92 protein-coding genes, 4 tRNA genes and 3 pseudogenes (2 of these 99 running past the window's edge) are annotated in these 114,813 nt (G+C 71.8%); 38 read left to right on the top strand and 61 right to left on the bottom strand.

Annotated features, from left to right (window positions below):
- The 5 genes and pseudogenes from AC3CH1_RS23700 to AC3CH1_RS23720 form a co-directional block, all read left to right on the top strand.
- On the top strand, positions 1-1,439 hold the 3' portion of the coding sequence (locus AC3CH1_RS23700; protein WP_488464767.1) for an alkaline phosphatase family protein. The gene continues 106 nt to the left of window position 1, outside the view; only the last 1,439 of its 1,545 coding nucleotides appear in the window; its start codon lies off the left edge, out of view; the stop codon is at positions 1,437-1,439.
- A gap of 273 nt (positions 1,440-1,712) precedes the next feature.
- Entirely contained in the window at positions 1,713-2,549 is an 837-nt protein-coding gene (locus tag AC3CH1_RS23705) for an HAD-IIA family hydrolase (RefSeq protein ID WP_488464768.1), read from the top strand.
- A gap of 150 nt (positions 2,550-2,699) precedes the next feature.
- Positions 2,700-3,266 carry a hypothetical protein gene (locus tag AC3CH1_RS23710; protein WP_488464769.1) on the top strand — a complete coding sequence of 189 codons (567 nt, stop codon included), beginning with the start codon at positions 2,700-2,702 and terminating at the stop codon, positions 3,264-3,266.
- Position 3,267: 1 nt separating this feature from the next.
- A pseudogene (locus AC3CH1_RS23715) lies at positions 3,268-3,992 on the top strand (class F sortase).
- Positions 3,993-4,382: 390 nt separating this feature from the next.
- Positions 4,383-5,429, top strand: coding sequence for a glycoside hydrolase family 6 protein (locus tag AC3CH1_RS23720; RefSeq protein WP_488466718.1), 1,047 nt, complete (start codon positions 4,383-4,385; stop codon positions 5,427-5,429).
- Between the two features lie 77 nt (positions 5,430-5,506).
- Here the strand turns inward: AC3CH1_RS23720 and glxA are convergent, their stop codons facing one another.
- The 3 genes from glxA to AC3CH1_RS23735 all read right to left on the bottom strand — a co-directional run bounded on the left by glxA (position 5,507) and on the right by AC3CH1_RS23735 (position 9,995).
- Complete coding sequence (gene glxA / locus AC3CH1_RS23725) at positions 5,507-7,444, bottom strand: radical copper oxidase GlxA (RefSeq protein WP_488464770.1); 1,938 nt, start codon at positions 7,442-7,444, stop codon at positions 5,507-5,509.
- Positions 7,441-9,369 (bottom strand): glycosyltransferase family 2 protein, encoded by a 1,929-nt coding sequence (locus tag AC3CH1_RS23730; protein WP_488464771.1) that lies wholly within the window; start codon positions 9,367-9,369, stop codon positions 7,441-7,443. The genes glxA and AC3CH1_RS23730 overlap by 4 nt, the downstream gene beginning before the upstream one ends.
- A 552-nt stretch (positions 9,370-9,921) precedes the next feature.
- A tRNA-Lys gene (locus tag AC3CH1_RS23735) sits at positions 9,922-9,995 on the bottom strand.
- A gap of 192 nt (positions 9,996-10,187) precedes the next feature.
- Between AC3CH1_RS23735 and AC3CH1_RS23740 the strand changes: the two genes are divergently transcribed.
- The 4 genes and pseudogenes from AC3CH1_RS23740 to AC3CH1_RS23755 all read left to right on the top strand — a co-directional run.
- Entirely contained in the window at positions 10,188-11,477 is a 1,290-nt protein-coding gene (locus AC3CH1_RS23740; RefSeq protein WP_488464772.1) for a peptidoglycan-binding protein, read from the top strand.
- Positions 11,478-12,124: 647 nt separating this feature from the next.
- Entirely contained in the window at positions 12,125-14,212 is a 2,088-nt protein-coding gene (locus AC3CH1_RS23745) for an SPFH domain-containing protein (RefSeq protein ID WP_488466719.1), read from the top strand.
- 239 nt (positions 14,213-14,451) lie between these two features.
- A complete protein-coding gene (locus AC3CH1_RS23750) occupies positions 14,452-15,042 on the top strand; it encodes a lytic polysaccharide monooxygenase auxiliary activity family 9 protein (RefSeq protein WP_403908558.1) in 591 nt (196 codons plus the stop codon).
- Positions 15,043-15,067: 25 nt separating this feature from the next.
- Positions 15,068-15,614, top strand: a pseudogene (locus AC3CH1_RS23755) (AMP-binding protein); the annotation flags it as partial.
- A 136-nt stretch (positions 15,615-15,750) separates the two neighbouring features.
- On the opposite strand, the gene AC3CH1_RS23760 reads toward AC3CH1_RS23755, so the two are convergent.
- The 8 genes from AC3CH1_RS23760 to AC3CH1_RS23795 all read right to left on the bottom strand — a co-directional run bounded on the left by AC3CH1_RS23760 (position 15,751) and on the right by AC3CH1_RS23795 (position 21,862).
- A tRNA-Lys gene (locus AC3CH1_RS23760) sits at positions 15,751-15,824 on the bottom strand.
- A gap of 121 nt (positions 15,825-15,945) precedes the next feature.
- Positions 15,946-16,503, bottom strand: coding sequence for a hypothetical protein (locus AC3CH1_RS23765; RefSeq protein WP_488464773.1), 558 nt, complete (start codon positions 16,501-16,503; stop codon positions 15,946-15,948).
- Between the two features lie 93 nt (positions 16,504-16,596).
- A complete protein-coding gene (locus AC3CH1_RS23770) occupies positions 16,597-17,355 on the bottom strand; it encodes an IclR family transcriptional regulator (RefSeq protein ID WP_488464774.1) in 759 nt (252 codons plus the stop codon).
- A gap of 166 nt (positions 17,356-17,521) precedes the next feature.
- Entirely contained in the window at positions 17,522-18,379 is an 858-nt protein-coding gene (ehuA, locus tag AC3CH1_RS23775; RefSeq protein ID WP_488464775.1) for an ectoine/hydroxyectoine ABC transporter ATP-binding protein EhuA, read from the bottom strand.
- On the bottom strand, positions 18,369-19,010 hold the full coding sequence (gene ehuD / locus AC3CH1_RS23780; RefSeq protein WP_398614483.1) for an ectoine/hydroxyectoine ABC transporter permease subunit EhuD: 642 nt from the start codon (positions 19,008-19,010) through the stop codon (positions 18,369-18,371). The genes ehuA and ehuD overlap by 11 nt, the downstream gene beginning before the upstream one ends.
- The gene (ehuC, locus tag AC3CH1_RS23785) at positions 19,007-19,738 is read right to left on the bottom strand and encodes an ectoine/hydroxyectoine ABC transporter permease subunit EhuC (RefSeq protein ID WP_488464776.1); all 732 of its coding nucleotides are present in this window, start codon (positions 19,736-19,738) and stop codon (positions 19,007-19,009) included. The genes ehuD and ehuC overlap by 4 nt, the downstream gene beginning before the upstream one ends.
- A gap of 18 nt (positions 19,739-19,756) precedes the next feature.
- Positions 19,757-20,659, bottom strand: coding sequence for an ectoine/hydroxyectoine ABC transporter substrate-binding protein EhuB (ehuB, locus tag AC3CH1_RS23790; protein ID WP_488464777.1), 903 nt, complete (start codon positions 20,657-20,659; stop codon positions 19,757-19,759).
- Between the two features lie 210 nt (positions 20,660-20,869).
- Positions 20,870-21,862 (bottom strand): D-2-hydroxyacid dehydrogenase, encoded by a 993-nt coding sequence (locus AC3CH1_RS23795; protein WP_488464778.1) that lies wholly within the window; start codon positions 21,860-21,862, stop codon positions 20,870-20,872.
- 250 nt (positions 21,863-22,112) lie between these two features.
- On the opposite strand from AC3CH1_RS23795, the gene AC3CH1_RS23800 reads away from it, so the two are divergent.
- The gene (locus tag AC3CH1_RS23800; RefSeq protein WP_488464779.1) at positions 22,113-22,877 is read left to right on the top strand and encodes a maleate cis-trans isomerase family protein; all 765 of its coding nucleotides are present in this window, start codon (positions 22,113-22,115) and stop codon (positions 22,875-22,877) included.
- A gap of 216 nt (positions 22,878-23,093) precedes the next feature.
- Positions 23,094-24,260, top strand: coding sequence for an LLM class flavin-dependent oxidoreductase (locus tag AC3CH1_RS23805; RefSeq protein WP_488464780.1), 1,167 nt, complete (start codon positions 23,094-23,096; stop codon positions 24,258-24,260).
- 169 nt (positions 24,261-24,429) lie between these two features.
- Here the strand turns inward: AC3CH1_RS23805 and AC3CH1_RS23810 are convergent, their stop codons facing one another.
- Positions 24,430-26,520: a putative bifunctional diguanylate cyclase/phosphodiesterase gene (locus AC3CH1_RS23810; protein ID WP_488464781.1), complete on the bottom strand. Its 2,091-nt coding sequence runs from the start codon at positions 26,518-26,520 to the stop codon at positions 24,430-24,432.
- Positions 26,521-26,918: 398 nt separating this feature from the next.
- Between AC3CH1_RS23810 and AC3CH1_RS23815 the strand changes: the two genes are divergently transcribed.
- A complete protein-coding gene (locus AC3CH1_RS23815) occupies positions 26,919-28,208 on the top strand; it encodes a M6 family metalloprotease domain-containing protein (RefSeq protein WP_488464782.1) in 1,290 nt (429 codons plus the stop codon).
- A gap of 42 nt (positions 28,209-28,250) precedes the next feature.
- On the opposite strand, the gene AC3CH1_RS23820 is transcribed toward AC3CH1_RS23815, so the two are convergent.
- The 7 genes from AC3CH1_RS23820 to AC3CH1_RS23850 form a co-directional block, all read right to left on the bottom strand.
- A tRNA-Lys gene (locus AC3CH1_RS23820) sits at positions 28,251-28,324 on the bottom strand.
- The gene (locus AC3CH1_RS23825; protein ID WP_488464783.1) at positions 28,315-29,010 is read right to left on the bottom strand and encodes a bifunctional DNA primase/polymerase; all 696 of its coding nucleotides are present in this window, start codon (positions 29,008-29,010) and stop codon (positions 28,315-28,317) included. Before AC3CH1_RS23825 ends, AC3CH1_RS23820 begins: the two co-directional genes overlap by 10 nt.
- 308 nt (positions 29,011-29,318) lie before the next feature.
- Positions 29,319-29,660 (bottom strand): hypothetical protein, encoded by a 342-nt coding sequence (locus AC3CH1_RS23830; protein WP_097867676.1) that lies wholly within the window; start codon positions 29,658-29,660, stop codon positions 29,319-29,321.
- A 178-nt stretch (positions 29,661-29,838) separates the two neighbouring features.
- On the bottom strand, positions 29,839-31,173 hold the full coding sequence (locus tag AC3CH1_RS23835; protein ID WP_488464784.1) for an AAA domain-containing protein: 1,335 nt from the start codon (positions 31,171-31,173) through the stop codon (positions 29,839-29,841).
- A gap of 28 nt (positions 31,174-31,201) precedes the next feature.
- Positions 31,202-32,821: a hypothetical protein gene (locus AC3CH1_RS23840; protein ID WP_488464785.1), complete on the bottom strand. Its 1,620-nt coding sequence runs from the start codon at positions 32,819-32,821 to the stop codon at positions 31,202-31,204.
- Positions 32,812-33,846 carry a hypothetical protein gene (locus tag AC3CH1_RS23845; RefSeq protein ID WP_488466720.1) on the bottom strand — a complete coding sequence of 345 codons (1,035 nt, stop codon included), beginning with the start codon at positions 33,844-33,846 and terminating at the stop codon, positions 32,812-32,814. The genes AC3CH1_RS23840 and AC3CH1_RS23845 overlap by 10 nt, the downstream gene beginning before the upstream one ends.
- A gap of 106 nt (positions 33,847-33,952) precedes the next feature.
- The gene (locus AC3CH1_RS23850; RefSeq protein WP_488464786.1) at positions 33,953-34,966 is read right to left on the bottom strand and encodes a phosphatase PAP2 family protein; all 1,014 of its coding nucleotides are present in this window, start codon (positions 34,964-34,966) and stop codon (positions 33,953-33,955) included.
- Between the two features lie 246 nt (positions 34,967-35,212).
- On the opposite strand from AC3CH1_RS23850, the gene AC3CH1_RS23855 reads away from it, so the two are divergent.
- Positions 35,213-35,809, top strand: a complete 597-nt coding sequence (locus AC3CH1_RS23855; protein ID WP_488464787.1) for a histidine phosphatase family protein — start codon at positions 35,213-35,215, stop codon at positions 35,807-35,809.
- A gap of 310 nt (positions 35,810-36,119) precedes the next feature.
- Here the strand turns inward: AC3CH1_RS23855 and AC3CH1_RS23860 are convergent, their stop codons facing one another.
- The gene (locus AC3CH1_RS23860; protein WP_488464788.1) at positions 36,120-37,589 is read right to left on the bottom strand and encodes an NsdA family TPR-like regulatory protein; all 1,470 of its coding nucleotides are present in this window, start codon (positions 37,587-37,589) and stop codon (positions 36,120-36,122) included.
- A gap of 294 nt (positions 37,590-37,883) precedes the next feature.
- Here AC3CH1_RS23860 and AC3CH1_RS23865 point away from each other — a divergent pair, with 294 nt between their 5' ends.
- Both AC3CH1_RS23865 and AC3CH1_RS23870 read left to right on the top strand, forming a co-directional pair.
- A complete protein-coding gene (locus AC3CH1_RS23865) occupies positions 37,884-38,252 on the top strand; it encodes a hypothetical protein (protein ID WP_488466721.1) in 369 nt (122 codons plus the stop codon).
- Between the two features lie 76 nt (positions 38,253-38,328).
- The gene (locus AC3CH1_RS23870) at positions 38,329-39,309 is read left to right on the top strand and encodes a spermidine synthase (RefSeq protein WP_488464789.1); all 981 of its coding nucleotides are present in this window, start codon (positions 38,329-38,331) and stop codon (positions 39,307-39,309) included.
- A 21-nt stretch (positions 39,310-39,330) separates the two neighbouring features.
- On the opposite strand, the gene AC3CH1_RS23875 is transcribed toward AC3CH1_RS23870, so the two are convergent.
- Complete coding sequence (locus AC3CH1_RS23875) at positions 39,331-39,903, bottom strand: hypothetical protein (protein ID WP_488464790.1); 573 nt, start codon at positions 39,901-39,903, stop codon at positions 39,331-39,333.
- A gap of 131 nt (positions 39,904-40,034) precedes the next feature.
- Here AC3CH1_RS23875 and AC3CH1_RS23880 point away from each other — a divergent pair, with 131 nt between their 5' ends.
- Both AC3CH1_RS23880 and AC3CH1_RS23885 read left to right on the top strand, forming a co-directional pair.
- The gene (locus AC3CH1_RS23880) at positions 40,035-40,799 is read left to right on the top strand and encodes a response regulator transcription factor (protein WP_488464791.1); all 765 of its coding nucleotides are present in this window, start codon (positions 40,035-40,037) and stop codon (positions 40,797-40,799) included.
- Positions 40,796-42,229 carry a HAMP domain-containing sensor histidine kinase gene (locus AC3CH1_RS23885; protein ID WP_488464792.1) on the top strand — a complete coding sequence of 478 codons (1,434 nt, stop codon included), beginning with the start codon at positions 40,796-40,798 and terminating at the stop codon, positions 42,227-42,229. The genes AC3CH1_RS23880 and AC3CH1_RS23885 overlap by 4 nt, the downstream gene beginning before the upstream one ends.
- A gap of 449 nt (positions 42,230-42,678) precedes the next feature.
- On the opposite strand, the gene AC3CH1_RS23890 is transcribed toward AC3CH1_RS23885, so the two are convergent.
- From AC3CH1_RS23890 to aspT (AC3CH1_RS23900), 3 genes are read right to left on the bottom strand one after another with little or no spacing between them, the layout of a single operon-like run.
- Positions 42,679-44,322, bottom strand: a complete 1,644-nt coding sequence (locus AC3CH1_RS23890) for a bifunctional aspartate transaminase/aspartate 4-decarboxylase (RefSeq protein WP_488464793.1) — start codon at positions 44,320-44,322, stop codon at positions 42,679-42,681.
- A 20-nt stretch (positions 44,323-44,342) separates the two neighbouring features.
- Entirely contained in the window at positions 44,343-46,046 is a 1,704-nt protein-coding gene (gene aspT / locus AC3CH1_RS23895; RefSeq protein WP_488464794.1) for an aspartate-alanine antiporter, read from the bottom strand.
- 1 nt (position 46,047) lies between these two features.
- Positions 46,048-47,724, bottom strand: a complete 1,677-nt coding sequence (gene aspT / locus AC3CH1_RS23900; RefSeq protein ID WP_488464795.1) for an aspartate-alanine antiporter — start codon at positions 47,722-47,724, stop codon at positions 46,048-46,050.
- A 307-nt stretch (positions 47,725-48,031) separates the two neighbouring features.
- Between aspT (AC3CH1_RS23900) and AC3CH1_RS23905 the strand changes: the two genes are divergently transcribed.
- The 5 genes from AC3CH1_RS23905 (at position 48,032) to AC3CH1_RS23925 (ending at position 54,183) form a co-directional block, all read left to right on the top strand.
- Complete coding sequence (locus AC3CH1_RS23905; protein ID WP_488464796.1) at positions 48,032-49,354, top strand: ABC transporter substrate-binding protein; 1,323 nt, start codon at positions 48,032-48,034, stop codon at positions 49,352-49,354.
- 156 nt (positions 49,355-49,510) lie between these two features.
- Complete coding sequence (locus tag AC3CH1_RS23910) at positions 49,511-50,509, top strand: carbohydrate ABC transporter permease (RefSeq protein WP_488464797.1); 999 nt, start codon at positions 49,511-49,513, stop codon at positions 50,507-50,509.
- A gap of 14 nt (positions 50,510-50,523) precedes the next feature.
- Positions 50,524-51,444, top strand: coding sequence for a carbohydrate ABC transporter permease (locus AC3CH1_RS23915; protein ID WP_488464798.1), 921 nt, complete (start codon positions 50,524-50,526; stop codon positions 51,442-51,444).
- Between the two features lie 63 nt (positions 51,445-51,507).
- Positions 51,508-52,977, top strand: coding sequence for a GH1 family beta-glucosidase (locus AC3CH1_RS23920; RefSeq protein WP_488464799.1), 1,470 nt, complete (start codon positions 51,508-51,510; stop codon positions 52,975-52,977).
- 168 nt (positions 52,978-53,145) lie between these two features.
- On the top strand, positions 53,146-54,183 hold the full coding sequence (locus AC3CH1_RS23925) for a LacI family DNA-binding transcriptional regulator (RefSeq protein ID WP_488464800.1): 1,038 nt from the start codon (positions 53,146-53,148) through the stop codon (positions 54,181-54,183).
- A 61-nt stretch (positions 54,184-54,244) separates the two neighbouring features.
- Here AC3CH1_RS23925 and AC3CH1_RS23930 read toward each other — a convergent pair whose 3' ends face one another.
- The 9 genes from AC3CH1_RS23930 to AC3CH1_RS23970 form a co-directional block, all read right to left on the bottom strand.
- Positions 54,245-54,823: a methylated-DNA--[protein]-cysteine S-methyltransferase gene (locus tag AC3CH1_RS23930; protein ID WP_488464801.1), complete on the bottom strand. Its 579-nt coding sequence runs from the start codon at positions 54,821-54,823 to the stop codon at positions 54,245-54,247.
- Positions 54,824-54,874: 51 nt separating this feature from the next.
- The gene (locus tag AC3CH1_RS23935; protein ID WP_488464802.1) at positions 54,875-55,720 is read right to left on the bottom strand and encodes an MGMT family protein; all 846 of its coding nucleotides are present in this window, start codon (positions 55,718-55,720) and stop codon (positions 54,875-54,877) included.
- Complete coding sequence (locus AC3CH1_RS23940) at positions 55,717-56,304, bottom strand: RNA polymerase sigma factor (protein WP_488464803.1); 588 nt, start codon at positions 56,302-56,304, stop codon at positions 55,717-55,719. The genes AC3CH1_RS23935 and AC3CH1_RS23940 overlap by 4 nt, the downstream gene beginning before the upstream one ends.
- A 76-nt stretch (positions 56,305-56,380) precedes the next feature.
- On the bottom strand, positions 56,381-57,169 hold the full coding sequence (locus tag AC3CH1_RS23945) for an AfsR/SARP family transcriptional regulator (protein WP_488464804.1): 789 nt from the start codon (positions 57,167-57,169) through the stop codon (positions 56,381-56,383).
- 154 nt (positions 57,170-57,323) lie between these two features.
- Positions 57,324-58,310, bottom strand: coding sequence for a carbohydrate kinase family protein (locus AC3CH1_RS23950; protein WP_488464805.1), 987 nt, complete (start codon positions 58,308-58,310; stop codon positions 57,324-57,326).
- Positions 58,311-58,466: 156 nt separating this feature from the next.
- Positions 58,467-59,891 (bottom strand): nitrosuccinate lyase, encoded by a 1,425-nt coding sequence (locus tag AC3CH1_RS23955; RefSeq protein WP_488464806.1) that lies wholly within the window; start codon positions 59,889-59,891, stop codon positions 58,467-58,469.
- Positions 59,888-61,882 (bottom strand): FAD/NAD(P)-binding protein, encoded by a 1,995-nt coding sequence (locus AC3CH1_RS23960; RefSeq protein WP_488464807.1) that lies wholly within the window; start codon positions 61,880-61,882, stop codon positions 59,888-59,890. The genes AC3CH1_RS23955 and AC3CH1_RS23960 overlap by 4 nt, the downstream gene beginning before the upstream one ends.
- A 48-nt stretch (positions 61,883-61,930) precedes the next feature.
- A complete protein-coding gene (locus AC3CH1_RS23965) occupies positions 61,931-62,935 on the bottom strand; it encodes a methyltransferase (protein ID WP_488464808.1) in 1,005 nt (334 codons plus the stop codon).
- A gap of 46 nt (positions 62,936-62,981) precedes the next feature.
- A complete protein-coding gene (locus tag AC3CH1_RS23970; RefSeq protein ID WP_488464809.1) occupies positions 62,982-64,706 on the bottom strand; it encodes a class I adenylate-forming enzyme family protein in 1,725 nt (574 codons plus the stop codon).
- A gap of 316 nt (positions 64,707-65,022) precedes the next feature.
- Here AC3CH1_RS23970 and AC3CH1_RS23975 point away from each other — a divergent pair, with 316 nt between their 5' ends.
- From AC3CH1_RS23975 to AC3CH1_RS23995, 5 genes are all read left to right on the top strand, one after another.
- Positions 65,023-66,702, top strand: coding sequence for an FAD-dependent monooxygenase (locus AC3CH1_RS23975; RefSeq protein ID WP_488464810.1), 1,680 nt, complete (start codon positions 65,023-65,025; stop codon positions 66,700-66,702).
- A gap of 205 nt (positions 66,703-66,907) precedes the next feature.
- On the top strand, positions 66,908-67,756 hold the full coding sequence (locus AC3CH1_RS23980) for an AfsR/SARP family transcriptional regulator (protein WP_488464811.1): 849 nt from the start codon (positions 66,908-66,910) through the stop codon (positions 67,754-67,756).
- Positions 67,757-67,863: 107 nt separating this feature from the next.
- Positions 67,864-68,670 carry an SDR family NAD(P)-dependent oxidoreductase gene (locus tag AC3CH1_RS23985; RefSeq protein WP_488464812.1) on the top strand — a complete coding sequence of 269 codons (807 nt, stop codon included), beginning with the start codon at positions 67,864-67,866 and terminating at the stop codon, positions 68,668-68,670.
- A 160-nt stretch (positions 68,671-68,830) separates the two neighbouring features.
- The gene (locus tag AC3CH1_RS23990; RefSeq protein ID WP_488464813.1) at positions 68,831-69,604 is read left to right on the top strand and encodes an SDR family oxidoreductase; all 774 of its coding nucleotides are present in this window, start codon (positions 68,831-68,833) and stop codon (positions 69,602-69,604) included.
- 151 nt (positions 69,605-69,755) lie between these two features.
- Complete coding sequence (locus tag AC3CH1_RS23995; RefSeq protein ID WP_488464814.1) at positions 69,756-70,412, top strand: cupin domain-containing protein; 657 nt, start codon at positions 69,756-69,758, stop codon at positions 70,410-70,412.
- 87 nt (positions 70,413-70,499) lie between these two features.
- On the opposite strand, the gene AC3CH1_RS24000 is transcribed toward AC3CH1_RS23995, so the two are convergent.
- Positions 70,500-72,185, bottom strand: coding sequence for an FAD-binding oxidoreductase (locus tag AC3CH1_RS24000; protein WP_488464815.1), 1,686 nt, complete (start codon positions 72,183-72,185; stop codon positions 70,500-70,502).
- Between the two features lie 464 nt (positions 72,186-72,649).
- Between AC3CH1_RS24000 and AC3CH1_RS24005 the strand changes: the two genes are divergently transcribed.
- Positions 72,650-74,287 carry an FAD-binding oxidoreductase gene (locus tag AC3CH1_RS24005; protein WP_488466722.1) on the top strand — a complete coding sequence of 546 codons (1,638 nt, stop codon included), beginning with the start codon at positions 72,650-72,652 and terminating at the stop codon, positions 74,285-74,287.
- A gap of 74 nt (positions 74,288-74,361) precedes the next feature.
- Here the strand turns inward: AC3CH1_RS24005 and AC3CH1_RS24010 are convergent, their stop codons facing one another.
- A complete protein-coding gene (locus AC3CH1_RS24010; protein ID WP_488464816.1) occupies positions 74,362-75,024 on the bottom strand; it encodes a class I SAM-dependent methyltransferase in 663 nt (220 codons plus the stop codon).
- 211 nt (positions 75,025-75,235) lie between these two features.
- Between AC3CH1_RS24010 and AC3CH1_RS24015 the strand changes: the two genes are divergently transcribed.
- Together AC3CH1_RS24015 and AC3CH1_RS24020 are read left to right on the top strand one after the other, a co-directional pair.
- Positions 75,236-75,736: a flavin reductase family protein gene (locus AC3CH1_RS24015; protein WP_488464817.1), complete on the top strand. Its 501-nt coding sequence runs from the start codon at positions 75,236-75,238 to the stop codon at positions 75,734-75,736.
- A gap of 63 nt (positions 75,737-75,799) precedes the next feature.
- Positions 75,800-77,407 (top strand): 4-hydroxyphenylacetate 3-hydroxylase family protein, encoded by a 1,608-nt coding sequence (locus AC3CH1_RS24020; RefSeq protein WP_488464818.1) that lies wholly within the window; start codon positions 75,800-75,802, stop codon positions 77,405-77,407.
- Position 77,408: 1 nt separating this feature from the next.
- Here AC3CH1_RS24020 and AC3CH1_RS24025 read toward each other — a convergent pair whose 3' ends face one another.
- From AC3CH1_RS24025 to AC3CH1_RS24040, 4 genes are all read right to left on the bottom strand, one after another.
- Positions 77,409-78,116 carry a helix-turn-helix domain-containing protein gene (locus AC3CH1_RS24025; RefSeq protein WP_488464819.1) on the bottom strand — a complete coding sequence of 236 codons (708 nt, stop codon included), beginning with the start codon at positions 78,114-78,116 and terminating at the stop codon, positions 77,409-77,411.
- Complete coding sequence (locus AC3CH1_RS24030; protein WP_488464820.1) at positions 78,113-79,534, bottom strand: class I adenylate-forming enzyme family protein; 1,422 nt, start codon at positions 79,532-79,534, stop codon at positions 78,113-78,115. The genes AC3CH1_RS24025 and AC3CH1_RS24030 overlap by 4 nt, the downstream gene beginning before the upstream one ends.
- 86 nt (positions 79,535-79,620) lie before the next feature.
- Positions 79,621-80,730, bottom strand: coding sequence for a 3-dehydroquinate synthase II family protein (locus AC3CH1_RS24035; protein ID WP_488464821.1), 1,110 nt, complete (start codon positions 80,728-80,730; stop codon positions 79,621-79,623).
- Positions 80,727-81,542, bottom strand: coding sequence for a 2-amino-3,7-dideoxy-D-threo-hept-6-ulosonate synthase (locus AC3CH1_RS24040; RefSeq protein WP_488464822.1), 816 nt, complete (start codon positions 81,540-81,542; stop codon positions 80,727-80,729). The genes AC3CH1_RS24035 and AC3CH1_RS24040 overlap by 4 nt, the downstream gene beginning before the upstream one ends.
- A gap of 230 nt (positions 81,543-81,772) precedes the next feature.
- Here AC3CH1_RS24040 and AC3CH1_RS24045 point away from each other — a divergent pair, with 230 nt between their 5' ends.
- On the top strand, positions 81,773-83,302 hold the full coding sequence (locus tag AC3CH1_RS24045; protein ID WP_488464823.1) for an FAD-dependent monooxygenase: 1,530 nt from the start codon (positions 81,773-81,775) through the stop codon (positions 83,300-83,302).
- An 18-nt stretch (positions 83,303-83,320) separates the two neighbouring features.
- On the opposite strand, the gene AC3CH1_RS24050 is transcribed toward AC3CH1_RS24045, so the two are convergent.
- The 5 genes from AC3CH1_RS24050 to AC3CH1_RS24070 form a co-directional block, all read right to left on the bottom strand.
- Entirely contained in the window at positions 83,321-83,914 is a 594-nt protein-coding gene (locus AC3CH1_RS24050; protein ID WP_488466723.1) for a DNA-3-methyladenine glycosylase I, read from the bottom strand.
- Positions 83,915-84,401: 487 nt separating this feature from the next.
- On the bottom strand, positions 84,402-85,136 hold the full coding sequence (locus AC3CH1_RS24055) for a 2OG-Fe(II) oxygenase (RefSeq protein ID WP_488464824.1): 735 nt from the start codon (positions 85,134-85,136) through the stop codon (positions 84,402-84,404).
- Between the two features lie 140 nt (positions 85,137-85,276).
- Positions 85,277-85,349 (bottom strand) — tRNA-His (locus tag AC3CH1_RS24060).
- 120 nt (positions 85,350-85,469) lie between these two features.
- Complete coding sequence (orn, locus tag AC3CH1_RS24065; protein ID WP_488464825.1) at positions 85,470-86,075, bottom strand: oligoribonuclease; 606 nt, start codon at positions 86,073-86,075, stop codon at positions 85,470-85,472.
- A 10-nt stretch (positions 86,076-86,085) separates the two neighbouring features.
- Positions 86,086-87,303, bottom strand: coding sequence for a helix-turn-helix domain-containing protein (locus AC3CH1_RS24070; RefSeq protein WP_018959415.1), 1,218 nt, complete (start codon positions 87,301-87,303; stop codon positions 86,086-86,088).
- Between the two features lie 1,049 nt (positions 87,304-88,352).
- On the opposite strand from AC3CH1_RS24070, the gene AC3CH1_RS24075 reads away from it, so the two are divergent.
- Positions 88,353-88,874, top strand: coding sequence for a universal stress protein (locus tag AC3CH1_RS24075; protein ID WP_026290787.1), 522 nt, complete (start codon positions 88,353-88,355; stop codon positions 88,872-88,874).
- Positions 88,875-89,048: 174 nt separating this feature from the next.
- On the opposite strand, the gene glmS is transcribed toward AC3CH1_RS24075, so the two are convergent.
- From glmS to AC3CH1_RS24130, 11 genes are all read right to left on the bottom strand, one after another.
- On the bottom strand, positions 89,049-90,878 hold the full coding sequence (glmS, locus tag AC3CH1_RS24080; RefSeq protein ID WP_488464826.1) for a glutamine--fructose-6-phosphate transaminase (isomerizing): 1,830 nt from the start codon (positions 90,876-90,878) through the stop codon (positions 89,049-89,051).
- A gap of 80 nt (positions 90,879-90,958) precedes the next feature.
- Entirely contained in the window at positions 90,959-91,234 is a 276-nt protein-coding gene (locus tag AC3CH1_RS24085; protein WP_488464827.1) for a hypothetical protein, read from the bottom strand.
- A gap of 86 nt (positions 91,235-91,320) precedes the next feature.
- Complete coding sequence (locus AC3CH1_RS24090) at positions 91,321-92,208, bottom strand: DUF4429 domain-containing protein (RefSeq protein ID WP_488464828.1); 888 nt, start codon at positions 92,206-92,208, stop codon at positions 91,321-91,323.
- Positions 92,209-92,319: 111 nt separating this feature from the next.
- Entirely contained in the window at positions 92,320-94,098 is a 1,779-nt protein-coding gene (locus AC3CH1_RS24095; protein ID WP_488464829.1) for an IucA/IucC family protein, read from the bottom strand.
- Positions 94,095-94,664, bottom strand: coding sequence for a GNAT family N-acetyltransferase (locus AC3CH1_RS24100; RefSeq protein ID WP_488464830.1), 570 nt, complete (start codon positions 94,662-94,664; stop codon positions 94,095-94,097). Before AC3CH1_RS24100 ends, AC3CH1_RS24095 begins: the two co-directional genes overlap by 4 nt.
- Positions 94,661-95,938, bottom strand: coding sequence for a lysine N(6)-hydroxylase/L-ornithine N(5)-oxygenase family protein (locus AC3CH1_RS24105; RefSeq protein ID WP_488464831.1), 1,278 nt, complete (start codon positions 95,936-95,938; stop codon positions 94,661-94,663). The genes AC3CH1_RS24100 and AC3CH1_RS24105 overlap by 4 nt, the downstream gene beginning before the upstream one ends.
- The gene (locus tag AC3CH1_RS24110) at positions 95,922-97,370 is read right to left on the bottom strand and encodes a pyridoxal phosphate-dependent decarboxylase family protein (protein ID WP_488464832.1); all 1,449 of its coding nucleotides are present in this window, start codon (positions 97,368-97,370) and stop codon (positions 95,922-95,924) included. The genes AC3CH1_RS24105 and AC3CH1_RS24110 overlap by 17 nt, the downstream gene beginning before the upstream one ends.
- Positions 97,371-97,778: 408 nt before the next feature.
- Positions 97,779-98,819 (bottom strand): hypothetical protein, encoded by a 1,041-nt coding sequence (locus AC3CH1_RS24115; RefSeq protein WP_488464833.1) that lies wholly within the window; start codon positions 98,817-98,819, stop codon positions 97,779-97,781.
- Positions 98,820-99,034: 215 nt separating this feature from the next.
- The gene (locus AC3CH1_RS24120) at positions 99,035-99,895 is read right to left on the bottom strand and encodes a siderophore-interacting protein (protein ID WP_488464834.1); all 861 of its coding nucleotides are present in this window, start codon (positions 99,893-99,895) and stop codon (positions 99,035-99,037) included.
- Positions 99,896-100,012: 117 nt separating this feature from the next.
- Positions 100,013-101,935, bottom strand: coding sequence for a GNAT family N-acetyltransferase (locus AC3CH1_RS24125; RefSeq protein ID WP_488466724.1), 1,923 nt, complete (start codon positions 101,933-101,935; stop codon positions 100,013-100,015).
- Between the two features lie 22 nt (positions 101,936-101,957).
- The gene (locus tag AC3CH1_RS24130; protein WP_488464835.1) at positions 101,958-103,430 is read right to left on the bottom strand and encodes an MFS transporter; all 1,473 of its coding nucleotides are present in this window, start codon (positions 103,428-103,430) and stop codon (positions 101,958-101,960) included.
- 216 nt (positions 103,431-103,646) lie between these two features.
- Here AC3CH1_RS24130 and AC3CH1_RS24135 point away from each other — a divergent pair, with 216 nt between their 5' ends.
- From AC3CH1_RS24135 to AC3CH1_RS24145, 3 genes are all read left to right on the top strand, one after another.
- Entirely contained in the window at positions 103,647-104,090 is a 444-nt protein-coding gene (locus tag AC3CH1_RS24135) for a winged helix-turn-helix transcriptional regulator (protein ID WP_488464836.1), read from the top strand.
- 86 nt (positions 104,091-104,176) lie between these two features.
- Entirely contained in the window at positions 104,177-104,686 is a 510-nt protein-coding gene (locus tag AC3CH1_RS24140; protein ID WP_488464837.1) for a DUF1707 SHOCT-like domain-containing protein, read from the top strand.
- 254 nt (positions 104,687-104,940) lie between these two features.
- Complete coding sequence (locus AC3CH1_RS24145) at positions 104,941-105,636, top strand: alpha/beta hydrolase (protein ID WP_488464838.1); 696 nt, start codon at positions 104,941-104,943, stop codon at positions 105,634-105,636.
- 371 nt (positions 105,637-106,007) lie between these two features.
- On the opposite strand, the gene AC3CH1_RS24150 is transcribed toward AC3CH1_RS24145, so the two are convergent.
- The 5 genes and pseudogenes from AC3CH1_RS24150 to AC3CH1_RS24170 form a co-directional block, all read right to left on the bottom strand.
- Positions 106,008-107,174 carry an acyl-CoA dehydrogenase family protein gene (locus tag AC3CH1_RS24150; protein ID WP_398604006.1) on the bottom strand — a complete coding sequence of 389 codons (1,167 nt, stop codon included), beginning with the start codon at positions 107,172-107,174 and terminating at the stop codon, positions 106,008-106,010.
- An 8-nt stretch (positions 107,175-107,182) separates the two neighbouring features.
- The gene (locus AC3CH1_RS24155) at positions 107,183-108,151 is read right to left on the bottom strand and encodes a hydroxymethylglutaryl-CoA lyase (RefSeq protein WP_488466725.1); all 969 of its coding nucleotides are present in this window, start codon (positions 108,149-108,151) and stop codon (positions 107,183-107,185) included.
- Positions 108,148-108,372 carry a biotin/lipoyl-containing protein gene (locus AC3CH1_RS24160; protein WP_488466726.1) on the bottom strand — a complete coding sequence of 75 codons (225 nt, stop codon included), beginning with the start codon at positions 108,370-108,372 and terminating at the stop codon, positions 108,148-108,150. Before AC3CH1_RS24160 ends, AC3CH1_RS24155 begins: the two co-directional genes overlap by 4 nt.
- Before the next feature lie 229 nt (positions 108,373-108,601).
- A pseudogene (locus AC3CH1_RS24165) lies at positions 108,602-110,173 on the bottom strand (acetyl-CoA carboxylase biotin carboxylase subunit); the annotation flags it as partial.
- Complete coding sequence (locus tag AC3CH1_RS24170) at positions 110,115-111,737, bottom strand: carboxyl transferase domain-containing protein (RefSeq protein WP_488464839.1); 1,623 nt, start codon at positions 111,735-111,737, stop codon at positions 110,115-110,117. The pseudogene AC3CH1_RS24165 and the gene AC3CH1_RS24170, both read right to left, overlap by 59 nt.
- A 139-nt stretch (positions 111,738-111,876) precedes the next feature.
- Here AC3CH1_RS24170 and AC3CH1_RS24175 point away from each other — a divergent pair, with 139 nt between their 5' ends.
- Together AC3CH1_RS24175 and AC3CH1_RS24180 are read left to right on the top strand one after the other, a co-directional pair.
- The gene (locus AC3CH1_RS24175; RefSeq protein WP_488464840.1) at positions 111,877-112,494 is read left to right on the top strand and encodes an SACE_7040 family transcriptional regulator; all 618 of its coding nucleotides are present in this window, start codon (positions 111,877-111,879) and stop codon (positions 112,492-112,494) included.
- A gap of 83 nt (positions 112,495-112,577) precedes the next feature.
- Positions 112,578-113,243, top strand: a complete 666-nt coding sequence (locus AC3CH1_RS24180; RefSeq protein ID WP_488464841.1) for a GOLPH3/VPS74 family protein — start codon at positions 112,578-112,580, stop codon at positions 113,241-113,243.
- Between the two features lie 80 nt (positions 113,244-113,323).
- On the opposite strand, the gene AC3CH1_RS24185 is transcribed toward AC3CH1_RS24180, so the two are convergent.
- Positions 113,324-114,238, bottom strand: a complete 915-nt coding sequence (locus tag AC3CH1_RS24185; RefSeq protein ID WP_488464842.1) for an NmrA family NAD(P)-binding protein — start codon at positions 114,236-114,238, stop codon at positions 113,324-113,326.
- 104 nt (positions 114,239-114,342) lie between these two features.
- Here AC3CH1_RS24185 and AC3CH1_RS24190 point away from each other — a divergent pair, with 104 nt between their 5' ends.
- On the top strand, positions 114,343-114,813 hold the 5' portion of the coding sequence (locus tag AC3CH1_RS24190) for a TetR/AcrR family transcriptional regulator (RefSeq protein WP_488464843.1). Its footprint extends 99 nt past the window's final position; only the first 471 of its 570 coding nucleotides appear in the window; it begins with the start codon at positions 114,343-114,345; its stop codon lies off the right edge, out of view.

The raw sequence follows: 114,813 nt of genomic DNA on the forward strand, positions 1-114,813 counted from the left end.
CGCCGACCCTCCCCGAGGGCACCAGCAAGGACAAGGTGCTCGTCGTCGGCATGGACGGGCTGCGCCACGACGTCATCGCCGCCGCCAAGGCCCCGCACCTCAAGTCGATGATGGCGAACGGGACGTACGGCACCTCGCTGCTGTACGCCAATCCGATGGCCGCCACCTCCTCCGGCCCCGGCTGGTCGACGATCTCCACCGGTGTCTGGCCCGACAAGCACGGCGTCAAGGACAACTCCTTCGCCGGGAAGAACTACGGGAAGTACCCCGGCTTCCTCGCCCGCCTCGCCCAGGTCCGCCCCCAGCTCTCCACCTACGCGGCCGTCGACTGGAAGCCCCTGGACGCCCAGGGCACGGTCACTACGGGCGCCGACGCCAAGCTCGTCCTGGACGGCGACGCCGACGGCTACACCGGCCACGACGCCACCATCGCCGCCGAGACCGAGTCGATCCTCCGGAACCAGAACCCGGACGTCCTCTTCGTCTACTTCGGCCAGACCGACATCGCCGGCCACAACTCCGGTGCCGCCAGCGCCGCGTACCGTGCGGCGATCGACGTCCAGGACGGCTACCTCGGCCGCCTCCTGACCGCGATCAGGGCCCGCCCCTCGTACGCCACCGAGCGGTGGACGGTCATCGTCACCACCGACCACGGCCACACCGACTCCGGTGGCCACGGCGGCAGCGCGATCGAGGAGCGGCGCACCTTCGTCCTGGCCCAGGGCCCCGGCATCGCGGCCGGCGCCCGCCCCGCCGACACCCGCCTCGTGGACGTCGCCGCCACCGTCTTCAAGCAGCTCGGCGTCACACCCGACCCCGCCTGGGGCCTGGACGGCAAGCCGATCCAGCAGCGCTCCACCGACCCGTTCGAGACCCTTCACCCCTCCCTCTCCGCCCGCGTCGACGAGACCGGCATCCCGGCCGGCGTCCTCGGCTGGACCCACACCGCGCCCAGCGGTTGGTCGGTCGTGAACTCCGCGATGGGCACCGGGGGCGTGGCCGAGTGGCGCGGCTGGTCCTTCGCCACCGACGAGTTCTGGAGCCGCGGCCAGCGCGACCAGTCCCGTGAGCTGAACGTCCGCTCGCGCGGGATCTTCGCGGTCGCCGACTCCGACGAGTGGGCCGACAAGGCCTCGTCGGGCCCGTACGACTCCACGCTCGTCACCCCGGCGTACGCGGTCGGCGGCACGTCCACCGTCACGCTCGGCTTCACCACCCTCTACCGGCAGGAGGGCAGCCAGAGCGCCCGCGTCCTCGCCTCCTGGAACGGCGGCACGCCCGTCGAGGTGAAGCGCTACACGTCCGACGTGATCTCCCAGCCCCAGGCGCTCACCCTGGACGTCCCGTCCGGGGCCGCCAACGTGAGCTTCCGGTTCCACTACACCGGCAGCAACAACTGGTACTGGGTGATCGACGGGGTCGAGGTCACCGCGAGCTAAGGCGAGCGACCGTCACGCGGGGGCGGCGTCGCGGGGCCCGGTACGCGCTCCCCCAAGCTCTCGGCTTCGCTCGAGCAGGGAGGGGCCCCCTCCGGCGTTGTCGTCAATCACCAACGCTCCGCGTTGCCTCAATCCTCTGCCTTGCAGCTACACGCACCGGGCCCCGCTCCTTGGCCCACCCCCCACGTGACGGTCGCTCGTATGCTGGGGGTGCCGGGACGGCGTGGTCCGGGCACCCCCAGCACGCAGTGCGTACGGCAGGAGTCCCGACACATGGCAGAGCGCAAGCCCATCTCATCCTGGCTCACCGACATGGACGGCGTCCTCATCCACGAGGGCACCCCCATCCCCGGTGCCGATGCCTTCATCAAGCGGCTGCGGGATTCCGGGCTGCCCTTCCTCGTCCTCACCAACAACTCCATCTACACCGCGCGCGATCTGCACGCCCGGCTGAAGCGCATGGGCCTGGACGTGCCCGTGGAGAACATCTGGACCTCCGCGCTCGCCACCGCCCAGTTCCTCGACGACCAGCGCCCCGGCGGCACGGCGTACGTCATCGGCGAGGCCGGTCTCACCACCGCCCTGCACGACATCGGGTACGTCCTCACCGACCACGACCCGGACTACGTGGTGCTCGGCGAGACCCGGACGTACAGCTTCGAGGCGCTCACCAAGGCGATCCGGCTGATCAACGCGGGCGCCCGCTTCATCTGCACCAACCCCGACGAGACCGGCCCGTCCGCCGAGGGCCCGCTGCCCGCCACCGGCTCGGTCGCCGCCCTCATCACCAAGGCCACCGGCAAGGACCCGTACTTCGCGGGCAAGCCGAACCCCCTGATGATGCGGACCGGACTCAACGCCATCGGCGCGCACTCCGAGACCAGCGCCATGATCGGCGACCGGATGGACACCGACGTCCTGGCGGGTCTGGAAGCGGGGATGCAGACCTTCCTGGTCCTCACCGGACTGACGTCCGTCGCGGACATCGACCGCTATCCGTACGGCCCCTCGCACGTCGTCGAGTCCATCGCCGACCTGGTGGACCTCATCGACCTGCCGGACCAGGTGGACCAGGGGAAGCAGGCGGGCAAGGCGGACGGGTCCGCGTAGCCGGACCGTCGCTGAGCCGCGCGGACCGCATCCGCAACCGCCCGGACCGTCGTCCGAACCGCCGTCGGAACCGCCCTGACGTCGCTCGAATGGGGGACTGCGGATGCGGGCCGCCGCCGCAGGCGTGAACCTTCCCGTAGGAGGTTCACGATGCGTTCCATGCCCCTCACGTTCTGTGCCGCAGCGGCGGCCGCGCTCATAGCCGTGCCCGCACCCGCCGCTCTGGCGTCCCCGGCCGCCCCGGCCGGTGACGACGACCGGCGCACCGGCACCGTCTCGGTCACCCCGTCCACCATCGCCCCGGGCGGGAAGGTGGAGCTGTGGGTCGATGTCTGCGGCAAGGGCCGCGAGGCGACCGGCAACTCCGACGCCTTCTCCGCGGAGGCACACTTCCGATCCGCCGACGACAAGGGCCTCTTCGCCGAGGCCCGGATCCGGGACGACGCCGAACCCCGCTCCTACGACGTCTGGGTGACGTGCAAGGACGGCCGGGGCAAGGCGACCGGCACCCTCACCGTCGTCCACCACAACCGCCCCTCGCCCGCCGCACCCGTCAAGGCGGGCGGCGGAGGCGCCGCCACCCTCGCCGAGCGGTCCACCGAGGCCGAGGGCCCCGGCACCCGGCACGCGGTGATCGGTCTGGTGCTCGCCGCCGTCGCGGCCGTCGCCGTCGCCCTGCGCACCTCGCGCCGGCGCCGCGACCCGGCCGGCAGCTGACATGGGAGCCCCGGACCGCCCGGCAGGAAACGGGCGACTGCTCACCGGAGTGACCTGGGCCGTGCTGCTGCTCGGCCTGTGGATCTGGGGCCGGGAGGCCGGCGGCGGGCTCGGCGGCCTGTCGGGGCCCACCACCGGCGACGTGGCCGCGGTCGGCCGCCCCCTCGGGGCGGAGCTGCCCCGGCCCACGACCCGCTCGACGGGGCGGCCCCCGAACGCGTCGAGGTCCCCTCCGTGGGGATCTCGGCCCCCGTCATCACCCGCGGCCTCGACCGGGACGGGGCCATCGACCCGCCCCCGTACGGGATGCCGAAGACCGCCGGCTGGTACGGCGACGGCGCCCAGCCCGGCGCGAAGGGCGCGGCCCTGTTCGTCGGCCACGTCGACACCGACACCAGGCCCGCGGTCTTCTACGGGCTCAGCGCGGTGAAGCCGGGGGCCCGGATCGAGGTCACCCGGACCGACGGCAGCGTCGCGGAGTTCACCGTGGACGACGTCCAGCTCGTCACCCGCGAACGCTTCGACGCGCGGAAGGCGTACGGACCCCGCGAGGACGGCCGGGCCGAGCTGCGGCTGATCACCTGCGGCGGAACGTACGACCACGAAACCCGCTCCTACACGGCGAACGTGGTCGTCTCCGCCTACCTCACCGGCGCGCAGGACGCGCAGGAGGCCGGGGAGGGCGGGGAGCGCGTACAGGCCGTGGGCCACGGCAGCCGCGGCTGACTCACGGACGTACCACGCGCACCACGCGGCTCCACGCGCACCACACGTCACACAGCACACGGTCAACCCGGCCCGGCCGGCCGCCTCTCACGGGGCGTGCGGGCCGGGCCGGTCCTCGACCGCGTGCGCCCGGCCGCGGGAGTCGCCCGGCGCGGTACGGGAGGTCGGTGTGGTGAGGGGTGGGCCGGTCCGGGTTGCCCGCCACTGTAGGGGGAGTCGTCGCACGGATGACCGGCTTTGGAACAGGATGTCCGGAACCAGTGCCCCGGTGTGACCGTTGTACGGGTGGGAGCGTGGGTCCTCGGCCGCTGTGCCAGGATGGATCGGACCGGCAGCGCATCGGTGCGACCAGTGATGAACAGTGCAGGCAGTGCACCCAAGGGGGAGTGGATGTACGGCAGTTACACCGGCCGGTCCCGGACGCGCGGGCGCGTGGCGGGCCTGCGGAAGGCCGGTACGGCGGCGGCGCTCGGAGCGGCCCTGCTGCTGGCGGGATGCTCCGGCGACGGGGAGGGCGACGAGAGGAAGAGCGCGCCGGCCGTCGAGCAACAGCCCAAGGGCAAGGATCCGTACTGGGTCAACCCCGACGGCAACGCGGCCCGTCAGGTCGCCGCGTACAGCGAGGACGGCGACGAGAAGAACGCCGAGCTAATCCGGAGGATAGCGCGGCAGCCGGTCGGCGAGTGGATCGGCCCGGACAACCCCGAGGCCGAGGTCAAGGGCGTCACCGAGGCGGCGGCCGCCGTCGACCGGGACGCCCTGCTGGTCCTCTACAACATCCCGCACCGCGACTGCGGCCAGTTCTCCAAGGGCGGCGCCTCCGACGGCAACGCCTACCGGGCCTGGCTCGACGCCGTCGCCAAGGGCATCGGGGACCGCGGCGCCACCGTGATCCTGGAGCCGGACGCCCTGCTCCACCTGGTCGACGGCTGCACCCCCCAGGAGTTCCACGAGGAGCGCTACGACCTCCTCAAGGGCGCGATCCAGCGGCTGAAGCAGCAGCCCGCCACCAAGGTCTACCTGGACGCGGGCAACGCGGGCTGGCAGTCGCCCGACGCCCTGTACCAGCCGCTCCAGCGGGCCGGGATCGCCGAGGCGGACGGCTTCTCGCTGAACGTCTCCAACTTCCAGACGACGGCCGTCTCCACGGAGTTCGGCAAGAAGCTGTCGGAGAAGATCGGCGACAAGCCCTTCGTCATCGACACCAGCCGCAACGGCAACGGCCCCTACACGGGCGGCGACCCCGCCGAGACCTGGTGCAACCCCCCGGGCCGAGCACTGGGAGAGGCCCCGACCACCCGGACCGGCGACGAACAGGTCGACGCCTACCTGTGGATCAAGCGACCCGGTGAGTCCGACGGCGACTGCAAGGGCGGCCCGAAGGCCGGTGCCTGGTGGCCGGAGTACGCGCTGGGCCTGGCCGGCGCCACGAAGTAGCCCGGGACACGACGAAGGCCGTGCCCGGGAGGACCCGTTCCTCCCGGGCACGGCCTCAGCCGTGTGCGTGGCCGCCCCTACTCGGGCACCTCCACCCACATGCCCTGCGACGGGGTGCCCTCTTCGTCGGTGACGAACAGCATGTACCAACCGGACGGCACCAGCGCCCGGTTCTCCGGCACGGTGACGGTGATCCCGTCCTCCGACTTCTTCAGGTCCAGCGCGATGGTGCGCTGGTCGGTGTCGGTGACATGGGTGACCGCCGAGGGCCGCATCAGCTTCGCCGAGGTGATCCTGGAGGCGTGCTGGGTGGTGAACAGGCCCGTACCGCCGCGCTCGATCTTCTCGGGCCCGGCCGTCAGCTCCGGCCTGGAGTCCCGGTAGAGATAGGGCGGGGTGTAGATCTCGATGCGCTGTTCGAAGACGCCGGGCCGGGTGTTGGCCTGGTCGGAGTAGAGCGAGTCCGAGCCGAAGATCATGACCCTCCCGTCCGGCAGCAGCAGGGAGCCCGAGTGGTAGTTCCGGCCGACCGCGGGGTCCGCGACCTGTCTGTACGTGTCGGTCTTCGCGTCGTACAGCCGGGCCTGGAGCACGTCCGAGCCGCCGCGCCCCCGGTAGTCGCTGGAGCCGCCGGTGACCAGCAGGGAGTCGTCGGGCAGCAGCGAGGCGCTGGGGTAGCGGGTGCCCTCGGAGAGGGACGCCCCGTCGGTGAACCGCGGGTTCTTCTTCCGGAGGTCGACCAGCCGGGACTTCTCGCTGGACTCCTCCGACTCGCCGACCCCGCCGCCGCCGATCACCATGAACTTCTCGTCCTGGGCCGGGGGCAGCCGCACGGTCGCCGAGGTCTCCATCCGGTCCGGGTCGCTCAGCCCGGGGATCTTCTTGAACTTGTTCGTCGACAGGTCCCAGACGCCCGGATCACGGCCCACGTCCGCCGGACCGTACCCGGCGTTGGAGCCGGAGTAGAAGAGCTTGCCGTCGTTCAGCAGGAAGATCGCCGGATAGGTGGGGAACTTCCGGACGATGCCGGTGTACTCCCACTCCCTGGTCTCCGGGTCGTAGATCTCGTCCTTGCCGGGGACGATCTGCCCGATCTCGTCAAGACCCGACAGCGCGAGGACCTTGCCGTCCTTGAGCGTCGTCAGTGTCGGGTACCAGCGGGCCTCGTTCATCGGGTCGACGGGTATGTACTTCTCCGCGACCGGGTCGAACTCGAAAGCGTCCTTGATCCCCTGGAAGTCCTTCTTGTCCAGGGCCAGCTTCTGCGCGATGCCGTAGACGTTACGGGTGTCCGAGCCGGACAGGCCCGCCACCCGGTAGTTGTCCTCGGTGCCGGTCTCGTACTGCTTGCCGGTCCTCTGCGCCTCGACGTATATCCGGCCGAGGCCGGGATCGTTGCGCAGGAACGCGCCGGTCTGCTTGTCGAAGACCTTCTTCGCCTTCTCCACCAGAACCGGGTCCTTGGAGACGTACGTCCTGCCGTTCTCCTTGCCGGTGAACCGGGTGCCCGCGGGCAGGGTGATCGGCTTGTCCGGGTTCTCGTTGTGGACGATCATCAGGCCGCCGGCCTTGGTGACGTCGCCCTGGAGCTTCTCGTAGCGCTTGGTGCCGCCGGCTATGAGGAGCTTGCCGTCGGGCAGTTGGGTGTGCCCGGCGCAGAACATGTCCTCGGGCGTGGGGATGTCCTTGAAGACGTTCGTCCTCGGGTCCCACAGCACCGAGCGGAAGCTCTTCGCGTCGAAGTTCTTCTGGTTGTTCCCGGAGCCCGCGACGAGCAGCACCTTGCCGGTGTGCAGCAGCGCCGCGTGGATCGTGTTGATCCGGTGCTCGGAGGGGATGTCCAGGAAGTCCCAGTGGCCGTTGGCCGCCTTGTACTCCGGCTGGTTGATCTTGTACTCGTGATAGCGCTCGGTGCTGAAGCGGTACAGCCACGGCCCGTTCGCCCCCGCGAGCGCGACAACCACCGCCGTACTGATCGCCAGGCGGCGGGTACGGCGGCTCGGACGGTACTTCATTTCTTACGTCCCCCAAGGGCGATCCGGGCGATCTGCATGGTCTGGTCGTTGCCCGGCGCCCCGGGCAGGGGGGCGGGGCGCGGCTGTGGGGCCGGCCCTCCGCTGCGGTGGGAACCGCCCGACCGGCGCTTCTTCTTCTCCGCGCGGATGGTGTACCGCCAGCCGATGATCGGCGCCGCGGTGATCAGCAGCGCCAGCGTGGCCCAGGTGACCATCGCGGGGTGGCTGTGGCCCAGGAAGAACGAGGAGATCATCGACGCGGCGAACACGACGATGAAGAACAGGTGGATGCGGAAGGTGCCGAACAGCGTGTCCGGACTGGACGAGTCGCCCTTGGGGGTCACCACGAACGAGCTCTTGCGGCGCAGCACCGCGTCCATCAGCGAGCGGGCGTAGATCGGCGCGGAGAGCGCGGACATCACCATGCCGGCCAGACCGCCGGAGCCCTCGGGCTCGTGCGGCGAGACGTTGTGGCGGCGGTTCCAGATGTACAGGCCGATCTGGAGCGCGGAGGCGTTGCCGTACAGCATCATCCAGATCGTCGGGTCGATCTGGACGCCGGAGGCGCCCATGCCGAGGAACAGCGCGCAACTGAGGGCCGCGAGGATCCAGTTCATGGCCGACATCGGATAGAAGATGATCATCATCGTGTAGTTGAAGAGCTTGCCGGGCGGCATGGTCCCGAAGCCCTTCCAGAACTGCCCGATGATCGTCTCGTAGGTGCCCCGGGACCAGCGCAGCTGCTGGGTGAAGAAGTCCGTCCACGCGGTCGGGCCCTCGCCGACGGCCAGCACGTCCGGGGTGTAGACCGAGCGCCACTTCCTGCCCGTGGCCGGGTTGCGGTGGCGGTGGATCTCGAAGCCGGTGGCCATGTCCTCGGTGATCGAGTCGTACAGGCCGCCGATCTGCTTGAGCGCCGAGATGCGGACCGCGTTGCTCGTGCCGACGAACATGGGCGAGCCGTAGCGGTTGCCCGCGCGCTGGATCAGGGCGTGGAAGAGGAACTGCTGCGACTCGGCGGCCTTGGTGACGAAGGTGTCGTAGTTGCCGTAGACCTGCGGGCCGATGACGAAGCCGACGTCCGGGTCGCGGAAGTAGCCGAGCATCCGCTCCAGGTAGTTCGCCATCGGGATGTGGTCGGTGTCGACCGAGGCGAAGAAGTCGTAGTCGCCGCCGTGCGCGTCCAGCCAGGCGTTGTAGTTGCCGTGCTTGGTCTTGGCGCGGTGCGGGCCCTTGGCCTGGTTCCAGTGCGCCACGCCCTTGCGGGAGAAGTGGTGCACGCCGAGCCGGGCGCAGACCTCCTTGACCGCCGGGTCATCGCCCTCGTCCAGCAGCCACACGTGCATCAGACCGCGGTGGCGGATCCTCACGGCCGCCTCCAGGGTCTTCGTCACCATGGCCAGCGGTTCCTTGCCGGGGACGAAGGAGGTGAGGAAGGCGACCTTGGTGCCGGACTCCGGGATCACCGGGACCGGGTCGCGGGCGACCAGGGTGGCGTGCGCGTTGGACAGGACGTTCATCGTGCGGAACAGCTCGATCAGACCGATCGAGACCAGCATGACGATGTCGAGGACCAGCAGGAGGTCGTTGTCCAGGTTCGGATCGCGGTCCGTCCAGTGGCTGGGCTGCATCAGCCAGGCGAAGAGGCCGAGCGAGACGAGGGGAGCCGCGCCGAGCAGGAGCGACGCGCGCACCCGGTGCGGCTCCTGCGATATGAGCGAGCGGTACTGGACCTTGTACGGCTTGCCCGCGGGGGGCTGCGTCAGCGGTCCGGCGAGCCGGCTGTAGTGCTCGTAGTCGTAGCGCGGCAGCTCCTTCTTGGCACGCCGCCGCGCCGCGCCGGTCCGCAGCCCCGCGGGTATCCGGAGCTGCGTCGTCCGGGAAGCGTCGTTCTCCTGCCGGTCGCCTGGCGGCGTCGACGTCATGGGTACATCCCCCCGCACGCATGCTGGTGCGTGCCTGTTCGGTCTCTCTCTTCGTGCGCGGTGGGGCGGTGGGCCCCCGCTCTTCACCGGGCACGCACACGGTGGCAGACCACCGTCGCCACAGAAATGGAACGGCAGCCTTCCGGTTGCATGATGCCCCCTCGGCGTCCGCCCTCGAGTGGGACCCCACCCCGCGGCGCAGACAACCGGAACGTCACAGTCTGCTGCGCCAACTGTACGGATCAGCAGCCGCTTTGGACCTGACGGTCTTCAGACAGATTGTCCGAGACCGAACAGGACCGCAAGGATGAAACGGGCTGTTTGTCGGTCATACGCACGATTTGACCGCACCTTGTGGAGGGGGTGTGACGAAGTGGAGACCGGCGCTCGCTTCTCCTCCACCGCCGCTCTGTCACCGCTCTGTCACCACTCCGTGACGGTCTGGAGTTCGGTGTGTGACTGTGCGTGCGCGCGGCCGTCGGGTGTCACTGGATGCCGCACGGGGAATGATCAAAGCCCCCTCACTGAAAGTGAGGGGGCTTTGACTGTGCGTGCGCCGTCAGGGACTCGAACCCCGGACCCGCTGATTAAGAGTCAGCTGCTCTAACCAACTGAGCTAACGGCGCCTGCTGACCTGGAGAACTCTACCCGACTCCCAGGGGTGCTCCGAACCATTTACCGGCCGCCACGCCCCGTCAGATAGTCGTTTTTTTCCTTTGTTCCGTCAAAATGCGATATGTCAGGAGAGTTGAGACACTGACGCCCGTTGCGGCTGCGCCCAAAGATCTTGACGAATGACGAGTGCGGAGGGGAATCGCATGAGTGTGCCGGTCTTCGAGGAGTATGAACCCGCAGTCGACTGCGGATGCGCGGGGTGCGCCGTGCGACGGCGCTCCGCCGCGAGAGCCCTGCCGGTGCGGAGCGGCGGCCACCCCGCCGCGCACGGCGCGCGCCGCGCCCTGGTGCTGGCCACGGCCGCCGGGGTGGTGCTCTCCTGCGGAGCCGCGGGTGCGGCCGCGGCCGGGCAGGTCCCCGGACCCCCGCGCGCCGACGGGGGAGCCGACCCCGAACCGTCGACCCCGCAGGGCGAGAAGGGTCCGCTGCGGGGCACCGGCGCCTCGGGCCCGCCGTCCGCCGGAGCGGCCGCACCGAAGACGACCCGGGCCGAGATCATCGACCGGGCCAAGCGGTGGGTGGGCGCGAAGGTCCCGTACAGCATGGAGAAGTACTGGTCGGACGGCTACCGCCAGGACTGCTCGGGCTATGTCTCGATGGCCTGGAACCTCGGCAGCAACGAGTGGACCGGCAGCCTCGCCGCCTACGGGACCCGGATCGCCCGCGCCGACCTCCAGCCCGGCGACATCCTCCTCTTCCACGACCCGGCCGACCCCTCCCAGGGCTCGCACGTCACGATCTTCGGCGGCTGGACCGACGCCGCGCGCACCCACTACGTCGCCTACGAGCAGGCGCGCCCGCGGACGCGGAAGCAGTCGACGCCCCTGGCGTACTGGAGCAACTCAGACCGTTACGTGGCATATCGGTACAAGGGGGTCACGGAGGGATCGCCCGGCTCCGGATCGTCCACCGTCTTCCCCGGGGCCGAGCGGTTCGGCCCCGGCGTCGACAACGAGTACGTGACCCAGCTCGGGCGGATGCTGGTCGAGCGGGGCGGCAAGCGCTTCTACGCGGTCGGCCCCGGGTCCGTGTGGAGCGCGGCCGACCGGCGGGCGACCCAGGCGTTCCAGCGGGCGCAGGGCTGGCAGGGCGAGGAGGCGGACGGCCTCCCGGGCCCGCACACCTGGCGCCTGCTGGCCACCGGCGGCGGACGGAACATTCCGGCCCCCGGCACGGGCGGCAGCCCGAATACCGCCGTCGCGTTCCCCGGGCGCGGCTATTTCAAGCCGGGTCAGTCCAACAGCCATGTCGACCGGCTCGGCGAACAGTTGGTGAAGAAGGGATACGGCAAGCACTACGTGTCGGGCCCCGACCCGCGCTGGACCGAGGCGGACCGCCGCAACGTCGAGGCGTTCCAGCGGGCCCAGGGCTGGCGTGGCGGGGCGGCCGACGGCTATCCGGGGCCGGAGACCTGGCGCCGGCTCTTCGCGTGACGGACGTGACGGAAAGGAAGCGGAAACCGGTGACCCCCAACGACGACCAGACTCCCCGGACCAGCCTCACCCCCCACCCCCTGGACGACCAACTCCCGCCGTCCCTCTTCGCCCCACCGGGCGAGGGCCCCCCACCCCCGCTCTTCGGCCCGGCCGTCGACCAGGCCCCCGTGCCGGAGGCCGACCCTCCGCCGCGCCTGGACGCCGGGCCGCCGCCTCCGCCGTCCGACCACGCGGGTGGGGACCCCCGGTCACGGGCGGGTGAGCTGCCACCGCCCCTGTTCGGCCGGGTGGGCGGGGACGCCCTCCCGTCGGCCGACGGCAGCGCCCCGCTGGCGGTGGGCGCCGGCGTCCTGCCGTCGGCCGACGGCAGCGCCCTGCCGCCGGACGGCGAGCTTCCGCCGCCGTCGGGGGGTGGCGGTGTTCTGCCACGGGGCGACAGGCTTCCGCCACCGCTCTTCCGCCCCGTCGGGGAGAAGCCCCCGCCGCCGGAAACGGACCAGACCCCGCCCACGCCGCCCCGGACGGCCGCGGAACCCCCGAACGTGAGCCTGCACCTCGCCCCGACCCCGGAGCGCTCGACCCCGGACCGGCACCTGGACCGTCCGTCCCCGGGCCGGCGCCCGGATGGGGCTGCTTCGGACCGCCTGGCTTCGGACCGGCACCTGGATGGGGCTGCTTCGGATCGCCCGGCCTCGGACGGCCCGGCTTCGGGCCGGCTCGCTTCGGATCGTCCGGCCTCGGGCGGCCCGGCTTCGGATCGTCCGGCCTCGGACCGGCTCGCTTCGGACCGGCTCGCTTCGGACCGGCTCGCTTCGGACCGGCTTGCTTCGGACCGGCACCGGGATGGGGCTGCTTCGGACCGGCGCCCGGATGGGGCTGCTTCGGATCGCCCGGCTTCGGACCGGCTCGCATCAGACCAGCTCGCTTCGGACCGCCCGGTTTCGGACCGGCTCGCTTCGGCCGGCCCGGCTTCGGACCGTCTTGCTTCGGACCGGCCAGCTTCTGACCGGCCGGCTTCGGACCGGCACCTGGAGGCTGCTTCGGATCGCCCGGCTTCGGATGGTCCGGCCTCGGACCGGCTCGCTTCGGACCGGCCCGCCTGGGACCGCCCTGCCTCGGCCGACTCCGCTTCGGACCGGCCCGCTTCGGCCAGCCCCGCCTCAGCCAGCTCCGCCTCGGCCAGCCCCGCTTCGGACCGACACCCCGACCGTCCGGCCCCGGCCACCACCCCGGACCGCCCCACCCCCGCGCCCCCCGTGCCGCTCGACGGGAACCTCTATTTCAAGCCCGTCCGGCGTTTGAGGACGGAACCCTCGGCGGAGTGGACCCCGCACCCCTCCTACGGGGCCGAGCCCGAGGGCGGAAAGCGGCCCGCCCGGACGGGACCGGTCGGACGCGGGACCCAGGACGCCCCCGCCAGGGGACCCGTGGACGACCCCGGCCCCGACACGGAGCTGGACCTCGTCCTGGACCTGGCCTCCGGCGACCGGGCCGCCTCCGCCACGTTCTCCGTGCCCGTATCCCTTCCCGGGCCCGTGCCCGCGCCCCCGACCGCCGCCGCGACCCCCGGCCCCGCCGCGGCGACGCCCTCGTACCCCGGCCGCCGCCACTCCGTCATCGCCAACGAGACCACCGCCTCCATCCCCGTACACCTCCTCTTCCGCGACGACCAGGCGCCGGCCGAGCCGGGCGCCGCGGCGGCGCTGCCCGCGGCCGTCGTCCGCCGCCCCGCCACGGGGGACCGCTCGCCCGCCACCCGGCGGCCCCCCGTGCCGCGTTCGTCGCGGACGCGGGTCCAGCCGTCGACCCGGCCCGCCCCGGTCGCCGACCCCCGCCTCGCCGAACGGCCCGGCCCCGCCCTGCCCGGCTTCGCCGCCCTCCTCGTCGGCGCGGCCGCGATCGCCGGCGGACTGGCCGTCCTGTGGTGGCGCGGCGCGCTGCCCGCCGCCTGGCAGACGGCCGCCGGTCTCGCCCCCCGGCCCGACCTCGGGATCGGCTTCGGCGCCGGGGCCCTGCTCGCCGTCCTCGCCACCGTGGTGCTCCTCGCGCTCGGCGGGCTCGGCCGGGGCCGGGTCGGGTACGCGTGGGTGCTGACGCTCTTCGGCGACTACCGGGGCAGCGTCCGGCGCACCGGCCTCGTCTGGGTCTCGCCCCTGCTGCTGCGCCGCCGCGTCGACGTACGGCTGCGGCACTGGCGCAGCGAGCCGCTGCCCGCCGTCGACGCGAACGGCACCGCGTTGCGCGTGGTCGTCCTCGTGGTGTGGCGGATCGAGGACACGGTCCGGGCGGTCCTCGGCATCGAGGACCACGAGGCGTACCTGAGCGCGCAGGTCGAGGCCGCGATGGCCCGGGTCCTCTCGCAGCTGCCCGCCGACGCGTTCCACGAGGACGCCCCGAGCCTGCGCGACGCGGAGGCGGTCGGCGACGCCCTGACCCGGATGCTGAAGGCGGACTGCGAACCCGTGGGCGTCGAGGTGTACTCGGCGCAGCCGACCGGCATCGAGTACGCCCCCGAGGTCGCGGCGGCGATGCAGCGGCGGCGGATCGCCGCGATCGACTCGAAGCACCGGGACAGCGTGCTCACTTCCGTGGTGGACGCGGTCGACGACACCGTCAACCGGCTCACCACGCGCGGCATCGTCGACCTCGACGACTACGAACGCAAGGCGCTCGTCAAGGACTTGACCGTCGCCTTCTACACCGGTCGCAGCGGGGGAGGAGACGGGGCCTGAGGTGCTCGGGGGGTGCCGGGCGAGGTCGGAGAGGGTGCGGTGGCGGTTCGGGGCAGTCTGCCGACCCGCTGGAATATGACCCCTCATTGGTCTGGACATGTTCACGTCGCGTCAATAATCTAGGACTTGGTCTAGACCGCAGTACCTCGCATGCACAGCACCACGCACCACGCACCAAGCGCGCAGCAGTCGAGCAATGCTCATGGAACCTCCCCCACGTTCTAGAGGAGCGACAGCCCATGCGGAAAAAGGCAAGCGCGGCCGTGATCGGTCTGGCGATAGCGGGCGTCTCGGTGCTCGCGACCACGAGCGCCAGCAGCCACGGCTACACGGACTCCCCGATCAGCCGTCAGAAACTCTGTGCCAACGGCACGGTGACCGGCTGCGGCAACATCCAGTGGGAGCCGCAGAGCGTCGAGGGGCTCAAGGGCTTCCCGGCGGCAGGACCGGCGGACGGCAAGATCTGCGCCGGCGGCAACGGGCAGTTCGCCCAGCTCGACGACCCGCGTGGCGGCAACTGGCCCGCCACCCAGGTCACCGGCGGACAGGGCTACAGCTTCCGCTGGCAGTTCACCGCCCGCCACTCCACCAGCGACTTCCGCTACTACATCACCAAGGACGGCTGGGACTCCACCAAGCCGCTCACCCGGGCCGCGCTCGAATCGCAGCCCTTCATGACCGTGCCGTACGGCAACAAGCAGCCGCCGTCCACCCTGACCCACCAGGGCACGATCCCCACGCAGAAGAACGGCAAGCACGTCATTCTCGCCGTCTGGAACGTCGCGGACACCCCCAACGCGTTCTACGCCTGCTCCGACGTCAAGTTCTGACGCTCCTCAGCTATCGTGCGGCGCCATGAGCGGTACCGGCACCGTCGCGGAGCTCGTACGACGTCAATGGGGTGACCACCGGCCCGCCCTGAAGCACGGCCCCACCGTGCTCAGTCATCACCAGGTGGTCGAGGGCGCCGCCGCACGGGCGGCGCTCCTCGCGGACCTTCTTCCGCGAGGCGGTGAGCCGCACCTCGGCTTACTGCTGGACAACACCCCCGAGTTCCCGCTGTGACTCAGCGCGGCGGCCCTGGCCGGGGCCGCCGTCGCGGGGATCAACCCGACCCGGCGCGGACCCGAGCCGGCCGCGACATCCTGCACACCGAAGCCCCGGTCCTGATCACCGAGCGCGCCCACCTACCGCTCCTCGATGGCCTGGAGCTGCCGGGTGTACGGTCCTGGTCACCGACACCGAGGCGTTCGCCGCCCTGCGCGCCCCCTACGCGGGCGCCCGGCCCGGCGACGCCGTCGCCCCGGTCGGCGCCGACAGCCGCATGCTCCTCTACTTCACCTCCGGCTCCACCGGCGCGCCCAAGGCCGCGATCCGCACCCAGGGCCGGACCCGGCCGGCGACGGCTCGTACGCGCCGCTCGGCGCCGAGGGCCTGGAGGCCCGACTCGCCCGCTGTGCCGAGCACGGCAGACCGCTCTGACCAGGGATAAAGCACAGTGGGCGGCCTCCGTGAAGGAGACCGCCCACTGGGTGTCGTGCGCCGTCAGGGACTCGAACCCCGGACCCGCTGATTAAGAGTCAGCTGCTCTAACCAACTGAGCTAACGGCGCCTGCTGACTCGAAAATAATACCCGGTCCGGATGAGTGCTGGTGACACCCCTCGTCGCCCCGCCTTCCGAGGCCCCGGGAGAGGCCGCCGCCCCGCGCTCCTTACGCTGTCCCCCGCGCCCCTTACGCCGTCCCCCGGGCGGCGACCGCGTCCGGGACCAGCGGACCGATCCAGGCGGCGAAGGCGTCCCCCAGCTCGGCCCCGGCCGCACGGACGACCGCGTTCGGGTCCTCGGTGGCCTCCAGGCCGAAGTGCTCGCGCAGCCAGGCCCGGAACGCGGGGTTCCGGGGGCAGGGGTCGTATCCGCCCTCCTCGTCCCCGCCCCCCTCCTCGCGCTCGTCGTAGTAGTCCACGTCGTCCCAGCCGCACATCGGGGACCAGCCGGAGGCGAGGACGCGCAGCAGCTCGGGCAGATCACGGGCGACGACATGGACGCCTCCCTCGTCCCCCAGGAGGAGCACGGGCAGCGTGGCGAGGTCGGCGCGGTCGTCCAGCAGCCAGATCGCGTACGTCGAGCCGGAGCCGGTGGCCCGGGCGAAGGGGCGGATCCGTTCGGAGAGCCGCGGGTAGCCACCGTCGTCCTCGCCGAAGGCGATCAGCTCGAAGCCGGGCGCGAAGGAGTCGTCGACGCCGTCCTCGAACTCCTTGAGGAGGTTCAGCGCGGGAATCGGTGCGTACATGGCGGTGACGCTACCGCCCGCGAGCACCGGCCCCCGACGGCTACGGCCCGCCCACCGGTCCGGCCGCTACGGAGCGCGCACCGGTCCCGGCCGCTACAGCGCCAGCGACAGCAGGACCGGCGCCGCCCGGCGGCTGAGGATGTCGGCAGCCGCCCGCAGCCGGTGCGCGTCCTCGATCGGCAGTGACAGGGCGAGGCAGCCCGCGGCGGAGCCGGCCGTCAGCGGCACGGCCGCGCAGACGGTGCCCACCGCGTACTCCTGGAGATCCAGCATCGGGACCGTGGCGGACTGGGCGTCCAGCTGGGAGAAGAGGATCTTCTCGCTGGTGATCGTCCGGGAGGTGAGCCGGGCCGTCCGGTGCCGGGAGAGGTGGTCGCGCCGCCCGTCGTGGTCGAGCTGGGACAGCAGGCACTTGCCGACCGCGCTGGCGTGCGCGGAGGAGCGGAAGTCCACCCACTCGTTGACCGCCGGTGTCAGCGGCCCGTCCGCGACCTGCTCCACGCTGACCTCGCCGTCGACATACCGGCTGAGATAGACCGCCGCGCCGACGGAGTCGCGCAGCTCGGTCAGGACGTGCTGGAGACGGTCCTCCAGGGTCTGGCGGCGGGCCGCCCCGGAGCCGAGCAGCAGCAGCGAGGCGCCGATGACGTACGCCCCGTCGCTGATCTGCTCCACGTAACCCTCGCGGCGCAGGGTGAGGAGCAGGGAGGCGAGGTGGCCGGTGGGCAGCCCCGTCTCGCGGGAGATCTGGGCATCGGTCACGCCGTTGCCGTGCTGGGAAACCGTTTCGAGCACGCGCAGGGCGTACTGCACCGAGTGGAACGGCGCGGTCGGCTCGGGCTTCAACGCCACGGTGCCCCCTACCAGGTTGTGACCGCAAGCTTTCGCCCCACGATAGCCGCCGAAACCCCCGTATGGGGCGGCAGTTGACGAGCCTGTGGGCGCGCCCCGGAGCTGTCAGCTGGGGCGCACCCCTCTGGCATATGCCACTGGCATGAGCGGAACCCCAATCGCGAGGTCACAGCACCGCGTTGAGGAACTCGCGCGTACGTTCGTGTGACGGATCGGAGAAGATTTTCTCCGGGGATCCGGCCTCCACGACCCGTCCCGCGTCGAACATCAGCACCTTCTCCGACACGTCCCGGGCGAAGTTCATCTCGTGGGTCACGCAGAGCATGGTGATGTCGGTGTTCCGGGCGATGTCCCCCAGCAGCTCCAGCACGCCCGCCACCAGCTCCGGGTCGAGCGCCGACGTCACCTCGTCCAGGAGCAGGATCTCCGGCTCCATGGCCAGCGCGCGGGCGATGGCGACCCGCTGCTGCTGGCCGCCGGAGAGCTGCGAGGGATGGGCGTCGACCTTGGCGGAGAGACCGACCAGGTCCAGCAGCTCCCGGGCCCGCACCTCGGCCTCCTCGCGGCTCCTGCCGAGCACGCTGACCGGGGCCTCGGTGATGTTCTCGATCACCTTCATGTTCGGGAAGAGGTTGAACTGCTGGAAGACCATCCCGATCTTCTTGCGGGACTCGCGCAGCTGCTTCTCGCCCGCGGGCTTCAGCGAACCGTCCGGGGCGCGTACGTGGGACAGCGGGGAGCCGTCGACCCAGATCACCCCGTCGCTGACCTTCTCCAGCGTCATCAGCAGCCGCAGGATCGTGGTCTTGCCCGAGCCGCTGGGCCCGATCAGGGTGACGTGCTCGCCGCGGTCCACGGTGAAGTCCAGCTCGTCCAGGACCACATGGTCGCCGTAGCGCTTCACCACCTTGTCGAACCGCACCAGCGGCTCACCCGTGCGCGCGGTGGCCGGGGCGGCGTCCACGGGAGCTGCGACCGGCCCCGGCGACTCCGGCTTCTTCAGGGGGAGGGGTTCAGTGGCCAAGGCGCTTCTCCAGCTTTCTCATCAACAGCGACGTGGGGTAGCTCGCGACCAGGAAGATCAGGCCGGCGAGGGTGAACACCTCGGTGTACGCGAACTGTTCGGCACCGTACTTCCGGGCCTCGAAGACCATCTCCTGCACCGTGATCACGGCGAGGAACGGCGTCTCCTTGAACATCGAGATCGCGTAGTTCCCGAGCGCGGGCAGCACGTTGCGCACCGCCTGCGGCAGGATCACGGCCTGCCAGGTGCGCCGGGGCGACAGCGACAGCGCGCGGCACGCCTCCCACTGGCCCTTCGGCACCCCGTCGATGCCGGCCCGGTAGACCTCGGAGGTGTACGCGGCGTAGTGGACGCCCAGCACGGTGATGCCGATGTACAGCGGCTCCACCGTGTTGAACAGGGCTGCCGCCCCCACCAGTTGGACCAGCAGCGGAGTGGAGCGGACGAACTCCGTGACGAGCCGCACCGGGACCGTCACGAACCTGCTGGGCGCGCGTCCCGCCATCGCGACGGCCAGTCCCAGCACGGCCGCCACCAGGGTGCCGAGCACCGTGGCGAGCAGGGTGACCTTGAACCCCTCCAGGAGGAGGGGCAGGGACTCCCCGACGGCGTTCCAGTCGAAGCCGTTCACCGGGTACCTCCCACGGCGGTCGTGGACGCGCTGCGGCTCTTGAACAGGCTCTTCGCGCCGGTGTCCAGGCCGAGCCGCCGCTTGGCGCTCCGCTCCAGCAGATTCATCAGCATCGTCAGGGCGTACGCCAGGACGAAGTAGGCGGCCAGCAGGGTCAGATAGGCGGTGAGGGTCTCACCGGTACGGTCGCGCAGTTGCTGGATCACCGTCATCAGATCGGCGGCGGAGATCAGCCACAGCAGCGGGGTCGCCTTCAGCAGCTGGATCAGCAGGTTGGTGAAGCTCGGGATCATCTGCACCCAAGCCTGCGGCAGGATCACCTTCCACAGCCGCCTGGACGGGCTCAGGTTGAGCGCGATCGCCGCCTCGTACTGTGCGCGGGGTACGGAGTTGATGGCGCCTCGCACCACTTCGGCCCCGTAGGCGCCGAAGTTGAGGCCGAACGCGACCACGCCGCAGACGACCGGGGTCAGTTCGTAGCCGGTCAGCAGCGGCATCGCGTAGTAGAGCCAGAACAGCTGGATGTAGAGCGAGGTGCCGCGGAAGAACTCCACGACCACCCGGGAGACCCCCCGGGCCAGGAGCAGCCGGCTGCCCGCCATCAGCCCGAGCGCGAAGGCCAGCACCCCGGCCAGCAGCGCTCCCAGGACCGTGGCCTGGAGCGTCACCCACAGGCCCGAGCGGACCCGGGGGAACTCCTCGACGAGGAGGGAGAGGAAGTCACTCATGCGTGCGCGTCCGCCCCGTCAGCCCTTGCACAGATCCGCGGTCTTCAGGTCGGCGGGCGGGATCTCCGTCTCCCCGAACCCGTACGGCTCCAGCAGCTGCACATAGCGGGAGCGGTCCGACACGATCTTCTTCAGCTCGCGGTTGAAGGAGTCCCGCAGGTCCTCGTTGCCCTTGCGGAACACCGCGCCGCCGGGGGAGAACTGCTTCTTGCCGTCCAGCTGCGGCACGAACGCCTCGGTGACCTCGGTGTCCGGGTTGGTCTTCGCCAGCCAGCGGAGCGAGATGCCGGTGAGCAGGAAGGCGTCGACCCGGCCGCCCTTGACGGCGTCGGCCCCGTCCTGCGGCTTCTGCAGCGTCTTGATCTTGTCCTCGGCGATGCCGGCGCCTTTGGCGTAACTGCCCTCGACCGCACCCGACATCACGCCGACGGTGATCCCCGCCTCCTTCGCGGAGGCCAGATCGGTGATCTTCTTCGGGTTGCCCTTCCTCACCATCAGGGCGGTCGGCGAGATGAACTCCGGCTCGGAGAATATCGCGTTGCCGCAGCGCTCCGGTGTGATGGCCATGCCCGCGCTGACCACGTCGTACTTCCCGGCCTGGAGTCCGGGGATCAGCCCGTCCCACTCGGAGAGCGTCGGCTTCAGCTCGTCCACCCCGAGCGCCTTGAAGATCTCCCGGTGCAGCGTCGGGGCCTCGCCCTTGAGCTCCTTGCCCTCCAGGTACCCGTACGGGGCCTCGTTCGCGTAGGCCACCCGTACGAAGCCCTGCTTGCGGAGCTTGTCCAGGGCGCCCTCGCCGGTCGCGGAGCCGGAGTCGGTCTTGCTGCACGCGGTGAGGAGGCCGGGAACGACGAGGAGGCCGCCCACGGCCGCCGATCCGTTGAGGAAACCCCGGCGGGACAGGTTCGGGAATTCAGCCATGGTTCGCAATCTCCTGGAGGTCGAACAGTCCGGACAGAGTGACCCCCTGCCCGATCCCGTACGTCTATGCAGGAAGCCGGAGGCATGTAACCCAACAGTGGCCGGAAGGTGACCTTCCCGTGCCCGAAGGAGGCGGAGCGCGACCGGGAGTGTGCGGGGCGTGTTCCCCGCTGAGGAACGGTTCATGACAGGCAGTCAGCGAGAAGCCGGTCACTCCGTGCGCGCGCGTCCGTGGGCGCGACCGTCCTCGGGAAGGTCGGTCGACGGAACGTAACCGAGGGCCTTGTCGACCGTGTTCGGCAACGGCAGGCCGCGCGCCCACTGTTCGTACATCGCCACGAAACGCTCGCCCAGTCGGTCCCGCCAGCCCGCGGTGTTCCCACCCAGGGCCGGTGTCAGGACGAGCCCCGAGGCGTCCCACAACGGGCTCCCGGGGGCAGGTGTCCCCTCCTGGAAGGTGCTGAGCGCCGCCCCCGCGAGCCAGCGGCGGTTCAGCGCTGCCACCAGGTCGGCCTCGACCACCGTCGCCGCACGCCCCGCGCCGATGAACCGCGCCGACGGCTGGAGCAGCCCGAAGAACCGGCTGTCGAACATCCCGCGCGTCGACTCCGTGAGCGGGACCGCCGCGATCACCCAGTCCGCCCGCGCGGCCAGCCGGTCCAGATCCGCCACCCCGTGGATCGTGCGCCGGGCCGTCCGCCCCACCAGTGCCACGGTGAGCCCCAGGCCGTGCAGCAGCCGGGTGACCTCCCGGCCGATCGGTCCCGCGCCCACGACCAGCGCCCGCGAGCCGGCGACCCGCTGTCCCTCCCGCCCGTACGGGCGCCGCTGCCGCCGACACTCCAGGACTCCGGGGAGATCCGTGGCGAAGGCCAGCACCAGAGCGGCCACGCACTCCGCGACCGGCCGCTCGAAGACGCCCCGCGCGTTGGTGAGGACGGTGTCGGACGCGACCAGCTCCGGGCAGAGCACCCGGTCCACGCCCGCGCTCGCCGTGTGCACCCAGCGCGGCCGCGCCCCCGGCCCGGGCCAGGCCCGCCGCACCGCGTCGGACGCGAGGTCCCACACGAGCAGGACGTCGGCGGCCGGGAGCAGCCCGGCGAGCGAGGAGGCGTCCGCGTGCCGCACGTCCACCCGGCCGGTCAGCCGGCCGAGCCGAGGGGAGGGCGCGGCGTCGAGAACGAGCAGGACGGGATCCGGCATCGCTGGTCAGCCCTCCGTGACGGAACGGACGTACGGGATCCGCCCACGCTCGCAGCAGGCTTCCCCGCCGTCAACGAGGCCCGGCCGCGCGCCCCGGTGCTCGCCCGGGGGAATACTGGGAACACGTCGGGGCAAGAGTGACCGGTCGCGCGGTCACGGCCGCCGGAGCGTCCGGAGGGGCCCGCAGCGACCCCCTGGCGGGGCCGCCGCCCATCGTGCGGCGAGCCGTCGACGTACAGGAAGGGTGGACATGACGACCGTAGGACTTCTCTACCCGGGCCACGCAGCCGAGGACGACTTCCCACGGACCGAGATCCTGCTCGACACCGACATCCGGCTGCCCCTGTTCTCCACCAGGACGGGGGAGGACGCCTACCGTGCCGACGCGCTGCGCGAGCAGGGTGCCCCCGCCCTGATCGCCGAGGGCGTCGAGGAACTGCGTCTCGCCGGGGCCGAGGCGCTGGTGTGGGCCTCCAGCGGCGGCAGCTTCGGGCAGGGCTGGGAGGGCGCCCACGAGCAGGTCGCCACCCTCGCCCGGAGCGCGGGACTGCCCGCCTCCAGCACCTCGATCGGCTTCGTCCACGCGTTGCGGGAGCTGGGCGCCGCCCGGGTCGCCGTCGCCGCCCCCTACCCCGAGGACGTCACCGGGCTCTTCGCGGAGTTCCTGGCGTCGGCGGGCGTCGAGGTGGTGGCCGCCGCGTCCGGCGGGGCCGCGTCCTCGGCCGAGGCCGGGTCCTGGGCCCCGGAGCGGGTGAAGGGGCTGGCGCGGGAGGCCGACCACCCGGACGCCGAGGTGGTGCTGATCCCGGACACCTCCCTGCACACCGCCGCGTACGTCCCCGAGCTGGAGGAACTGCTCGGCAAGCCCGTGCTCACGGCGAACCAGGTCACGGTGTGGGAGGGGCTGCGCCTCACCGACCGCCGGACGTGGGCCCCCTTGCTCGGCACCTTGTTCGCCACCCGTGAGCCGGTGCTGAGGTCGCTGGAGCCGAAGGGTATCGAGGTACGGGAGTAAACCGGCGTCCGGTCGTTCGCCCGTGCGGTCGTTTGCCCGTGCGGTCGTGCGGTCGTGCGGTCGTTCGCCCGTCCGGTCGTCCGGTCGTCAGGACGCCGCGGTACGGGAGAGCAGCCGCGGCGCCCGGGGTGGTGTGCGGGAATAAGCGGAGCCATCCTCCTGTTGTAGCCCTCCGATACGCAGCCGTACGACAGCAGTACCGGGAGAGGCCGACACGTGGACGAGATCCGAGGCGACGAGACCCGCAGCGACACGAGTGGTGACGCGGCCGGGGGCGCGAGCGGCGGCCCGGCCGACGCGGACGGGATCCGGGGCGCCGCAGCCGGAACGGCCGCCGTTCCGCTGTCCGTCCTCGATCTGGTCACCGTCGGGCACGGCCGCACCGCGACCCAGGCCCTGCGCACCAGTGTGGACATCGCGAAGCTCACCGAGAGCCGAGGCTTCCACCGCTTCTGGGTCGCCGAACACCACTCCATGCCCGGGGTGGCCTCGTCCTCCCCGGCCGTGATCCTGGCGCACATCGCCGCCCACACCGAGCGCATCCGGCTCGGCTCCGGCGGGGTGATGCTGCCCAACCACGCGCCGCTGGTGATCGCCGAGCAGTTCGGCACCCTGGAGGCGATGGCCCCGGGCCGGGTCGACCTCGGCCTCGGCCGGGCCCCGGGCACGGACGGCGCGACGGCGGCGGCCCTGCGCCGCAGCGACCGGCTCAACGAGGGGGCCGACGACTTCCCGCAGCAGCTCATGGAACTGATCCGGTTCCTGGACGACGACTTCCCCGACGGCCACCCCTACGCCCGGATCCACGCCGTGCCGGGCCCGGTCCAGGCGACCGCCCCCGGCGGGGTGCAGTCCGCCCACCGGCCGCCGGTCTGGCTGCTGGGCTCCTCCGGCTTCAGCGCGCGGCTGGCCGGCACGCTGGGGCTGCCGTTCGCCTTCGCCCACCACTTCTCGGCGCAGAACACCATTCCCGCGCTCGACCTGTACCGCGAGTCCTTCCGGCCCTCCGCCGTGCTGGACGCCCCGTACGCCGCGATCGGGGTCTCGGCGCTGGCCGCCGACGACGAGCGCGAGGCCCGCCGTCAGGTGCTGACCGGCGCCCTGTCCATGGTCCGGCTGCGCACCGGCCGTCCGGGGCTGATTCCCAGCCCCGAGGAGGCGGCGGCGTACGACTTCTCCCCGATGGAGCGGGAGTTCGTCGACGGCTGGCTCGCCAACGTGATCCACGGGACCGCCGACGAGGTCCGCGGCGGCCTCGACGACCTGGCCAAGCGGACCGGCGCCGACGAGCTGATGATCACCGCCAACGCGCACGGCGGCGAGGCCCGGCTGCGCAGCTACGACCTGATCGCGGACGCGTACGGCCTGCCGACCGCTCCGTAGGCCCGTACGGGGTCCCGGCCGCTGGGCACCGGCCTTCAGGCGGCCGGGACCCGACCGGTCACGCTCGGCCTTCGAGTGGCCGGGGGCCGACCGGGGCGCCGGCCTTCGAGTGGCCGGGGGCCGGCCGGGGGCGCCGGCCTTCAAGCGGCCGGGGGCCGGCCGGTCACGCTCAGCCCTCCAGCGGCCGGGACCCGATCAGCCCGGCGATCTGCTCCGGCGCCACGGCCCGCGAGTACAGCCACCCCTGCCCGGTGTCGCAGCCGATCCGCCGCAGCCGCTCCGCCTGACCGGCCGTCTCCACGCACTCCGCGGTGACGGTCAGGCCCAGGCGGTGCGCCAGCTGCACCATGGCCTCCACGATCGTCTCGTCGGCCGGGCTCGGATGGGTACCGTCCTCGTACCGGAAGCCCTTCACGAACGCCCCGTCCAGCTTCAGCACGGAGACGGGCAGCCGGCTGAGGTAGGCGAGGTTCGAATAGCCGGTGCCGAAGTCGTCGATGGCGATCCGTACGCCCATGTCGCTCAGCGCCTGGAGCGCCCGCAGCGGTCGGCCGCCCGAACCCATCACCGCCGACTCGGTCAGCTCCAGCTGGAGCAGCCCCGGGGCCAGCCCGGTCTCGGCCAGGATCCGGTCCACGTCGGCGACCAGGTCGGAGTCCCAGACCTGGCGTACGGCGACGTTGACGCTGATGAACAGCGGCGGCTCGTCCGGGTGGTCCAGCTGCCAGCGCCGCGCCTGCCGGCACGCGGTGCGCAGCACCCACCGGCCGAGCTGGACGATCGATCCGTCCTCCTCGGCGATCTGGACGAACCGATTCGGCGGCAGCACACCGAACTGCGGATGGTTCCAGCGCACCAGCGCCTCGACGCCGCGCAGCACCCCGTCCGCCATCCCGACCAGCGGCTGGTACTCCAGCGTGAACTCGCCGCGCTCCACGGCGGGCCGGAGCGTGGAGGAGAGGGACTGCCGGGTCATGCGGTGGGCGTTGCGCTCGGGGTCGAACAGGGTCCAGCGGGCCTTGCCGTCCGCCTTCGCCCAGTACAGCGTGGTGTCGGCGGCCTGCATCAGACCGGTGGGCGAGGTGCCCGCCGCGGTCCGTTCGACCACCCCGATCGACGCGGAGACCGAAAGTCGCTGTCCGGCGAGGTCGAACGGCTGCTGGAGCGCGGCGAGGACCGAGCGGGCCAGCTCGGCGAGTTCCTCCGTGCCCGCCGAGTCCTCGACCAGGATCGCGAACTCGTCGCCGCCCAGGCGTGCCACCAGCCGGCTGCCGCCGGGATGGCGTGAGGCGTCGTTCTCGGCGCAGTCGGTGAGCCGCGCGGCGACGGCGGCGAGCAGCCGGTCCCCGGTGCGGTGCCCCAGGGTGTCGTTGATCGCCTTGAAGCCGTCCAGGTCCAGATAGCAGAGCCCGATCCGGGCGTGCTGCCGCGGCGGCATGGAGTCGTCCTGGTACGGCGGGGTCTCCAGGGCCGAGGCGAGGCGCTCGAAGAACAGCGTCCGGTTGGGCAGCCGGGTCACCGGGTCGTGCATCTGGAGGTGGCGCAGCCGCTCCTGGAGCTCGCGCCGGTCGCTGACGTCCGCGACCGTCAGCAGGACCCGGGACGGCTCCGCCGCCGACGCTCCGGTCATCGGCACGACGGTGATCTCGGCCCACAGGGAGCGCCCGTCGGGGTGCTTGAGGCGGCGGGTGCAGCGGAACCGGGAGCGGCGGCCCAGCAGGACCTCGCGGTAGGCGTGCCAGGTGCGGTCGTCGGACGCGAGGTCGAGCAGCTCGCTCGCCTGCCGCCCGGCGAGGACCGCCGCCGCGGCGCCCAGGAGCCCGCCGAGCGCCTCGTTGGCCCGTACGACGTGGCCCCGGCCGTCGACGACGCCCATGGGGAGCATGGCGGCGTTGAAGGCGGCCCGGCAGTCGCGCAGTTCGGAGGCGGTGGGACCGCCGTCGGCGGGGGGCGGGGTCCCGGCGCCCGCATCCCAGGGCGCCGGGTCCACGACCGGCGGGTCCGTGACGGGTGTGTCCACGACGGTCGGGTCCGTGACGGGTGTGTCCACGACCGGCGGGTCCGTGACACGTGTGTCCACGACGGTCGGGTCCGAGACCAGCGGGTCCGAGACCGTTGACTTCGTGACCATTGGCTTCGTGATCGGTGGGTCCATGACCGTTGGGTCCATCGCCGTCGTATGACGCTCCGTGACCGGCGCGGGGTGCACGCCGGAGGCCGTGCCTGCCGGGGCGCTCGGCCCTTCGGAGGTTCCGCTCACCGCTCGCTCCCGCTGTGAAGGTCGTCGTGAACTGGTGGGGTCGGACTGGCCACCGAGTGGCGGTCCCGTGAACGGGCCCGTTCCACGCGGGAAAGCGTGGTGAAGCATAGAGGGTGCCGCGTCGGCCCTTCCAGCTCACCATCCGGTCCGCGCCATCGCAGGGGTCCGCCAGGTGACGGGAGCAGACGTTCCGCTTTGCCCGATCCTGATCATTTCTGTGCGGATCTGTTTCATCGGATGGCTCGAATGGTCGGTAGTGACGTTCCGTGAAGGTGTGGGTGGCGATTCTGTTCCGCTCTGTTCCGCTGAACCCGTGTGGGGCAGTACAACAGGGCGTGGCGTGGTGAAGCGGCACAGGGTGGACGGGATGGACCGTGTTTCCCCACCCGGAGGTCGATGTGCCGTCCCGTCGCGGACCCGGGGGAGCGGAACGGCCGCCACTGCGCAGTCTGGCCGCCGCCGCCACCTCCCTCCTGGCGCTCGCCGCCACGTCCCTCGTCGCGGGCCCCGCCGCGGCCGCCATGGAGGACGCCACCCCCTGCGCCCTGTCCCGGACGGCGGCGCACCACTCGCTCGGCCTGGACACCTGGAACGCGGCGTACCCTCGCCCGGACCGGGGGCTCGATGCGGTCATGATCTTCCTGTCCTTCCCGGACTCCGAACCCACCCTCACCCCCGAGGCGCTCACCGCCGACCACTTCCCCGCCACCACCCGCTTCTTCGAGCGCGCCAGCTATGGCCGGTTCACCCTGCGCCCCCATCCGGAGCCGACCTGGACGCGGATGCCGCGCGACTCCACCTGGTACGGCATAGAGCGTGACTGGAACCCCGAGCGGCGGACCGCCTACCTGCGCGACGCCGTCGAAGCGGCCGACCCGGACGTGGACTTCTCCCGGTACGACGTCGTCTACCTGGTGGCCGACCCGGACGCCCCCGGCGTCGACTCCGACGCCACCAAGGTCGTCAACTTCGACCGGCCGCTGCGCGCCGACGGCAGCGACATCCGGCGCGTCGTCACCGTCTTCGAACAGCACCCGCCCGACCGCAACGTCCTCGCCCACGAGACCGGACACGTCTTCGACCTCGCCGACCTCTACCACCGGCCCACCGACGGCAAGGGCGACTGGGACACCCACGTCGGCGACTGGGACGTCATGGGCAGCCAGTTCGGCCTCGCCCCGGACCTGTTCGGCTGGCACAAGTGGAAGCTCGGCTGGCTCGGCGGACGCCAGGTCGTCTGCGTCCAGGGCTCGGCCGACCTCACCCTCGAACCGGTCGCCGCCGCCCCGGTCCCCGGCGGGTCGATCGGGACCCGGCTCGCCGTCGTCCGCACCGGTGCCGACAGTGTCCTGGCCATCGAGGCCCGCAGCGCCACCGGGAACGACCGGGACACCTGCGCCGAGGGCATCCTGATCTACCGCGTCCGCAGCGAGACGGCCTCCGGAGGCGGGCCCGTCGAGGTGGTCGACGCCCACCCGGACACCGGGGCCTGCTGGGACCGCTCGGTCTACCCGCCGCTGGCCGACGCCCCCCTCGCCGTCGGGGAGACCTTCACCGTGCCGGGCGACGACACCCGCGTCGAGGTCGCCGACCGCACCCCGTCCGGCTCCTGGACCGTCCGGATCACCACCGGCGTCCGGGGCGGCCCTGCGGGGAGCCCCGGGGAGGACCTCGCCGCCCACGGGTGAACGAAGAAACCCCCCGCTTCCGCGGGGGGCTTCCTCCGTCTGTGCGCCGTCAGGGACTCGAACCCCGGACCCGCTGATTAAGAGTCAGCTGCTCTAACCAACTGAGCTAACGGCGCCTGGTGACGTCGTAGACATTAGCACCCTGATCCGCCCGAGGAAAAATCGAATGCGCGGCACTCGGGGACGACGTGGACCGGCTCACCCGCACACACGCCCAGAGCAGCACATCGGGGCCCGGGAGCCATGGATTGCGGGTATCGGGGGCGACCACCCAACGCGGCCCGCCCTCGGACGACGCGCAGGTCAGCGGGGGTACGGTCACGGCGTCACCGGTGCCGTGACAGAGCAGGGGCGGCACCGTCCCGCGCTGCTTCCCGGAGTCTCCGGCGCCCCCGGAACCGCTGGTTCCCCACTCCTCCCAGGCGAGCAGCGAGGGCAGCCGCTGGGCCGTTCCGGGGGCGGCGAACAGCAGCATCCGGCCCCGGTGCGTGGCGACCGGACCGGAGCCGGGCCCCTCGGCCCAGAGCTTCTCCAGCATCCGCCGCCCGAACAGCGCCGGCACGTTCACGACATCGAAAGCGGAACCGCAGGGGAGCACGCCGGGGGCCTTGGGGCGCTCCTCCCAGTGGGCGAGCGTGCTGCGCGGATAGGGGGCGGCCCCCGCCAGCCAGGCGGCGCCGGCCGCCGTGACCTGTGCGGCCTGTGGGCCGGACTGGTCCCGCAGCAGGGCGAAGATGTCGACGCCGTGGTGCGGGGCGGCACCGGCTTGCAGGGTCGTTTCGTCTTTCAGCCATGCGCTCATGGAGCAAGGTCTACCGGGAGTGACGGAGAGGATTCCCAGAGTTGCCGGAAACCGGGACAGGGCGGGAGGGGGAGGGGTATCTTGCCCGCCGGAATATGCCACGGGCCCTGACCCCCGGCCTGGCGGACCGGACATCTGCCCCACGGGCCCTCACCTGTCCCACGGGCCCTGTCCACCCCGCCCGTCCCACGGACCACGGGGGACGCGGCATACGTCACGGGCCACCCGGCATCGGCCACGGGCCGCCCCCCATCGCCCACCGGCCACGGCCCACCCGCCCACGGGCCGCCGGCCACCGCCCATGTGGGTCAAGCTCTGGGCGCGTCCAGCAGGGAGCGGCCGAACTCGATCATCTTCTTCGCGTAGTCCTCGGTCCACTCCGCGCGCTCCGCCACGTCCGCCGCGGTCAGCCGGTCGAACCGGCGCGGGTCGGCGAGCTGGGCAGCCGCCATCGCCTGGAACTCCACCGACCGGTCCGTCGCCGCCCGAAAGGCCTGCGTCAGCTCGGTCGCACGGGCCAGCAGCTCACGGGGGTCCTCCACCGACTCCAGGTCGAAGAAGTGCTCCGGATCCGCCGTGGCCTGAGACGGCTCGAAAAGCAGCGGCGCGGGGCGCAGCCGCTGCCGTTCGTTCCGCTCGGACTGTGTCATGTGGTGTTCCTCCCTCGGGCGACCTGATGACCGGAGGATCCGGACGGCCACCCTCCATTGTCCAACCCCGCGCAAGGGGGCCGGGGCGTACGGCGGGGGCGCGGGCAAGCGACTCCCCCGCGGGGCGGCAGGGCCGAGACGCGCACCGGGCCCGGGGTGGCCGGCACGCGTCCCCGGCTCAGGGCCGCCACCGGACCCGGCGTTCCGAGAGATGGGCCAGCACCGCGTGGTTCGCCTCCCAGCCGTCGGGGAATTTCACCGTGACGCCCAGCTGGACCGGTTCCGTGGACGGGTGCTCGTCCAACAGGTCCGCCACCCCCTCCCGGCACACCACGACGCAGGCGTGCCGATGCCGCGAGGCCAGCACGCACAGGCGGCCCGTCTCCAGGTGGAACGCGGTCGCGTCGGGCCGCCCCGACAGCGGGTGCAGCACCACCGTGACGTCGAACTCGCGGCCCTGGAGGCGGTTGGCCGTGTCCACCGCGACCCCCGTGACGCCCAGCTCCGCGAGGGCCGCCCGCACCGCCGCCGCCTGGTCCCGGTGGGCCGTGCCGACCGCCACCCGGTCCGCCGTCACCGGCACCGGCTCCTCGGCCCGCTCGCTCGTCGCGACCCCGCCCCGGTCCAGCAGCCGCCGGACCACCAGCGCCACAGCCCGTACCGCCTCGGGATCGGTGCGCGGGGTGTGCCGGGCGGGCAGCTCCAGCAGCCCCCACCCGGACTCCGCCGCCTCGTCCAGCACCCGGTCGGGCCCCGAACCGTCCGACGCCACCCCGAAGGAGAGCTTCCGGTCCCCGTGCTCCGTACCGCTGCGGAACGGCGTGTACGGGTAGAACGCGTCCGACACCAGCGGGGCCGCCGACGCCGGGAGCCGCCACGACACCGGCAGCCGGTGCTGCGGCAGCTCCGGATTGTGCGCGAGCAGCGTGGACACCGCGCTCGCGGACGGGTCGTAGCTCAGTCCCGCCCACTGGTCGGCGCCGACGATCGAGAACGGGTCCAGCTGGCCCGGGTCCCCGACGAACAGCGCCCGCTCGAACAGCCCGGCCACGGCCAGCAGCGCGTCGGAGCGCATCTGATAGGCCTCGTCGACGATCGCGTGCCCCCACGGCTCCACGTTCTTCACGTGCGCCCACTTGGCGGCCGTCGAGATCACCACGTCGAGCCCGGCCAGATCCGCCGCCTTCGCGGACTTCCTGACGTTGGCGAGCCCGTCCAGGACCTTGTCGTACGGGTCGGAGTCGCTGCTGTGGAGCCGGCCCACCGGCAGCTCCGGGTCCTTCTCCGCGAGCCGCACCACCAGATCGTCGACCTGGGCGTTGGTCTGCGCGATCACCATCAGCGGATGCCCGGCGGCGGCCAGCTCCAGGGCCGCCCGGACCACCAGCGTCGACTTCCCGGCGCCGGGGGGCGAGTCCACGACGACGCCCCGGGCGCTGCCGCGGAGGGTGTCGTCGAGGATCGCGCCGGTCGCGCGCGCCGCCTCCGCGCCCGGGTCGAAGACGGTTGTCATCACAGCAGGCCCTCACAGACGGCGGTGGTCACAGCAGGTCCTCCGGGGTCACGGGGTCGGGTCGCTCCGCACGCGTCGCGGCGTCCGCGCCCGGCGGGCCGCCGTGGGTCCACGGCGTCTCCTCCGGGTCCGGAAGCTTCGGGCCGCCGCGCTGGTCGTGCTCGAACAGGGTCCAGGCGATCCGCTCGCCGGGCTCCGGCACCGAACCGGGCGCGGGCTCCTTGCCCCGGCCCATCCGGTCCAGGATCCGCAGCACCAGCGGGATCTCGCCGTCGTCCGGCGGGGGCCCGTCCGCGTACCGCACGAACTCCGCCGTCTGCGGCTTGCCCTCCAGCGAGCGGTAGACCTTCGTCCGCTCGGCCAGGTGCGGACGCTCGTCCGTGCGGACGGTGACCAGCGGGCGCGGGGAGGGCCGCTTGGACTCGGTGTACGCCATCTCCACCGCGGACACCGTGGCGAGGAACGCCTCACCCGCCAGCCGCCGCCCCGCCAGCACCAGCGGATCGTCCAGCGCCTCCTGCGCCTCCAGCTGGGCCTGGGCGGTCTCCCGGGAGGCCAGCTTCTGGGCCGCCGTCACCGCGTCGTCGCGGCGCGGCTGCGGCGGCTCGCCCGAACGCACCCGGTCCCGGTGCGCGGTGAACGACCACCGGTCCCGGGTCCAGCGGTCCTCGGCCCGGGACCCCTCGGGCAGCTCCCGCAGCAGGTCGAGACCCCGCCAGACCGCGTCCCACGTAGGCAGCATGACCCGCGCCAGCAGCGAGCGGATCTCCCGCTCGGCACCGCTCAGCTCACCCAGGCGGGCGTCGGCGGCGAGCCCGTCCTCGGCGGACGCGAGCGCCGTGCGCGCCCGGTCGTACCGCTCGATCGCCGGGGCGAGGAGGCGGTTGTCGAAGTCCGGGTCGGTGGCCGGACCCGCCGGCGGGCACAGCAACTGGCCCTCCCCGTCCCGGGCCAGCTCGGCCCGGAGCGCGGCCTCGGCCCCCGATGAGCCGGCCGGCGGGTCGATCCAGGCCAGCAGCGCGCCCAGGTGCTGGTCCTCCAGGCTGCTCTGCCCGGTCGCCCAGTGCCGGTTCAGCAGATCCGTGACGGCGGGCAGCAGCGAGGAGCCGGGCACCCGGGCCCGCTCCCCGTAGTGCGTCAGCCAGCGGCCGAGGAGGGGCACCCGCGCCGGGGCCGGATACGGGGTGTCCGGATCGTCCTCGGCGGTACGGCGGAACCGCATGGACCGGCCCAGCAGCCGGACGAACTCGACACCCGCCCGGCTCGGCACGATCAGCTGCGCGGCGTCCGTGCACAGCTCGACCTCGACCTTGGTCTTCTTGCCGGTCGCCGGGTCGCTCTCCTTGCGCTCGACGGGCTCGACGACGTCCGCGTACGCCTCGATGTGCGGGAGGACCGCCTCCGCCAGCTCGGCCAGGAACGCGAAGCGCAGGTCTCGGTCGCGGGGCTGGGCGACGGCCAGCAGCCGGGGGGCCTCCCGGTCCGTGCCGACCAGCGCCCCGAGCGGGGCCCCGGCCTCACCGGCGGTGGTCAGCGGGACCAGCACGAGCGGCCGGTCGGTGAGATGACGGTGCCGGACGGTCGCCAGCGGCTGGGCGCGGCCGGTGTCGACGGCCTCCAACCGGGCCAGGGTGGTGATCAGCGACATGCGGCCGCACCCTCCGGCGCCTCGTCACGCGGAACGGAGCCGCCGTCCAGCGCCCCGGCGCGCGCGGCGGATGCGCTCTCCAGCGCCTCGGCGCGCAGGGCGGCGGCCCGGCGCAGGGCGGCGACCGTCGGATCGGCGGGATCGCCCTCCTTGCCCGCCGCGGCGGCCAGCACCCCGGCCACCGTGGTCAGCCCGCCCAGCTCACCGCGCACGCTCCGGCCCAGCGCCTCCACAGCCCCCTCGGCCCGGGACTTCGCCCGGCAGTGGAAGGCCAGCTCGCAGGCGGCCAGGCACTCCGGGGCGTACGCCGGAGGCACCGCCGCCACGGCGGCGTCCAGCTCCTCGGGCGGGCACGCCGGATCGAACGTCGTCCCCTCCGGAAGCCCCGCCGCGATGTCCTCGACGCGCGTCAGCCGGGTCAGCTGCCGACGGGTCACGGCGCGCTGCTTGCGTACGTCCACGACGGAGGCGGTCGGCAGGTTCGAGAAGTCCTTGGGGCAGACCAGCAGCACCCGGTGCCCGACCTCCGCACCCTCGGTGACCGCCGCGACCCGCTCCAGCGCCAGCACGTACACCGCGGCCTGCCGGGCGGCGGCGCCGACCTTCGACGGGTCGGCCGACGCGTCGATCATCGGGAACGACTTGATCTCGACCACCGTCCACCGGCCGTCGGGGTGCACCACGACCGCGTCGGGCTCCAGATAGGCGGGGGAGCCCGCCACCTCCAGGGCCAGCATCGGGTGGTCCAGCAGCGCCCAGCCGCCCGCCGCCGTGGCCTCCCGCAGCGCGAGCGCGGTGCGCGCGGCACGGCCCTCGGGACCGGCGGCGCTCAGATCGGGCGTGGCGGCGTCCCCGGCGGGGGCCTCGGCCCCGCCGCCGAGCCGTTCGTACAGCAGACGCAGCAGCTCCGCCCCGCCGTCGGCCTTGACCTTCGCCTCGAACGCGTTGCCCCGCATGAAGGCGAACTGGGACTGCCCGAAGGGGGCGGGGGAGCCGAGCGCGGTGGCCAGCACGCCCTTGTCCACCCCGGCGCCGTCGAGCAGGGCCCGCCGCTTGCAGCCGGGATTGGCGGCGAGGGCGGCCAGGGCTCTCGCGTCGAGCGGATGCGGTTGTACGGACGGGCCGCGCAGCTCAGCGAGCCGCTGCCGGAGCGTCGTCGCTCGCGGCCGCGTCGGCGTCGTCGCCGGCTGTCGTGCCGCTGACTGCCGTGCCGGGGGGATCTGCGGAGGTGGTCCGCTGGCCGGGGATTCGCTCACCCGGGGAAGTCTTGCATCCGGTACTGACATTCGGGGGCACGCCCACGGATACGGACCCGGCGACGGTGCTCGGGCCGCCCTCGCTCCGGCCCGCGAACAGGACGGCGGCCGGCCCGGTGAACCGCGCCGCGCCCCACGCCTTGAACCGGTCGGCGATCCGTACGACGGGCCTGACCAGCAGGGCTCCGACGCCCATCACCGCGGCGCCCGCGACGGCGTCCAGGAAGTAGTGGTTGGCGGTGCCCATCACGATGACCGTGGTGACCAGCGGATAGGCGATGCCCGCCGCCCGTATCAGGGGATGGCGGCCGTGCCGCCACAGCAGGATCCCGCACCAGAGGGACCATCCGACGTGCAGGCTGGGCATCGCCGCGTACTGGTTGGTCATCCCGCTCAGCCCGCGCGGAGCGCTCGCCCCCTCGCCCCACCAGCCGTACGCGCTGTACTGCGCCATCGTGTCGACGAAGCCGTGGCTCGCGTCCAGCAGGCGGGGCGGGCAGGTCGGCATCAGGGTGAAACCGACCAGCCCCAGCAGTGTGGAGCTCATCAGCCAGACCCGGGCCGCCCGGTACGCGGCCGACCTGCGCCGGAACATCCATATGAGGACGGCCGGGGTGACCAGGTAGTGCAGGGACGCGTAAGCGAAGTCGGCGGGTATCCCGAGCGACGGGGTGCTGGTGAACAGACGGTTCAGCGGGTGCTCGGCGTTGAGATACAGCGCCTGCTCCAGCCGCAGGATCGCCAGGCCGTGGTCGACCGCCGTCGCCACATCGCCGCGCACCAGGAGCCGGCCCACCGAATACAGCGCGTACACCACCGCGATCAGTGGCAGCTCCGTCCACCAGCGGGGCCGATGACCGGTCGCGGGCGGCGCGGTGGCGTGCGGCATCCGGTAGCTCTCCCCATGTTCATGCGGCCGACGACGAACGTTCAACCGTACGGCGGCGCCGTGCCGCCGTCTCCCCCGGGGGTCCCCTGCCGGACATCCCGTACGCAGCGGTCCCCGCCCTGGTCCGAGCTCCCGGCCGGGGCGCTGCTCAGGATGGGACGCCCGCGCGGCCCGGGAGGTTGCCTGCCGGGCCGGTACGGGATGATGGAAGGGCCCAACAGCACCAACGTTCCAGGGAGAGCCTTCATGGCATCGCGCATCCTGCTCGCCCGGCACGGCCAGACCCAGTGGTCGGTCCGGGGCAACCACACCGGCAGGACGGACATCCCGCTCCTGGACGACGGGCGCGAGGGCGCGAAGCTCCTCGGCGAGCGGCTGCACCGGGCGCCGTGGGCGGGGCTGCCCGGCGTCGAGGTCCGCACCAGCCCGCTCGTCCGGGCCGCCGAGACCTGCCAACTCGCCGGGTTCGGGGAGCGGGCCGTGCCGTGGGACGCGCTGATGGAATGGGACTACGGGGCGTACGAGGGGCTGACGCCGGCCCAGATCAAGGCGGACCGGCCCGACTGGCTGATCTGGCGCGACGGGGTCCCGGAGGGGGAGTCCGTCGCCGACGTCACCGCCCGCGCGGACGAGATCGTCGCCTGGGCACGCTCGGCGGACCGGGACGTCCTGGTCTTCGCCCACGGGCACATCCTGCGGGCGCTGGGCGCGCGATGGCTGGGCGAGGACCTGTCCTTCGGCGCCCGCATCCGCCTCGACCCGACGTCGCTGTCGGTCCTGGGCTGGGCGTATGGCCTGCCGGCCGTGGAACGCTGGAACGACACGGGCCACCTGGACCGCTGACGCCCCACCCGGGGCCGCTGGGGCCTGTTCGACGCTTGGGGCCGAAGCCCGGGCCCACCCAAGCCCGTCCGGCGTTTGGGGACGGAAGCCCGGGCTCACCCAGCCTGTCCAGGGCTTGGGGCCGAAGCCGTGCTCACCCAAGCCCGTCCGGCGTTTGAGGACGGAACCCTTAGTCCGGCGGGCGGGATCTTCACGGGTCCCGTGGCGCGGGAGGCCCTGATCAGCACCCCGGAAGGTGCTTGCCGGTTCCGTCCTCAAGCGCCGGACGGGCTGGGTTTCGCACCCTGGAACGTGCTTGCTGGTTTCGTCCTCAAGCGTCGGACGGGCTGGGCCGGCCGTCGGACGGGCCGGGTCGGCCGCCCGACGGGCCGGGGTTTGGGCTCGGGGGTGACTCCTGGTGGCGGGTCAGGAAGGCGGCCACCGGGCCCGCCCCCGCCCGCGGCTCCAGCACCCGCGCCGCCCCCGCCAACATCCCCCGGATCCGCGAGGACTGGACCCGGGTCAGCAGGTCCAGCACCTGGTGCCCCGTCGCCGCCGCCTCGTCCACCCGCCCCGCCCGGGCCAGGTCACCCGCGAGCTGGGCCCGGTACAGCGCCAGGTTCCGGGTGAAGTGCGCGTCCTGGAGCACCGTCGCCCGCCGCCCGTGCCGCGCGGCCCGGGACCAGTCGCCCAGCGCCGACCAGCACTGCGCCTCCAGCAGCTCCAGCTCCGCCTCCCGGAAGAAGCTCATCCACTCCGGATCACCCGCCGCCGAGCCCCGGTCGAACGCCGCCCGGGCCCGCCCGATCGCCCGGTCGCACCCCGTCCGGTCCCCGAGCCCCGCCCGGCCCCCCGCCTCCCGCAGCGCGAGCAGGGCCAGCAGCCGGGGCGACCCCAGCGTGCGTGCGGCCCGCTGGCCGGCCTCCGCCGCCCGTACCGCCTCCCGGGGCCGCCCCGCGTCCCGGGCCAGGAACGACGTGTTGCAGAACGCGTGCGCCTCGAGTCCCGCGTCTCCGGCCAGCCGCGCCGTGGCCAGCGCCTCCGCGTAGTGCGAGCGGGCGTCGTCGAAGCGGCCCGAGTCGTGGGCCAGCCAGCCCACCGAGATGGCCAGCTCGCCCGCGCCCGCGTGCAGCCGGTCCGCGGTGGCGCGCCGTGCGGTGGTCCCGGCGTCCAGCAGCTCGTACGCCGCGCGCAGCGGCTGGGCCGCCCGCCGGTAGAGCCCGTCCGCGCCGTGCCGGTCGTCCAGCAGCCGGATCTGCCGTACGGCCTTCTCGACGGCGTTCACCTCCGCCTCGCCGACCCGGCGCTGCGTGGGCAGAGAGACCCGGGCGGCGGAGGCGGGCGCCCCGCCGAGACCCAGGGAAGCGGCAGCCACCGTGGTGGTGCCGCTCGTCATGAACACGCGACGCAGCACGTCGCTCTCCTCGGGGATGTCGTCGGTTTCGGTGTCGCGGTGGAGACGGGCGGGACGGGGAGGCGGAGGGGGGCACAGGGGTGAACCCGTCGCGGGCGGCGGTTCGGACACGACCCGGGCGCCCCGTCCCCGTACGCTCTCGCGGGCAGAGAACCCCAGGTCGGTCAGGGACGCCCCCGGGAACATGTGCAGGAACACGCGCTCGTAGGCGTAGTTGGGGCAGCGGATTTCGCCGGACTCCACGCGCCCGATGTAGCGGGCGTCGCACGCGACCTGCTCCCCGATCTCCCGCGCCGCTCTGCGGACGGCCGCCGCGAACTCCCCGGCGGAACGCTGCCCGCGCAGCTGACGGAAGGCGAGGTTGGGAACTGCCGCTGTCGCCACCATGGCCGGCCCCTCTCTGGTGCGGCCGGGGCCCGTGGATCCCGGTGCCCCGGCGGAGCAAGAACGTACCTGCTGTGACGGAGTGCACACACAGCGTTTCGTTGCGAAAGGGGCATACCACCCTCGATCTGCCATGAACTGCCACCCTTTGCGGCGGTGTGGGCCCGTAGCCCTTGACGCACCGGGAGCGTTGGTCCATGTGGAGACGGAGCGTGGCTCCGTTCGGCGATGAGAGGAGGGGTTCCCTTGTTGCATCTCGGCAGGGAGACCGGCTCACGGACGACCTCGACGAAACCGATGGCCCCGGCGCAGGGCGACCAGTCCTGCGACCTCGTCACGGTCCCGGCCCGGCAGGGGCTGGAGGCCGTCGACATCCTCCGCCGCGGACGGGACCAGGAGTCCGTCGGCCCGGTCCTGCACGACGGCGCCTGCGACACCCTCGGATTCCTCGTTCCGCCGGGCACCGCCGACGCCTGGGACGTACCGGGCAGCGCCTGTACGCGGACCGACGGCCGTGGGCTGCGCATCCCCGCCGAGCCGCCCGGCCCCGGCTCCGGCTGGCTGCTCCCGCCCGCCGAGGACGCCCCGGTCACCGATCCGGCCGTGCTCCGCGCCGCCCTCGACCAGGCTGCCCGGCTGATCGAGGCGGTCGACAACTGCTGCTGAGCCCATAATGGCCGGACGGGCGGAACACCTCCGCGCGGCCGGCGACCCGGGCCCCCACCAGCAAGGACCAGCGAACGTGGCACGTCGAGGAGCGTCGGCCCGCGGCAAGGACAAGGCCGCGGGCAAGGGCAAGGAAGCCGGCGGGAGCAAAGCCGCCAAGGGCGGAGCCGACGGCGCGAAGGGGCGTCAGGGCGGCGGACGTGGATCCGGCCGGGCCGAGCGGGAGCCGGTCTCCCAGCAGGTCGGCGGCGGACTCGCCGAGCTCGTACCCGACCGGGAACGCCCGGGCGCCTGGACGCTCCTGATCGACGGCGCCCCGCAGTCCCACGTGGATCTCGACGACCCCGGGCACCTCTCGTTCGCCTACCAGCGCCGCCTCGGCCACGTCATCGACCTCGCCGCACCCCCGCTCCAGCCGCTGCACGTCCTGCATCTGGGCGGCGGCGCCTTCACCCTCGCCCGGTACACCGCCGCGACCCGCCCCCGCTCCACCCAGCAGATCGTCGAGCTCGACGCGCCCCTCGTCCAACTCGTCCGCGACCGCCTCCCGCTGGACCCCCAGGCCCGGGTCCGGGTCCGGGCCGCCGACGCCCGCGAGGGGCTCGGCAGGTTCCCGGACGGCTGGGCCGACCTGATCATCGCCGACGTGTTCAGCGGGGCCCGCACCCCCGCCCACCTGACCTCCGCCGAATTCCTCGCCGAGGTGCGCCGGGTCCTGAAGCCCGATGGGCGGTACGCCGCCAACCTCGCCGACGGCCCCCCGCTCGCCCACCTGCGCGGCCAGGTGGCCACCGCCGCCGCCGTCTTCCCCGAACTGGCGCTGGCCGCCGACCCGGTGGTGTGGCGGGGCCGCCGTTTCGGCAACGCGGTCCTGCTCGCCTCGGCCGTGGCGCTGCCGGTCGCGGAGTTCACCCGGCGGGTGGCGAGCGACCCGCACCCCGGCCGCGTCGAACACGGCCGCGCGCTCACCGACTTCACCGGCGGCGCGGCCGTCGTCACGGACGCGGCGGCCAAACCGTCGCCCGCACCGCCGCCGTCCGTCTTCGAGAACCCGTGACGGCCCCCGGTGCGACCCCGATCACGGTTCGACGACCTGCACCGTCGGCGGAGTCCCGTTCCAGGTGCAGAACACCGAGTACGTCTTCCCGCTCTCCCCGCCCCCGTCGCTGAAGTCCACCCGGATCCACGCGTCGTTCGGCCACACCTGCATCGACCAGCCCGGCTCCGGCGTCGCCGAGACGAGCTTCGCCGAGCGCCTGCCGAGCTCGAACACCACCCGGCCGCCGTCGGTGCGATAGCTCTTCACCTCGCCCGAGGTCGCAGGCGCGGGCGGCTTCGCCGGGGTGGCCGACGGCGTACGGGAGGGGCGCGGGGCGGACGGTGAGGGGCTCGCCCCGCCGGTGCGCGACGAGGGGGAGGGGGAGGCGGAGGGGGCGGGGGAGGGGGAGGTCCGGTGCGTCGAGGAGACGAGTGGCTCCCCGGTGCTCTGCCCGATGCGCTGAGGCGGCCCCGCGCCCACGGAGACCGGGACGGCCCGGGGCGGGTCGTAGGCCGTCCCGGTCATGACCGTGTGCACGCCCCACCAGGAGAGCGTGACCGCCGCGCCGGTGGCGAGCGTCCACGCGAGCGCGTGTACGAGTCCTCGTTGCATCGGCACATCCTGCACCACCCGGCCCGCCCCGCTCGCCCCGCCGGCCCCCGGAGGTCGTGAACAACCGGCCTTTGCGGAGGTTTCCGGCGGGGCCGGGACCGGGCCCGCCGGCATGGCGTACGGTGCCGCCCATGGCAAGTGTGCTCGTGGTCGAGGACGACCAGTTCGTACGTTCCGCCCTCATCCGGCACCTCAGTGAGGCCTCCCACACGGTACGGAGCGTGGGCACCGCGCTCGAAGCGCTGCGCGAGGTCGCGCACTTCCGCTTCGACGTGGTCATCCTCGACCTCGGGCTGCCCGACCTGGACGGCGCCGAGGCGCTGAAGATGCTGCGGTCCATCACCGATGTGCCCGTGATCATCGCCACCGCCCGGGACGACGAGAGCGAGATCGTCCGGCTGCTCAACGACGGCGCCGACGACTACCTGACGAAGCCGTTCTCCGTCGAGCACCTCTCCGCCCGGATGGCCGCCGTGCTGCGCCGCTCCCGCGCCGCCGGCGGCGAGGCGCCGCCGCCCCGGGTCATCCGCGTCGGCGGGCTCTCCATCGACCCGCTGCGCCGCACCGCCGAGCTGGACGGGGGCGAACTCGACCTGACCCGCCGCGAATTCGACCTGCTCACCTTCCTGGCCGGACGGCCCGGTGTGGTCGTCGCCCGCAAGGAGCTGCTGGCCGAGGTCTGGCAGCAGTCCTACGGCGACGACCAGACCATCGACGTCCATCTGTCCTGGCTGCGCCGCAAGCTCGGCGAGACCGCCGCCCGGCCGCGCTATCTGCACACGCTGCGCGGCGTCGGCGTGAAGCTCCAGCCGCCGGCCGATGCCCTGACGGATGCCAGGACCGAAGCCCCGGCCGGTACGCCGGCCGATACGCCGTTCACGGAGCCGCCCGCATGAGATGGGCCCTGGTCAAGGTCTGCCTCGCGGTCACCGCCATGGTCGTCATCGCCTTCGCCGTGCCGCTCGGACTCGTCATCCGGGAGATGGCCAGCGACCGGGCGTTCTCCGACGCCGAACGCCAGGCCGCGATGATCGCCCCGACGCTCTCCATCACCACCGACCGCGAGGAGCTGACCCGGGCCGTCCTGTCCACCGAACCGGGCGACCGGGGACGCCTCGCCGTCCATGTCCCCGCCGAGGGAGGGACCCTGGACATCGGTACCCGGCGCGCCACCCCCAAGGACGTGGCGACCGTGCGCAAGGCCGGGCGCGCCTCCATCACCGAGGTCGCCGGCGGCTTCGCGCTCCTCCAGCCGACCGCGCTGGGCACCGGGGACATCGCCGTCGTCGAGGTGTTCGTCCCCGAGGGCGAGGTCTCCCACGGGGTCGCCACCGCGTGGCTGACGCTGGCGGGCGTCGGCGTCGCGCTGATCGTCGGCTCGGTCGCGGTCGCCGACCGGCTCGGCGTACGGATGGTGCAGCCCGCCCAGCACCTCGCGGGCGCCGCCCAGGACCTGGGGGAGGGCCGCCTGGGCACCCGGGTCCCCGAGGACGGCCCCACCGAACTACGCTCCGCCGCCATCGCGTTCAACTCCATGGCCGACCAGGTCGTCCAGCTCCTGGCCAACGAGCGCGAGCTGGCCGCCGACCTCTCGCACCGGCTCCGCACCCCGCTCACCGTGCTCCGGCTGAACGCCGCGTCCCTCGGCGAGGGTCCGGCGGCCGAACAGACCCGGGCGGCCGTCCAGCAGTTGGAGCGCGAGGTCGACACGATCATCCGGACCGCCCGCGAGCAGCGCCCGCAGTCCCCGGGCGGGCAGGCGGGGGCCGGCTGCGACGCCTCCGAGGTGATCCGTGAACGCATGGGGTTCTGGTCGGCGCTCGCGGAGGACGAGGGCCGCGAGGTGCGCCTCGCGGGAGTCGACCGTACGGTACGCATCCCCGTGGCCCGCCCCGAACTGGCCGCCGCCCTCGACGCGTTGCTCGGCAACGTCTTCCGCCACACCCCCGAGGGCACCGCCTTCGCCGTCGACGTCCACCACAGCGGAGACGCGGTCATCGTGCTCGTCTCCGACGCCGGCCCCGGGATCCCGGACCCGGAGGCCGCCCTCGCCCGGGGCGCCAGCGGGCGCGATGGAGCGAGCGGGTCCGTCGGCTCCACCGGCCTCGGCCTCGACATCGTGCGCCGGGTCGCCGAGTCCACCGGCGGAGACCTGCGCATCGGCCGGTCCGTCCTCGGCGGCACGGAGGTCCGGATCTGGATCGGCCTGTACGGCAGCCGCCCCGAGCGCGGCCGGCGCGGGCACGGCCGCCGGGTCGGCCGCCGGTCCGGCTGGCAGCGGCGCAAGGAACCCCGGACCACGCCCGCCCCCGGGCCCCAGCATTAACCCGCGCCGATGGGTTCCTTAAGCGCGCCCTAAGAACATCAACTACGGTCCGTAAAGCCGTCTTTGTCCGTTCCGTTGCCGCTAGCGTGCTCCTCGTACCTCCTCGTCGGCGGTACAGACCCCCACGCCGGCCCCCGCCGCCACCGGTCGCCCCGGTGGCGGCGGGGAAACCGGCGCCCCGTAGCCCGTACGTCCCCCTCGGGCCCCCGAACCGCACCATCGCCCCCCACAGCGCGTCCCGGCCGGACCCCACCCCACCTCCGGCCGGGGCGTGCACCTCACCCGGCCTGGGGGGTGCCTTGCCGATCAGGCCGGGCTCGCGGGGTCCGGCACCGCACCTCGCGGCGTTGTCGTCACTCGCCATGGCTCCGCCATGACTCCCTCCTCCGCCTTGCGATGCACGGCACCGGACCCCGCTCCCTGATCCGGCCTGATCGACAAGACACCCCCTAGGCCCGCCACTCCTGGGCGTACGCGTCGAAGATCGCCCGCAGATGGTGACCGATCTTCAGGTAGTCCAGATCGTCCAGGTTGGCCAGCGACACCCGCACCGACCACTCGGGGCCGTCGAAGCCGCCACCGTTGAGCAGCACCACCGATGTCTGCTCGGCCAGCCGGAACAGCGGGTCGACCGGCTCGTAGTTCTTCTCCAGGAAGTCGGCGAACGGCTTCCCGTGCACGCGCTCCGCCTCGGCCAGCAGATCCAGCTCGATGTAGTACGCCGCCCGCTTCGGGTCCTCCGAGACCTTCATGTGCGCGCCCTCCAGGAGGAGTTCGAGCCGCTGCTGGACGATCGCCCGGATCCGGTGCTTGTAGGCCTGGCCCTCGTCCAACATGTCGAACAGCGAGAACAGCACCATCATCATCTGCTGCGGCAGCGACAGGCCCGCCGTGTGGTTCAGCGCCACCTGCCGGGAGTCCGCCACCAGCCGGTCGATGAACCGGATCTTCTCCGGCTCCAACGACAGGGTGCCGTAACGCTTGTCGAGCCGGTCCTTCTGCTCTTGGTCCTGTTCCGCCAGCATCGCGTCGATCACGTTGTCGTCGTGCAGCGCGATCACCCCGAGCCGCCAGCCGGTCGCCCCGTAGTGCTTGGAGTAGGAGTAGACGAGGATCGTGTTGCGCGGCAGGTCCGCCGCGAGCGAGCGGAAGCCCTCCACGAAGGTCCCGTACACGTCGTCGGTCACGATGATCAGGTTCGGGTTCCGGTCGCCGACGACGGCCACGATCTGCTCGGAGACCCGGGTGGAGAGTGCGAGGGAGGGCGGATTGCTCGGGTTCACACAGCAGACCAGCTTCACCGACGGGTCCGCCAGCTTGGCGATCTCCTCCTCCGGGTAGCGCCACTGCCGCACCCCGGTCTCCGTGAACAGGCTCGCCTCCACCCGCACCACGTCGAAGTCGTACGTGTCCAGCTCCGGGATCTCCAGGTACGGGGTGAACACCGGCACCATCAGGGCGATCCGGTCGCCCTTCTCCAGGATCCCGTTCTTCATCAGCGAGTCGAAGACGTAACACATCGCCGCCGTGCCGCCCTCGGTCGCGAACAGGCTCAACGTCTGCCCCTCCGGCGGCCGGTGGTCGAACATCTCGTCCGCGATGTAGCCGCGCACGATCTGCTCGGTGTGACGCAGGATGCGGTCCGGTACGGGGTAGTTGTCGCCGATCGAGGAGTCCGCCAGCTCGTGCACGAACGCGTCCGGGTCAAAACCGAACCGCTTCACCGCCAGGTCCACGCTCGCCTTCAGCAGCTCGATGCCCGGCAGCTCCGGATGCGTACGGACGAAGTGCTCGAAGCGCTCCGCACACCCCGGCTCCTCCGGCATGCCGCCCAGGTTGTCGGCCGTCCACACCCGCCGGGACTCCGACAGCGCGAAGTAGCCGAGCGCGTGGTACGCCTCGCGGGGCCCCGTGGCCACCCAGTTCGGGTTGCCGCGGCCCGCGTTCAGCATCGTCCGGGTCGACTTCCCCTTCTGACCCGGCTGATCGCTCTGCGCGGCCGTCGCGATCTGGATGAACTTGTCCTTCAGCTCGAACGGGGAGAGCTGGGCGAACGACCGGATCTCTTCCCGGCTGATGCTGGTCTTGGGCATGGTGTCCACTCCGTAGCGGGTCAGTGGTTGAGCAGGACGATCACGGCGCCCCACACCGTCAGCAGGACGTTGCCGACGGCGTACGGGATGGTGTAACCGAGGGTGGGGATCTGGGACTTCGAGGTCTCGTTGACGGCGCCGATCGCCGCCGTGGTGGTCTGGCCGCCCGCCAGGACGCCCATCAGGATCGGGAAGCGGATCCTCTGCACGTAGTGCCCGACCAGGAACCCGACGATCAGCGGCACGACGGTGGCGACCGCGCCCAGGAGCAGCAGCCCCCAGCCGGCCGTGGAGAGCCCGCTGGTGAATCCGGGCCCGGCGTTGATGCCGACGACGGCCACGAACAGGCAGAGCCCGAGCGTGTCCATGAACCACTGCGCGCCGGGCGGCACGTTCCCGTACGTCGGGTACTTGCCGCGGATCCAGCCGAAGACGAGCCCCATGATCAGCCCGCCGCCCGAGGTCGACAGGGAGATCGGCACCCCGCCCGCGGTCAGCGCCGGGATGCCGATGCAGCCGCCGAGGAAGATGCCGAGGCCGACCCAGACCATGTCCGTCGCGAAGCTCGTCGGGACGGGCTTGCCCAGCGCCTTCCCCGCCGGGCCGACCAGGCGCTCCGGGCCGGTGAGGACGAGCGTGTCGCCGCGCTCCAGCTTCGTGGACAGCCGGTAGGGGAAGAGGGCCCCCGCCCGGTACAGCTTGTCGATGTACACGCCGACCATGAACGGCTCCCGCCGCACCTCCTCCACGGTCCGGCCCAGCTGTGCCTTCTCCGAGACGACGACGTGCAGCGTCTCGGTGCGGTAGCCCAGCAGCGTCACGTCGTCGGCCTCGGGCCCGATGTGCGTCACCGCGTCGAACTCCACCAGGTCTCCCCGGATCGCGCTGACCGCGACGGTGTCGCCGAGCCGCAGGACGCGGGACTGGTCGTGCTCCAGGACCGTGCCGTCGCGGCGGATCCCCGTGAGGTAGACCCGGCGGCCCAGCGCCTTCTGCTGCTCCTCGAAGTCCGCCACCGAGCGGCCCACCAGATCGGGCCGCCGCACGCTGTACGCGCGCAGCACCACCTCGTAGTAGCCCTCGCCCTCGTCCGGGCTCTCGTCCGGCGCGTCCAGCTCCGCCGCCAGCTCCGCGCTCTCCTTCGCCAGGTCACGGCGGTAGAGCCTCGGCAGCACGTTGGCCAGGAGCATCGCGCACAGGATGGTGCCGAGCGGATACGTCACCGCGTAGCCGACGGCGACCAGGTTCTCCTCGGTCTTCACCTCGGCGGGGGAGAGGCCCGGCAGGGTGCCGATCGCGTCCTGGGCGACCCCGATCGCGGCCGACTGGGTCAGCGCCCCGCTCATCAGGCCGGCGCCGAGCCCCGGACCGTAACCGAGCAGGTGCGCGAAGAGCCACGACACCAGCAGCCCGGTCACGCAGACGACCACCGCGTTGACGACCTGCGGCAGCCCGTCCTTCTTCAGCCCCCGGAAGAACTGCGGGCCGACCCGGTAGCCCAGGGCGAACAGGAACATGATGAAGAACAGGTTCTTCACCGTGTCGTCGATCTGGACCTCGAACTGGGCCCCGAGCAGCAGCCCGGCGACCAGACAGCCCGTCACCGCGCCCAGCGCGATCGTCCGGTAGCGGACCTTCCCGAGCAGGAAGCCGAACGCGACCACGAGGAAGACGAGCAGCTCGGGGTGGGGCTGGAAGATGTTCCGGTTCAGGAAGTCGATCACGTCACGCCCCCAGTACGCCGACGAGGATGGGCCCGGTCAGCGGCAGCAGGAAGTTGGAGAGCGTGTACGTGATCGTGTAGCCGAGAAGCGGTACGGAGCTCTGGGCCACCTGGGTGATGGAGGTGATCGCCGGGGTCGAGCACTGCTGTCCGGCGATCGCGCCGATCAGCAGCGGCTTCTCGATCTTCAGCAGCTTGCGCCCGACGACCAGGGAGATCGTCGCCGGGACCAGCACCATGGCGACGCCCGCGAACGGCAGCAGCGCCCCGTACTCCTTCAGCAGCGGCCAGGCCTGGGGCCCGGCCGCCAGCCCCGTACAGGCGATGAAGACGGCCAGCCCCATGTCCTTGAGCGTGCTCGCGGCCTGCGGCGGGAACGCCCCGAAGGTCTGGCTGCGGGAGCGGAACCAGCCGAAGACCAGGCCGGAGATCAGACAGCCGCCGCCGGTGCCGAGGGACATCGGGATGTCGCCGAGTTTCACGACGATCTGGCCGAGCAGGGAGCCCGCCACGATGCCGAAACCGAGGTAGATGAAGTCGGTGGCGTCGTTCTTCACCACCGCGCCGAGCTTCGCGACGAGCCGGTTCAGCCCGCCCCGCGCGCCGACCAGGGTGAGCACGTCGCCCCGCGCGAGGACCGTCTCCCCGCTGGCGGGCAGGTGCTGGTCGTTGCGCAGTACGTCGGTGACGTAGACGCCGTCCTTGCGGAACTCCGGATGGCGCTTCTCCAGCCGGTCGATCGTGGCGCCGATCGTCTCCTTCTCGGTGACCGCGACCTGACTGGTGGCCAGCGGGGTGTCGAGCCCCGGCACCGCCGGGGTCTCCGGGCCGATCTCCCGGCCCGCCTCGATGATGGCCGCCCGCTCCCCGACCACCTGGATCAGGTCGCTGAGCGTCAGCTCGAGACCGGGGGAGGGCGTCAGCAGCTTGCTGCCGCGCTTGACGCCCTCGACGGTGATCCGGCGGCCCAGGGCGCTCTCCAGACCGCCGACGGTCCGCCCGTCCGCCAGCGTCACCAGATAGGTGCGGCCGACCATGCCGGGCAGCGCCTCGCGCTCGTCGGACTCCAGCCCACCCTGACCGCCGCGCATCTTCTCCCACAGCTCGCGCGAGGCCTCCGCGAGGTTGATGCGCATCAGCATCGGCATGATCTGGCTGGTGTAGAGCACGATGGTGATCAGGCCGAACAGGTAGCAGACCGTGTACGCGGTGGCCACATGCCCCTGGTACTGGTTGATCTGCTCGGAGGTCAGGTCCTCCAGCTTGCCGATGGCCTCGGTCGCCGTCCCCACGACGGCGGACTCGGTGGCCGCGCCGGCGAGGATTCCGGATGCCGTGCCCACGTCGAGGTCGAAGGCCTTGGCGAGCCCGTAGGCGATGCCCAGGACGCAGACCACCTCGATCAGGCAGAGCGCGAAGAAGCGCAGGCTCTTGCGGTTGAGGTTGGCGAAGAACTGGGGCCCGGCCATGTAGCCGAGCGAGAAGATGAACAGCGCGAAGAAGACCGTCTTGACGTCGTCGTCGACGCTGACGTGCCGGGTGCCGAGCAGCAGCGACACGATCAGGGTGCCGCAGATGCCGCCGAGCGTGATCGGGCCGACGCGGAGCTTGCCGACGAGGTAGCCGGCCGCGAGGCAGAAGAAGAGGGCCAGTTCCGGATGGTCGCGCAGTACGCCCATCCCGCCTCACTCACCGGGGCTGGTGTCGGTGACCAGGATGATCGAAAGGTACATAAGGGAGAAATTAACAGGGGTGGGGTGGTCCGGCAGCTCGCCCGGCCCGGCCCGCCCCCGTTCACCTTTCGACGGGAGGGCGGGTCAACGCCCCCTCGGTGACCCGTCGGACATCCCTCGGCAACGGAATCGTCTTCAACTCTTGACACCCACCCCCTTCAGGCAGCAACCTTCCGGCAACGGCGCATGGGAGCGCTCCCACTCTGGGGGAAGGTCTCGCGCGCTTCCCCTTCCCGGAGCAAGGAGCAGTGGAATGCGCATCACCCGCAGCGTTGCCGGTCGACGCAGGAGAACCGCCTTCGTGGCCACCACGGGCCTCACGGTCACCGCCCTCCTCCTCACCGGATGCGGCGGCTCGTCCGATTCGGACAAGGGAGCCGACGCGGACGGGAACATCACCCTGACCCTCGCCGACTTCGGGCAGTTCGGCTACAAGGAGGCCGGGCTCTTCGAGAAGTATCACGAGCTGAACCCGAAGATCACGGTCAAGGAGGACACCACCGCCGAGGAGAAGAACTACTACCCCAAGCTCCTCCAGCAGCTGAACTCCGGCAGCGGCCTCGCCGACGTCCAGGGCATCGAGGTCGGCCGGATCAAGGAGATCGTCGACACCAAGGCGGACTCCTTCGCCGACCTCTCCAAGGCGATCGGCGTGGACGAGTGGGTGTCGTGGAAGGCGAAGCAGGCCACCGCCCCCAGTGGCGCGGTCATCGGCGCGGGCACCGACATCGGCCCCATGTCCCTCTGCTACAACCGTGAGCTGTTCGAGAAGGCCGGACTGCCCACCGACCGGGCGGAGGTCGCGAAGCTGACCGAGGGCGGCTGGGAGGACTTCCTCGCCCTCGGTGAGCAGTACAAGAAGAAGGCTCCCCAGGGCACGTACTTCATGGACTCCGCGAGCGCCATGTTCAACGCCGTGGTCAGCTCCAGCCCCGAGCAGTACTACGACGCGAGCGGCAAGCCGATCTACGAGAAGAGCGCCAGCGTCGAGAAGGGCTGGAAGCTCGCCGCCGAGGCCGCGTCCAAGAAGCTGACGCAGGGCCTGGCCCAGTTCGAGGACCAGTGGCAGGCGGCCCTGCGCAAGAGCACCGTCGCCACCGTCGTCTGTCCCGCCTGGATGGCCGGCCAGATCTCCACCTACGCCGGTGACGCCAACAAGGGCAAGTGGGACATCACCAGCGCCCCCGGCGACACCTCCGCCAACTGGGGCGGCTCCTTCCTCGCCGTCCCGAAGTCCGGGAAGAACGTCGCCGAGGCCACCAAGCTCGTCAAGTGGCTGACCGCCCCCGAGCAGCAGGCCGCCGTCTTCAAGGCGATCGGCGTCTTCCCGTCCAACCAGGGCGCCTACGACCTGCCCGACGTGAAGAACGCGACCCTGCCGTACTTCAACAACGCCCCCATCGGCCAGATCTACGCCGACGGCGCGAAGTCCATCCCCGAGGCGGTCCTCGGCCCGAAGGACGGCGTGATCAAGGACTCCATCTCCACCCAGATCAACAACATGGAGCAGCGCGGCACCAGCCCCGACGACGCCTGGGACGCGGCCGTGCGGACGATCGACAAGGCCATCGGCTGACCTCCCGCACCTGAGACCGGACCGGCCCGAGCCGGTCCCGCGCCGGGGCGGGCGGGCGACACCCGCCCGCCCCGCCGCCCGCCCGCCCCGCCGCCCGCCCACCCCTCCAGCCGCCCCGGCCGTCCGTCGGCGCACCCAGGGAAGGACTCCCCGCCCGTGGCAACCTCGACCCCCACCCGGGATGCGTACGCGACCCCGCCCCGTGACCCGAAGAAGGAACCACCCAGCGAACGGCGGCAGTTGTGGCGCAGCCGGCTGTGGCGGTTCGACGACAAGGCGTCCCCGTACGCCTACATCGCCCCGTTCTTCCTCGTCTTCGGGGCCTTCGGCCTCTACCCCCTCCTCTACACCGGCTGGATCGCCCTGCACCGGGTGGAGATGACCGGCCTGGACTCGATGGAGTGGGTGGGCTGGGAGAACTTCGACAAGATCCTGCACGACCCCGAGTTCTGGACCTCGGTCAGCAACACGTTCCTGATCGGCGTCATCTCCACCGTCCCGCAGCTCCTGGTCGCCCTCGGCCTGGCCCACCTCCTCAACTACAAGCTGCGGGCCAGCACGTTCTGGCGCACGATCATCCTCACCCCGTACGCCACCTCGGTCGCCTCGGCCGCCCTCGTCTTCGCCCTGGTGTTCCGGGCCGACGGCGGACTGCTGAACTGGGCGATCGGCCTCTTCGGCATCGACGACGTCAACTGGGCCAACGGCCACTGGACATCGAAGATCGCCATCTCCGTCATCGTCATCTGGCGCTGGACCGGCTACAACGCGCTGATCTACCTCGCCGCGATGCAGGCCGTCCCCAACGACCTCTACGAAGCAGCCTCGTTGGACGGCGCCTCGCGCTGGCAGCAGTTCCGCAAGGTCACCATCCCCTCGCTGCGGCCGACGATCCTGTTCACCATCGTCATCTCCACCATCGGCTCCATGCAGCTCTTCGGCGAGCCGCTGCTGCTGGAGGGCGGCGCGCTGGGCGCCACCGGCGGCAACGAGAACCAGTACGAGACGCTCAGCATCTACCTCTACAACTACGGCTGGAACCTCGGACATCTCGGTCCGGCCGCCGCCGTCGCCTGGGCGATGCTCGCCCTCCTGCTGATCATCGCCGCGGCCAACTGGTTCATCGGCCGATTCGTCCGCAAGTCCGCGGTCTGACCGGGAGCGCATCCATGACCATGACCAGCCCCACGCACACCGCCCCCGTGAAGCTCGCGCCCGCCCCGAAGGGCGGTGCCCCGCGGCGCCCGAGCCGCTTCCGGATGGGCGCCGGACAGCAGATGAAGGGCGGCCCGTTCGCGTACATCGCGCTCGCCGTCGTCGGCTTCGGCTCGCTGCTGCCGCTCTACTGGACCCTGGTCGCGGCCTCCCGCACCCAGGACGAGGTCCTCGCCTCCACCCCGCCGTTCCTCCCGGGCGGCAAGCTGCTGGAGAACGTCCAGACCGCCTGGGAACAGGCCAACCTGGGCAAGGCGATCCTCAACAGCGTCATCGTCTCGTCCTCGATCACCCTCGCGACGCTCTTCTTCTGCACGCTCGCCGGCTACGCGTTCGCCAAGATGCGCTTCCGGGGCCGCGGCTGGCTGATGACCGCGGTCATCGCCACCCTCACCATCCCGCCGCAGCTCAGCGTCGTCCCGCTGTTCATGATGATGTCCGGCCTCGGCTGGGGCGGGCAGCTCGAATCGGTGATCTTCCCGACGCTGGTGAGCGCGTTCGGCGTGTTCTTCATGCGGCAGTACCTGATCGAGGCGCTGCCGTACGAGCTGATCGAGGCGGCCAAGATCGACGGCGCGAACAACCTCCGCATCGTGGTGAGCGTGGTGCTGCCGGTGGCCCGCCCCGCGATGATGGTGCTCGGGATGCTCACCTTCGTCCAGGCGTGGAACGACTTCTTCTGGCCCTACCTCGCCCTCAACCAGCAGAACCCGACCCTGCAGGTGGCCCTCGGCCAGCTCAGCGCCTCGTACACCCCCGACCAGTCCATCGTGATGGCGGGCGCGCTGATCAGCACGCTGCCGCTGCTGGTGGTGTTCGTGGTCTTCGGCAAGAAGATCGTCGGCGGGATCATGTCCGGCGCGGTCAAGGGCTGATCCCCTTCCCACCCCCCTTCCTCCTCACCTCTCGTCCCTCACTTCCCCTGGGAGCGCTCCCTCATGACAGCCGTCCGACCTGACACGGTCCCGCAGCAGGCCCCCGCCGCCACGGCCCCCTTCCCGACCGGTTTCCTCTGGGGCGCGGCCACCGCCGCGTACCAGGTGGAGGGTGCGGCCGCCGAGCTGGGCCGCACGCCCTCCATCTGGGACACCTTCAGCCACACGCCCGGCCGGACCCTCGGCGGGGACACCGGGGACGTGGCGGCCGACCACTTCCACCGCTACCGCGACGACGTCGCCCTGATGAAGCGCCTCGGACTCCAGGCGTACCGGTTCTCGGTCTCCTGGTCCCGCGTCCAGCCCACCGGCCGGGGGCCCGCCGTGGAGCGCGGTCTCGACTTCTACCGCTCGCTCGTCGACGAGCTGCTCCTCGCCGGCATCAAGCCCGTCGCCACGCTCTACCACTGGGACCTGCCGCAGGAGTTGGAGGACGCGGGCGGCTGGCCCGAGCGGGCTACGGCCGAACGGTTCGCGGACTACGCGGCCATCATGGCCCGCGCCCTGGGCGACCGCGTGGACATGTGGACCACGTTGAACGAGCCCTGGTGCTCGGCCTTCCTCGGCTACGGCTCCGGGGTCCACGCCCCCGGCCGCACCGAACCGGCCGCCGCGCTGCGGGCCGCCCACCATCTCAACCTCGCCCACGGCCGGGCGACGGAGGCCCTGCGCGCCAACCTCCCCGCTGCCGCGCAGACCTCGGTCACCCTCAACCTCCACCAGGTGCGCCCGCTGACCGGCAGCGAGGCGGACGCGGACGCGGCCCGCCGGATCGACGCGGTGGGCAACCGCGTCTTCACCGGCCCGATGCTGAAGGGCGCGTACCCGCAGGACCTGCTGGCCGACACCGAACGCATCGTGAACTGGACCGAGTTGGTCCGGGAGGGCGACCTCGCCGCCATCGCCGCCCCGATCGACGTGCTCGGCGTCAACTACTACACGCCCACCATCGTGAGCGCTTCGCCCTCCGGCGCCGGGGACACCCGCAACGACGGCCACGGCAGCAGCGAGCACTCCCCGTGGCCCGGCTCGGAGCACGTCGCCTTCCACCTCGCCGAGGGCCGGCCGGTCACCGCGATGAACTGGTCGGTCAAGCCGGAGGGCCTGTACGACCTCCTCATGGACGTCTCGCGCGAGCACCCGGACCTGCCCCTGATGGTCACCGAGAACGGCGCGGCCTTCGACGACACTCCGGACGCGGAGGGGCGGGTCCACGACCCGGAGCGGATCGCCTATCTGCGGGGCCACCTGGAGGCGGTGCGCCGGGCGGCGGCCGACGGGGCCGACGTGCGGGGCTACTTCCTCTGGTCCCTGATGGACAACTTCGAGTGGGGCTACGGCTATGCGAAGCGCTTCGGCGCGGTGTACATCGACTACGCGACCCAGCGCCGGACGCCGAAGTCCAGCGCCCACTGGTACGGCGACGTGATCGCCCGCCACGCGCTGCCCCCGGCCGCGGGCCAGGACGCCTGACCTGGTGACAGCGGTGGGCCCGGTCGACCCCGACCGGGCCCACCGCTCTTTCGTTTCCCGCTTGGGAGCGCTCCCAATAGACTGTCCGTACGCTCGTCGGGGTGATCGGTCCAGGACTTGGATTGACTGTACGGCTGTGAGAAATTGACCGGGAACGGGGAGGCGGCCATGGCGGCAGCGCGAGTACGGAGCGGCGGGCGTCCCACGCTCGAAGAGGTGGCGGCACGGGCCGGGGTCGGCCGGGGCACCGCCTCGCGGGTCATCAACGGATCGCCCCGGGTCAGCGACGCGACCCGGCAGGCGGTCGAGGCGGCCGTGGCCGACCTGGGGTACGTCCCCAACCGGGCCGCCCGCGCCCTGGCGGGCAACCGCACCGACGCCATCGCACTGGTGGTGCCCGAGCCGGAGACCCGCTTCTTCGCCGAGCCGTACTTCTCCGCGATAGTGCGCGGCGTCGGCGCGGCCCTGGCGGACACCGAGATGCAGCTGCTCCTCACCCTCGTCGGCAACGACCGCGAGCGCCGTCGGCTCGCCCAGTACCTCACCGCCCACCGCGTCGACGGGGTCCTCCTGGTCGCCGTGCACGCCGACGACCCGCTGCCGGAGCTCCTGGAACAGCTGGGCATGCCCTGTGTGATCAGCGGCGCCCGGCACGCGGCCGAGACGCTGCCCTCGGTCGACTCCGACAACTTCGGGGGCGCGCGGGCCGCCGTCGAGCACCTGGTCTCCCGGGGCCGCCGCCAGGTGGCCACGATCACCGGCCGCCTGGAGGTCTACGGCGCCCAGCGCCGCCTGGACGGCTACCGCGCGGCGGTCTCCGCCGCCGGCCTGGCCCCCGACGAGCGCCTCATCGCCCCCGCCGACTTCACCGAGGAGGGCGGCGCGCGGGCCATGCGCGACCTCCTGGCCCGCCGCCCCGGCCTCGACGCGGTCTTCGTCGCCTCCGACGTGATGGCCGCCGGCGCCCGTCAGGTCCTGCGCGAGGCGGACCGCCGCATCCCCGAGGACGTGGCCCTGATCGGCTTCGACGACTCGGTGGTCGCCCGCCACATGCACCCGGCCCTCACCAGCGTCCGCCAGCCCATCGAGGAGATGGGCCGCCGGATGACGCAGCTCCTCCTGGACGAGATCGCGGGCCGGACCCCGGGCGAGGAGCGCCCTTCGCTGGTGCTGCCCACGGAGCTGGTGGTCCGCGACTCGTCGTGACGGAGCACCGGTACGCCGGCGCTCCTGCTCACCGGCCGCTCGTCGGGCCGCCTGCGCCGGGTCAGTCGCCGGCCTCCAGCGCCAGGAGGTACTTCTTGGCGTCGACCCCGCCCGCGTATCCGGTGAGCGTTCCCGTCGATCCCACGATGCGGTGGCAGGGCAGCACCACGCACAGCGGATTGGCGCCGAGCGCGGTGCCCACGGCCCGGGCGGCGCGCGGCCGGTCCAGCGCCCGGGCCAGCGCGCCGTACGTCGCCGTACTCCCGTACGGCACGAACGCCTCCAGGCTCGACACCGTCTCCCGGCTGAACGGAGTGGCCAGGCACAGGTCCAGCGGGAGGCCGAACGAGCGCAGCCGTCCGGTGAGATACGCGTCCAGCTGGGCGCAGGCCTCGTCGAGGACGGCCCGGCGCGTACCCTCACCGTCCTGCCCGTCCTGCCCGTCCTGACCGTCCTGACCGTCCTCCCGCAGGCCCGCGCGTGCGAGCCGGGCACGGACCTCGGCCAGGGGCTGGAAGCCGCAGTAGACCAGCGCGTCCGCGGTGGCGGCGAGTCTCAGGTCGCCGAGAGGGGTCGGCAGGACGGTGAGCGACACGGCGCTCGTGCCGGTCCGTCCGGCTGCGTAAGCGCTCTTGGGCATGGTGGGTACTCCGTGGGTCGTCGAGGGTGGTGCCGGCCCGGTCGGGCCGGGTCAGACAGCCACCGGGCGGCAGCTCTTGCACGCCCGGTAGCCCGCACCGCGGGCATCCCTGGCCGTACGGAACGGGACGCGGTGCGCCGGGGTGATCCGCCGCGCGTGCGCGCAGGTGGGATGGCAGTAGATATGGGTGGTGTCGCTGCCGAGAAGCGTGTCGCCGCCCCGGGCCCACTGCCGCACCGTGACCATGTCGATGCCCTCCGCGCCGCGCAGCGCGTCGCCCACCTCGTGGCCGTACGCCGCGTCGCACGGGGCGCCGTCGTCGTGGGTCGCGCGGTGGCACGGGACGAGCACGGGCACCGGGTTCCTCGCGAGGAAGCCGACCACCGCCCGCGCGCCCGACTCCGGCGGCAGCGCCGCCTCCCGGGCGATCCAGGTGACGGGGCGCAGCTGGCCGGGCGGAATGGAGCGCACAGCCTCCAGCACGGCACGCTCGTCCGAGGGCAGCCCCGACAGGTCGATCGCCAACTGCCGGGCCCGGCCGGTGCGCAGCGCAGGCCGCAGACCCGCCGGCGCCTTGTCGGTGGGGATCGCGGAGCGGCCGACGCGACGGCGGTGCGACTCCTCGAACCGCTGGGGCGTCAGAGGCTCTCGCCCCGGGCCCTGCCGCGCCTCCAGCGCGGCCCCCGTGACGGCCTCCGGACCGAAGGCGACGAACAGCCCTCCGGCTGCCGTCTCCAGGGTTACGTACGTGTCGTAGCGGCTCCGCGGGATGCCCGCGCGCCGCAGGACCCGCAGGGCGAAGTCCTCCGGAGTGGTCGCTCCACGCGGGCCCAGGGCGGCCAGCCGGGGCCCCAGGTCGCCGGACGAGGAGAAGATCTCCTCGTTGTCGTGGTTCACATTGCCACATCCTTCCGCACCGCTTCCTGCGGTTCGAGCAGCCGGCGCAGGTGGCCCAGGCCTCGGGACACCTGCGCCTTCGCCGTACCCACCGGACACCCCTGCACCTGAGCCATCTCCGCGTAGCTCAGGCCCATCACATGCCGGAGCACTACCGGTACGCGGTAGATCTCCGGCAGTCGGGACAACGCCGAGACCAGCCGGCCGCGGTCCTCCGCCGTCGCGGCCCGCTCCTCGGGCCCGGGCCTCCCGTCGCTCCACAGGTCTTCCGCGTCCTCCACCCGCATCGCCGACACCGGGCGCCGCACGCTGGTGCGCACGTGGTTGCGCCACACGTTGGCCGCGATGGTCAGCAGCCACGCGCGCGGCAGCAGGGCCCTTCGGCGGTCGCCGGAATAGCCCCGCAGCGCCGTGTAGGCACGCAGGAACGTGTCCTGCCCGAGGTCGTCCGCCTCGGCTGCGGACCCGGTCACCCGCATCAGGAAGATGCGAACCACCTGCGCGTGGATCCGGACCAGCTCGGTGAAGCCGCTGTCCAGATCCGTGGCGAGTAATTCGGTCAGCTGCTTCGCCTCGTCGTCCATCACTGAGGAAACACCGTCCCGATGAATAGGGTTGCCGGCCTGGCGAAGCCGCGGGCCCGGAGCGGCCGTGGGGTGCTCACACGGTCCGGGGGGTGAGCGCCGGCACGTCCAGCTCCGGGGCGCCGGACTTGATGGCCTCGTAGAGGTCCTGCATGCGCGGTGTGGGCTCTATGCCGAGGGTGTCCCGCAGCGCGTTGCTCAGCGCGTGGTGGACGGTGACCGCCCGGGGGCGGTACCCCGACCGGTGCAGGGCGAGCATGTACTGGGCGTGGATGTTCTCGTGCGTCGGGTGCTGTACGGCCAGGGCGGCGAGTTCGTCCAGGAGCTCACGGTGCCGGCCGATCCGCAGGTCCGCCTCGATGCGGCGTTCGAGCACGCACTTGCGTGTCTCTTCCAGGTCGACCAGATGGGTCCGGCTGAGGGGACCCGTCCGCACGTCCTGGAGCGCGGGTCCACGCCACAGGGCGAGGGCTTCGGAGAACCGGTCGGACGCGTGCTGGAAGCGGCCGGCCGCCGCGGCTTCCTGACCGAGCCGGTCCATGTACGCGAAGCGGAACCGGTCGAAGGAGTGCGGTGCGACGTTCAGTTGGTAGCCGTGGTTCTGTGTGACCAGGGTCCGGCTGTGGACTTCGGCCGCTGTGCAGCGGAGGGCCTGTCTTATGTGGAGTACGTAGGTCTGCAGCGTGGACATCGCACTTTTGGGGGGATGGGAGTCCCATAACTCCTTGATGCAGTCGCTGGCGCGCACCATGTGGTTCGCGTTGAGCATCAGGAAGGCGAGCAGCTGGCGTGGTTTCGGTGCGCTCGGAGTCAGGTCGACCCGGCCGCTGACCAGCACCAACGAACCTAAAACGCCCATTTCCATTGCCTTCTCCGTATCTTCGGGAGACTCCGGTACTCAGGTACTCACGATGGCCGACGTTTGGTACCCGGTTTCGGACACGTCCATTCCAGGGAAACGAATCGATCCGTTCCGAGCGGGCCGCCGTCGGGGTGTCGCCTCGGCGGCGGCCGGGAACTCACGCGCGCACACCGGCCAGCCGCTGTTCGATCTCCGACGCGGCTGTCGATCCGTACGCCTTCCTGATTCCGCGGCGGAGGCCGGCCGTGGAGAGCGTGTACTCCTGCGGCCCCACCGATTCGAGCACCGCGGTGGCCATCGCGCAGCCGAACTGCGCGGCGCGCTCGTACGCCCAGTGCCAGCCCACGCCCGCCAGGAACCCGGCGCGGAAGGCATCGCCCACGCCGGTCGGGTCGGCCGGCTCCGTGGTGGGGACGGCGGGGATCCGCAAGGTCGGCCCGCCGGTGCGCGCGATGGTGGCTCCGTCGGCGCCCCGGGTGGTGATCCAGGCGCCGACCCGGGCGAGGACCTCGTGGTAGGACCAGCCGCTCCGCTTCAGGAGCAGGGCGGCCTCGTACTCGTTGGTGAAGAGGAAACGAGCCCCGTCCACGAGCCGGCGGGTGTCCTTCCCGTCCAGGCGGGCGAGTTGCTGGGAGGGGTCGGCGGCGAAGTCGAGTCCCAGCCGGCGGCACTCGTCGGTGTGGCGGCGCATCGCCTCGGGGTCGTTGGGCGCGATCACCACCAGGTCGATGCCGCCGACCCGGCGCGCGGTCGAGGCGAGCGTGATCTCCCGGGCCTCGGCCATCGCGCCGGAGTGGAAGGCGGCGATCTGGTTCTGGTCGGCGTCCGTGGTGCACACGAAGCGCGCGGTGTGTAGCGACTCGCTGACCCTCACCAGTTCGGTGTCCACGCCGTTGTCGTGCAGCCAGGCCCGGTAGCCGGCGAAGTCCGGGCCGACCGCGCCGGCCAGCACCGGGCCGAGGCCCAGCCGGCCGAGACCGATGGCGATGTTGGCGGCGGAACCGCCCCGGCGGATCTCCAGCGAGTCGGAGGGGAAGGACAGCGAGATCCGGGCCGGACGCTCGGCGATCAGCTGATCGGCGAAGCGCCCGGGGAAGACCATCAGATGGTCGGTGGCGATGGAACCGGTCACGGCGATGCGCACGGCGGCTTCTCCTTGGACCTTGCGATGCGGTGCGTCGGGAAGGGAAAGGGCCGGGTCCTGTCGTCCAACTGCCGTCGTCGTCCGGAGGGTGGGGCGGACGGCAGTTCGACGACAGGGCCTGGCGGGGCGCCGGGTGTCCAAGGCCTCTCGTTCGGATCAGGCCGGATCGGCGGGACGCTCCAGCGCCCAGTCGACCAGGAGGTCCGCCGCCCCCGTGTAGCCGAGCGGGTCCAGCAGGACCGACAGCTCCCCGAGGTCCAGGCACGCGGCCACCCCGGGGAGCGCGGCGAGCACCTCCGCCAGGGGGCGGCCGGTGCGCCGGGCGGTCGCGGAGGCCTCGGCCAGCAGTTCCTGGGCCCGGCCGCGGCCCAGCCCGGACGCCAGTGCGGCGGCGACGCGTTCGGACGCCATCTGGCCGCCGGTCACCCGCAGGTTGTCGCGCATGCGTTCCGGCCTGACCACGAGGCCTTCGGCGAGTTCGACGGCGGTGTGGGCCGCACCGCCTGCCAGCCGCAGGCAGGCGCGCAACAGCGGCCACTCCGCGTGCCAGACGCCCGCCGAACGTTCGTCCTCGGCGAGCATGCACTGGGTCAGTCCGGCCGCGAGCGCGGGAACCTGGAGAGCCGCGCTGCGGATCAGAGTGGCGAGAACCGGATTGCGTTTGTGCGGCATGGCCGACGAGCGGCCGCGGCCCGCGACGGCTGGTTCGGCCACCTCGTCGACCTCGGTGCGGACCATCGACTGCACATCGACGGCGATCTTCCCGAGCGCCCCCGTGGTGAAGGCCAGCGCGGCGGCCAGGTCCGCGACCGGCGTACGCAGCGAGTGCCACGGAGTCCTCTGCCGCGCCAGGCCGGTCTCCGCCGCGAACGCGCTGTTCAGGGCGTCGAGATACCTGCCGCGATCGAGCCCGGCGGGTGTGTCGCCCGCCACCGCGATCGCCGCGTACTCCAGATAGCCGGCCAGAGTGCCCGCCGCGCCGCCGAGCGACACGGGCAGCCCGCCCTCCAGCACCCCGGCCACGCGGTCGGCCGCGTCGAGCACCAGATCGCGCCAGCCGGCGGCTTTGAGGCCGAACGTCGTCGGCACCGCGTGCAGGGTCAGGGTCCGGCCGGCCATCGGCGTGTCCCGGTGCGCGGCGGCCAGGGCGTACAACGCGTCGGCGGTGCGCCGCAGATCGGCCAGGACCAGTCGCGCCACCCGGGCGGACACCAGCATCGCGCCGGTGTCGAAGACGTCCTGGCTCGTCGAGCCGCGGTGCACGTACTCGGCGGCGGCCGGGTCGCTCAGCGCCACCCGGCGCGTCAGCTCGCGCACCAGGGGCACCACGGGATTCGCCGTCTCCCGCGCGGCCAGCGCCAGCGCGCGTACGTCGAACAGCTCGGCGCGCGCCGCCTCGGTGATGGCACCCGCCGCACCGGGCGGCACGGTGCCCAGCTTCGCCTGCGCGCGGGCCAGGGCCGCTTCGGCGTCGAGCATGGCCTGCAGCCACGCCCGGTCGTCGACGGCCGCCTCGACGGGAGTGCCGGCGCACACCGGAGTGAGCAGGCCGGCGTCCGGTCCGGGCTCGGCCGCCGTCATGCCAGCGCCTGCGAGAGGTCGCTGTCCTGCGCCGGTGCGTCCGTCGCGCCGGCGGCCGGCTCCAGGCGGAGCACCGTCCGGGCGAGGGCGTCCGCGTCCCCCAGGATCGCCGAGTTGACGCCCGGCCGGATGCCCGCCGCGGTCACCCAGTGGACGGCCTCGGTGGGCACGCCGTACGCGAACCGGCGCGGATGGGCGCGCCCCTCGGCGTCCACCAACCGGTAGGGCCGCTCGGTGACGGCCAGGCCGCCCGTCTCGTAGGTCGTGCCGCAGGCGCCGTCGATGCGGTAGGGCCGCGCCTGACCGGTGGCCAGCAGATGGGCCAGCAGCGGGTCGCGGGTGCGTCGTATGTCCGGCTCGGGCAGCCGGGCCTCGATCAGCACGGTGGCCCGCACCGGTGGTCCGGCCACCCGATCGGAGGTAGCCACGAAGGACGCCCCGCCTCCGGACTCCCGGCTTCCCCTGTCGATGACCACGCTCATCCCGGGCCCCAGGACGTGCAGGACCCCGGCCTCCAGCAGCGCGATCATCTCCTCGATGCGCGAGAGAGGCGGGCCGATCGACAGGAACGCGTTGAGCGGCGTGTACCAGCCCTGGAGTTCGTCGCGGTAGGAGTTGCCCTCGACGCGGCCGTGGTCCACCGCGATCCGTATCTCGTTGCGCAGGTCCCGCAGCACGTCCAGCGCGGCCTTCAGCGGCCCGCTGACATTGCCCGAACGGGCCTCGGAGACATCCCGGGCCAGATGCCCGAGCAGCCAGTCGCGGAAGTCGTCCCGGCCGGCGAACACCCGGTCGCCGTAGGGCCGGGAGACCCTCTCCCAGTCCCACCGCTCGCCGGGAGCGACGGCGTACGCGTCGAGCAGGTCCTGTTCGGCCCCGCCCGGGCGCGCCGCCAGATAACGGGCGGTGAACTTCTCGGCCCCCGACCGCTCGCCCCGCGCGCGCAGCAGAGCGGCGTAGTACACGCTCTCCACCTCCTTCGCGATCAACGGCCACAGGTCGGTGCCGAAGTACAGGCGCTCACCGTCCACGGCGCGCCGGTGCAGCCGGGCGATCGCCTCCTCGGTGAGGAGCACCGGCAGGTGACGGCCGTGCGCGCCCTTCTCGTTCTCGCCGCGCGCGTGGTACGGGACACCGCGTCGGGAGCCCGCGTACAGGCGCGGCTCACGGCCCGAGGGCCGGTAGACCAGGCGGGCGCCGGAGCGTTCGAAGCGTCCGCCCCGGCCGAGCGTGAGGAGCGCCATGTGGTCGAAGAAGTTCAGCCCGAGCCCACGCAGCAGCACGGCCTCGCCGGGCCGGACGGCGGACAGGTCCACGTCCGCGGGGTTGGCCGGCAGGATGTGGACGAGACCCCGCGCTCTCGATTCGCGGGCCAGGCGCTCCTCGCTCGGCGAGTTCTCGGCCGGGACATGGCCCTGGGCGAGCACCACGGCGTCCAGGCCGGTGATGCGGGTGCCGTCCGTGAGGGTGAGCGTCTGCGCCTCGGAGGCCGTGCCGTCGTCGAGCGCGACGGCGAGGGAGTGGTGCGTCACGACGCGGACGTGGCCGGGGGCGGTCGCCACCGTACGGTCGAAGGCCTCCTCCAGATAGCGGCCGTACAGCGCCCGGCTGGGGTACGAGTCCGGGCCGAGGGACGCCGCCTCGGCCAGGAACCCGCTCTCACGGCCGGACGCGGTCGACCGTGCACGTCCGTTCTTCGCGAGGGACACGGCCCACTCGTACAGACTCGGCCCGGCCCGGACCGGGCCCTCCATCGCCACGCTGGCGTCGGTGTGCGCGGTGACCTGCGAGGCCACCGTGTTCATCAGCAGATGCGGTGACTGGTCGGTCCGCCAGACCCGCCCCGGCCCGGGTCTGGCCCGGTCCACCACATGAACGGTCACCGCCGTGCGGGAGGCGGCCTGCCGTTCGTTGGCGCAGATCCTCTCCAGCACGGCCAGACCGCGGGGCCCGGCACCGACAATGCAGACTGTGAGGTACCCGCTGCTCATCCGGATTCTCCGTTACGTCTCGAAGGGGCCACACAGTCGGGACAGCGCTCAGACCGGGGCGGCGACCAGGAGGCTGGTCTCCAGTGCGAGGGGGTGCACGGATTCCGTACGGAACCCGGCCGCGCCGAGCACGGCCGCGTAGCCCGGCCCGGTCCGCTCCCGGCCGCCGGCCGCCATCAGCAGATGGAGGTCCCACAGCAGCGGCAGCAGGTGCGAGCCGTCCTCGGGGATGACCCGCTCGACGATCAGCAGGCGCGAGGTGTCGGGCATGGCCCGGCGGACGGTGGACAGCAGACGCACGCAGTGCTCGTCGTCCCAGTCCTGGAGGACCCGCGAGAGCAGATAGACGTCGGCGCCGCCCGGCACCTCGCGGAAGATGTCGCCGCCCCGCGTCCCGTAGCGGCCGGGGCCGACGGCCTCGTCGAGGTACCGGGTGGCGATCGGCAGCATGTGCGGCTGGTCGAAGAGGACGCCGTGCACACCGGGGTGGGCCCGCATCACCGTCGCCAGCAGTGATCCGCTGCCGCCGGCCACGTCCACGACGGTGCCCGCCCCGCTGAAGTCGAAGGCGTCCAGGACGTCGGGGAAGAACACGTTGCCCGCGTTCATCGCCCGCTGGAACTTCGGCCCCGCGCTCGGCTCGTCGCGCAAGTACGCGTGCAGCGTGGTCCCGAAGGCATGGGCGAACCCGGACGTGCCGCCCCGTACGGCGGGGACCACCGACCCCCAGGCCCGGTGGAACTCCTCGCCGTAGATGCGGACCATGTCGCTCATGGACTGGTCGGCGCCCTCGCGCAGGCACTCGCTGACGGCGGTCGGGCGGTAGCCGTCGCACCCGTTGCCCCCGAAGACCTCCATCGCCGTCAGCAGCCGCATCAGCCGCGTGATGGCGTCCTCGTCCGCGCCGGCCGCGACCGCCAGCTTCTCGTCGGTGAGGTGTCCGGCGGCGATGTGGTCGGCGAGGCCCAGGGCCACGGCCGCGTACAGGGCTTGGGACTGCCAGGCGCCGGTGACGATGTCGACGACCCGGCGGGCTGCGCTCCGGTCGACCATGGGGAGGGCCTTCCTGTGGGACGGGATGGTGAGCCGTTCGGAGGGGTCAGCCGGCGTGCGCGGAACCACCGGGGGCGGCCACGGCCACGGCGCCGGCGGCCGGTTCGTGGAGCAGTCGGCGGTGCTTCTCGCGCAGCCTGCGCTTGAGGACCTTGCCCGTCACACCGACCGGCAGTTCGTCCCGTCCCGAGGCCAGCACCAGCGCGTGCAGCCGGGCCAGGCCCGCCCGGTCGAGGGCCGCGTTGCAGACCCGCAGCACATCCGCGGGCACCCGCTTCACGTCGTCGGGGTAGTACACGACCGCTACGGGCACCGACGCGGTCGACGGGCCGGGACCGTCGACGGCCACCACCGCCGCGTCCAGCGCCCCGGTGGTCAGCAGGACGACCTCCTCCAGCGGAAGGCTGTAGACCTCGCCGTCGGTGGACCTGATGACGTCGGGGGTGCGGTCCAGGTGGTACCAGCGGCCCTCGCTGTCCCGGCGCACGATGTCGCCCGTGAGGAAGTAGCCGTCGACCAGCGATTCCTCGTTCAGCCGGGGATCGTCCCAGTAACCGGGCGTGACGCTGGGGGTGCGGACGCCCAGCCGTCCGGCCTGACCGGCGGGCGCCTCGTGGCCCGAGGCGTCCAGAACGGCCGCACCGCGCACCACCCGGGCCGGCTTGCCGATCAACCGCCCGTACTGCGAAGTCTGCGCCGTGTAGGCCTGCTTGAAGAGGACCATGCCCATCTCGGAGGAGCCGAGCCCGTCCAGGTAGACGGAGCCCGCGGTCCTCTTCGCCCCGTTGCCCCGGCTGCCCAGCGCGACCAGCGGACGGACATGGCGTTCGTGCGAGGCGTCGCCCATGCCGTTCCAGAGCCGGATGTGCTGGGCCGCCTCCGGACGGATCCGGTCGGCGTCGATCTCGGCGAGCGTCAGCGGGAAGCCGAGCACCGTGCTGGGGTGAAAGGCGTTGATGGCCCGGACGACCTTCTCGCCGTCGGCGTTGTCCAGGATCAGCGTGGGGATGCCGAGCAGGATCGCCATGCTCAGGTAGCTGATGCCGGCCGAGTGGCTGTGCGGCAGGGCGGTCAGGAGCCGGTCGGAGCGCAGCGACGGGAAGGTCCACAGCCGCTCGCGCTTGCCGATGAAGAACGAACCGTGGTGGAACACCGGCGCCTTGGGCCGCCCGGTGGTGCCCGAGGAGTGGGAGATCATCACGAGGTCGTCGGCGGAGTGCCGGTGCGGGAACCCGGACAGTGGCCGCTCGGGGAAGCGGGCGGCCGCGTCCAGCACGTGGATGTCCTGGAGCCGCGGGGTGTCCGCGGTGCCTGCGGCCTCCCACGCGTCGGCGCACGCGTCCAGCAACACGGTGTCCCCGACGATGAGTTGCGACTCGGTGCGCAGGAAGTACTCCGCCGCGGTGGCCGGTTCCATCCGCGGATTGCAGTGCACGGCCGCGGCGCCCAGGCCGGTGAGAGCGATGTGGTGGATCAGTCCGAACAGCCCGTGCCCGGTGATGACGCCGACATGGCTGCCGGCCGTCACACCCTGCCCGCGGTACCAGTTCGCGTACCGGAGCACGGAAACGCGGATGTCGTCGAGGGACAGGCCCTCCAGCTTCTCCTCCGGCCAGGAGGGGGAGGTCACGTCGGGGTGGAAGAGCAGTGGCCGGTCGCGGTCGGACGCGACCTTCCAGGCATGCCAGAAGAAGTTCCCGGCGCCCAGCCCGCGGTCGGTGAAAAGCCGCAGGCGCTGGGCCGGGGACCGGTGTGTGCCGAAGAGGAACATAGAACTGCCTCTCGCTCCGCAGGGAGAGCCGCATGAAAAGGAGGGCGATGTTCCGGGGTGCTCGGTGGAAGATTGGCACCCCGGCCCTGGGAAGTCTGTGAGACCCTGCTAAAGATTCGGTCCACGGACGCGATTTCGCAGGTCGTCACGTATTCGGCAGCACAGGTTCCGGGCGATCTCGCTCCATCCTTCAGGCGTCGCTGGGAGTCTGTCCGACGGCAGCTGAGCAAAGATCCTGAGCATAACCACCGTGCAAGGACGCATTCGTGCGGCGCATTCGCCGTACGCACCGGGACTACGGCTGGAGGATTGCCGGATGGAGCGATCGTCGACGACCTCGATCGTCATTGTGGGGGGCGGTCCCGTCGGGCTCCTGCTCGCTCTCCTCCTCGACCGGTACGGCGTCGGGTCGGTGGTGCTCAACTCCGGGGAATCGGTGCCGGACACACCGCGGGGCAGCACGCACAACGCCCGCACCATGGAGCACTACCGGACCCTGGGCCTCGCCGACCGCGTCCGGGCCCTGGGCCTCCCCGCCGGGCACGACGCCGGGATCTCCTTCTCCACCCGGTACGGCGGCCACAGCCTGTGCCTGCTGCCGTGGCCCGGCTCCGGGCAGGTGCGAGCGCGGACGGCGACGGCGGACCGTACCGACCAGGTGCCGGAACCGATGCACCGGGCCAACCAGATGTACGTGGAACGCCTGCTGTTCGACCATGCCCGCACCCGTCCCCGCATCACGCTCGGCTTCGGCACCACGGTCACCGGCCTCGAACAGCGGGCGGACCGGGTCGTGGTGAGCGCGGAGGGCCCCGCGGGTCCGCGCACCTGGCGCGCCCGGTACGCGGTCGGAGCGGACGGTGGCCGCAGCTTCGTCCGGCGCCTCCTGGGCATCTCGTACAGCGGGCAGGGAGCGCTCGACCAGGATGTCCTCGGCCGCCGGTCGACCGCCGCACACCTGCGCGTTCCCACGCTGTACGGGGAGTTCCTCGGGGACCGCGCGGCCTGGAGCAACTGGGTCTTCAACGGCGAACTCGCGCTCAATCTGATCGCCCTCGACGGCGTGGACGAGTTCTTCCTGCTGACCAGTTCCGTGGACCCGGACACGGTGGACGCCGCGGAGCTGGTGCGGCTCGTGCGGCGGGCGGCGGGCGCCGATCTGCCGGTGGAGGTGCTCGGCCACCGGCCGTGGACGGCCGGGGCCGCCCTGGTCGCCGAGCGGTTCTCCGACGGCCGGGTCCTGCTGGCAGGCGACGCCGCCCATCTGTTCACGCCCCACGGCGGTTTCGGCATGAACACCGGCGTCGACGACGCCGCCAACCTCGCGTGGAAGCTGGCCGCCGCGGTCCAGGGCTGGGCCGGGCCCCACCTGCTCGACTCCTACGAGGCGGAACGCCGGCCGGTCGCGCTGCGCAACACCGCCGCCGCCCGCGAACTGGCCGCCGGCCTCGGTGCGATCGGGCGGCCCGCCGCCCTGGAGGACGACTCGGCCGAGGGCCGGGCCGCCCGGGAGAAGACCGGCCTCGCGCTCGCCGAGTACGGACAACGCACCCTGGACACCCTGGGCGTCCAGCTCGGTGCGCGCTACGACGGATCGCCGGTCATCGACGCCGGAGGCGGCACCCCGCCTCCGGACGCGTTCGTCTCGTACACCCCCTCCGCCGTACCCGGCGGCCGGGCACCGCACCTCTGGCTCGACGACGTACACGGCCCCGGCAGCTCGCTGTTCGACCGGCTGGGGACCGGCTTCACCCTCCTGCGGGTGGGCGACCGGGCGGTGGACTCCGGCGCCCTGGTCCGCGCCGCGCGGGACCGCGGAGTGCCGCTCACCCGGCTGGACCTTCCTGATGGAGCGGCGCGTGAGCTGTACGGGCCCGGTCTGGTGCTCGTCCGGCCCGACGGACACGTGGCCTGGCGCGGCGCGCGGCCACCCGCCGACCCCGGAGCTCTGCTGGATCTGTTGACGGGACACGGTCGGCGGGAAGCGTTCCCGTGAATTGTGCTGAGATCCGTTCCGGAGCGGGCTGAGCGCGCCGCTTCCAAGTTTGTTGAAACACGGAAATATTCTCGGAAAAAATATCGGAACGGCCTCCGCGTACCGACCGCAGAGGTTTTCGCAACGACCACTTAACGGGATGATCTCCCGGCGGCCGCGACGAATACGAGGATCAATGGATTTCTGTGTGCTCGGCCCGCTCTCCGTGGCCGACGGTGCAATCGACCGGACTCCCAGCGCCCCCAAGCAGCGTCAGATGCTGGCGCTCCTGCTGATGAACGCCAACCATGTCGTATCCATGTCGCAATTCGTCGAGGAGCTGTGGGAGTACAGTCCGCCCTCCAGCGCCGTCGCGGCTGTGCACACCTACGTCATGCAGTTGCGCCGCACCCTCGGCGGGCGGCCGAACAGCGCCTCGCCGGGCCCGGCGGGACCGGGCCAGCTGACCACCCGCGACCAGGGGTACGTCCTGCGGGTCGAGCCGGGCGAACTGGATCTGGACCTGTACGAGGACGAGGTCCGCTCCGCCCGGAACAGCCTGGACCGCGGCGCGCTGAGCCGCGGCGCCCGGGAGCTGCGCGCCGCACAGCAGCGATGGCGCGGTCAGATCCTGGTCGACGTGCTCATCGGGCCGCTGCTCGACGCGGCCATCGCGGTCGTCGAGCGCAACCGGCTCGACGCGCTCAGCAGACGGATATCCGCCGACCTCGACCTGGGCCGCCATCACACGCTGATCGGCGAACTGAGCTCCCTGTCGCTCGAACACCCCGCCGACGAGTCGCTCGCCGCCCAGCTGATGCTCGCCCTGTACCGGTCGGGCCGCCGGGTGGACGCCCTGGCCGTCTTCCACCGGCTGAGGCACGCGCTGCGCGACGAGCACGGCGCATCGCCCTCGGCCCGTATCCAGCAGCTCAACATCGACATCCTTTCGGCCCACCCCCGCCTCGACGCGCCGTCGATGCCGCAATGGCGGCTGTCGCTCGACCTCGTCGACCACTGTTCACCGGCGGAGCCGTCCGCACCGACCTGGAGCGGGGCCGGCCTCCCGGGGTGAGCCCGGCCGTGCAACCCCTTCGGGGGGCGCGGTGTTCAGACCGATGAGAGTGCAAGGAACGGCTCCGCCCGGCCCCCGGGCGAGAGCCCATCACCAGAAGGACATTCATGGACCTGAAGCTTTCCGGCCGCGTCGCTGTCGTCACCGGGGCCTCGAAGGGCATCGGCCTGGCCGTCACCCGCTCCCTGATCGAGGAGGGGGCACGCGTGGTGGCCGCCTCCCGCAAGATCACCCCGGAGCTCGAGAAGCTTGCCGGCCCGAACCTGGTGCACGCCTCGGTCGATCTCATGGACCACGAAGCGCCCGCCCAGGTGATCGAGCGCGCCATCGCGGAATTCGGTCAGCTCGACATCCTGGTGAACAACGCGGGCGGCCCGCCGCCCGGCATCACGCTGCCCCGTACGGGCTTCTTCGACGCCGACGACGCCGAATGGCGCGCGATCTTCGAGTTCAACCTCTTCGCCGTCGTCCGGGCGATCCGCGCCGCGATCCCGCACATGCTCCAGCAGGGCGAGGGCTCGATCATCAACGTCTCGACGGGTCTCGCCCGTCAGCCCGCGCCCGCCAACCCCGAGTACGGGGCGGCGAAGGCGGGTCTGACCAACCTCACCCAGGTCCTCTCCGAGGAGTTCGGCCCGCAGGGTATCCGGGTGAACACGGTCTCGCCCGGCCCGGTGCTCACCGCCTGGTGGACCGACGAGGGCGGCGCGGCCGACGTGATCGCCGGCATGGCGGGCACGGACCGGGACAACGTCATGGAGAACGTGGCGCCGCAGATGATGAACCTGGTCACCAAGCGGCTCGTCACGCCGGAGGAGGTCGCCGACGCGATCCTGCTCCTCGCCTCGCCGCGCTCGGCGAGCACCACCGGCGCGGACTTCGCCGTCGACGGAGGGTTCCTCAAGAGCGCCTGATCCCGGCGGCGCGGGAGCGGTGAGACGTGCCGCGTGGTGGGCCCCCGGCGTATCGAGGGAGGCCCACCACGTTCTGCCGTGCCCTCACCGCCCCGCGCCGGACCGACCGTCCCGGGCACCACGGCCCTGGGCTTCTCATCGACTTGAGCGGAGACCTCTCATGGAGACATTGAAGGGCAAGACTGCTGTCGTCACCGGGAGCAGCCGCAGCATCGGCCGTGGAATCGCCGAGCGGCTGGCCGCCCGGGGCGCGTTGGTCGCGGTCCACTACGCGACCAACGCCACGGCCGCACAGGATGTCGTGAAAGCCATCGGCGAGGCCGGGGGCCAGGCCTTCGCGTTCGGCGCCGAACTGGGGCACGAGGGTGACGCCGAGCGGTTCTGGGCGGAGTTCGACGTGCGGCGGCGCGCCTTCTCCGACGACGGGGACACCGGGGTGGACATCCTGGTGAACAACGCCGCGGTGGCGCTGCGGGACAACTTCCAGGACGCGACCGTCGCTGACTTCGACCGGATGATCGCCGTGAACATCCGCGCGCCGTTCTTCATCGTGCAGCACGCGCTGGACCGGCTCCGCGACGGCGGGCGGGTCATCAACATCTCCTCGGCGGTCACCCGCCTGGGGCTGCCCGAGGTCATCTCCTACGGCGCGACCAAGGGAGCGCTCGACAGCTTCAGCCGCATCCTGGCCAAGGAGCTGGGCCCCCGGGGCATCACGGTCAATGTGGTCGCCCCCGGATACGTGGACACCGACTCCAACGCCGACTGGCTGCGCCACGACAAGGACGCGTGGGAGGAGACCGCGGCGAAGTCCGTGTTCGGCCGGGTCGGGGAGCCCGAGGACATCGGCGACGCGGTGGCCTTCCTCGCCTCCGACGCCGGGCGCTGGATCACGGGTCAGCACATCGACGCCAGTGGCGGGACCCGTATGTAGGAGCGCCCGGCCGCGCCGAGGGAAACGGGGAAGAAGAGAGCAAAGAATGGCGGTGCCTGGAAAGGACGGCTGCGGAATCCTCGTTGTGGGGAGTGCGTGACAACCGGCTCCATGTCAGTGCTCGGAAGACCGAAACCACTGGAGGAACGCCATGACTGTCCACTCGGGCGAGGCCTACTACAACCCGCTGTGCCGGGAGAAGCTCGTCATCAGGACGCCGGCCGCCCAGACGAGGGGCGAACGCGCCGTGATGGACATGTATGTCGAACCCGGAGGATTTGCAGCCGGATATCACACGCATCCCTACAGCTCGGAACGCTTCATTCTCGTACGGGGAGAACTGCGGGTGCACGTCGCGGGCCGGGATGTCATTCTCGACAAGCTCGGACAGAGTGTTCTCGTGCCTCCCGGCACCGTGCACCGCTGGTTCGCCCACAGCGACACCGAAGAGACGTTTGCCGTCGTCGAGTTGAGCAACCGGGCCGACCGTTTCGAACAGTTGATATGCCGGCAGCTCTTCGGGTTGGCCCAGGACGGCAAGACGAACAAGGAAGGGCGGCCCGGTCTGTTGCAGAGCGCTGTCACCATGAGCGAGTTCTCCGACGTTCTCCGGTTCACCGACCGGCCCTGGCCGGTGCAGCGGATGATCAACGGGGTCCTTTCCCCCGTCGCGCGGCTTCTCGGCTACCAGGGTTGCAATCCCGACTACCTTGAGCGCCGCCCCTTCGAAACGGCCGAACTGGAGGAGCTGCCGGAAGAGGTTCTGGCGCACCTGCACGGCGGCGAGCCGGCCCAGGGGCATCGCTGACGTACGGGCGGAGCCGGTGTGCTCCCGCTGTCGTACCCGCGCCCGGCGCACCGGGCACGGACACGACAGCAGGAGAGGGAACACGTCCTAGCCGGGCAGTTCCACGGACTGCCGGTGCCGGAAGACGTTCCTGGGGTCGTACGCCTTCTTGATCCGCTGCAGTCGCGGATAGGCGCCCTTGTAGTACAGCTCGTGCCAGGGCACACCGGAGGTGTTGTACCTCGGATCACTCAGATCGGCGTCCGGATAGTTCACGTAGCAGCCGTCGGTGACGTCGTCGGGCACCGGAACTCCGCCCGTCCTCGCGTACACCTCCTGGTAGCTCTCCCTGGTCCACGCCACGTACATGGCGTCGTCCGCCGGGTCGTTCCACTGCGCCGACCAGAGCATCTTGAACGCGGCGCCTCGGTGCCCGGCCGCGGTCGCGTCCTGGCTCACCTTCCGGACCGCGCCGCCGAACGGAGTCAGCTGGATGTTGAGGTTCGGGCTGGCGATGTCGGTCCGGGTGAGGTGTCTGTACATGGCGTCCAGGTGGGCCCGGGGGAACTCGGCCCGCATGTAGGCCGACTTGTACTCGGCGCGCAGCGTCGGGTCGTTGAGCAGCGGATTGGTCGTGCCCACGAAGCGGGTGGCCTGGAGCCACGGCAGTCGGCGCGCGGCGGCGAACTGCGGCATCGGGCCGAAGTCGCCCATCTGCCGGGTGAGGGCGCCCGGCCCGACAGCGACGCCTGTGCCCATGTACGCGAGGTACTCGTCCAGCATCCTCTGCGCGCCGGGCGCCGCCGCGTCGACCTGGGTGACCAGGCCGATCTGGCCGTTCGCCCGGTGGTTGAGGATCAGGAAGCTGGTGAGGAAGCGCTGCGGGCTGTCCGCCGCTCCGTGGGCGACATGCCAGGCGGCGTAGTTCTGGGTCAGCCGCGCGAACCCGTTCCCGCTGAGCTCGGCCCAGGGCCACGAGACCGCGCTGAGCAGGACTTCGGCCGGCGGCTTGGGCAGCAGCGTGCGGGGGTCGGCGCCGACGGCGTCCGGTGAACGGAAGAGGTAGCGGGTGATGACACCGAAGTTGCCGCCGCCGCCGCCGGTGTGCGCCCACCAGAGCTCCCGGTGGGGGTCGTCCTTCTCCCGGGTGGCCAGCACGGTTCTGGCTCTGCCCGCCGCGTCGACCACCACGACTTCCACCGCGTACAGGTGATCGACGACCAGGCCGTCCCTGCGTGCCAGCATGCCCCAGCCCCCGCCGCTGACATGACCGCCCACACCGACGGAGTAGCAGATCCCGCCGGGGACGGTGATGCCCCAGGCCTGGTAGAGCGTTTCGTACAGATCGAGCAGCGTGGCACCGGACTCCACCGCTATGGCCCGGTGCGCGGGGTCGTAGGAGACGGCGTTCATGTGCGAGACGTCGAGCACGGTCCGGACGTCCGCGTTGTAGACGAAGTCCTCCAGGCAGTGTCCGCCACTGCGTACGGTGAGCCGCTTCCCCTCTCTCACGGCCCGTTCCACGATGGCCGGTATCTGCTCGGGGGAGTCCACGAATTGCACCGAGTCGGGGCGCGCGACATACCGGGCGTTCATTGCTCTGACGGAGTCCTGGTACTGCTGGTCGCCCGGGGTGACCGTCACCGGACCGAACGACGGACTCGCCGTGCGCGGACCGCGCTTCGCGGTGGCGGCGAAAGCGCTTCCCCCGCCCGGGAGTAAGGCCGCCCCGCCCAGGCCGGCCGTGGTGCCCGCGAGGAACTTCCGCCGACCGAGACCCGTTGACCGCTTCATCATGTTCACCCTTCTCGAAGCCGAAAGACATTACTGGTTGCTAGGGACGTCCTGATGCACCCACCGGTTCCGCACGAATAACCGGAATGTGGGGTTCTGAGGGGGGTGTCGGCGAAGCGGTAGCGGGATGCCTTCGGTGCCGTCCCAGGGGAATCGGGCACCTGATTGCATACGCAATTGTGGGGTCGCATCGGCGAGGGTGATGGCCGGTGTCATCGGGCGTTTTCCGACGGTCCGGCGAGCTCGCGTCAGGTTTCGGCCGACGTGGCGATAATTAGAGCCAGGTGGCCTCTTCCTGTCAAGCGTCCGCATTTTCTCCGCGCCTGACGGAAGACCGCAAGAATTGGAGTTCCCCGGGCCGGGGCGGCACTTAGCATCGTCCGCACCGACGCCTGGGAAGGGCTTGAGAAGTGCGAGATACAGAAGGTTTTGAACGGCGCAGATTCCTGACGGCCGGCGCGAGCGTGGCGGGCGCCACCGTCATCGGAGGGGCGGCGGCCGCGGGCTCCGCGACCGCCGCCGAGCCGGTCGCGGGCGCCACCCGGCCCGCCCGGCCCGCTTCGGCCGTGGCGATCACTCCCGCCGACCAGCGCTACCCGGACCTGGTACGCGGCTGGAACCAGCGGTGGGTCGGCGCGCCGGAGGCCGTCTACGTGGTCGAGACGACCGAGCAGGTGGCCCAGGTCGTCCAGCTGGCCGTGGACAAGGGCAAACGGATCACGGTCCGGGGCGGCGGCCACTGCTGGGAGGACTTCGTCTTCAACGCGGACGTCGAAGTCATCGTCGACATGTCGGAGATGGCGACGGTGGGGTACGACCCCCGGATGCACGCGTTCTCGGTCGAGGCCGGAGCGCGCCTGCTGGACGTGTACGAACGGCTGTACCGGCCGTGGGGGGTCACGATTCCGGCAGGCACCTGCTACTCCGTCGGCGTGGGCGGACATGTCAGCGGCGGCGGCTGGGGCATGCTGCTGCGCAAGCACGGTCTGGTCGTCGATCACCTGTACGCGGTGGAGGTCGTGGTGGTCGACGCCTCCGGCAAGGTCCGGACCGTCGTGGCCACCCGGGAGGAGAACGACCCCCACCGCGACCTGTGGTGGGCGCACACCGGGGGCGGCGGCGGCAACTTCGGCATCGTCACCCGCTACTGGTTCCGCAGCCCGGGAGCGCCGGGCCGGACCCCCGAGAGCCTCCTGCCCAAGCCGCCCGCCGAGGTGCTGATCAGCGCCGCCGCCTGGGCCTGGAAGGACCTGACGGAAGCCGACTTCGTCACGCTGGTGAAGAACTTCGCGGACTGGCACGTGGCCCACAGCGATCCGGACGACCCCAATTCCGCGATCTGCAGCCTTCTCTCGCTCAACCACCGCTCCAACGGGGCCGTCAATATCGTCACGCAGGTCGACGCCTCCGTCCCCCGGGCCGAGAAACTGCACGCGGACTTCATGGCAGCTGTGACCAAGGGCGTCGGTGCCAGAACCGGACCGGCCGTGACGCCGATCGGCGAGTTCAAGCCGATGCCGGAATTCGCGGTGCCGCAGCGCCTGCCGTGGATGCAGGCGACCCAGTACATCGGAACGGCGAACGCGACGACCAACAACCCGACTTTGAAAGGCGACTTCAAGTCCGCCTACATGCGCGCCTCTTTCCCGGCCCGGCATATCGCGAAGCTGTACAAGCACCTGTCGCGCGAGGACCTCGGCAACCCGACCGCCTCCCTGATGCTGAGCTCCCACGGCGGCCGGACCAACGCCGTTCCCGCCACCGCGACCGCTTACGCCCACCGTGACTCCGCCTTCAAGATGGCCTGGATGATCTGGTGGACCGACCCGGCGGACGAGGCCGCGTCCGTGCGCTGGATCCGGGAGTTCTACGAGGACCTGTACGTCGAGACGGGCGGCGTGCCCGTCCCCGACGCGGTCACCGACGGCTGCTACGTCAACTACCCGGACGTCGACCTCAGCGACCCCCGGCACAACAAGTCCCCGGTCCCCTGGCACGAGCTCTACTACAAGGGCAACTACCCCAGGCTTCAGCAGATCAAGAAGGCGTACGACCCCAGGAACGTCTTCCGCCACCGGCAGTCGATCCAGCTGCCGTCCTGACCCGCCGTCGTGAGGACACCCTGGCTCTCGCCCCACTGCAGCGGGGCGAGAGCCAGGGTGTCCTCACGACGGCGTCAGCGCTTCAACGCGAAGGTCAGACCGTCCGCGAAGGGCAGCAGGCTCAGATCCACGCGCTTGTCGTCGTGCAGCTTGGCGTTGAACTCGCGCAGCGCCCGCGTCTCCGAGTCCTGCACCTCGTGGTCGATGACCGCGCCGTGCCACAGCACGTTGTCCACCACGACCAGGCCGCCCGGACGCAGCAGCTTCAGGGCCGCCTCGTAGTACTCGGCATAGCCCTCCTTGTCCGCGTCGATGAACACGAAGTCGAACGAACCCGGCGCGCCCTCCTCGCGCAACAGGTCCGCCAGGGTCTCGCGCGCGTCGCCCAGCCGGAAGTCCACCTTGTCGGCCACGCCGGCCCGCGCACAGAACTCCAGAGCCGTCGCCGCCCAGCCTTCGTCGAGATCCAGGGCCACCACGGAGCCGTTCGCCGGCAGCGCCAGCGCCGTCGACAACAGGCTGTAGCCCGTGAAGACGCCGACCTCCAGCGTGCGCTTCGCGCCGATCGCCTTCACCAGCAGCGACAGGAACTGACCCTGCTCGGGCGATATCTGCATCAGATGCAGAGGTAGCTCTGACGTCTTCTCCCGCAGTTCGGCCAGCAGGTCGGGCTCGCGCAGGGAGACATCGGCGACATAGTCCTGAATGGCATCGCTCAAATCGACCTGGATTCTCACACCTGATCCCTTCGGAGAAATACCTCTACTGCTCGGTCATCTAAACTGCGGTACGTATTCCTGTCAAGCGTGCAAGGGAGCGCGGCACTTCCTTGATTGATTCTTCAGACGCCCCTGCGATACTGGTCGTGTATCGCTGGGGAATGTGCAGCGCATTTCCTTTGTGTCTCACATTTCGATGTACTCGCATTCCCGATGTGGAGGAATTCTCGTGAGCGCAGGCGAGCGAAGTTTCCGGGACTGCCTGGGACAGTTCGCGTCCGGTGTCACCGTCGTCACCACCCTCCACGGCGACCTGGGAACGGTGCACGGCGCAACCGTCAGCTCGTTCACCTCCGTCTCGCTCCGGCCGCCGCTGATCATGGTGTCCCTGGACCGGCGCTCCAGGCTGAGCGCACTGCTGGCCGGCGAGGCGTTCGGGGTGAACGTCCTCGCGGCGGACCAGGGCGATCTCGCGCTCCGCTTCGCGGGCAGGAGCGGGGCCACCCACGAGGACGTCGAGTGGCAGGACACCGGACCCGCTCCGCGGCTGGCCGGATCCGTCGCGCACTTCGCCTGCGGGCCGTGGGCCTCCTACGACGGCGGCGACCATCTGCTGTACGTCGGCGAGGTGCTGAGCTTCGACGCTCCGGGTGGCGAGCCCCTGGTCTTCCACAGCGGCGCCTTCCACGCCCTGCGCTCGGCCGCCGATCTCGGATCCGCCCGCCGCTGACGCCGGGCCCTTTTTCACCGTCCGCCCCCGACAGGGACTCACCGACCCGAAAAGGACTACGACATGACGCTTGAGCAGGGCGAGACGGCAGAAGCGGCGGGACCGGCCGGCGGCCCGGACTCCCCGGCCCGGGTGACGCGCCCGCTGACCGGCGACGAGTACCTGGAGTCGCTGCGCGACGGCCGGGAGATCCACCTCTACGGCGACCGGGTCAAGGACGTGACGTCCCATCCGGCTTTCCGCAACTCCGCGCTGATGACCGCACGGCTCTACGACGCCCTCCACGACCCGGCCCGACGCGACGTCCTCACCGCTCCCACCGACACCGGATCCGACGGCTGGACCCACAAGTTCTTCCGTACCCCCCGCAGCGTCCAGGACCTCGTCGAGGACCGCGAGGCGATCGCGGCGTGGGCGAGGATGACGTACGGCTGGATGGGCCGCAGCCCCGACTACAAGGCCGCGTTCCTCGGCACGCTGGGCGCCAACAGCGAGTACTACGCGCCCTACCAGGAGAACGCCCGGCGTTGGTACCGCGAGTCCCAGGAGAAGGTCCTCTTCTGGAACCACGCGATCATCCACCCGCCGGTCGACCGCAACCGCCCCGCGGAAGAGGTCAGGGACGTCTACGTCCACGTGGAGAAGGAGACCGACAACGGGCTGATCGTCAGCGGCGCCAAGGTGGTCGCCACCGGCTCGGCGATCACGCACTACAACTTCGTCTCGCACTACGGACTGCCCCTGAAGGACAAGGAGTTCGCGCTCGTCGCGACCGTCCCGATGGACGCGCCGGGACTGAAACTCATTTGCCGGCCGTCGTACGCGGCGACCGCCGCTGTCATGGGCACCCCCTTCGACTACCCGCTCTCCAGCAGGTTCGACGAGAACGACACGATCTTCGTCATGGACAAGGTCCTCATCCCCTGGGAGAACGTCTTCCTGTACGGGGACGTGGACCGGGTCAACGGGTTCGCGCCGCAGTCCGGCTTCCTGGAGCGCCTCACCTTCCACGGCTCCATCCGCCTCGCCGTGAAGATCGACTTCATCGCCGGGCTGCTGCTCAAGGCGGTCGAGATGACCGGCACCAAGGACTTCCGGGGCGTCCAGGCCCGGGTCGGCGAGGTGCTGGCCTGGCGGAACATGTTCTGGGCCCTGAGTGACGCCGCGGCCCGCAACCCCCAGGAATGGAAGAACGGTGCACTCCTGCCGCGCCTCGACTACGGCATGGCCTACCGCTGGTTCATGACGATCGGCTACCCGCGTATCAAGGAGATCATCCAGCAGGACGTCGCCAGCGGACTGATCTACACCGCCTCCGGCGCCGAGGACTTCAAGAACCCCGAGATCCGGCCGTACCTGGACAAGTACGTACGCGGCTCGGGAGGCCACGACGCGGTGAGCCGCGTCAAGCTCATGAAGCTGCTGTGGGACGCGGTGGGCACCGAGTTCGGCGGCCGCCACGAGCTGTACGAGCGCAACTACTCGGGCAACCACGAGGCGGTGCGCACCGACATCCTCCAGGCTCAGGAGGCCAGTGGCCAGGTGGCCGCCTACAAGGGCTTCGCCGAGCAGTGCCTCCAGGAGTACGACCTGGACGGCTGGACCGTCCCCGACCTCGACTCGTTCGATCGGTTCAAGGACGTGCGCGGGAACCTGGACAGCTCCGGCTGAGTCAGGACGGGCCCGGCGCCGCGCCCCGGACGGCCGCGCCGGGCCCCGAAAGCTCCTGGCGCACCCGCTCGTGCAGGCACACCTCCAGCAGATCGGCGGGCAGCAGGGCCCGGCCGGCCGCCGGCGGCTCCGCGCGTCGAACCGCGGCGTGCACCCGCGCGGCGAACCCGGCGTCGCCCGCCGCCAGCCGGGCGAGCGGGAACCGCCGGGCAAGGACCTCCCGGCCCGGCGCCGCGGCGGCGGCCAGCACCGCGCACACGCCCTTGTCCGCCGCCGCGACCAGCACCGGCCCCAGCGACGACGGAGCGCAGGCGTACCGGATCACGCTCCCGCGGCCCCCGGAACGGAACTCCTGCGGCGTCATGCCGAGGATCGCCGGGGACGCGGAGTAGAAGTGCCCGTTCGAGTTGAAACCCGACCGGTAGATGGCGTCCGACACCGTGGGGGCGTGCGCCAGTTCGTGGCGGACCCGACGGGCGCGCACGACCGACGCGTACGCGTGCGGGGTCACCCCGGTGAACGTCTTGAACATCCGGTGGAAGTGGAAACGGCTGTACCCGGCCGAGTGCGCCAGCTCCTGGAGGTTCGGCGGGGCCGCGGACTCGTCCATCAGCCGGCAGGCCCGCGTCACCGCGAGGGCGTGCAGCCTCTTGGGGACGGCCGCGTCGGTCCTGGTGGCGTCACCTCCGTACGCAACGGCGCTCGTCATCGTCGCTCTCGTCCCTCCTGTCGCCGACCGTCCTGCCGTGCGGCAGGACGGCTGAACCAGCTGCGCCCGTGCAGCCATTCGCGGTCGCGCAGCACCTTCCCGCCGGCCGTGCGGGGGAGCTCGGGCACCAGATGGAAGCGCGGCGAGACTCCGGACGGGCCGAGGAAGCGGTGGCACCAGGCGGTCAGGTCCGTGCGCGTCAGTCCGTCACCGCACGCGACCAGGGCCTGGGGAGGGTCGGCCCCCAGCACCACGGCGTCGGTGACGTCCTGGTGGGCCCGGAGCACCGCCTCGATGCGCAGCGCGTCGACGCCGCCCGGCGTGAGGCTCTCGACGCGGCCGCGCAGGTGCAGCACGCCGGTCGCCGGATCGCGGGTCACCAGGTCCTGCGTGGACAGCCAGCCGTCGTGCGGCGGCGGATTCTCGTACAGATAGGGCGATTCGGGGAGATGGACACCGAGGACGCCGCCGAGGACGCGGACGCGCACACCGGGCACGGGCGTGCCGATCGCCCCCGGCCCGGCCACGCCGGACAGGTCCGTGGAGACCATGCCGGTCTCCGTCGTTCCGTACCCCTGGCCCACGAGCACGCCGTAACGGCGTGCGAAGGCCCCGGCGTCCGCGGCGTCCAGCACGTCCCCGCCGGAGACGGCGAGCCGCAGATCCGGCAGGGTGAGCCCCTCGTCCGCGTGGGCCAGCGCCGCGAAATGCCGGGGGCCGCCGATCACCACCTGCGCCCCGCGGGCCGCATCGGCGAGAGCCTTCGGCGTCTGCGCCGTGGGGAAGACCGCGGTGGCGCCGGCGTCGAGTGCGTACAGAACCCCTGCGACCAGGGAGAAGGAGTGGGCCACCGGCCCCAGCACCGCGACCCGTTCGCCCTCCCGGGGCAGCCGGGCGAGGGACCGCAGACGCTCCAGTTCGGTCAGCAGCGACCGCGCCGTACGGCCCACGCCCTTGGGACGCCCCGTGGTTCCGGAGGAGAACTGCACGAGGCAGTGGCCGGTGCGCGCCGGGCGGCCGGTGCGCCTGCGGCGTACCAGCACCTCGCACTCACCGACGAAGAGGTCCTCGCGCCCGTACTGTTCGCCGAAGGTCATGACGTACTGAGGGGCGCACAGTTCGAGCAGCGCCTCGCGCTCGGCCTGCCCCGGCCGCGGCTCCAGCAGCACCACCTGGGCGTCCAGCGACCAGAGCGCGAACAGCGACCACAGCTGGGTGAAGCTGGGTGTTCCGTGCAGCGCGACAGTGCTTCCGGGACCGATCCCGTGACAGCGAAAGGTGTGCGCCAGCCGGTCCGTCCGGACCCGGAGCGCGGTCGCGTCGACCTCGGAGCCGGGCTGCCCGGCCTGGGCCCACACCGGGCCCCGGGCGCGGCGCACCAGTGTCGACAGCGGAGCCGGACAGGGCTGTTGCGACATGGTCCCTCCCACGGTCGGACGGTCCTTCGTGCGACGGTGTCCGGCCCGGGGCCGCCCGCGCGGCGGCCCCGGACCGGACACCGGTCCTACTTCTCGACGCAGAACTCGCCCACCGGCCAGCCGACATGCCGCTTGTCGGTCGCCACATGGCCCAGCACCTGGTCGCCCTGGGTCAGCTCGGTGACGTTCAGCACGGCGGCACCCGGGCCGAGCACCCGCACGTGCCAGTCGTCCTGGACGATGAGGTTGACCTCGACGCCCTCCGCCGAACGGGCCTTGATGCTCAGCAGCGGCCGGGACTCCAGCTTGATGCGGCCCACCACGATGCGACGGGTGCGGCCGTCGGCGCCGACCGCGAGGACGGCGCTGCCCGCCTGGAGCTCGCTGAGGTAGTTGGTGCGGTTGTCCTGGCCGAAGACATAACTGTGCAGCGCGCCCGCGTTGATGCGGAACGGGCGGGTCGGCATGTACGGCAGGGGGTGGGTCTCGCTCACGCACAGGATGAACCCGTGGGCGTAACTGCCGACGAGCATCCCCTCGTCCTTCTCGAAGTGGGTGCAGGTGTCGATGCACACCCGGTCCCCGAGCCCGAGATGCTCGATGGATTCGACGGTCAGCGTGGACAACTGGAGCGCGGGGGTCTTCACCTGGAGCATCTCCATCAGGGCGAAGACGTCGTTGGCGTCCCGGGGCGACAGGAGGACGCCCTCCGAGCCCTTCTCCAGTACGTCGACGATGACCTGGGCCTCTTCGAGGTCGTCGGCCCGGCAGATCAGCTGACCGGGCGAACTGTCGGCCGCCGCGATCACGATCTCCAGCGGGATCTTCGTGGGGTCCTTGAACTCCACGACGGTGTAGGGCAGCGCGATCGCCGTATCGCAGGCCAGCGTCAGGGACGGGTCGTCGACCACGTTGACCAGACCGGCGGTGTCCTTCTGGCCGTTGCGGTGAAGGGCGCGCAGCTCGCCCAGCCGGCCGCCGTCGGCTATCTCGTGCAGGACGATCACGTCGTCGAGGGGCTGCTCGGTGGGGCCCGGGGAGCCGGCCAGCACCCGTTTGACGGTGTTCGGCAAGGTCGCCAGCGTGGCGACATCGCTGTCGACGATGGCGTCGACCCGGGCATGGATGGCCGCGTCGATCACCGGTTCACGGTGCTCGGCGGGGACGTTGCGCATGTCGATCCAGGCGAATTTCACAGCACACCTGCCATGTGTGAGGGCGGCGTCGGCTCGGTCGCGAGCACCCGGCCATGGACGATTTCGGCAAGCTCCCGGACCGTCTGCCGGGGACACGGGCCGGAGAAGACCCGACGCCCGACAGCCAGTCCGCTGCATCCCGCGGCCAGGGCCGAGGACGCGAACTGGTGCAAGGGACGACCACTGCCCCCGCCTCCGGCGACCAGCACCGGCAGCGGGGAGTTCGCCACGACTTCCGACATCCGGGGCGTCGGCGAGGCGAAGACCGTTTTGACGAGATCGGCGCCGAGGTCGGCGGCGATGCCGGTGACGTGCGAGAGCAGTTCCGGTTGGCAGGGGTCCTCCACCCGCGGCCCGCGCGGGTAGATCATCGCCAGCAGGGGCATGCCCCACCGGTCGCACGCCGAGGCGACGGCGCCGAGATCGGCGAGCTGGGCCGCTTCGGTGGCCGAACCGATGTTGACGTGGACGCTGACGGCATCCGCGCCGATCCGTACGGCGTCCTCCACGTCGCCGACCAGAACCTTGGCGTCGACGTCCGGAGCATGGGCGGTGCTGGCGCTCAGATGCACCACGAGCGCGGTGCGGGTGAGCAGCCCCGGAGGGATCATCCGCGCCCTGCCCTTGTGGACGACGACGGCGTCCGCCCCGCCCTCGCTGATGCTGCGGACCAGCTCGCGGAAGCCCGCACCGCTGACGAAGGGGCCGTCGGACACGGAGTGGTCGAGGGGAACGAACAGATAGCGCCCGTCACCCCGCCGGGACAGTCGTGCCAGGCGCAGTGCCTTGCCACTCAGCGGCATGCTTGACATGACACACCTCTTCCATCGTGATCTCTGCGCGACCGGAGAGGAACAGGTCGAAAGCCGTGGTGGCCGCTCTCCTCGCTGCACTTTCGCAGCGGTCGCTGAAGAATCGAGCCAGACAGCCGCGTAACCGTCCGCGCGAGAACCGGCCACCGGCTCTCCGCTCCGCGCAACCCGGACCGTGCACGCGGGGTTTGACCCTGCGCCCCCCACCACCGACGACAGACGGAGCTGCCATGCCCGCGAGCCCCCGGGAGACGGGTCCCACCACCGTCGACACAGAAGTCGCCGTGGTGGGCGGTGGTCCGGTCGGGATGCTGGTGGCCAGAGAGCTGGCCCTCCTGGGCGTCGGCGCGACGGTGTACGAGAAGCTGCCCGCCCCCTCGCCCGTCTCCAAGGCGAGCACCCTGCACGCGCGGACCGCGCAGCTCCTGCACCGGCGCGGCATCCTGGACGCGGTCCAGCCCGGGCCCCCCGCGCGGCGGGACGACCGGGGCAGGGTCCGCTTCCACTTCGGCGCGCTGTTCGACCTGGACCTGTCCCGGGTGGTCGACGAGGGCCCGGCCATGATCGCCAGCCCGCAGGCCTGGGCCCAGGAGGTGTTCGCCGGACACGCCCGTACGCTCGGCGCCCGGATCGAACGGGACAGCGAGCTGACCGGCATCCACCAGGAGTGCGACCATGTCCGGCTCGGCCTGCGGGACTCGGCCGGCAACACGCGTACGGTCAGGTCCCGTTGGGTCGTCGGCGCGGACGGCGCGCGCAGCATGGTCCGCAGGCTCTCCGGCATCGCCTTCACCGGCACGCCCGCCACGGTCTCCGCCCTCATGGGCGAGGTCCGCCTCCTCGACCCGTGGAACGCGCCGTCGGGGTGGCAGCGCACGCCCCACGGCTGGACCCTGCTGTGGGTGTCCCCGTCCGGCCGCAGCCGTGTGTGTACGTACGACTTCCGCGGCCCGCACCCCGACCGGCACTCCCCGGTCACCCTGGACGAGCTCCGGGAGGAGGTCGCCCGCATCGCCGGCCGCGAGGTCCCCATGGACTCGCCGGCCTGGCTCACCCGCTTCAGCGATGCCGCGCTCCAGGCCGAGACCTACCGCCACGGCCGCGTCCTGCTCGCCGGGGACGCGGCACACGTGCACTTCCCGGCCGGGGGACAGGGCGTCAACCTCGGTCTCCAGGACGCCTTCAACCTCTGCTGGAAGCTGGCCGCACATCTGCGGGGCGGCGCCCCGGCCGATCTGCTGGACACCTATCAGGCCGAGCGCCACCCCGACGCGGCCGCCGTCCTGCACAACGTGCGCGCGCAGGTCGCGCTGATGGACCCGGCCCCGCGCACCGACGCGCTGCGGCAGCTCTTCGCGGAGCTGATGCACTTCGACGAGGTCAACGACCACCTCAGCAGCATGATCACCGGCACCTCGCTGGTGTACGACATGGGGCTGCGCAGGGACGCCCCGCTGGTCGGCCGGCTCGCCCCCGACGTCACGCTGAGGACCGCCGGGGGCACCGCCACCCTCGCCGGACTGCTGCACGCCGCGCGCCCGGTGCTCCTGGACCTCGGGGACCACGCCGAACTGCGCGAGGCGTCCGCCCCGTGGCACGACCGGGTGAACGTCGTCACCGCCACGACCGACGCGCCGCTCGGCACCACGGCCCTGCTCGTGCGGCCCGACGGCTACACGGCCTGGAGCGGGCGGGGCGACCGGCGGGACGGGCCCGAGCTACGGGACTCCCTGACCCATTGGTTCGGACCCGCCCGCTGAGGGGGGAGGCCGGCGCGCTCAGCCGCCGGCCGGACCGCCGGCCTGCCCCGCCGAGCCCCGGCGATGGCATTCCACGAGATGGGTGTCGACCATCCCGATGGCCTCCATGAGGGCGTAGCTCGTGGTGGGGCCGACGAAGCTGAACCCGTGCGCCCGCAGCTCACGGGCCAGGGCCTGCGAACCGGGGGTGCTCGTCGGCACCTCGGCCGCCGTGCGCGGCCGGGGCGTCCCGGCGGGCCGGTGCGACCAGATCAGCTGGTCCAGGCCACCGTTCCCACGCAGCGCCAGGACGGCCCGGGCGTTGCGGACGGTCGCCTCGATCTTGGCCCGGTTGCGGACGATCCCCGCGTCGGCCATCAGCCGCAGGACATCGGCGTCCGTGTACGCCGCCACCTTCTCCGGGGCGAATCCGTCGAACGCCGCACGGAACGCGGGACGCTTGGCGAGGATCGTCAGCCAGCTCAGCCCGGCCTGGAACGCCTCCAGCGTGATCCGTTCGAACAGCGCCTGCTCGCCGTGGACGGGCAGACCCCATTCGCTGTCGTGGTACGCCAGGTTGAGCGGATGGCCGGCGGCCCACGGACAGCGCCTGCGCCCGTCCGGACCCAGCACCGGCCCGCCTGCCGAGGCCGTGGCCGCCGGGGCGCGGGGCGGCCAGTGCGTACTGCGGCCGTCGTCGATCTGCCAGGTGCCGCCGTCCGCCGTGGCGCCGCGCAGCCCGTCGACGACCGAGGCCCCGGCGAGTTCCGCCAGCTGCGAGGAGTCGAGCGAGGCGAAGGCATACGTACGCTCCGCCACCCAGTCGGTGCTGTGCGCCAGCCGCCGGCTCATCCGCGCCCAGCCCGGCGGCGCCCCGGCCACCACCCACGCGTCCGGGGCCCCGGCGGTGAACCGCCGTGCGGGGCGGAGCCAGGAGGCGGCGTCCTCGGGCCAGTCCACGACCGCCGTGACCTGGCGTCCGGTCGCCTCCCACGCCGTGACGAAGGCCTCGGCGGCGGCCCGGTGGACACCGTCCCGCCCGTGCCCGACGGCGACGTCCCGGACCGAGGACGGGATGAGCCGCAGGAGCGCTTCCAGTTCGGCGGCGGTGTGCCGGGCGTCAGGCGGCGTCATGGAAGACCAGCCCGAGCGTGCGGCGGAGACCGGAGCGTACGGTGCTCACCCCGTGCCTCATGGGCGCGGCCGACCAGCCGCGGGCCGAGGCCACCGGCCGGTCCCGGGTGGTGAAGATCAGCCCGCCGCCCCGCGGAAGGACGGCCGAACTCCCCCGGGACTGCGCCCGGGGCCGCTGCTCGACCATCAGGAACTCGCCGCCGGTGTAATCGGACGCGTACGTGTCGAGCCCGATGACCACCTGGAGCGGGAAGACCAGGTCCCCGTACAGATCCCGATGCAGGGCGTTCCAGTCGCCCTGCCCGTAGCGCAGCAGGATCGGCGTCGGCCGGGTCTGCCCGGCCTCGTGGCACATCGCGAGCCACTCCTGAAGGCTGTCGGGCCAGGGCGCGGGCCGCTTCAGCTTCTCGGCCCACTCACGGGCGATCGGCAGCAGCCGCGGGTAGAAGGCCTCGCGCAGCTCCGCGACCACCTCGGGGATGGGGTGGTCGAAGTACCGGTACTGCCCGGCCCCGAACCGGTAGCGCTGCATGTCGATCGTGGCGCGGAATCTCTCCGCGTCGTCGTATAACTCGGCGATGCTCCGGCACTGCTCCGGGCTGAGGAGGGGCGAGGTGAGCGCGAATCCGTGCGCGTTCATCTCCTCGGAGACCCTCGCCCAGTCGGTCCCCTCGATCGGGGACGGACGGGGACCGGACGGGTTGACGTCGTGGGATGGCATGACCACCACCGTATGCCCGGCGCCACGGGGACCGGCGCGGATGGCGAACTTCCCCCGGGGTTTCCTCCGCCTCGGCCGCCGCGCCGCACGAAAAAGCCCCTGATCCGCGTTTTCGCAGATCAGGGGCTTCCCCTGAAGAGGGTGAGTAACGGGACTTGAACCCGCGACATCCTGGACCACAACCAGGTGCTCTGCCAGCTGAGCTATACCCACCATGTCGCCCGGTCGTTTCCGACCGGCCGAGAAAAAGTGTACAGGGTCCGGGAGGGTGCTCGCGCCCCCGTTTCCCGGGGCCGGTCCACGGGCGCGGCTGCGCCCGTGACCAGCGGGTTCCTACGGTGCGGCCGGAGCCGACAAGCGCGCCGCGATCTCCTTGGCGCGCTCGGAGTCCGGGCCGGGCAGCGGCACGAAGACCGCCTCCCGGTAGTAGCGGAGCTCCGTGATGGAGTCACGGATGTCCGCCAGCGCCCGGTGGTTGCCGTTCTTGGCCGGGCTGTTGAAGTACGCCCGGGGATACCAGCGCCGGGCCAGTTCCTTGATCGAGGACACGTCCACGATCCGGTAGTGGAGGTAGCCCTCCAGCCCCCGCATGTCCCGCGCCAGGAACCCCCGGTCGGTACCGACCGAGTTCCCGCAGAGCGGGGCCTTGCCGGGCTCCTTCACATGCTCACGGACGTAGGCCAGGACCTGCTCCTCGGCGTCCGCCAGGGTGGTACCCCCGGCCAGCTCGTCGAGGAGGCCCGAGGCGGTGTGCATCTGCCGCACCACCTCGGGCATGGTCTCCAGGGCCGTGTCCGGCGGGCGGATCACGATGTCCACCCCTTCGCCGAGCACGTTCAGCTCCGAGTCGGTGACCAGGGCGGCCACCTCGATGAGTGCGTCGTCCGTCAACGAGAGCCCGGTCATCTCGCAGTCGATCCACACCATGCGGTCGTTCATGCGCCCCACCCTACGGGGCGCTCCGCTGCCCCGGCAGGGCCGGGCGTCCGGGAACGTACGCGTCAGGGCCCGGCAGGGACAGCTCCCCGGACCCCACCGACGCCGCCACGGCGACGGCCGCGGAGGACAGGGGCGAGCCCCGGCGTCCGGACGGTGGCCCCTGGCTGGGCACCATCGTCTCGACCACCGTCGCGGCGCTCTCCGCCACCCCCTGCGGACGACGGGCCCGGTAGGCGGCCCGGTACGCGGCGGGGGAGGAGCCGAGCTGGCGGCGGAAGTGCCCGCGCAGCGCGACCGGGGAGCGGAAGCCGCAGCGTCCGGCGACCTCGTCGACCGAGTAGTCGGAGGTCTCCAGCAGCCGCTGCGCCTGGAGCACCCGCTGGGTGATCAGCCACTGCAGCGGTGCGCTGCCGGTGAGCGAACGGAACCTGCGGTCGAAGGTCCGTCTGCTCATGTAGGCGCGCGCGGCGAGCGTCTCCACGTCGAACTGCTCGTGCAGATGCTCCAGGGCCCAGGCCACGACCTCGGCGAGCGGGTCGGAGCCGATCTCCTCCGGTAAAGACCTGTCCAGGTAGCGCTCCTGCCCACCACTGCGCCGCGGCGGCACGACGAGCCGGCGGGCGAGTGCCCCCGCGGCTTCCGTGCCGTGGTCGGTGCGGACTATATGGAGGCAGAGATCGATCCCGGCGGCGGTGCCGGCGGAGGTGAGCACATCCCCGTCGTCCACGAAGAGTTCGCGCGGATCGACGTGCACCGACGGATAGCGCTTGGCCAGCGTCGGCGCGTACATCCAGTGTGTGGTGGCCGGCCGGCCGTCCAGCAGGCCGGCGGCCGCGAGCACGAAGGCTCCCGTGCACAGACCGACGATGCGGGCGCCCTCCTCGTGGGCGCGCCGCAGCGCGTCCAGTGCCTCGGCGGGCGGCGGCGAGGTGATCGACCGCCAGGCGGGCACCACCACGGTGCCGGCCCTGCTGATCGCCTCCAGGCCGTACGGCGCGGTGAGTTCGAGCCCACCGGTGGTGCGCAGCGGTCCTTCCTCGCCGCCGCAGACCAGCAGGCGGTAGCGGGGAACTCCCGCGTCCTGCCGGTCGATTCCGAAAACGGAGAGCGGGATGGAGCTCTCGAAGATAGGGCCGCCGCTGAACAGCAGCACGGCAACGACTTCCCGGCGTCGCCGCCCGGTCAGCTTGCGTGCGGCCTCCGTCGCGGCGGCGGAGTCCTGGCTCATGACGCTAAGCCCCCCTCGGTGTTCGCGTCTCCCTGGTCCTTACGGGCCTGTCGCTCCTGCACGTTTCCCCTCGGTGTCGCACGTGTCCCCAGTCTCCGATTTCCAAGATCGAATCTACTGCGTCGCGTGGTCCCGCCGTGACACCTTCCCCCACCAGCTCAATGTCGATAAGGAAACGTGGCGTGAAGCGTTCGATCACGAAGCGTTTCACTCGCGAAGCGCACAGGGAAGTGCCCTTCGCCAACGTGGCCCGTCCGCGTCGGGTGAAAGCGTACCGCGCGGTCCGTTCCTGCCTGGTGGGCGGTGGGGTGTCCGGCCATCCCGCGAAGGGTTCGGCACCCAGGTGAAGTTGGCTTGAATCCGTCGGTTGTGTGTGCTGTATCCGGTCACGCCGGGCGCACAACCGCCGCCTGACGACCGCGCCGGTGCGCGCCCTCGCCGCCGTGAACCATGGCGTGTTCGGACCGCCGCGGAGGGCGGTGGCGGGCCGTCGTGACGTGGACCGGGGCGAGGTTCCGCCGGGCCGGATTACCGACCGATGGGCCGTGGGGCACGACAACCGCGGGTCTCGGGCGTCGGCCGGGGGCGGTCCGGCGGGCCCGGCCGGCCGCCGGTCAGGGCCCCCTCGCCCGCCGGTCCGGGCCCCGTCGCGGGGTTCGGCTCGAACGGCGATCGCGGGGGGCCCGCCGCGGCGTCCTGTCCCGGGCCGGCGGCCCGGTGGCGGTGTGGCCAACAGGGACCGGGTGAGGGCCGCGCCGCCGGGTCCGCCGGACGATCACCGGTCATCGCGAAAAACAGGACGGCCGATGGTCTTCGCCCCTTCCGAGGCCCGTGTACGACACAACCGGCATTGCCATCGCGGACAGGCTCGGGCATGCTCCCTCCAGCGTCGCGCACGCTTTTGCGGGGGTCTGGGTGGTGGAGGAGTGACGCCGTACCCTTAGGGGTATGGGGTTGGGAAGATGATTCCCGGACATAGCTTCACCACCAGCTGATGCACCTCTCGAAACCGTTCCCTCCTCACGAGGATTCTCTTCGCCGAGACACCGATGGCCGGTCACGAAATCCCTGAACCCAAGGACCGCAAGCCGGTAGCCGACCCAGGGTCGGAGCCGCGGACGGTCGAAGAAGCACGCCATGCGTGCGATCCCGCCTTCCGGCACGGAGTCGTGGTCGGTTTCGACGGCTCCACGTCGAGCGAGCGGGCTCTCGCCTACGCCATCGGCATGGCCGGCCGGTCGGGCTCCGGCCTGATCATCGTCCACGTCGCCAACCGGCTGCCGACCACGGTCTGGGCGGGCTGCGAGCCCCCCGTCTTCGTCGATGTCCCCGATCACCGCACCGAGGTCCTCGGCCTGGAGCTGGCCTGCGCGGACTACCTCTCCGAGGTGCCCTGGGTGCTGGTCGAGCGCGGGGGTGACATCTGCCACGAACTGGAGGAGGTCGGCCGGGAGTACGCCGCCGACGCCATCGTCGTGGGCTCCACGCACGGCATCGTCGGCCGGATCTTCGGGTCCGTGGCCGGCCGCCTCGCCCGCCGGGCGCAACGCCCCGTCATCGTCATCCCCTGACCCGAGGGACCGCGAGGGACCCCGAGGGACTCCCAGAGACCCCGAGGGGATCCGAGGGTCCCCGAAGGGCCGCCCCGCGCCTCCTGGGGACCGCCAGAAGGCCCTGTGACGGCACGCGTTGGACCCCGCACCGCCTTCACGACGGTACGGGGCCCAAGGTCTGTGCGCCGCCGTCTACTCGACCGTCACGGACTTCGCCAGGTTGCGCGGCTTGTCGATGTCGCGACCCATCGCGAGGGCCGTGTGATACGCGAACAGCTGGAGCGGGATGCCCATGAGGATCGGGTCCAGCTCGTTCTCGTTCTTCGGCACGACGATGGTGTGGTCGGCCTTCTCCTGCACCTGGTGGGCGACGGCGAGGATGCGGCCGCTGCGGGCCTTGATCTCCTCCATCGCGGCGCGGTTCTTCTCCAGCAGGTCGTCGTCCGGCACGATCGCCACGGTCGGCATCGCGGGCTCGATCAGCGCGAGCGGGCCGTGCTTCAGCTCGGAGGCCGGGTAGGCCTCGGCGTGGATGTACGAGACCTCCTTCAGCTTCAGGGAGGCCTCGCGGGCCACCGGATAGCCGCGCACCCGGCCGATGAACATCATCGACTTGGCGTCCGCGTACTCCGCCGCGAGCCGCTTGATCTCGTCCTCGCCCGCCAGGATCTCGCTGATCTGGTCCGGCAGCCGCCGCAGCCCGTCGATGATCCGCTTGCCGTCCGCGACCGAGAGGTCACGGATCCGGCCCAGGTGCAGGGCGAGCAGCGCGAAGGCGACCACGGTGTTGGTGAAGCACTTGGTGGAGACGACGCAGACCTCCGGCCCCGCGTGGACGTACGTACCGCCGTCGGCCTCACGGGCGATGGCGGAGCCCACCACGTTGACCACGCCGAGGACCCGGGCGCCCTTGCGCTTCAGCTCCTGGACGGCCGCCAGCACGTCGTACGTCTCGCCCGACTGGGAGACCGCGACGTACAGGGTGTCGGGGTCCACGACCGGGTTGCGGTAGCGGAACTCGGAGGCCGGCTCGGCGTCGGCGGGGATGCGGGCCAGCTCCTCGATCAGCTGGGCGCCGATCTGGCCCGCGTGGTACGAGGTGCCGCAGCCGAGGATCTTGATCCGGCGCACCCCGCGCGCCTCGCGGGCGTCCAGGTTGAGCCCGCCCAGGTGCACGGTGGAGAACCGGTCGTCGATCCGGCCGCGCAGGACGCGGTCCACGGCGTCGGCCTGCTCCGAGATCTCCTTGTGCATGTACGTGTCGTGGCCGCCCATGTCGTACGACTCGGCCTCCCACTCCACGGTGGTCGGCGTGGCCGTCGTGGTCGAGCCCTCCGTGGTGTACGTACGGAAGTCGTCGGCCTTCAGGGTGGCCATCTCGCCGTCGTCCAGCGTGACGACCTGGCGGGTGTGGGCGACCAGCGCGGCGACGTCGGAGGCGACGAACATCTCCTTCTCGCCGATGCCGAGGACGACCGGGGATCCGTTGCGGGCGACCACGATGCGGTCGTTGAAGTCGGCGTGCAGCACGGCGATGCCGTAGGTGCCCTCGACGTGGCGCAGCGCCTCGCGGACCTTCTCCTCCAGGGTCTCGGCCTGGGCGCGGGCGATCAGGTGGACCAGCACCTCGGTGTCGGTCTCGGAGAGGAAGACGATGCCGTCGGCGGTGAGCTTGGCGCGCAGCTCGGAGGCGTTGTCGATGATCCCGTTGTGGACGACGGCGACCTTGTTCTCCGCGTCCATGTGCGGGTGGGCGTTCTCGTCGCTCGGCGCGCCGTGGGTGGCCCAGCGGGTGTGGGCGATGCCGGTGGTGCCGGCGAAGCGCTTGGGGACCTTGGCCTCCAGCTCGCGGACCCGGCCCTTGGCCTTGACCATCTTCAGCGTGCCCGGCTTGCCCGCCGCCGCCTTGCCGGTGATGACGATGCCCGCGGAGTCGTAGCCCCGGTACTCCAGCCGCTGCAGGCCTTCCAGCAGCAGCGGAGCGACGTCACGCCTACCGATGTATCCGACGATCCCGCACATGAGTTCTCTGCCCCTCCATCGACGTACACGCATTTCTGTTCGGCGCCCCGCACGGGCGCCCGGTTGCCGGCCGCGGCCGGTCAGCCGTAGACGATGCGGCGCAGCTGTCGGAGCGAGAGCTCCGGCGGCGCCACGGCGCGGTGCGGCAGCTCGGCCGCGATCCGCTCGAAGATCTCCGCGTTGACCAGGCCGCCGGACTGCAGTTCGCGGTGGCGGCGCCGGACGAAGTCGTCGGTGCTCTCGTCGAAGTACGCCAGCACGTCGAGGACCACCCGGGCCGCCTCGCCGCGCTGGAGCGCGGTGGAGCGTACGAGGTGATCGATGAGGTCGTCATGGGACGAGCGGCGTTCAAGCACCCGTCGATATTGCTTGCCGGGACGTGCTTATGCAAGAAATCTGCCCGATAACGGGCAGGAGAGGCGGGAAAAGCTGCCTGATCGCGTCACATGCTGCGCAGAACGGCCTGCTTCGCGGCGCTGAACTCCTCGTCGGTGAGCACCCCGGCCCGGTGCAGCTCGCCCAGCTCCCGCAGCCGCCGCAGCAGCGTGTCGTGGTCGCCCGCGGGCGGGGCGACGGGGGCCGGCCCGGCTGCCTCGGCCAGGGCCGGGGCCGCCTCCGGGGCGGCCGGCACCGCACGGGCCCTGGGCAGCCGCGCGAGCACCGCCGCCGCGACCAGGACCGCCGTGTGCTCCTTCTTGGACATCCCCCACAGGTCCAGGGCGTACGTGTCGTACTTCGGCGGGGCCGAGACGGTCCCCTCGACCGGCTCGAAGCGCAGATAGCCGTTCTCCAGGCCGATCGACGGCATCCACCGCACGCCCGCGATCCGTGACAGCGGGAGGGTGGACGGGCCCGCCGCGATCTTGGACTCCTCGGCCTTCCAGTTCCAGGTCAGCCGGACGCTCTCGCCGTCGAAGGACGCCGTGCCGTCGCCGCCCCCGCCGGAGACGGGCAGCGCGGGTCCCGGCAGCAGGAAGCGGTCCACGGGGCCGTCCGGCACCTGCTCGATCAGCAGCGCGTTGCGGACCTCGTCGACGAAGTACTCCGCGACCCCCGTGCGGTCCTTCTCCACGGTCAGCACGTAGGGGTCGGCACCGTCCTTGAGGCGGCCGTCGGCGGCCCGCAGCACCGGGCAGGCACCGCCGCGCAGCCGCAACCGCAGCCGCCCGCCCTTGCGGTCCGGTTCGAACGAGATGCCCGCCACCGCCTGCACGGGTACGGCTGTCTCACCCAGCTCCTGCCGGACCGGGTGCGCCTTTCCCCCCGGCACGACGCGCACGGTGTCCCCGTCGAACGTCCACGTTCCGTCCCGCTGGATGATCTCCGCCATGCCCGTGATTCTGCCAGCCCCCCTCCGGGCCGCGCCGGGGAAGGTGCGCGCCCGGGGGACCGTCCCCGGGCGCGCACCGGTCGGGAGGCCGCCGCGATCCGGCGGCCGGGCTCAGAACCCGGCGATCGGGTTCTTCAGGTGACCCACCAACTGGAGCGCCCCGGCGGGGTCGTTGAGGTCGACCATCTGCTGGTTGTCGCGCAGCTGGAGGCGGTTGAGGCAGGAGAGTGCGAACTCCTTCTCGAACAGGTCGTAACTCCGGAACTTCTCCGCGAGGTACGGCGCCGATGCCTGGTAGTCGCGCACACAGGCGGCGACCGTCCGCCAGAAGGTGTCCTCGTCCAGGACGCCCTCGGTGTCCAGACCCGCGCCCAGGAAGCGGAAGAAGCAGTCGAAGACGTCGGTGAGGACCGACAGCGCCTTCATGTCCTCGGGGACCTCGACCCGGATCCGCTCGACCTGCGGCGGCAGCACCGCGTCCGGGTCCATCACCGCGATCTCCTCGGCGATGTCCTTGAAGATCGTGCGGGTGACGACACCGTCCTCCACGACCAGGATCACGTTCTCGCCGTGCGGCATGTAGACGAGGTCGTAGGCGTAGAAGCTGTGCAGCACCGGCACCAGATAGGCGTCCAGGTAGCGCCGCAGCCACACCCGCGGCTCCAGGCCCGACTCGGCGATCAGCGCCCCGGCCACCGAGCCGCCCTCGTGGTCGGTGTGGAGCATTGAGGCCATCGTCGCGACCCGCTCGCCGGACCGGAGGCCCGGCACGGGGCTCTCGCGCCACAGGGCGGCCAGCATCTTCCGGTACGGAGAGCCCTTGACGGTGGCCGCCTCGTAGGACCGGTGGTGGTAGCCGATCGCGGCCCGCTCCCGGATGATCGAGAACCCGATGCCGCGCAGCAGGTCGTCGCGTTCGATCAGACCGGCCAGCCAGTCGTTGATCGCGGGAGTGGCCTCCATGTACGCGGCGGACAGACCGCGCATGAAGCCCATGTTCAGGACCGACAGCGCCGTTTTGACGTAGTGCTTCTCGGGGTGGTCGGTGTTGAAGAACGTGCGGATCGACTGCTGGGCGAGATAGCCGTCCTCGCCCTCGCCGAGCACCACCAGATGCCGTGCCGCCAGTTCTCCGGCGAAGCTGACCGCGAGCTTGTTCCACCACTGCCAGGGGTGGACGGGCAGCAGGAAGTAGTCGCCCGGGTCGAGGCCGAGCCCGCGCAGCGTGCCGTCGAACCGCTCCCGGGTCGTCTCGCTCAGCTCATCCTTGACCAGCGCCTCGTAGTCGATGCCGGCGCCCGCGGTGAAGGTGGCCCGGTCCCGGTGGGCGGCCAGCCAGACGAGCCGGATCTCCGAGGCCGTCTCGGGGGCGTACGCCCGGTACTCGTCCACGCCGAAGCCGAGCCGCCCGTTGTTGGCGACGAAGCACGGGTGGCCCTCGGTCATCCCGGTCTCGATGGCCTGGAAGCCGGCGGCGACGAGCTGGCCGGAGGTCACCGGTTCCTTGGTGAGTTTGTAGGCGGTTCCGGCCAGGGTGGAGGAGACCTCCTCCAGGTAGACCGGCAGGACCTCCGCGGAGATGCCGAGGGTGTTCCGCAGCTCTATGAGGAACTCCAGTGTGTCCAGCGGGAGTTCGGAGCCATGCCGGTGCCGGGTGATGCTCTCGGCGTCGATCTGCCAGTGGTCCAGGGCGAAGAGGCGCGCGGTGAAACGGTACTCGGTGGAGGCGTCGTCGCTACGTACGGTGTAGCGGCCGTCGCCGAGCGGCGTGGGGGCCAGCAGCCGTTCATGGCTGAATTCCGCCAGTGCTTTGCGCACCAGCAGTCGGTTTGCGGTGGCCCAGCGCGCCGGCGAGAGGTGGGCGACGCTGTCGGTGAGGGCGGTCGTCATCGGTCGTTACCTCCGGTTGCTGCTTCGAACTGCGCACGGGTGCAGGCGCTGAGCAGGGCGTCCTTCTCCGGCTTGGCGATCTCCCGGAGCACCTCGAAGCCGACGGCCTTGTTGAGGGCCTGCACGGCGCTGTTGGTGACGTCGGGCTCGACGACGACGCGGCGCACCGACGGGTCGGCGAACAGGAAAGCCATCACGGTCGTGATCACGGCCCGGGTGAAGCCGTGCACCGGGGTGTCGGTGGGGGCGACCAGGAAGTGCATCCCGATGTCGCCGGGCTCCGCCTCGTACAGCCCTTTCAGCTCGACCTCGGTGGGGTCGTAGCGCTCGATCAGGAAGGCGGGTTCGCCGTCGTGCAGCCCGATGAACGCGTCATGGTGCGGGTGGGCGGCTATGGACCGGTACTCCCGCTCCACGTCCGCGAGTTCGGCGTCGCCCATCAGCCAGAACGCGGCCTTGGGGTGGGTCACCCAGCCGTGCACCAGTGCGGCGTCGGCGGCGGGGTCCAGCGGGCGGACGGCGAAGGCGCCGAGTGTGTCGGGGCGTCGGTTGCCGGGGCGGTTCATACGGCGAACTCCTGGAAGGCGATGGACTTCTCGACCGGGTAGACCTCGCGGCCGAGCAGCTCGCCGATGATGTACGCGTTGCGGTAGGCGCCCATGCCGAGGTCGGGCGAGGTGATCGAGTGGGTGTGCACCGAGGCGTTCTGGAGGAAGACCCCACGCCCGGTGGTGTCGATGCTGTAGTTGCGGGCCACGTCGAAGCGGCCCCGGCTGTCGTGGCGCAGCCGCCCGGTGACGGGCGCGAGGAAGGCGGGCGCCTCGTACCGGTAGCCGGTGGCGAGGATCAGGCCCTCGGTGGTGAGCTCGTAGTCCTTGCCCTGCTCCTCCTGGCGCAGTCCCAGGCTGTACGCCCCGCCCTCCGCGTCGTAACGCGCGCTGAGAAGGGCCGAGTTGGTCAGCAGCCTGGTCGGGGCGGGGCCGGCGATGTTCTTCTGGTAGAGCAGGTCGAAGATCGCGTCGATCAACTCCCCGTCGATGCCCTTGAACAGCCCCTTCTGACCGGTCTCCAGCCGGTAGCGGGTCTCCTCGGGCAGCGCGTGGAAGTAGTCGATGTACTCCGGGGAGGTCATCTCCAGCGTCAGCTTGGTGTACTCCAGCGGGAAGAACCGCGGGGAGCGGGTGACCCAGTTGAGCCGGTAGCCGTACGTGTCGATCTCGGAGAGCAGGTCGTAGTAGATCTCCGCCGCGCTCTGCCCGCTGCCGACCAGGGTGATCGACTTCTTCTTCTGGAGGTCGGCTTTCCCCGCCAGATAACGGGAGTTGTGCAGGAAGTCCCCGCCGAGCCCCTGGCAGGCGTCCGGTATGTGCGGCGGGGTGCCGGTGCCGAGGACCAGGTGCCGGGAACGGAACAGCTCGCCGGAGGCGGTGCGCACCGTGTAGAGCCCGGAGCCCTCGTCGTACGTCACGGTCTCGACCGTCTCGTCGAACCGGATGCTGCTCAGCTTCCCGGCGGCCCAGCGGCAGTAGTCGTTGTACTCGGTCCGCAGCGGGTAGAAGTTCTCCCGGATGTAGAAGGAGTAGAGCCGGCCGCGCTCCTTGAGGTAGTTCAGGAACGAGTACGGCGAGGTCGGATCGGCCATCGTGACCAGGTCCGACATGAACGGCGTCTGGAGATGGGCCCCTTCGAGGAACATCCCGGCGTGCCACTCGAAGTCCGGTTTGGACTCCAGGAAGACGCCGTTCAGCTCGTCGATCGGCTCGGTCAGGCAGGCCAGTCCGAGATTGAACGGGCCGAGCCCGATCCCGATGAAGTCGTGGGGTTCAGGAAGCGCGGTCAAGGGAGTCTCCCAGGTACTTCTCGGCGTGGCCGGCGATCAGATCGAGGACCGCGGCGATGTCGTGCACGGTCGTCTCGGGGTTGAGCAGGGTGAACTTCAGGTACTGGCGCTCGCCCACCTTGGTGCCCGCGACGATGGCCTCCCCGGAGGCGAACAGTGCTTTACGGGCGTGGAGGTTGGCGCGGTCGACCTCGTCGGGGGAGGCGACAGCGGGCGGGATGTAGCGGAAGACGAGCGTGGAGAGCTGCGGCTCGACGACCACGTCGAAGCGCGGGTCGGCGGCGAGCAGCTGCCACCCCTCGGCGGCCAGGTCACAGACCTCGTCGAACAGTTCGCCGATGCCGTCCGCGCCCATGACGCGCAGGGTCATCCAGAGCTTGAGAGCGTCGAACCTGCGGGTCGTCTGGAGCGACTTGTCGACCTGGTTGGGTATCCGCTCCTCGGCCATCCGGCGCGGGTTCAGATACTCCGCGTGGTACGTCGCGTGCCGCAGGGTCGCCCGGTCGCGGACCAGTACCGCCGATGAACTCACCGGCTGGAAGAAGGACTTGTGGTAGTCCACGGTGACCGAGTCGGCGCGTGCGATGCCTCTCAGCAGCCCGCCCCGCGCACGGGAGGCGAGCAGCCCGCAGCCGTACGCGGCGTCCACGTGCATCCAGACGGCGAACTGCTCGCAGAGCGCGGAGATCTCGGGCAGCGGGTCGATGGAGCCGAAGTCCGTGGTGCCGGCGGTGGCGACGACGGCCATCGGGACGGTTCCCTCGGCGGCGCAACGCTCCAGGGCGCGGGCGAGGGCCACGGTCCGCATCCGCTTGTCGCCGTCCACAGGGACGGAGATGACGGCGTCCGGCCCGAGGCCGAGCAGCTTGGCGGACTTCTGCACGCTGAAGTGGCTGCACTCGGAGGTGAGGATCCGCAGTCGGGTGAAGTGCTCCGGTCGGACCTTCGCCTCCTCCCGGGCCAGCAGCAGGGCCTGGAAATTGGACTGCGTACCGCCGCTGGTGAAGATGCCGTCGGCGGCCGGACCGAGCCCGATCCGCTCGGTGGTCCAGTCGATCAGCCGGCGCTCGATGAGGGTGCCGCCCGCGCTCTGGTCCCAGGTGTCCAGGGAGGAGTTGATCGCGGAGAGCACGGCCTCGCCGAGCAGGGCGGGTATGACGACCGGGCAGTTGAGGTGGCCCAGATAGCGGGGGTGGTGGAAGTAGACGGCGTCGCGGAGGTAGACCTCGCCGAGCTCGTCGAGGGCGGCAGCCGCGTCGCCGAGCGGCCGGTCGAGGTCGATCGCGTCGATGACGGGGGAGAGCTCGTCGACACCGATCCCGCTGAAGGGGCGCTCGGTGGCGGCGAGCGTGGCCGCGACCCGTTCCACTCCTGCGGAGACGGTGTGCCGATAGTGCTCCGCGGTCGTGTTGTTGAGCAGCTGCGAACGCATGGAGGGGTCCTCCCGGGTGAGGGGAACTTCATCGCGGCCCTCCGGGCAGGAAGGGGGGACGAGGGCGCGATACCAAAGTAAGGGGAGCCTAACCTAAGTCATAAGCGGCCGTTCTCCTCACCCCCTCGGGTGCACCGCTTGTCCGCTTTCCCTCCCCCCTGTCCCCAAGGCCGGGTAGTGACCGTCTTCGCTGGTAACGCACGCCCTTGAGGGAAGCTCGGCGTGGAGCGACGGAGCTCGTCGGTGCGGGCGGTCGTCCGGGGCGGCTTGTTCTCCGCGGCCGACCTCGCGCGAACGGCCGCCGCCGCTCCCTTCGGAGGGGGAGCGGCGGCGGCCGTTGGCGTGGGTAAGGCGTTCAGGTCCGGGGCGTGGACCGCGTCCCGGGCGACCGGGACGGAGGCCGATCGGTCAGTGCTTCGCTGGCTTCGTCACCACCCAGTCGGAGGTCCGGAAGTGGGTGGAGACCCCGGTGCCCACCTGGGACTTGTCGGGGGGCCCGGAGCTGGGGAACAGCGACGGCGCGATGGGTCGGCCCAGCCGCTCCTCCCATGCGGTCGACCACTTCTCGAGCTCCGGGAAGGCCTCCCGAACCGCCGTCCGGTTGATGAAGCTGTACTTCTGATGAACGAATCCCGTGCGGATGTCCTGATCGCTGAGCTTTCCCGCGCTCTTCAGCTCATCCCACTTCGCCCGGGCCTCGGCCACCATGATGTCGGACGAGATGTGGAAGTCCCCGTCGCTGGGTCCGAACTGCTTCCCGTTCTCGTCGAGCATCCCCAGTTTGTGCAACGCGTCGAACGGGCGGCGCGCCGGCCGCTCGGCGGGAGGTGTGGAGCCCATCCACTCCTGGAACCTCGCCGACGCCACCGGCTGCCCTGCCAGGTCCCGTTCGGCCGGGAAGTCCTTGTGGCGGCCCGAGAAGAAGAACGCCCATGATCCCTGGAGGCGTACGTCATAGTCCTGGGGGCGCTCGCAGGAGGAGCACAGGACCCTGAACAGGGAAGCCGACATGCGCTTGAACTGGTGGGGGGTCGTACCCAACGGCGCCTCGAAGTGGCGCCACCACCTGACCTGCTGCTGATTCAGCCCGAGGAACTCCAGGTCCCGGGGCTGGATGCGGTATCCCGTGTCATCGTGTGGCCATGCGCGGCTTCCCTCGCTCTGACGTCCCGGAACCCTGCCGTCGGCGTCGATGAGCCCCGCGGCCTGAGCCTTCTGCCGCCTTTTGAGGAAGCCCGGGTCCTCGTCGGCCGACGGGCCCGCCAGGACGGCCTGCCCGTGGATGCTCGCTGTGACCGGCCGGGAGGTTACCGCCGCGGTCGGGGCAACCGCGGGACCTGACAGGACCAGTGCCGCAAGGGCCAGAACTCCCAGCCTCAGACGCTGACGTGACACTCTTTCGCCTCCAGTGGACAACACTTCGCCTGGCTCGCGCTTCTCGCGTTCCATGACTCAGAGTTACGCATATCGCTGCGTGTCACCGTCACAGCCACGCCGAGCTTGACGGCCCCGGCCCCACGGCGCCCGCGAGGCAGGGCATGTGCGGTGGGTGGGCTCCGGGGCGATCACGGGCGGCCCGGTGTCGTCGGGCGGCGTTCCGGGACGACCACCGGAACGGGTGAACCTTGAACGGGCTGCCCCCGGTGGTGGCCGTCACCTCACGGTCATCGTGGTTCCGCTTCCGCTTCCGCCCTCCGCAGCTGCTCCTCGGGGAGTCCGCGCCGCCAGTACGCGGTGGACGTCACCCGCTCACCGTCGAAGCCCCGCTCATGGACGAGGTGATGGCGCAGCGCCCGCACCCCGGACGCCTCGCCCGCGATCCACGCGTACGGCGTGCCCCCGGGCAACTCGGCGGCGCGCACGGTCTCCACACCGCAGGTGGCCCCCTCGTTCCGGACGAGCCAGCTGATCCGGGCCTTCGCCGCGGTGTTCAACGCCTGGCGGTCCTCCGTGCGCGGGACCTCCAGCCAGACTCGGGCCGGCAGCCCCGCGGGCAGCCACTCCAGGGCGGCGGCCGCGGCGGGCAGGGCGGTCTCGTCGGCCCGGATCAGCACCCAGTCGGTGTCGGCCGGCGGCCGGAAGCGTACGGCCGCGTTGTCCGCCTCGACGGGGCCCAGCACCGCGAGCCGGTCGCCGGGGGCGGCCGCCAGCGCCCAACGGCAGCCGGGGCCGCCGCCGTCGTGCAGCACGAAGTCGAGGTCGACCTCGGTGGAGCCGTCCGCCCGCAGCCGCTGGGCCCGTACGGCATACGAACGCGTCACCGCCCGTCCGTCCTCGAGCAGCGCCCGCCCTTCCGCGTGCCGCACCCCGCTCCGGCCCGCCGGGACCACCGCCTCGCTCATCCCCGGGCGGGGCAGCAGGACCGACAGGCTCTGGTCGCGGCCCCCGCCGCTGAAGCCGTCGGCTCCCGGCCCGCCCAGCGTGATCCGGAGGATGGACGGGCCCAGCCGCCTGGTCCGCAGAACGATCAGCTCGAAGAGCCGGAACGGGGCGACTTCGGGGGCGGTGGCAATCGTCGACGTCAACGGGGCTCCTCCGGGACGGGCCGGAGCGGCGGACGGACAGGCCCGGCTTCCGGCTGGGGCGATCCAGAGGAAGGTTAGCCTAGCCTTGCTTGATGGAGGGGTGGCCGACGCCCGCTTCTACTCCGGCAGATCCGCCCCGGTCTCCCGCAGCACGACCGAACCGGCGCCCGTCACCCCGCCCTTCGCCCCGGGCAGGATCCGCACCGTGTTCTCGCCCGGCACCGAGACCGCCAGATCGGCGCGCCCGTTCCGGTCGAGATCCCGCAGCCGCAGGTCGTAACCGAAGTAGTCCTGGGCCACCGTGCCCCCGGCCACCCCCGGCAGCGTCTTGTCGAACACGGCGGAACGCGACCCCTTGAGCCCGCCCGAACCGCCTCGGAACAGATACGCCGCGCCGGAAGCGCTCTTCTTCCCGACCGTCTCGCCCGGTACGCCGACCGCGAGGTCCGCGTACCCGTCCCCGTCGGCGTCCCCCGCCGCCAGCGACGTGCCGAACGCGTCGTCCGCCTCCGAGGCCCCCGTGACCCCGGCCGTCGACTGGCTGAAGGAGAGGCTCCGCGACCCCGGCCCGGCCGAAGCCCCGTACCAGAGGGTGACCGAACCCCGGCCGCCGCTCGCGTACGGATTGCCGACGGCGATGTCCCCGTAACCGTTCCGGTCGAAGTCGCCGATGACCGCGTCGAGCCGTTCATGCTGCTTGCTGTCGATGACCTTGGCCGGACCGGGGGCGAGACCGGCGGCGGCGCCCTTCAGGAACCACGCCTCGGTCCGGAACGTGCTTCCGGCACCCCGGACCCCGACGGCGACCAGGTCGGTCTTCCCGTCACCGGTGACCTTCCCGGCCGCCAGGCTGTCGGCGTACCAGCCCTGCCCCTCCCGGTCGTACGCGCTGACCTTCCCGAGGCCGCCGGACTTGGTGAACCCGCCGCGGTACAGCAGGACGTCACCGGCGTTGAGGGTCGCGATGTCCGGCCGGCCGTCGCCGTTGAAGTCACCGGTCGCGATGTCCCTGCCGAACGCGCCGAAGGCCCCACCGCCCTTGCGGGGCAGGGCTGTTCCGCCCTTGAGTCCCTTGGCCGAGCCCCAGACGACGGTGACCGAGCCGACGGGGGTCTTCCCGGATTCCTCGCTCGGATTGCCCACGACGAGGTCCGCGTACCCGTCCCGGTCCAGGTCCGCACCGGCCAGCGCCCCGCCGAACTGGTCGTTGTCCTCCCCGGCCCCGGGAACCCCCGGCGAGTCCTGGTGGACGAGTTGCGTCTTCGTGGTCAGCCCCTTCGGCCCGCCGAAGGTGACGAGCACCGCGCCGCCGGAGAAGGAGACCGTACCGTCATCCATGCCGCTGTACGCGTACGGCACGGCCAGGTCGGGATAGCCGTCCCCGTTGAAGTCGTCGTAGTGCTTGGCGGCGGCGGCCGACGCCGGAGCGGCCAGCAGCAGCGGGGCCGGGCAGGCGGCGAGCACGACGCCCGCGGCGACCGACGCCGCGCGGAAGCGGGGGAGGCGTCCACGGGAGGCGCGGGCGCGGGGGAGGAGAGAGGACTGGATCATGAAGGGCTGCTGCTCCTGCGGTTCAGGGCCGTGTCCGTGATCGGAACACGACTGCCGACGACACAGCGAAGACCCGTGCCGGAGGCGAAGGGTTGTACGACTGAACCGGGAAGGGCCGCCTCGGACCCCGAACTCCGCCCGGCAGGCGTCGAGTCCCTCCACGGTCACGTCCACGCTCCGGTGCGCCTCCCACCGGGCCCGGCCCAGACGCAGCCGCCGCAGGGTGACGGGAGCCCCGCGCACGACATCCGTCTCCAGGCCGTCGTCCCGGTATCCGAGCCGCCGCGAGACCGCGAGCGAACGGGGGTTGTCGGTCATGGCGGCGGAGACGGCGTACCACGCGCCGAGCCCGGCGAACGCGAGGTGGAGGGCGGCGGCGCGCATCTCCGTACCGAAGCCCTGCCCCTGGTACGGGAGCCCGAGCCACGATCCGGTCTCCGCCTGCCGTCGCACCCCGAATCCCCGACCCATCAGGTCCTGCCGCCCGATGACCTTCCCCTCGCCGACGCGTTCAGGCGCCGATCGCGGCGGGCCGCTCGACGCCGTCCACGGCGTCGTTCCCGCCGGGCGAGGCCGCGCCGCCCCGACCGCCGTCGCCGGACGAGGGCCCGCCCGCCGCCGCCGCCCGCCGGGCGCGGAGGCCGAACGCGCTGACGGCGGCGGCGGTCAGGGCGGCGGCCAGCGGGACGACCAGGGCCGCCCGGTACCCGTCGAGGAGGGCGGCGGACGACGTGCCGTCCGTGGTGCCGATGTTGACGGCGGCCACCGCCGACAGCCCCAGCGCGGCCCCGAACTGGAAGGAGGTGTAGAGCAGCCCGCCGGCCACCCCCTGCTCCTCCTCGGCGATGCCGCCGGTGGCCACGATGGTGAGGGGCCCGTAGACCAGGGAGAAGGCCACGCCCAGGAGGAGCAGCCCCGGGAACATCGCCGCGTACGTCCAGTCCGCGGCGATCGGCAGGAACAGCGCGTACGACAGCGACGCGACGAGCAGCCCGCCGAAGATGACCCGGGCGTTGCCGAACCGGCCCACCAGCCTCGGGGTGAGGAGCGGCGAAAGGACCGCGTCCACGCCGATCACGAGCAGCGCGAAGCTGGTCTGCAGGGACGACCAGCCGCGCAGTTCCTGGAGGTAGAGCACGGCGATGAACTGGAAGCCGAAGAACCCGGCGGCGAAGAGCAGTCCCGACACATTGGCGCGGACCAGCGCCCCGCTGCGGAAGAGGCCCAGGCGCACCAGCGGTGAGGACGAGGCGCGCTCGATCAGGACGAACGCGAGGAAGAGGAGCAGGGCCGCGCCGATCGTGCCGACGGTCCAGACAGCCGGGACGTGCGTGGCCCGCTCGACGCCGAAGACGAGCAGCAGGATCCCCGCGGTGACGGTGACCGCTCCGCCCAGGTCGACGCCCTGCCCGGCGCGCTCCGGGCGGGGCGAGGCGGGGACGAGGACGAGCGCGGCGAGAAGGATGCCGAACGAGAGGACGACCGGGGCGAAGAACACCCAGCGCCAGTCGATGGCGGAGAGCAGCCCGCCGACGACCAGGCCGATCGAGAAGCCCCCGGCGGCGGTGCCCGCGTAGATCAGCAGGGCCTTGTCGCGCTGCGGCCCCTCCGGGAAGCCGGTGGTGATGATCGACAGGCCGGCCGGGGTCATGAAGGCCGCGGCGATCCCCGTCACGAAGCGGGCCGTGACCAGCATCCAGCCCTCGGTGGCCAGTCCGCCCAGACCGGAGAAGAGCAGGAACACCATGAGCCAGAGGACGAACATCCGGCGGCGGCCGAACAGGTCGGCCGCCCGTCCGCCCAGCAGCATGAAGCCGCCGTAGCCGAGGACGTACGCGCTCATCACCCACTGGAGCGTGCCGGTGGACAGGTCCAGGTCCTCGCGGATCGCGGGCAGGGCCACGTTGAGCATGGCCACATCGATGCCCTCCAGGAAGATCGCGCCGCACAGGACGAGCAGAACGGCCCGGGCGCGGCCGGTCATGCGGTCACTGGTCGATCTCGGAAGGGGCGGTGATGAGGACATGGGACTTCTCCTTGAGTGCGGACGAAAGGGGCATGGCTAGGTGCCGCAACAGCGCGGGAAGGAAACAGGGTTGGCACACGGCGGGGTCAAGCGGCCCGTGTCGGACGTGAGTTACCGAATTGCCGGTCGGTTCCCTCTTGTAACCACCCGAAGCTTGCGGCACCGTGGGGAGGTATGGAAGAAGGCACTTCGAAGTCACCGAGTAACTGCGCGGATACCGGGGCCGGTCAGGACTACGACATCAGCCAGTGGGACGTCCGCGAGGGATGCGAGGTGCGGCAGATCCTCGACCGCGTCGCGGACAAGTGGTCGCTCCTCGCCATCGCCCACCTGGAACGCCGCACGCTGCGCTTCTCAGAGCTGCGACGGCTGATCGAGGGCATCAGCCAGCGCATGCTGACGGTGACCCTGCGCCAGCTCGAGCGCGACGGCCTGGTGCGGCGCACGGTCTACCCCGTCGTCCCGCCCCGTGTGGAGTACGAGTTGACGGAGTTGGGCGGGACGCTGCACACGACGATCAGGTCCCTGGTCGACTGGACCGAGAGCCACCAGCAGGAGATCGCCAAGGCGCGCACCGACTACGACGCCCGCAAGGACGCCGAGGTGTCGGCCTCCTGAGGGCGCGGGTCTTCACCATGTCCGCTGCGCCGGGGCCGCACTAAAGTGAAGCGGTGAACTCACCCCAGGGAGAAGCCGCTTCGCGCGTGAGCGAGGACGACCGCGACAGCGCCGTACGGCGCGTGCGGGAGGCGTACGCCGACGGCCACATCGCGCACGAGGAGATGGACGAGCGCCTCGACCGGGTGCTGGCCGCCACGACGCACGGAGAGCTCACGGCGGCCCTGGACTCCCTCCCGGCGGAGGATCCGGGCACCACGGCGACGATCGCCGCCGCCGGCGGACGGATCAAGCGGCGGGGCGCCTGGCGGGTCCCCCGCGTCCTCAAGGTCGAGTCCGCCTTCGGGCGGGTGCGGCTGGACCTGTCCCGGGCGGTCATCGACTACCCGGTCGTCGACATCGAGCTGAGCCTCGGCACCGGCAGTGCGAGCATCACCGTGCCGCGCGACGCGATCGTCGAGGTCGAGGGCCTGACGACCGGCTGGAAGGACCTGCGCTACAGGCCCCGGCAGCCGACCCGCCCCGGCGCGCCGCGCATCCGCTTCTCGGGGGCGCTGGGCTACGGACGGCTGAAGATCCGCCACGCCTGGCGCTGAGGCGGCCTGACGGGCTCATGACCGGGCCTTACCGTGACCGGCTCGGGCCCGGCCCTGCACCGTGATCGGCTCGGGCCCGGGCCCTGCACCGTGACCGGGCTCATGACCGGGCCTTCACCGTGGCCGGGCCTTCACCGTGGCCGGGCCCCGAGCGGCCACCTGAATGACGGCTCCGGCATGCGGGGACGGGCGGACGGGCGTCTGCTGGGCAGGAACGGCTTCCGCCACGTCACCCCCTCGAAAGGCACCGCCCGATGGCTGACAAACCCGCGATCGTCCTGGTCCACGGCTTCTGGGGCGGCGCCGCCCACTGGGCCAAGGTCATCACCGAACTGCACCGCCGCGGCTTCGGCTCCTTGCACGCGGTGGAGAACCCGCTGACCTCCCTGGCCGAGGACGCCGAGCGCACACGCAAAATGGTCCGGCAGATCGACGGACCGGTGGTCCTGGTCGGCCACTCCTACGGCGGCGCGGTCATCACGGAGGCCGGCGACCTGCCCAACGTGACCGGCCTCGTCTACATCGCCGCCTTCGCCCCGGACGCCGGCGAGAGCCCCGGACAGATCAGCCAGGAGAAGCCCCCCGCGGCGTTCGAGAACCTCGCCCCGGACTCCGACGGCTACCTGTGGGTCAAGCAGGACAAGTTCCACGAGAGCTTCGCCCAGGACCTGCCCGAGGAGGAGGCCCTGGTCATGGCGGTGACGCAGAAGGCGCCGCTGGCCTCGACGTTCGGCGACAACGTCACCGCCCCGGCCTGGCGGTCCAAGCCCTCGTGGTACCAGGTCTCCGCCGCCGACCGCATGATCCACCCCGACAACGAGCGTCGCATGGCGACCCGCATGCGGCCGCGCAGGACGATCGAGCTGGATGCCGGTCACGCCTCCCTCGCCTCACAGCCCGGCCCGGTCACCGACCTCATCGAGGAGGCGGCGGGATCGGTCGACTCGTGAACCCGGCCCCGACCAGCCGTTCGTAGGCCTCCGCGACCTCGTCAGGGACGGGCTGCCCGATCATGAAGCCCTGCGCCACGGCGGATTGCGGTACGCCGAGTTCGAGGGCCCGCTCCCGTTAGTGTGTGCCGCCTCGCCGCGCGGCATCCGGTCGCGGGTGCTGGGGCTGGTCGAGCCGGCGAACACGATGACGGGCGGCCCGCGCAGGGAGAACCCCGCCGATGCGTCGGCCACGCCGAGGTCGACGCATGAGAGAGCTGGGAGGCGACGGAGCCCTCCTCGTCCCGAATGCCGACCCTGACACAGCCGCCCCGGCTGCCGTGGTCACGTTCGCGGCAGCCGGGGCGGCAGTCAGGCCATCGGGCGGCCGATCAGCCCGGCAGCCCCAACTCCCTCGCGATCAGCATCCGCTGCACCTCGCTCGTCCCCTCGCCGATCTCCAGGATCTTCGAGTCGCGCCACATCCGCGCCACCGGATACTCGTTCATGAAGCCGTAGCCGCCGTGGATCTGCGTCGCCTCCCGGGCGTTGTCCACCGCGACCGTCGAGGAGTACAGCTTCGCGATCGCCGCCTCCTTCTTGAACGGTTCGCCCGCCACCAGCCGCGAGGCCGCGTCGCGCCAGCCCACCCGGGCCATGTGGGCGCGCATCTCCATGTCGGCGATCTTGAACTGGATCGCCTGGTTCGCGCCGATCGGCCGGCCGAACGCGTGGCGCTCGGCGGCGTACTTCACCGACTCGTCCACGCAGCCCTGGGCCAGGCCCGTGGCCAGCGCCGAGATCGCGACCCGGCCCTCGTCGAGGATGCGCAGGAACTGTGCGTAGCCCCGGCCCTCCTCGCCCAGGAGGTTCGCCGCCGGGACGCGGACGTCGGCGAAGGACAGCTCCCGGGTGTCCGAGGCGTTCCAGCCGACCTTGGAGTAGGGGGCGGCGACCGTGAAGCCGGGGGTGCCGGAGGGGACGATGATCGCGGAGATCCGGGGGCGGCCGTCCTCCTTGCGGCCGGTCACCGCCGTCACCGTCACCAACTCGGTGATGTCCGTACCGGAGTTGGTGATGAAGCACTTCGAGCCGTTGATGACCCACTCGTTCGTCGCCTCGTCCAGCACGGCCGTCGTGCGCGTGCCGCCCGCGTCCGAGCCGCCGTCCGGCTCGGTCAGGCCGAACGCGCCCAGCGCCTCGCCCGCGCACAGCTTCGGCAGCCACTGCCGCTTCTGCTCCTCCGTGCCGAACAGGTGCAGCGGCATCGCACCCAGCGAGACCCCGGCCTCCAGGGTGATCGCCACCGAGGAGTCGACCCGGGCCAGCTCCTCCAGGGCGATCCCGAGCGCCAGGTAGTCGCCGCCCATGCCGCCGTACTCCTCCGGGAACGGCAGCCCGAACAGGCCCATGCGCCCCATCTCGCGCACGATCTCGTACGGGAACTCGTGGCGCTCGTAGAAGTCGCCGATCTTCGGCGCGACCACGTCGTGCGCGAACGCCTCGACCGTGCGGCGCAGTTCCTCGTGCTCGGCGGTCAGCCGGTGGTCCAGGGACATGGTGGGGCTCACTCCTTGTGGGAGGGGGAAGAGGGAGGGGTCAGGGCGCGGACCGTGCGGGATGGGCTCGGTCGGCCCAGGTGTCCGGCGAGCCAGACACTGGTGGCGGTCAACTCGTCAAGGTCCACGCCCGTTTCGATGCCGAGGCCGTCGAGCATCCACACGAGGTCCTCGGTGGCGAGATTGCCCGTGGCGCTCTTCGCGTACGGGCAGCCGCCCAGGCCGCCCGCCGAGGCGTCGACCGTGCTCACCCCGTGCTGGAGTGCCGTCAGGGTGTTGGACAGCGCCTGGCCGTACGTGTCGTGGAAGTGGACGCCGATGGATTCCGTGGGGACGGGCGCCTCGTTGAGCGCTGTCAGCAGAGCCGTTACGTGGCCCGGCGTCGCCACCCCGATCGTGTCGCCCAGCGACAGCTCGTCGCAGCCCAGGTCCATCAGCGCCTTCGCGACCCTGACCACCTGTGCCACGGGCACCGCGCCTTCCCACGGGTCGCCGAAGCACATCGACAGATAGCCGCGCACCCGCGCCTTCTCCGCCTTGGCGCGGGCCACCACCGGCTCGAACATGGCCAGCGACTCGTCCACGGTCCGGTTCAGGTTGCGCTCGGCGAACGTCTCCGTCGCCGAGCCGAACACCGCGATCGACCGGGCCCCGAGCGCCAGCGCCCGGTCCAGTCCGCGTTCGTTCGGCACGAGGACCGGGAGGGAGACGTCACCCACGTCCGCGATATCCCCGAGGAGAGGGAACAGGGCTTCCGCGTCCGCCAGTTGGGGCACCCACTTCGGGTGCACGAAGCTCGTCGCCTCGATGGTGGTCAGGCCGGCTACGGCCAGCCGGCGGATGAACTCCGCCTTCACCTCCGTCGGGACGACATCCTTCTCGTTCTGGAGCCCGTCCCGCGCGCCTACTTCGTGGATGCGGACCCGGGCCGGCAGCCCCGGGGCCGGGACCTCCATGGGGAGCGTGCGCGCGGTCATGAGCCCTCCTCGACCGGAGCAGCCGCCACGGGGACCACCACCGCCAGGATCTGGTCCATCGCGACCGTCGCGCCCGCCGTGACGTCCAGCTCGGTGACGGTCCCCGCGTGCGGGGCGGAGATCACGTGCTCCATCTTCATCGCCTCCACCACGAGCAGGCTCTGCCCCGCCTCGACCCCGTCCCCGACGGCGACCTTCACCACCGTGACCGTGCCCGGCATCGGGGCCGCCAGGGTGTCCGCCCCGCCCCGGCCCGCCCCGCTCAGGGACGCCTCCACCGGATCGTGGTCCTGGACGTGCCAGGTGTCGCCGTCCCGGCCGAGCCAGTCCCCGGAGCGGTGGAAGTGGCCCACCACGCCGTCGAGTTCGACCGTGACCCGGTCGGCCGTGACCGTCGCGGAGGCCGGCGCGCCGTACGTCACCGGGTCCCCGCCCGCCACCCGCAGCGGGAAGAGCGGCGGCGCCGGCACCCCCCGTCCGCCACCCGTTCGGCACCGAGAACGGGTCCGTCCAGCCCCGTGCGTCCGGCCGGGGCTCCAGCGCCTCCCGCCGGACCGCCGCCGCCGCCGCGTACACCTCGTCCGGCACCCCGTCCGGCACCAGGCCCTCCGCCTCGCGTTCCACGAGCCCGGTGTCCAGGTCGCCGGAGACCACGTCCGGGTGGGCCAGCAGACGGCGCAGGAAGCCCGCGTTGGTCGGGACGCCCAGGATCACCGTGTCCGCGAGGGCCGCCCGCAGCTTGCGCAGCGCGCTCGCGCGGTCGGGGCCGTACGCGATGACCTTCGACAGCATCGGGTCGTACAGGCTGCCCACCGGCACGCCCTCGCTGAGCCCCGAGTCCGTCCGCACCCCGCCGCCCTGCGGCTCGCGCAGCGCCAGCACCGTACCGCCGGAGGGCAGGAAGCCCCGGGCGGGGTCCTCGGCGCAGACGCGGGCCTCGATCGCCCAGCCGGTCAGGGTGATGTCCTCCTGCGCGTACGGCAGTCGCTCGCCGGACGCGACCCGCAGCTGCCACTCCACCAGGTCCAGGCCGGTGACCAGCTCGGTGACCGGGTGCTCGACCTGGAGGCGGGTGTTCATCTCCATGAAGTAGTACGAGGACGGGTCGTCGCCCGGGACGATGAACTCCACCGTCCCCGCGCCCGCGTACCCGCAGGAGCGCGCCGCCTGCACGGCCGCCTCGCCCATCGCCGCCCGGGTCTCCTCGTCGAGGAAGACCGAAGGGGCCTCCTCGATGATCTTCTGGTGGCGGCGCTGGAGCGAGCACTCGCGCTCACCGAGGTGGATCACGTTGCCGTGGGTGTCGGCGAGCACCTGGATCTCGATGTGGCGCGGCCGGTCGATCCACCGCTCCACCAGGAGGGTGTCGTCGCCGAAGGAGGCCCGTGCCTCACGGCGGGCCGCCGCGATCTCCTCCGCCAGCACCGAGGCGTCGCGGACCAGGCGCATGCCCTTGCCGCCGCCGCCCGCGCTCGGCTTCAGCAGCACAGGGGTGCCGATCTCCCGTGCCGCTTCCTCCAGTTGGGCGTCGGTCAGGCCGCTTCCGGAGGAGCCGGGGACGACTGGCACGCCGGCCGCCGCGACCGTCTCCTTGGCCCGGATCTTGTCGCCCATGAGGGAGATCGCGGAGGCGGGCGGGCCGATGAAGACCAGCCCGGCGTCCGCGCACGCCTGCGCGAAGCCGGCGTTCTCCGCCAGGAAGCCGTAACCGGGGTGCACGGCCTGCGCGCCGGTGCGGCGGGCCGCCTGAAGGAGCGCGGGCACGTTCAGATAGCTCTCGGACGCGGGCGGCGGGCCGATCCGGACCGCCGTGTCCGCCTCCCGTACGTGCCGGGCGTCCGCGTCCGCGTCGCTGAAGACCGCGACCGAGCGCACGCCCTGCTCCCGCAGGGTCCGGATCACCCGGACCGCGATCTCGCCGCGGTTGGCGACCAGAACGGTGTCGAACATCGTCATCTGTTCCTCACATCCGGAAGACGCCGAAGCCGGGCCCGGCCGGGTCCTTCTGGGGCAGCGGGGCATGGGCGCAGGCCGTGAGCGCGAGGCCCAGGACCTGCCGGGTGTCCACGGGGTCGATCACACCGTCGTCCCAGAGCCGGGCGGTCGCGTAGTAGGCGCTGCCCTGGGTCTCGTACTGGGCGCGGATCGGGGCCTTGAACGTCTCCTCGTCCTCGGCGCTCCAGTCGTCGCCGAGCTGGTCGCGCTTGACGGTGGCCAGCACGGAGGCGGCCTGCTCGCCGCCCATCACCGAGATCTTGGCGTTCGGCCACATCCACAGGAAGCGGGGACTGTAGGCCCGGCCGCACATGGAGTAGTTGCCCGCGCCGTACGAACCGCCGACCACGACCGTCAGCTTCGGCACGCGGGTGCAGGCCACGGCCGTGACCATCTTCGCGCCGTGCTTGGCGATGCCGCCCGCCTCGTAGTCCCGGCCGACCATGAAGCCGGAGATGTTCTGGAGGAAGACGAGCGGGATGCCCCGCTGGTCGCACAGCTCGATGAAGTGCGCGCCCTTCTGGGCCGACTCGGAGAACAGGATCCCGTTGTTCGCGACGATCCCGACCGGGTGGCCGTGGATGCGGGCGAAGCCGGTGATCAGCGTCTGCCCGTACTCCGCCTTGAACTCCTGGAAACGCGAGCCGTCCACCACCCGGGCGATGACCTCGCGTACGTCGTACGGAGTCCGGGAGTCCACCGGGACCGCGCCGTACAGCCCGGCCGGGTCCACCTCGGGCTCCTCGGCCGGCTCGACCGACCAGGGGAGCGGGGCGCGGTCCGGGAGGGTCGCGACGATGTTGCGGACGATCCGCAGGGCGTGCGCGTCGTCCTCCGCGAGATGGTCGGTGACCCCCGACGTACGGGAGTGGACCACGCCGCCGCCCAGCTCCTCCGCCGTGACGACCTCACCGGTGGCGGCCTTCACCAGCGGCGGGCCGCCGAGGAAGATCGTGCCCTGGTCGCGGACGATCACGGCCTCGTCGCTCATCGCCGGGACGTACGCCCCGCCCGCCGTGCAGGAGCCCAGCACGGCCGCGATCTGCGGAATGCCGGCCCCCGACATCCGGGCCTGGTTGTAGAAGATCCGGCCGAAGTGGTCCCGGTCGGGGAAGACCTCGTCCTGCATCGGCAGGAACGCGCCGCCCGAGTCGACCAGATAGAGGCAGGGGAGACGGTTCTCCAGCGCCACTTCCTGGGCGCGCAGGTGCTTCTTCACGGTCATCGGGTAGTACGTGCCGCCCTTGACGGTCGCGTCGTTGGCGACGATCACGCACTCCCGGCCGCTGACCCGCCCGATCCCGGCGATCACGCCGGCGGCCGGGGCCGCGCCCCCGTACAGCCCCTCGGCGGCCAGCGGGGCCAGCTCCAGGAACGGCGAACCCGGGTCGAGGAGGGTGTCCACCCGGTCCCGGGGGAGCAGCTTGCCGCGCGCCTCGTGGCGGGCCCGCGCCTTCTCACCCCCGCCCAGCCGTGCCGTGGCGAGGCGTCCCGCCAGCTCGTCGGAGAGCGCGCGATGAGCCGCCTCGTTGGCCTGCCAGGCCTCCGAGGCGGGATCGGCCGCGCTCGCCAGGACCGGTGCCTGCTGCATCGTGTCGAGCCCCCTTGCCCGTACCGCGATAGTCAACCGCTGCTGTCTCTGCTGTCGGTGCTGACTCTGCTGTTAGTGATCGTTAACGCGTCTCCCTCAGGTTAACGAGCGCTAACGACCCTGTCTAGAATGAATCCTCATGAGCACCCATGCCTCCTCCCGCGTCGCGGCCCCCACCCGCCGCGAGCAGATCCTCCGGGAGGCCGCCCGCCTCTTCGCCGAGCGCGGCTTCCACGGCGTCGGCGTCGACGAGATAGGCGCCGCCGTCGGGATCAGCGGTCCCGGTCTCTACCGCCATTTCCCCGGCAAGGACGCGATGCTCGCCGAGCTCCTGGTGGGCATCAGCGAACGACTGCTGGAGGGCGGCCGCATGCGGGTGTCGGAGGATGCCGCCCGGGGCGACGGCTCCCCGGAGGCCCTCCTGGACGCGCTCATCGAGGGCCACATCGACTTCGCCCTCGACGACCGCCCCCTGATCACCCTCCACGACCGGGAGCTGGACCGGCTGCGCGACACGGACCGCAAGCGGGTGCGCCGGCTCCAGCGCGAGTACGTCGAGGTCTGGGTCGGCGTCGTCCGCGCCCTCTACCCGTCGCTGGCCGAGAACCGGGCCCGCGTCACCGTGCACGCCGTCTTCGGCCTCCTGAACTCCACCCCGCACCTGGCCCGCCCCGAGACCCTGCCCGGCCGCGCCGTGACCGCCGCCCTGCTGCACCGGCTGGCCCGGGGCGCCTTCGCCGCCGCGGAACCCTCCTGAGCAGCGGTTTCGCCTCCTGAGCAACCTCGGACGGGCTTCGCGCGTCTGTCCGTTCGACACCTAACGATGCGGGGAGTCGCACCATGGCCGTCTCACTCGGCGAAGAGATCATGCTGCTGTCGCTGGACGACACCACCGGCGCGGCTAAGGGGGAGACCGCGGCGCGCTGGGGCGTGGCGGCCGGGATGCTCCTGGAGCTGGTCATGGCGGGCCGCGTCACGGTGAAGGGCGGCCGCGTCGAGGTCTTCGACCCGTCCGCCACGGGCGATCCGCTCCTGGACGGACGGCTCGACCGGCTGACGCGCTGGGTCCACGGGACGTCCAGCAGCCGCAAGGTCACCGACTGGCTGACCCGGGACCACGCCAAGGGCTCGCAGGACGTCGTGGAGAGCCTCCGCGCCCGCGGCCTGGTGACCGAGGAGAAGCACCGGGCACTCGGCGTCTTCCCCGTGCGCCGCTACCCGGAGGCCGACGGGACCGTCGAGCGGGAGCTGCGCGCCCGGCTGGCCGCCGCCGTGCTGCACGGGGCCGAGCCGGACGCCCGCACCAGCTCCCTCGTCGCCCTGCTGCACGCCACGGGCATGCACCCCCAGGCCTTTCCCGGCCTGCCGAAGAAGCAGATCGCCCCGCGCATGGCCCACATCGCCGAAGGGCACTGGGCGGGCGTGAGCGTGGGCGAGGCGATCCGCAACCTCCAGGCGGCGATCTCCACGGTGACCGTGGTGACGGTGCTCTCCGTGGTGTCGTAGGGCCGCATTCGGGCCGCATCCCCGCCGCACCCGGGCCGCAGCGGGGTCAACCCCCGTGGGAAGCGCCCGGGCCGAGGCCGTCAGGCCCGCGCAGCCGTCAGGTGCCGGTCCGCCCAGGCGGCGAACGAGGTCACCGGGATCCCCAGCTCCGTGGCGAGTTCGGGGCGGGCCGGCTGCGTGATGGCGTTGCTCCACAGGTGACCGGCGCCCCAGGCCGGCATCCCCGCCGCGAGGGCCTCGTCGAGATCCATGGACGGGGCCTCCACCGGCACGCCCCACGCGGTGGACAGCACCCCCGCCACCTGCTCCATCGTGAGCCGGTCGCCCGCGAGTTCCAGCTCCACCCCGTGGAAGCGGTCGGGCTGCCGTACGGCGTGGGCGACGGCCGCGCCGATGTCCTCGCAGGCCACCAGCGCCAGGGTCGTGTCCGGCCGGATCACCGTCGCGAGACCGCCGCCGGGGCCGTCCGGCGCCAGCTGGGGCAGGTTCTCCATGAAGAACGCGGGCTTGACCACGGTCCAACGGGCGAAGCCCGCTCCGCGCACCGCCTCCAGGATGGCCTGCTTGGTGGCGAAGTAGGGCTCCATCGCCGCCCAGCGGCCCTCCGCCCAGCCCGGCGTCTCCGTGTGCACGCCGACCCCGCTGGTCGAGGACTGCACGAACTGCGGTACGCCCGCCGCCCGCGCCGCCTCGATGAGGTGCGTCGCCTGCGCCAGCTCCCCGGCGAAGTCGACGCCGCTCTCGCTCATCGGCGGCATCTGCACCGAGAACACGGCCCGGACGCCCGCGCAGGCCGCGTCCAGCGAGGACCGGTCGGCCAGGTCCCCGGTCACCAGCTCGATCCCCGACGCCGCGACGTCCTTCGCGCGCCGCGTGTGCGGGTCGCGCACGAGGGCGCGCACCGGGAGGCCGGCGGCCAGCAGGGCCCGTGCGGTTGCCCCGCCCTGGCGGCCGGTGGCGCCGGTGACCAGTACAGGGGCGGTACGTGATGCCATGGGGGTGTCTCCTCGCAAACCGGGGAACGCAAAATGGCGGGGCCCGCCGTTTCCTCCCGGCTACGATATGGCGGGGCCCACCACTTAGCAACTGGAGTGAGAACGTGACCGGTCAGCGCGCGGACGCCCGCCGCAACTACAGCCGCATCCTCGCCGTGGCGGAGGCCGAGGTCGCCCGGCACGGAGCCGCCGCCTCCCTCGAACAGGTCGCCCGCACGGCAGGCGTCGGCTCCGCCACCGTGCGCCGTCACTTCCCCACCCGCCAGGCCCTCCTGGACGCGGTCTTCCAGGAGCGCGTCCAGGCCCTCTGCGGACGCGCGGCCGAGTTGAGCCGGACCCAGGACAGCCGCACCGCCCTGCTGGACTGGTTGCGCGCCTTCGTGGAGTACGCCGTCTCCGCCCGGGGGCTCGCGGACGCACTGACCTACGAGCCGCCGACCGACGCGCCCGCCGACGACGCGCCGCACTCCTGCGGCGCGGTGCTCGACCGCGCGGCCGCCCCCCTGCTCCGGCGAGCGCTGCGCGACGGGACGGTCAGGCCGGGCGTCACCTTCCACGACCTGATCACCCTGGTC

This window comes from Streptomyces sp. MGP-P1 (assembly GCF_057766565.1).

What these genes read in the sequence shown, in the direction of transcription:
- AC3CH1_RS23930 (WP_488464801.1), bottom strand. Translation starts at nt 54,823, where the DNA reads ATGCCCAAGAGCGCTTACGCAGCCGGACGGACCGGCACGAGCGCCGTG.
- AC3CH1_RS24100 (WP_488464830.1), bottom strand. Translation starts at nt 94,664, where the DNA reads ATGAACCGCCCCGGCAACCGACGCCCCGACACACTCGGCGCCTTCGCC.
- ehuB (WP_488464777.1), bottom strand. Translation starts at nt 20,659, where the DNA reads ATGGCTGAATTCCCGAACCTGTCCCGCCGGGGTTTCCTCAACGGATCG.
- AC3CH1_RS23955 (WP_488464806.1), bottom strand. Translation starts at nt 59,891, where the DNA reads ATGACGGCGGCCGAGCCCGGACCGGACGCCGGCCTGCTCACTCCGGTG.
- AC3CH1_RS23750 (WP_403908558.1), top strand. Translation starts at nt 14,452, where the DNA reads ATGCGGAAAAAGGCAAGCGCGGCCGTGATCGGTCTGGCGATAGCGGGC.
- AC3CH1_RS23945 (WP_488464804.1), bottom strand. Translation starts at nt 57,169, where the DNA reads ATGGAAATGGGCGTTTTAGGTTCGTTGGTGCTGGTCAGCGGCCGGGTC.
- AC3CH1_RS24095 (WP_488464829.1), bottom strand. Translation starts at nt 94,098, where the DNA reads ATGACGACCGCCCTCACCGACAGCGTCGCCCACCTCTCGCCGGCGCGC.
- AC3CH1_RS24185 (WP_488464842.1), bottom strand. Translation starts at nt 114,238, where the DNA reads ATGGCATCACGTACCGCCCCTGTACTGGTCACCGGCGCCACCGGCCGC.
- AC3CH1_RS24020 (WP_488464818.1), top strand. Translation starts at nt 75,800, where the DNA reads ATGACGCTTGAGCAGGGCGAGACGGCAGAAGCGGCGGGACCGGCCGGC.
- AC3CH1_RS24150 (WP_398604006.1), bottom strand. Translation starts at nt 107,174, where the DNA reads ATGTCCCTGGACCACCGGCTGACCGCCGAGCACGAGGAACTGCGCCGC.
- AC3CH1_RS23800 (WP_488464779.1), top strand. Translation starts at nt 22,113, where the DNA reads ATGACGACCGTAGGACTTCTCTACCCGGGCCACGCAGCCGAGGACGAC.
- AC3CH1_RS24155 (WP_488466725.1), bottom strand. Translation starts at nt 108,151, where the DNA reads ATGACCGCGCGCACGCTCCCCATGGAGGTCCCGGCCCCGGGGCTGCCG.
- AC3CH1_RS23905 (WP_488464796.1), top strand. Translation starts at nt 48,032, where the DNA reads ATGCGCATCACCCGCAGCGTTGCCGGTCGACGCAGGAGAACCGCCTTC.
- AC3CH1_RS23710 (WP_488464769.1), top strand. Translation starts at nt 2,700, where the DNA reads ATGCGTTCCATGCCCCTCACGTTCTGTGCCGCAGCGGCGGCCGCGCTC.
- AC3CH1_RS23855 (WP_488464787.1), top strand. Translation starts at nt 35,213, where the DNA reads ATGGCATCGCGCATCCTGCTCGCCCGGCACGGCCAGACCCAGTGGTCG.
- AC3CH1_RS24000 (WP_488464815.1), bottom strand. Translation starts at nt 72,185, where the DNA reads ATGAAGCGGTCAACGGGTCTCGGTCGGCGGAAGTTCCTCGCGGGCACC.
- AC3CH1_RS23875 (WP_488464790.1), bottom strand. Translation starts at nt 39,903, where the DNA reads ATGCAACGAGGACTCGTACACGCGCTCGCGTGGACGCTCGCCACCGGC.
- AC3CH1_RS23740 (WP_488464772.1), top strand. Translation starts at nt 10,188, where the DNA reads ATGAGTGTGCCGGTCTTCGAGGAGTATGAACCCGCAGTCGACTGCGGA.
- ehuC (WP_488464776.1), bottom strand. Translation starts at nt 19,738, where the DNA reads ATGAGTGACTTCCTCTCCCTCCTCGTCGAGGAGTTCCCCCGGGTCCGC.
- AC3CH1_RS23795 (WP_488464778.1), bottom strand. Translation starts at nt 21,862, where the DNA reads ATGCCGGATCCCGTCCTGCTCGTTCTCGACGCCGCGCCCTCCCCTCGG.
- AC3CH1_RS24145 (WP_488464838.1), top strand. Translation starts at nt 104,941, where the DNA reads ATGGCTGACAAACCCGCGATCGTCCTGGTCCACGGCTTCTGGGGCGGC.
- AC3CH1_RS24090 (WP_488464828.1), bottom strand. Translation starts at nt 92,208, where the DNA reads ATGGCGGAGATCATCCAGCGGGACGGAACGTGGACGTTCGACGGGGAC.
- AC3CH1_RS23975 (WP_488464810.1), top strand. Translation starts at nt 65,023, where the DNA reads ATGGAGCGATCGTCGACGACCTCGATCGTCATTGTGGGGGGCGGTCCC.
- AC3CH1_RS23965 (WP_488464808.1), bottom strand. Translation starts at nt 62,935, where the DNA reads ATGGTCGACCGGAGCGCAGCCCGCCGGGTCGTCGACATCGTCACCGGC.
- AC3CH1_RS23925 (WP_488464800.1), top strand. Translation starts at nt 53,146, where the DNA reads ATGGCGGCAGCGCGAGTACGGAGCGGCGGGCGTCCCACGCTCGAAGAG.
- orn (WP_488464825.1), bottom strand. Translation starts at nt 86,075, where the DNA reads ATGAACGACCGCATGGTGTGGATCGACTGCGAGATGACCGGGCTCTCG.
- AC3CH1_RS23885 (WP_488464792.1), top strand. Translation starts at nt 40,796, where the DNA reads ATGAGATGGGCCCTGGTCAAGGTCTGCCTCGCGGTCACCGCCATGGTC.
- AC3CH1_RS24075 (WP_026290787.1), top strand. Translation starts at nt 88,353, where the DNA reads ATGGCCGGTCACGAAATCCCTGAACCCAAGGACCGCAAGCCGGTAGCC.
- AC3CH1_RS23960 (WP_488464807.1), bottom strand. Translation starts at nt 61,882, where the DNA reads ATGAGCAGCGGGTACCTCACAGTCTGCATTGTCGGTGCCGGGCCCCGC.
- AC3CH1_RS23705 (WP_488464768.1), top strand. Translation starts at nt 1,713, where the DNA reads ATGGCAGAGCGCAAGCCCATCTCATCCTGGCTCACCGACATGGACGGC.
- AC3CH1_RS24070 (WP_018959415.1), bottom strand. Translation starts at nt 87,303, where the DNA reads ATGAGCCAGGACTCCGCCGCCGCGACGGAGGCCGCACGCAAGCTGACC.
- AC3CH1_RS24030 (WP_488464820.1), bottom strand. Translation starts at nt 79,534, where the DNA reads ATGTCGCAACAGCCCTGTCCGGCTCCGCTGTCGACACTGGTGCGCCGC.
- AC3CH1_RS24045 (WP_488464823.1), top strand. Translation starts at nt 81,773, where the DNA reads ATGCCCGCGAGCCCCCGGGAGACGGGTCCCACCACCGTCGACACAGAA.
- AC3CH1_RS23915 (WP_488464798.1), top strand. Translation starts at nt 50,524, where the DNA reads ATGACCATGACCAGCCCCACGCACACCGCCCCCGTGAAGCTCGCGCCC.
- AC3CH1_RS23730 (WP_488464771.1), bottom strand. Translation starts at nt 9,369, where the DNA reads ATGACGTCGACGCCGCCAGGCGACCGGCAGGAGAACGACGCTTCCCGG.
- AC3CH1_RS23940 (WP_488464803.1), bottom strand. Translation starts at nt 56,304, where the DNA reads ATGGACGACGAGGCGAAGCAGCTGACCGAATTACTCGCCACGGATCTG.
- AC3CH1_RS23830 (WP_097867676.1), bottom strand. Translation starts at nt 29,660, where the DNA reads ATGACACAGTCCGAGCGGAACGAACGGCAGCGGCTGCGCCCCGCGCCG.
- AC3CH1_RS23890 (WP_488464793.1), bottom strand. Translation starts at nt 44,322, where the DNA reads ATGCCCAAGACCAGCATCAGCCGGGAAGAGATCCGGTCGTTCGCCCAG.
- AC3CH1_RS23720 (WP_488466718.1), top strand. Translation starts at nt 4,383, where the DNA reads ATGTACGGCAGTTACACCGGCCGGTCCCGGACGCGCGGGCGCGTGGCG.
- AC3CH1_RS23920 (WP_488464799.1), top strand. Translation starts at nt 51,508, where the DNA reads ATGACAGCCGTCCGACCTGACACGGTCCCGCAGCAGGCCCCCGCCGCC.
- AC3CH1_RS23995 (WP_488464814.1), top strand. Translation starts at nt 69,756, where the DNA reads ATGACTGTCCACTCGGGCGAGGCCTACTACAACCCGCTGTGCCGGGAG.
- AC3CH1_RS23860 (WP_488464788.1), bottom strand. Translation starts at nt 37,589, where the DNA reads ATGGTGGCGACAGCGGCAGTTCCCAACCTCGCCTTCCGTCAGCTGCGC.
- AC3CH1_RS24130 (WP_488464835.1), bottom strand. Translation starts at nt 103,430, where the DNA reads ATGACCGGCCGCGCCCGGGCCGTTCTGCTCGTCCTGTGCGGCGCGATC.
- AC3CH1_RS23990 (WP_488464813.1), top strand. Translation starts at nt 68,831, where the DNA reads ATGGAGACATTGAAGGGCAAGACTGCTGTCGTCACCGGGAGCAGCCGC.
- AC3CH1_RS24040 (WP_488464822.1), bottom strand. Translation starts at nt 81,542, where the DNA reads ATGTCAAGCATGCCGCTGAGTGGCAAGGCACTGCGCCTGGCACGACTG.
- AC3CH1_RS24160 (WP_488466726.1), bottom strand. Translation starts at nt 108,372, where the DNA reads ATGCCGGGCACGGTCACGGTGGTGAAGGTCGCCGTCGGGGACGGGGTC.
- AC3CH1_RS24135 (WP_488464836.1), top strand. Translation starts at nt 103,647, where the DNA reads ATGGAAGAAGGCACTTCGAAGTCACCGAGTAACTGCGCGGATACCGGG.
- AC3CH1_RS24110 (WP_488464832.1), bottom strand. Translation starts at nt 97,370, where the DNA reads ATGCGTTCGCAGCTGCTCAACAACACGACCGCGGAGCACTATCGGCAC.
- AC3CH1_RS23765 (WP_488464773.1), bottom strand. Translation starts at nt 16,503, where the DNA reads ATGTACGCACCGATTCCCGCGCTGAACCTCCTCAAGGAGTTCGAGGAC.
- AC3CH1_RS23825 (WP_488464783.1), bottom strand. Translation starts at nt 29,010, where the DNA reads ATGAGCGCATGGCTGAAAGACGAAACGACCCTGCAAGCCGGTGCCGCC.
- AC3CH1_RS24025 (WP_488464819.1), bottom strand. Translation starts at nt 78,116, where the DNA reads ATGACGAGCGCCGTTGCGTACGGAGGTGACGCCACCAGGACCGACGCG.
- AC3CH1_RS24055 (WP_488464824.1), bottom strand. Translation starts at nt 85,136, where the DNA reads ATGCCATCCCACGACGTCAACCCGTCCGGTCCCCGTCCGTCCCCGATC.
- AC3CH1_RS23880 (WP_488464791.1), top strand. Translation starts at nt 40,035, where the DNA reads ATGGCAAGTGTGCTCGTGGTCGAGGACGACCAGTTCGTACGTTCCGCC.
- AC3CH1_RS23985 (WP_488464812.1), top strand. Translation starts at nt 67,864, where the DNA reads ATGGACCTGAAGCTTTCCGGCCGCGTCGCTGTCGTCACCGGGGCCTCG.
- AC3CH1_RS23850 (WP_488464786.1), bottom strand. Translation starts at nt 34,966, where the DNA reads ATGCCGCACGCCACCGCGCCGCCCGCGACCGGTCATCGGCCCCGCTGG.
- glxA (WP_488464770.1), bottom strand. Translation starts at nt 7,444, where the DNA reads ATGAAGTACCGTCCGAGCCGCCGTACCCGCCGCCTGGCGATCAGTACG.
- AC3CH1_RS24170 (WP_488464839.1), bottom strand. Translation starts at nt 111,737, where the DNA reads ATGCAGCAGGCACCGGTCCTGGCGAGCGCGGCCGATCCCGCCTCGGAG.
- AC3CH1_RS24175 (WP_488464840.1), top strand. Translation starts at nt 111,877, where the DNA reads ATGAGCACCCATGCCTCCTCCCGCGTCGCGGCCCCCACCCGCCGCGAG.
- glmS (WP_488464826.1), bottom strand. Translation starts at nt 90,878, where the DNA reads ATGTGCGGGATCGTCGGATACATCGGTAGGCGTGACGTCGCTCCGCTG.
- AC3CH1_RS23835 (WP_488464784.1), bottom strand. Translation starts at nt 31,173, where the DNA reads ATGACAACCGTCTTCGACCCGGGCGCGGAGGCGGCGCGCGCGACCGGC.
- aspT (WP_488464795.1), bottom strand. Translation starts at nt 47,724, where the DNA reads ATGGGCGTACTGCGCGACCATCCGGAACTGGCCCTCTTCTTCTGCCTC.
- AC3CH1_RS24115 (WP_488464833.1), bottom strand. Translation starts at nt 98,819, where the DNA reads ATGGAACGCGAGAAGCGCGAGCCAGGCGAAGTGTTGTCCACTGGAGGC.
- AC3CH1_RS23970 (WP_488464809.1), bottom strand. Translation starts at nt 64,706, where the DNA reads ATGTTCCTCTTCGGCACACACCGGTCCCCGGCCCAGCGCCTGCGGCTT.
- AC3CH1_RS23840 (WP_488464785.1), bottom strand. Translation starts at nt 32,821, where the DNA reads ATGTCGCTGATCACCACCCTGGCCCGGTTGGAGGCCGTCGACACCGGC.
- AC3CH1_RS23865 (WP_488466721.1), top strand. Translation starts at nt 37,884, where the DNA reads ATGGCCCCGGCGCAGGGCGACCAGTCCTGCGACCTCGTCACGGTCCCG.
- AC3CH1_RS24180 (WP_488464841.1), top strand. Translation starts at nt 112,578, where the DNA reads ATGGCCGTCTCACTCGGCGAAGAGATCATGCTGCTGTCGCTGGACGAC.